Genomic DNA, 115,343 nt, shown 5'->3' with positions numbered 1-115,343 from the left:
TGACAATGGCCTCCTTAGCAGCAGGATTTGCCGGGCATTCCTCAGTCAGCAGGAAACGGCTGCCCATCTGCACACCTGCGGCACCCATCAGCAAAGCTGCAGCCAGCGCACGGCCGTCGCTGATACCGCCTGCAACAAGCACCGGAACAGATTTAATCTGCGGCAGTACGTTTTCCATCAGCGCCATAGTAGTCTGCTTGCCGATGTGACCACCGGCCTCCATACCTTCAATAACCATAGCGTCAGCGCCTGCAGCTTCAATGCGCTTTGCCAGCTTAACATTAGGTACTACCGGAATAACCTTGATGCCTGCAGCATGAAAAGCAGGAATGTGCGGTACAGGGTTGCCTGCACCCAAGGTAACAAAGGCTACCTTTTCCTCGCACAGCATAGCAATGATTTCCGCAATGTTAGGAGCCATCAGCATAACGTTAACGCCGAAGGGCTTGTCGGTCAGAGATTTTGCCTTGCGCACCTCGTCACGTGTCCATTCCACAGTGCGGCCGCCGCTGCCGATGATACCGGCACCACCGGCGTTGGAAACTGCTGCAGCCAGCACAGCGTCACTCGTCCACGCCATACCACCCTGGATAACAGGATATTTTATGCCTAAGAGCTCAGTTAATTTAGTTTTCATGATAATCACCTCGCAACAATTTTACACGCCTATTATATACTATTCTCCACGCAGTAATCGTGAATTATTTTTAAACTTTACCAAGTTTGTAAAGAATGTAACTAAGATGCAGTTTTAAGGTGCAAACTTACACTTAATTGTAGTTTTTTGTCCATAAAATTTGACATCAGGCTATAAAAATTGTAAAATTTTATGAGTATCCCGAAAGGCTTCGGGACTGTTGTTTTTTTATTTAAAACCACATAGGCTGCTCAGAAAGTACCGGAGACGAAGAAGGTTGACGATGGCGTATATTCTGTACGTCGAGGAAACATGATGTATACGGTGCTTTATCAGCAGCTTGCTAAGTTCATTTCACGCAGGCTGCTCAGAAAGTGCCGGAGACGACGAAGATCGCCGATAGCGTATATTCTGTACGTCGAGGAAACCTGATGAAGTATACAGTGCTTTATCAGCAGCTTGCTACGTTAATTCCACGCAGGCTGCTCAGAAAGTACCGGAGACGAAGAAGGTTGACGATGGCGTACATTCTGTACGTCGAGGAAACCTGATGAAGTATACGGTGCTTTATCAGCAGCCCGTACGGTAGTAGTTATTACTTAAGGGAAAGAGGTCAAAGAAATATGCGCAGTACACAAGTAAAAAAAGGTTCAACCCGCGCAGCCCATCGCTCTCTGTTCTATGCAATGGGTTATACTGAAGAAGAATTAAAGAAACCGTTAATCGGCATCTGCTGTGCCGCTAACGAAATCATTCCGGGGCATATGCATCTGGATACCATCGCCAAGGCAGCCAAGTATGGCGTGCTGGAAGCAGGCGGTACTCCGATTGAGTTCCCGGCTATCGGCATCTGCGATGGCATCGCCATGGGCCATGACGGCATGAAATACCCGCTGGCAAGCCGCGAGCTGGTTGCGGACAGCATTGAAGCTGTTGCCAACGGCCATGCATTTGACGGCTTAATCCTGATTCCGAACTGTGATAAAATCGTTCCTGGTATGCTGATGGCAGCAGCCCGTCTGAATATCCCGACCGTTGTTGTCAGCGGCGGTCCGATGCTGCCCGGTCGTTATCAGGGCAGAGATATCAGCGTATCTACTGTATTTGAAGCTGCCGGCCGTTTTGAGTCCGGTCAGATTGATAAAGCAGAGCTCAGAGAAATCGAGCATTGTGCTTGCCCCGGCTGCGGCAGCTGCTCCGGTCTGTTCACTGCAAATACCATGAACTGCCTGACTGAGGTTCTTGGCATGGGCCTGCCCGGCAACGGCACTATTCCCGCTGCTTATAACGGCAAGCGTATTGCTTTGGCTAAGCACGCAGGCATGGCTGTTATGCGTCTGCTGGAGGAAAACGTTCTGCCTCGCGACATCATGACGCTCAACGCTTTCAAGAACGCTATTACTGTTGACATGGCCATCGGCGGCAGCTCCAACACTGCGCTGCATCTGCCGGCCATCGCTCACGAAGCAGGCATCGACCTGCCGCTGGAGCTGTTCGATAAAATCTCCAAGAAAACTCCGTACCTCACTAAGATGAGCCCGGGCGGCAGCCACCACATCGTTGATTTGAACGAAGCCGGCGGCATTCCTGCTGTAATGCACGAGCTTGACCGTCTGAAACTGATTAAAAAATCCTGCCAGACTGTCAGCGGCAAAACTGTCGGCCAGATTATTAAAAATGCGGAAATCCTGCGTCCTGAGGTTATTCACAGCGTAGAAAATCCGTACAACAAAACCGGCGGTATCGCTGTTCTGAAGGGCAACATCGCTCCGGAATGCAGCGTTGTCAAGGAAAGTGCGGTTGATCCTTCCATGAAGGTCTTCAGCGGTCCGGCTAAGGTTTATAATTCCGAGGATGAAGCTATTGCTGCAATTTGCGCACAAAAGGTTGTTTCCGGTGACGTTGTCGTTATCCGTTACGAAGGCCCGAAAGGCGGCCCTGGTATGCGCGAGATGCTGAACCCGACCTCCGTACTGGCAGGCATGGGCCACGACAAGGACGTAGCACTGCTTACCGACGGACGTTTCAGCGGTGCTACCCGCGGTGCCTGCATCGGTCATATTTCTCCGGAAGCACGCGAGGGCGGTAACATCGCACTGATTGAAAACGGTGATATCATTGAAATTGATATTCCGAACCGTACCCTGAACGTTAAGCTGAGCGACGAAGAGCTGGCTGAACGCCGTAAGAACTGGGTTTGCCCGCCGCCGAAGGTTAAGAGCGGTTACCTGGCACGCTATGCTGCTTTGGTTACCTCCGCTGCTACCGGCGCTGTACTGAAGGTTCCCGGTCAGGACTAAAAGAATTATATAAGCTAAAAAGCAACTCCCCATCTTTCTTACCGCAAGGTAAGACGGATGGGGAGTTTTTGCATATACCAGCTAATGCAGATAATTTTTATAATATAAGATTAAGTTGTGAGACTAGCGCCAATCGCCAAAACTTATGTTATAGAGCAAACACAAAATTTAACCAAAGCCTTTATTATTTCTATTTTCCTCAAAGTACTCTGAATGTCAGCATCTTGTCCAATCCTACCTTTTCAATACAGCAAGACACACCACCTCGCAGAGTAGCTTCCAGATGATAAAACAGCATGCATCTGTTGATATGCTCTAATAATAATTTAGACCGTCGCTGATAACCGTATTCTTTCAAAAGCGTTCGAAGCTTTAAGCGGACATAATCCTTCTCCGTACTGTACAAAATACGTAGACGAATATTTTTGAAAAACAAATCCAAATTTGAAAAGTCGCTCACATAACTTTCTTCGTCAAAAGAACTTTTTGTATCTGCGGTATCCTTCTGTATTGCTGGAAATTCTTTGTCCAGAATTGGTTTTTCATAAAAGTAATTAAGCCAATACCTGACATCCAAAATAAATTTTTTCTGATTCCGACGATATTCCGGATAGAGAAAAACCTTTTCCCCATCCCAAATAGAATCAATCAAGTGACTTTCATCTCTGCAATTCAACTCCATAGCGCTGATGATTACAGCAACATCTAATGCGTTATAAAATAATTCTCGCATTATCTGTCTCCCTTTACTCCATTGCACTGTCTGCAAAGAATCTGTAAGTTTTCTGCAACACTCTTTCCGCCGGCATTCATAGGGATAATGTGGTCAACCTGGAAATATACCTTTGAACAATCTTTTTTACCACATTCTGCACAGCAGTAAAATCCATCTGCATCCTTTGCTTTCTCAAAGGCCTTTGCACGAAGAGTTTTTTCTAATTCAGGGTTATACTTTCTAATCTCGTTAAGCGGAAGATCTTCCAATGCTTTTGTTCCTAGCTTCACATTATTGCCTTCATCAAAAATATCTTTAGAGTGTGATATCTTCATCAATTCAATATCAAGCTGGCGTAAGAAATACAGCTTTCTTCCAAAGAAAAGACGTAGCATATTATCATCATTAGAATCCCAAATAGAATCAACATATTCTGTCTTTTTTCTCTGCCCCATATCCTCGTCCCAAATATATTGGGCAATTTTCCCTACATCCAGCTTACTGCGGTCTATATCAGCAAACGTATAAAATTGAGGAGCGGTTTCATACTGTGCATAATACTTGAGAATATTTCGCACATCTCTTTCTTCATATGGTGGAACCATTTCGCCACAGAAGAAAGTATCTCTGCATTGTGCTTCCATCTCCGCAAGCTGAGATTCAGTCAGATACTCTTCCGAAATGGCGAAGCTATCAAATAAGTCCGGGAGTGCTTCCATCAAATCTTGATAAGCAGCCTGTGTACTGTCATAGACCATAACCTGATAAGCATGGTCCATGCCGCTTTCTTCAAGATAGGTAAACGCATACATTCCTACCGGTATTCTCTGCTCAAACGGCACCTTCTCCAATGCTGACGTATCAACAGAATCATCCAGAATAGAGGCAAACTCTTCTATCTTAGAAATCGCAATCATGCGCAGTTCTCGTTTTATACGCTCCGGATCATTATCCTGGAAGTCATTATTTCCATCAAACAGACTTTCCGGATTTACCCAGGCAATATGCTCATTCCAGTGATCAACAAACGAAACAATATATGCGCTGGCTGTACCCCCTGCTTCCGGTCCTCGCAGAGCACGACCTACCATTTGAGTCATCAGAATAGAAGATACTGTAGGTCTTGCAAGAAAAACTGTTTTTGTCTGTGGTAAGTCAATTCCTTCTGTCAAAATATTTACGTTTATAAGCACCTGCAATTCACCATTGCGATACGCTTCGATATTTCTTTGATTATCTTCACGACTGATTGTTACACCGGTAATCGAGTCACGAACCGAAGAAACAATATAATCTGCTTTAATGCCAGCCTTTCTGAAAAGAGCAGTTAGCTGAATTGCATGTACTACATTTACTGCAAATAAAATTGTTTGTCCATACTCATGGCGCTTATTTTTATAAGTCTCCACAATCAACTGGTTACGAGCAGCACTGTCTGCCATCTGAGAAGCTATCTCATCCGGTAATGCATCAAAGTTTTGGATACTATTCCATGCATCTGCTCCCATAGATGCTCCGTATTCTTCATCTGTATAATAGCTTTCAAAAATCGGCTTCGATAATATTTGACGCTTAATCAGTTCCTTCAAGCCAATCTGATAGGTAATACCAACATCACCATGAACTGTCTGCCCATTTTTTATACCATCTGTAAAAATCTTTGCCAACAGACCTTGTTCGTTTTCAGATGTACGAAACGGCGTTGCAGTTAAGCCAATCATCTTCAAATTTGGTACTTGGGATTTCACATAATCAATAATTTTTCTATATGTCTTCGCAGTAGCGTGATGCGCTTCATCTACAATTAAAAAAAGTTCTTTTTCACCATGAATCCACTTCTCAAGCCTATCCATATTTCTTCCGAGACTGTCTTTGCTGACAATTAACAGATTGTCATCCGGACGAATATCAATGGTACGATCATGGGTGGAGGCACCAGAAACAATGCGGAAGCAGAACGATGACACATGAGGAATAACCTCTGTGTAAGCAAATTTCTGAAAAGACTCTGCTGCCTGATCCAAAAGCATCTGACGATGAGCAATCCATAAAATCTTCTTTTTCTTATCAATAGCATTTTTAAGTAACCACATAGATGCCGTATAGGTTTTGCCGCCACCTGTCGGAATCACTACCAGTGTACTAAACGCTGCCTCCTGATTCATTTTATCCAAGGCTTGCATGGCCATCTTTTGATGTTCATAGGGAGTTCTAGAATTTGTCCCCTTCTTTGGCAAAATATCACCATATGATTTCACTTCAATATAGTCTGCTGTATTTCCCATAATATTTACCCCTCTCTTCTGTATTCTCACTATAAATCATATTCCAATTATAGCAACGTTCTTGTAAAACTACAAATGAATATGAAATGCTTTTATCTATCACGCATTGTAACATCAGACCGTTTGCATAATGCCCAAATACAAGATGTAAGCCATTATCCTTCCGTGCGTATTTTCAATGATACGCGTTTAACTTATATATGCATTAATCAATTGCCTGTTTAAGTAGTCCAACAAATCGAACGCAGAGCCTTTAGGCAAAAAACCGCTGTGCCAACAGGCACAACGGTTCAACAATTGATTATTAATACTCAATTTTGCTCCAGCAGATAAATATCACTGATTTCCTTTACTGTGCGCACATTATTCGGCAACGGTCCTGCTTTCTGCACGCGACGGTATTCCAACCCGCGCACCAGCAGATATTTTTTGCTGCCGTCACGCAAAGCATCTGTCAAAGCACCTGTCTGCGGAATCATTTCGATACCGGGCTTGCCTGCATAATACATGAAGCCGGGGCGCAGGAACTTATCGACATAAACGGGAGTCTGCTGCTCACATTGCTCCTTATACACGCTGCTCATAGTTTTTACACTGAAGCGGTCGGCAATTACCGGCAGAACAAAAGCGAAGGCAACGCACATCGTCACCGCGCCGATCATCACATGCAGCCATGATGCCAGCTCGATATCGCGATAATACAGCAGAGCGAAAATCGCTGCTGCACCAAGAAGCAAGGTCAGCACGCCCAGCATCACCAGGCTGAAGTCAGCCTCCGGCAGATACTGCGCACCGATAATCCAGCCCACGCCAAGCAGGACAAACATAATACCGCTGCCTGCCGCCCAACCGTAAAAGGTTGTATTATGGCGCAGTCTGCTTTGCATTCTCGCTATATTCCAGCCGATTATTACCGCCATAGCAGGGAACAACGGCAGAATATAGGATACCAGCTTCGTTTTGCAGATAGTAAAGAACAGCAGCACGAAAATCCACCAAACGTGGAAGAACAGCAGCTTACGCATATCATCTATACGGCTTTCGCTTACAGATGCTTTAGCAGCCTGCCACAGCATACCGGTCCACGGGAACAAGCCTAAGATTATTACAGGAAAATAATACCAGAAGGTCACGCGGTTAGCATGTTCAGCCGTCGTAAAGCGCGTTATATTGTGAAAGCCCAGGAAGGTATTGATAAATTCCATGCCATGCACGGTATACATAGCGTAATACCAAGGTGATGCGATGAGAAAATAGAGCAGCAGACCACGAATAACATGCATGCGCAAAATCTCACGTAATTGGCCCATAGCCACCAGATACAGAAAAATTATCGCACCCGGGAAGACGATACCGATGGGACCTTTGGTAACGGTAGCCAACGCCATGCACACATACATCAGCCAATAACGCTTATGGATAAAGCTCAGCAGTGCTCCTGTCATAAAAAAGAGCAACGTTGTGTCTGTCACCGCCGCCTTGCCCATATAGAAAAATTCTACACAGCTTGTAAGAATCATCGCAGACCAGAAGCCTGCACGTTCATTGAACAGCCTTGTGATGCCTACATACATCATCACAGAGGTGCCGCAGGCCATCAATGCCGCAGGAAAGCGGGCCGCAAATTCGCTGTCACCGAAAATAAACTGAGCAACAGCAACCAGCCAATAATACATAGGCGGCTTATCATACCAGAAATTGCCAAAAATTCTCGGTGACAAAAAATCACCGGCAGTCAGCATTTCTCTTGCTGTTTCTGCATATACCGGTTCATCCGGATCCAGCAGCGGAATGCTGCCGATACCGAACATAATCATAAATAACGCAGTACCTGCTACAATCAGCAGGCTGTTTTTTTCAATCTGATTCATCAGTTTCCATCCCTCAAAATAACTTCAAATTTTATCTTATAGCTACTCATTTTTCTTACCCTCGGTAGTTTTGCTTTTGAGCGATGCCATATTCAGCACATCGCTGCCAAAAGCTCTGATTGTTACTACCGCTCCCAGCATAAAGGGCAGATATTCTGCCGTAAAGCGCCAGAGAACTGCCATAATGCCTTCCACACCATTAGGCAGAATATTGGAAAACAACACCAAGAAGCCTGCCTCCGCTACACCGCTGCCACCGGGAGTAGGCGAAAAATAAAGTATTAAATTCAGCAGCACCATGCGTCCCATAACCTGCTGCAAATCAAAATCAATATTCAGACCGGTGAAATACGCAGGCACGGTGGCATAGATAAAGAGCAGGCTCACACCGGATTCGATAAACGCACGGAAAACCATCTTCGGATGCTTGCCCATAACTACAACAGCGTTTTTAAATTCGTTGTACCAGATAAAGCAGTTGCGCTGCGTAGTAAACGAAAGCTTGCGGGTAAACCACATTATTGCCTTCTCAGGATAACGTGTTTGCAGCAAGGAAATTACGATTATCGGCAGTGATATAAACAGCACCGAAAGAAGCGTCAGTACCGATGCAGGCATCCATTTTACTATATCCTCATCGCTGTGTAGCACCACCGGCACCAGCAGAATAAGAAAGATAATGGACATAACGGTGCGCACCAAAACTACTACCGTAGATTTAGCGACAGGCACCCCGGCCTTACGCATAAACATAACCTGAGCAATAGCGCCACCGCTGGCACCCGGCGTTACCAGCGCCAAAAAGTAGTTGCTCAGAACTACATTCACAATCTGATGAAAGGTCAGCTTCTCGTCTGTTACCGAAGCCAGGGTTATCAGACGCAGGCCGTCAAAAATCAAGCCTATCGCAAGGCATGACAAAGCCAGCAGAATACAGCGAGGCTCAAACATCGTCAGGTATTCCAAGGTCCGTATATCAAATGTAAAATAAATAACCGCCGCCGAAATCAAAAGCACAAAGCCAAAAAGCAGACCTAGGCGGAACAATAATCTTTTATTCATCTAGCAGACTCCAAATGAGCTTATTTTTTTAGTACAAGAGCTTTAGCAGGCCGTAAAATTAACAGGCTGAATATGCTCCTGCTGCAGCAGCTTTTTATTGCCGCTGTCAAGGTACGCCTGCATTTCCTCCTGCCAATGATATTGCCAGGGAAATATTTTTCCCAAGGCAGCAGAATCAAGACCGGGATGCGTCATCAGCTCGCTGACACCGTCAGGAAGCTGATGCAGAATATTGCCTACCAGCTCCGCATTCAGATGACCGCCTGCCAGCATGCCGAAGAAATGCTGCGGATGCTGCAGTCCAAGGCTGTCGGCGCGCTGCGCCGCCAGCTGAGCACAAAAGCTGAGCCCGCTGCGTCCGATCATTCTGCCGATACCTGTATGAAAACCTCCGGTAAAGGTATAGGCCTCCTTAGGTATACGTACCCTTATAATATTATACTCATTACAGAGCTTTAATACAAGTGCATTAATTCCCGGCAGCACATGCGTATGCTGATGGCTGTCGATATGAGTAATATTTATTTTAGCCTCCAGCGCCCTTTCGATTTGCGCGCGCAGCTCCGCTTCCAGCTCGCTGCGCTTGACGCTGCCGCTGTAAAAGCGCTTGGCAAAGGCAACGTAATCCGGCAAAAACAGTCCCTGCTCATCCAAAAGGCTGCTGACCTTGCCTGCAGGCAGCACAGGCGCCACGCTGCCGACAAGCGTCAGATGCACGCCTATACCGAGCTGAGGATTTTCCTGCGCCAACTGCACCGCCTCCTGCCAGCAGGGAGCGCTGGGCATCAGTGAGGTGCTGGTAATAAAGCCCTCCTTATAGCCCTTGATAATACCTGCGTTAATCAAAGGATGCAGACCGAAATCATCTGCGTTAACAATAAGTTTTTTCATAATCTCTACACTCTTTTGTAATTGGCAAAGTGCAGCTTTACATATTCACGCAAAGCATCCTTGCCGTATTTTTCTGCTAAGCGGCGGGCGCACGCCGTTGCCTGCTCGCCGCCGCCCTTCGGCAGCTCGCCTACGTCGGCCTGCTGCGCCAGCTCTTCCATCGTCCGCAAGAAGCGGGCGCGGGCCAACACCGAGGCAGCGGCAACCGCCAGATTGCTTTCTGCCTTGGGCTGCTGACGCACACTGCAGCCGGGGAAACGCTGCTGCAAAGCCTTTAAATTTACCGTAGACTGCGTAAACTGGTCAATCAAAGCGCTGTGGCAATCCTTTTGCCGCTCCAGCACCTGACTCAAAGCCGCCACATGTCCGTAGCCCAAAAGCTGGTTGAGCTTGCCGCCGGCTGCCGCAACCTGCTCGTAGCGCAGGTTATAAATCTTGGGCTTCAGCTCCAGCACGCTGTAATCAACAACGGTTGCCTTGATAACGTCCTCCAGCTCAAGTATTTTTTTATCAGTCAGCAGCTTGCAGTCCTTAACGCCCGCAGCCTGCAGCTTAGCTGCCGTTGTGTTGTCCACTACTGTGGCCGCCACAACCAGACTGCCGAAGAAATCACCCTTGCCGGATTCATCACTGCCTGCCCACAAGCCGTTGCTTACCATTGCTCCTGCAGCTGCAGGCTGTAGCTCATCAGACGCAGTCTGCACTCCCTCCAAGAGCATAAGTAATCTTTGCTTTAAGGCACTGTCGCCGTTATAAACATGCGTCAGTCCCTTTTTGCCGTTATATATATTCACGGATGCCTTAGCCTCGCAAAACTGCACTGCAATCTGCTGGCCATAATTAATCGGCTTATCCTTAACAATGCTGAAACCATCCTGACGGATTTTTTCTGCAGCCTCTGCCAAGTAATCAGCAAAAGCCTTGGGTGTCAACTGTTTCAATCCTATTCTCCTCTTTGCACATAGTTTTTCGCCTTCCACTCCTCAAAGAGCAGATAAATCAACGGAACAACCACCAACGTCAGTAAGGTGGAGGTTGTTAAGCCGCCTATCAGCACCACGCCCATAGACTGGCGCAGCTCCGCGCCCTCGCCGATGCCGAGAGCAATCGGCAACATACCGAGTATCGTAGACAATGTTGTCATCAGAATAGGACGCAGACGCAGCGAGCAGGCCAAGAGCACTGCTTCGCGGATAGACATGCCCTTTTCCCGCTCCTGGTTGGCATAGTCAATCAGCAGAATTGCATTTTTAGTAACAAGGCCAAGAAGCATAGTAAAGCCAATCATGCTCATCATATTCGCCGTCTGTCCTGCAACAAGCAGGCCCAGGATAGCGCCGATAATCGCAAACGGCAGTGATACCATGATAATCAGCGGCTGCGAAAAGCTTTCAAACTGCGCCGCCAGCACCATGTACACCACAACTATTGCCAGAATAACTGCCTTATAAACCTCTTTAAAGGAGCGCTCCATATTATCGGCCTGACCAATCATCTTATAGTTATATCCCGGCGGCAAATTCAGCTCGGGAATATATTCATCGCGCACCTTGCTGATTAAATCACCGGGCGAGATACCTACTGTGTTGGCATAAACAACTATCTGGCGCTGCTTATCCTCACGCTCAATGCGTGTAGGACCGCTGCCGTAACGCACATCTGCGATATCACCCAGGCGGATAAACTGACCTGCGGAAGAAGAAATGCGCAGGTTCATAACATCATTTATATTAGTTCGCTGGCTTTGCTCCAACTGCAGAATAATATCATAGTCATTGTCACCAATGGTATAGCTGTTGCTGGTGCTTTTGCCCATGATAGCCATTTCGATAACCTTACCGACCTCCGTAGCATCAAGACCGAATTCGCTGGCCTTGGCGTGATCCAGCTTAACTACGATTTCCGGCTGCTCTTCCGAATCGGATATATCAACATCGGTCGCACCCTCAGTCCGGCGCATCATGTCTGCCAGCTGCTGGGCGTAATTTTTCAGCTCCTTGATATTGCTGCCGCGCAGACCGATCTGCACCGGACGGCTGTCACCGCGGCCGCCGCCCTGGTTGGATACTACTGTAACCTTCAGCCCTTCAACATTTTGAAAGCGTCCGCGCAAATCATCCATAATCTGCTGCATGCTGCGTTCACGCTCATTACTTGGCTTCAGGCGGATATCAAGCGAGCCCTGGTTAACAGGATTACGGCCGTTGCCTATATTTAGCGCCACGATTTTGACCTCCGGCAGCTGCGAAATCTCCTGCTGCAACGGCTTAGCCAGTTCTACAGTTTTCTGCAGACTGGTGCCGATGGGCGCCTTAACATTAACGCTAAATTCACCCGAATCATATGTAGGTTGGAATTCCGTACCCACAAAGGGAAGCAGCAGCAAATTCAACAGCAGCGAAATGATGCCTACGGCGACAACCTTCTTAGGTCTTTCTAACGCCCAGACCATTAAGCTGTCATACATTTCACGCACGGACTGGAAGCCTGCTTCGAATTTATCGAGAGCCCTCTGCACAAAATGCGTGCGCTCCTTGCTGCTCTGCTCCTCGGTTTCTGCCTTAATCCAATACGCCGAAACCATTGGCGTAAGCGAAAAGGCTACGATAGTAGAGAATGCTACCGCAAAAGCAACCGTCAGGCCGAACTGCTTGAAGAACTGACCGATGGTTTCACCCATATTGCCGATAGGCACAAATACAGCCATTAAGCTCAGGGACGTCGCCAAAATCGCCAGCGTCAGCTCCTCCGTCGCTTCCTTGGCTGCCACAAACGGTGTCTGTCCCATCTCGATATGACGGAAAATATTTTCAATTACTACAATCGCATCATCAATCAAAATGCCGACTGCCAGACTCAAAGCCATCAGCGACATATTATTCAGTGTAAAGCCCATAACCTTCATCATAAAGAAGGTGGCAATAATAGACGTAGGAATACACAGGCCACCGATAATAGTCGCACGGAAATTGCGCAGGAATAGATATGTTATCAAAAGCGCCAGAAAACCGCCGAAAAGAATCGCATTCCAGACATCCGCAATATTATCGCGAATATAATTAGATTGGTCGCGCACCTTATCAACGATAATATCCGGAGGCAGATTGCTGTGCTTCAGCTCCTCCATCTTGGCATTGACATTATCGGTAACATCAACAGTATTAGTTTTGGACTGCTTACGCACAAAGGTCATAACACAGGGAACGCCGTTAGCGCTGGCAAAGGTATCCTCATCCTCCCAGGAATCAAGCACATCGGCAATTTCACTGATATAAACAGGGCGTCCGTTATGATTAGCAACTACCACCTGCTTAATATCATTGATATTGTTATACTTGCCCAAGGTACGCACAGTGATTTCCATAGCGTCATTTTTTGCCTTGCCGCCGGGAGTATTGTAATTGTTGGCGTTCAGCTTACTGCGCACTGTCTGGTAGGCAATACCGTATTCCGCCAGCTTTTCCGGCTTCAGCACGATGCGGATAGCACGCTGGCTGGCACCGACAACGGTAACCTCGGAAACACCCTCCACCATCTGCAGCTCATCCTTGATATTATCCTCCACAATGCGGCGGATTTCACCACGGCTACGCGAGGGCGAAGCAAAGGTATAGGCTACAATAGCGCGGGAGTTGAGGTCTACCGTCTGTGTTACCGGCTCATCAATATCATCCGGCAGCGCCTTGCGCACGCTGGCAACCTTTTCACGCACCTCACTAGCCTTCACCTGCGGGTCTACACCGATATTAAATTCCAGAACCGTTTCACTGTAGCCTTCAAGCACAGTGGAAGACAACGTCTTGATACCGGAAACCTGACTGACGCGGTTCTCAATCGGCTTGGTAACCAGCGTTTCCATTTCCTGCGGCGAAGCACCGCTGTAGGTAACACGCACGCTGACAATAGGCAAATCAACATCAGGATTCAGATCAACGCCGATTTCCGGATAGCAGCGGATACCGAACACTACCAACAGCAAAATAAACATGGTAGTAAAGACCGGCCGCTTGATAAATGTTCCAATCATCGTTATTTACCAGCCTTTTTCAAATCTATCTTGCTGCCTTCACGCAGCTTGTTGTGTCCTTCGATAACAATAGTATCCTTTTCATCCAGTCCGCTCACTATTTCAGCCAGCTTATCATTCGTATAACCGACATTCAGCACACGACGCTGTACAACGCCTTTATCATCAACAACAAATACCGTCTGCTGGTCATCACGCATCACGATAGCCTGCACCGGAATGGTGAGAACGTTAGCTTTAGGTGAAGCTGTAAGCGTAACGTTGGCATAGACGCCGGCTAAAAGACCTTCGCTGTTATCCACGCTCACCTCTGCCGCAAAGGTATGCGCCGGCAAATCCGCAACCGGAGCGATGCGGGTAATTTTACCTATCAGCTTTTTACCGGGATAAGCAGGCAGAGTAATGCTTGCTTCATTGCCGACATGTACACCGGCAATCTGGCCTTCGGGAATATGAATCGTAGTTTTCAGCATAGAGATATCAGCAACGGCAAAAATAGGCGTACCTGCCTTTGCATAGTAGCCCTCCTGATAATAACGCTTGGCAATAATACCGTCAGCAGGCGCTGTCAGCACCGTGCCCTCGGATTTAGACTCCATCGCCCGCATGCTGCCTCTGGCAGCCTCCAGCTTAGCTGCAGCATTATCACGCGCAAAGCGGTAATCATCTACCACCTGCTGCGAAACCGCACCCGTAGCATATAGCTTTTCATAACGCTGCAAATCTGTTTCCGCCTTACGCAGACTGGTCTGTGCATCCAAAAAGCTGCCCTTGGCACTTAACAGATTGGCATCTGTATCAGCCTGCTCCAAAATTGCCAGCACCTGTCCTCGGCTCACACGGTCACCCTCACGGACATAAACCTTTTCCAAGCGTCCGTCCACCTTAGCGGCAACCTCTGCCTGCCATTCCGGGTCCAGACTGCCGGAAAAGCTCAGACTGGGAACAATCGTCTGCCTTACGGGGTGAGCAGTAACGACCGCCACATTGCGTACCTGCGACAGCTTAGCAGTACGCGCCTTATCAGCCTGGATATTGCTGTAAATACGGTAGCCGATAATTACGCATACCGCAAGCAGCAGGCCAAGCGCTATCTTAACCTTGCGATTCTGTAAATTCACTTTCTTTCCTCCCTGCACCATGCCCTTGGGTTAATTATAATGGGGTAAGTTTAAATTCAGCTGAGTTTATCGTGGACAAATTATAGTTATAGATAATAATATTATACCTCTTATCAAGAGAAGTTAGCAAGTGCAAAGCCGCCGGCAGGCATAGAAAAAGCACGCTGCGGACAGCGTGCTTTCGACAGTTTTAAATTAAGCTTACAGGCCTGCCTGCTCGCGCAGTGCAGCAGCCTTTTCAGTATGCTCCCACGGCAGATCTACATCGGTACGGCCGAAATGACCATAAGCAGCAGTTTGCTTGTAGATAGGACGCAGCAAATCCAGCTCACGGATAATACCGGTCGGGCTCAGGGAGAAGTTTTTGCGAACCAGCTCAGCAATCTTGTCTTCGCTGATTTTGCCGGTGCCGAAGGTTTCAACCAGAACGGAAACCGGATGTGCTACGCCGATAGCGTATGCCAATTGGATTTCGCATTTATCTGCCAAACCTGCGGCAACGATATTTTTAGCAACGTGACGTGCAGCATAAGCAGCACTGCGGTCAACCTTAGAGGGGTCCTTGCCGCTGAAAGCACCGCCGCCATGACGAGCCATACCGCCATAGGTGTCAACGATGATTTTACGGCCGGTCAGACCAGCGTCACCTTGAGGACCGCCGATAACGAAACGGCCAGTCGGGTTGATGTAGTATTTGGTTTCCGCATCCAGCATTTCTGCGGGAACAATCGGTGCAATAACCTTTTCGATAATATCTTTGCGAATCTGCTCGTTGGAAACTTCCGGTGCATGTTGGGAAGAAATAACGATAGTATCTACACGAACAGGTTTGCCGTCATCATATTCAACGGTAACCTGAGTTTTGCCGTCCGGACGCAGGTAAGGCAGCACGCCTTCCTTACGAACCTTGGTCAGCTGCAGAGCCAGCTTGTTAGCCAGATATGCAGGCATCGGCATATAGCTTTCGGTTTCGTTGGTTGCATAACCGAACATCATACCTTGGTCGCCGGCACCGGTTTCTTCCTCAGCAGCCTGACCTTCCTTAGCCTCCAGTGCTTTATCAACGCCCATAGCGATATCAGGGGACTGCTCGTCGATAGAAATCAGCACGCCGCAGGTGTTGCCGTCAAAGCCAAATTTAGCACGGTTGTAGCCGATGTTGTTGATGGTTTCGCGGGCAATGTGTGCGATATCAACATAGCATTGGGTAGAAATTTCACCGAAAATGTGAACCTGACCGGTAGTAACGATAGTTTCGCAAGCAACACGGCCTTTAGGATCTTGAGCCAGGATGGCATCAAGCACAGCATCGGAAATTTGGTCTGCTATTTTATCGGGATGACCTTCGGTAACGGATTCGGAAGTAAATAATTTTCTCATTGGTAGCTCCTTTCATAAATAAAAAACGTTGTTGAGAGTGTTTAGATGGTATAAGAAAAGGCGTTCTCGTAATGAGAACGCCTTAAATTATTACTCTTAGCATTCTCATCTTACAGATAAACTGCAGGACTTAGCACCGTTTTACAGCTGTCACACTGCAATGGTTGCTGCGACTTCACAGGGCCATTCCCTCCATCGCTCTTGATGAGTTGTGTTAAATTGTTTACAGATGCCATTATATAACAAAATCAAGATAATGACAAGTACTTTTTTTACGAAAAATATGTGAAAATACTTTGTTGCAACTGCTTATGCTAAATAGAATTCAATTCTATTATATATAGAGTCATAATGCATACGTAGCCTTGCAAGCCTATCTTCCAAGAGCGCGGAGAAGGCTACAGATGCTATATGATTGCGACGACGGCGTACTACTGCTGCATCGAGAAACAGTCATAACGCAGATGCGACCTTGCAATCCCTACTCCAAAGAGCGCGGAGAAGGCTACAGATGCTATATGATTGCGACGACGGCGTACTACTGCTGCATCGAGAAACAGTCATAACGCAGATGCGACCTTGCAATCCCTACTCCAAAGAGCGCGGAGAAGGCTGCAGATGCTAGTATGATTGCGACGACGACGTACTTCTAGTACGTCGAGGAGCAGTCATGACGCAGATGCGACCTTGCAATCCCTACTCCAAAGAGCGCGGAGAAAGCTGCAGATGCTATATGATTGCGACGACGGCGTACTTCTAGTACGTCGAGGAGCAGTCATGACGCAGATGTAGCCTTATACGCGCTCTCTACGTAGAAGAGCGGTCATGACGCAGATGTTGCCTTACACGCGCTCTTCTAAGCGCGCTCGCGACGTATACGCAACGCCTCGTCCAAAATACGGTTCGCCACATCAACCTTCGGCATCTGCTCCAGCTCGCATACATCGCCGTTAGCATAAAGGAACTTAACGATATTGGTATCGGAGTTGAAACCGGCACCGGCAGCCGTAACATCGTTGGCTACAATCATATCAAGATTCTTTTTAACTACCTTTTCGCGAGCATTAGCCAACAGGTTTTGCGTTTCTGCAGCAAAGCCAACCAAAACCTGATGTGTTTTCTTAGCACCCAAAGTTTTGAGGATATCCGGATTTTTATCCATAACCACAGTCAGAGCATCATCTGTTTTCTTCTTAATCTTTTGGTCTGCCACATCACGCGGACGGTAATCGGCAACTGCCGCTGCCTTGATAACGATATCAACCGCATCATAAGCTGCCAGGCAAGCCTCCAGCATTTCATTGGTCGATTCAACCTGCACAGCCTTCACATTAGGCGGTACAGCAAGTGCAGAAGGACCGCTGATAAGCAGTACCTCAGCACCGCGCTCGGCAGCCATCTGAGCTACGGCATAGCCCATCTTGCCGCTGGAACGGTTGCCGACAAAGCGGACGGGGTCAATCGGTTCACGTGTACCTGCTGCGGTAACAAGTACCTTAAGGCCACGCAAATCGCCCTCACGGCCGGCAAAAAAGCTGCTCATGAACTCCACAATCTGCTGCGGTTCAGGCAGACGGCCTGGGCCGCTGGTGCCGCAGGCAAGATGACCGGAAGCAGGCGGCATTACAGTAATACCGCGGCTTTGCAGCTTAGCGATATTTTCCTGGGTTGCAGCATTAAGATACATACCGGTATTCATTGCTGGGCAGACAACTATCGGTGCCTGAGCTGCCAAAAGCGTAGTGCTCAGCAGATCATCCGCAATGCCATAGGTCATTTTAGCCAGAATATTAGCGGTAGCAGGCGCAACTAAGAAAGCGTCTGCCCAATTTGCCAAAGCAATATGCTCAACATTAAATTCCTGGTTGCTGTTCCACATGCTGGTAGCAACAGCATTACCGCTGATTTCCTTGAAGGTTAACGGAGTAACAAACTGCTGTGCATGCTCGGTCATGACCACACGCACCTCGCAGCCCTGCTTACGCAAACGGCTTACAAGATCTACAGCCTTATAAACGGCAATACCGCCGGTTACTCCCAAAACAATTTTTTTGCCCTTTAACAAGGTTTTACCCTCCCGCTGTTATACGTTTCTAGTACGCTCGTAGGTAATAGTATCGTTAGCAATTTCCTTCAGCGCAGCGCTGACCTCTTTTTCCGCGGAATTTACGCCGGGAACAGTGAGCTCGCGTGCTCTTTTTGCTGCCAAAATAACCAAAGTGTATTTGCTATCTACTTTTTCTGCCAAATAGTCAATAGACGGATCTACCATAGACATTATAGAATCACTCCTTTAAGTATTTCATGGTTCACACAGCAGACTGCTGCATAATGTGAATTTATTTTTTAGCTTTACAAATCTTATCAACAATAAAATATGTTCTGGCTACGCGGTAACGCTCAGCCTCCATAATTGTAAGTACCTTTTGCGCTGCCTTTTCCGCAATATCATTAACGATGATATAGTCATATTCCGCTGCGTAGGTCAGCTCGCTGGCTGCGGAAGCCATACGGCGCTTAATAACATCCTCGCTGTCGGTACCACGTTTATAAATACGTGCGGAAAGCTCATCTAAGGAAGGCGGTACGATGAAAACAAATACGCCCTCGGGGAAGCGCTTTTTAATCTGCAAAGCGCCCTGAATATCAATCTCCAGCAGTACGTCACGGCCGGATTCCAGCTGCTCTTCCACGTATTTGCGCGGTGTGCCGTAATAATTGCCGTATACTTCGGCATATTCCAGCAGCTCGCCTTTTTCAATCATCTGCTTAACCTCGGGAATTGTCTTGAAGAAATAGCTTTCTCCGTCAACCTCACCCGTGCGCGGTGCGCGTGTAGTAACAGAAATAGAATAACCTAAATCTGGCAGCTGGTCTCTCAGCATCTGGCAAATAGTTCCTTTGCCTGCTCCAGACGGACCGGATACTACAAGAAGTACTCCCTTGGGAGTAACATTATCAATATCGTTGCTCATGATCCAATTACTCCTCTTCTTCAGAATCAGCAGTTTGTGCTACCAGACGGTTGGCTACAGTTTCCGGCTGTACCGCAGACAGGATGATATGACCGCTGTCCACCACAACTACAGCACGAGTACGACGTCCGTAGGTTGCATCAACCAGCATGCCCTTGTCACGGGCTTCCTGGATAATACGTTTAATCGGTGCCGATTCCGGACTGATAATAGAAATAATGCGGTTTGCTGCGACAATGTTGCCAAAGCCGATATTAACTAGCTTTATATCCATAACTTCCTCCAGTTTTATTCGATGTTCTGAATCTGCTCACGAATTTTTTCTATTTCCGCCTTAATTTCTACAACAATCTGCGCCATAGTATAATCGTTGGCTTTGGAAGCAATCGTATTTGCTTCACGGTTGAATTCCTGAATAAGGAAGTCCAGCTTACGTCCTACCGGCTGGTCGGAAGCAATGATAGTCTTGAATTGCTTGATATGGCTCTTCAAGCGGACAATTTCTTCCGTAATGCTGGTGCGGTCAGCAAAAATTGCTACCTCCTGCAGCAAGCGCTCCGGCTCAACCTTGATATTGTTATCTGCCAGGAGATTGGTCAGACGTTCCTGCAGCTTAGCCTGATATTCTTCCACAACTAAGGGAGAACGCTCCTCAATCTGTGCCAGCTTTTCGGCAATCAAATCTGCACGATAAATGAAATCACCGTAGATATTGCCACCCTCTGTTTCACGCATAGCCACCAGATTGGCAACAGCCTGCTCAACAGCCTGCTCAACCTTGGGCCAAACGCTTTCTACATCAAAAAAGCCTTCCTTAACGTTAATCACGTCAGGGCATTTTGATAAATAGAGAATTTCTGCAGCAGCGTTAATGCCTGCAGCGTCAGCTCCGATAGCAACGCCTACCTCCTGCAATGCCTTATGATAGGCAGCAGCAAGGTTTTTATCAACCTTCAGAGTGCAGTTGCCGCTGACATTATAATCAGCAGTAATAAACACATCAATACGTCCACGGCTAACGGTTTTTAAAATAGTTTTGCGGATTTTATCCTCCAAAGGATTCAAAAATCGCGGTAAACGGATAGCAACCTCGTTATACCGGTGGTTCACGGTTTTCATTTCAATGTTAACAGAAAAATCTGCATCCTCGTAGGAACCACGGCCGAAACCGGTCATACTTTTTAACACAGGCTTCCTCCTTCATCTTCACCAACAAAGGTGATGTTATTTCAGCTTAAAAGATAAGTATTTTTTGCTTCAATCTTATCTTGAAAATCTATTATACCATATTTCTCTAATGATTTCAGCATTTTTCTTCGTTTTTCGTCGCTTAGATAAAGAAATGGCCCATTTTTGTTTTGCTATACTTGTTGCAGGTAATGGAGTATAATATGATAAATTAATAAATTGCATTGTATTCCCGCAGGTTCAAAAAACTTTGCCGAGCCTGCACCGAAAGGAGTCCCTATGAACATTGAAGGCTTAACTTTAAAGCTGCTTACAGATACATTAAATGAAGAACTGCTGGGCAGCAAAATATATAAGGTATATATGCCTAATCCGCAGTCACTTCTGCTGCTCGTCCGCAGAACACGTGATACCAGCAGTCTGTTGGCGGATATGCACAACGGCAGCTGTGTGCTTTATCTGCCGCAGCAGCTGCCGGAAAACCCAGAAACTCCTCCCACCTTCTGTATGCTTCTGCGCAAGCATCTGGAGGAAGGACGCATCACGAAAATCAGCCAAAGCGGCCTGGACCGCATTATTACGCTGGAGATTGATCTTTTAGGCGCTTCCAGTAAAATTATTACCAAAAAGCTGATTTTTGAGCTTACCGGTAAAAACAGCAACATTATTCTTACGCAAGATGATGTTATTATCGACTCTCTAAAGCATGTAAGTGCAGCACAGAGCAGCTATCGCACTATCCTGCCGGGAAAAGCCTATATTGCGCCCCCGCCGCAGGAAGGACTTAACCTTTTGACAGATGACCCGGCAAAAATTGTGCAAGCCGCCAACAGTCTGCCGGCAGCCAACTTCGCTAAGGCCTTTATCAGTGCTACCACCGGTGTCGGCAAAATGACAACGCTAGAGCTTTTAGCCGCTGCGGATATCCTGCCGCAGGAGGTACGTCTGGAAACCTCCGCCTGTCAGTCCCTGGCGCAGGTTATCGGCAAGCTGCAGGCAGATATGCAGATGCAAGCAGCCAAGCATCCTGTCTATGCGCTCATCAACCGTACTAATCAAGTAAAAACCTTGCTGGTATTGCCTCCGCAGAATGTGCAGGAAGGCATGCAGGTTAAAGAATTTGCCGATATCAACAGTGCGCTGAATTTTGCTGTCAGCCTGAAGCCTATCCAACTGCCACGCCATGAACAGCTGCAAAAGCTGGTGAACAGCGAAACCGCCAAACTCAAGAAAAAGCTGCAGGCTCTGCAAGAAGATTTGGCTAATGCCGCCAATGCAGAAGAACAGCGTATGCTGGCAGATACTATCATGGCCAATATCTATCAGATAAAAAAAGGCCAGACCAGCGCCGAGCTGATTAATATTTATGACGGCGAACCGGTTACGGTCAGCCTTTCTCCCATCCTTTCGCCTACGGAAAACGCACAGGCCTACTACAAGCGCTATAATAAATATAAGCGCGCTCAAACCGAGGTGCGTATCCAGCAGGAATCTACAAAAGAAATGCTTGCTTATCTGGAAAGCCTGGACGCTTCACTGCTCACCGCTACAACGAAGGAAGAAATTGAGGAAATCAATCAGGAAATGCTTGGCAGCGGTCTGCTTAAGGACACGAATAAAAAGAAGAAAAATGCCGGACTGCAAAAATCTCAGCCTCTGCATATCCGTTTAAATTCTGAAGCAGATTTGTATATCGGCAAAAACAACAAACAGAACGATTATGTTACCTTTACCTTGGGCAATCCTAAGGATTTATGGTTCCATACTAAAGATATCCCCGGCTCGCACGTTATTTTGAAAACGTCACTGCCGGAAGCACGTCAGGAGGATATTAATCTTGCTGTGCAGCTGGCAGCATATTTCAGCAAAGCGCGCGACGGCAGCAATGTTCCTGTCGACTGCGTACAAAGACGTTATGTAAAGAAGCCTGCAGGCAGCAAGCCCGGCTTTGTTATTTTTACAAACCAAAATACTTATTACACAACACCTGATATGGAGTTAATCCAAAAATATTTAAAGTAAGGATTTAGTCAGAACTTCATCCGTCAGGATATAAAAAGCGCCCTGATTCATAGAAATATGAATCGGGGCGCTTTGAAGTTTATGGGAAATTTTTTGAGTATAGATAGTTGTATCAATCTCTTATTTGTCAAAGCAAATCTGCAGAACAACGCTGATTGCCAAGATGGCAAGTAAATTGAGCGAGAGGTATATCGTGTAAGGAATAGCAATTTTAGCGAATGAGTGTCTGGAATCATCGAAGTGTTGCATTGTCTGAGCGCTAAGCTATCTACTATAGTAAAATCTCTTTGCATAGCGCGAGTTTTGCGACACTTCGTCTTGATTCCACACGAAATTTGCGTTAAGAAATTGCTGCTGACTGGAACGATATACCTCTCGCGAATATAAAAAGTTGGGTAGAAAGCCAATACATGCTTGTGCGTCGCTTCGCTCCTTCAAGCATGGCTATCTATCCCTCCAAAAATACTCCCTATTCGGTCGTATTTTCGGAGAAAGCTCCACCTTTTCGATTTCTCACGTCGCAAAGCTCGTGACAAATCGGGTGTCGCTTCTCCCAGGTTCCCTGGTCGGTAAATAGTTTATCCGTTACAGAAAAATAAAACTCCGTATCCTAAGATACGGAGTTTTATTTTTCTAACCGGCAGCTATCTATCCTCCCAGGCCGCTTCCAGCCAAGTACTTTCGACGTATAAGGGCTTAACTACTGTGTTCGGGATGGGAACAGGTGGATCCCCTTAGCCATCACCACCGGATTATTTAATTTGAGGTTTGTACCCTCAAAACTTCAACAGAAGAATTTCTTTAACTTCAGGCTTACTTCTTAAGTCAAGCCCTCGACATATTAGTATCGGTCCGCTGAATACATTACTGTACTTACACTCCCGACCTATCAACCTCGTCTTCTCCAAGGTGTCTTACTAGATTACTCTATGAGAGATCTCATCTTAAGGCTGGTTTCACGCTTAGATGCTTTCAGCGTTTATCCTTTCCGAACGTAGCTACCCAACTATACCTCTGGCGAGATAATTGGTACACCATTGGTTCGTCCACTCCGGTCCTCTCGTACTAGGAGCAGCCCCCTTCAAATCTCTTGCGCCCGCGATGGATAGGGACCGAACTGTCTCACGACGTTCTGAACCCAGCTCACGTACCACTTTAATGGGCGAACAGCCCAACCCTTGGGACCGACTTCAGCCCCAGGATGTGATGAGCCGACATCGAGGTGCCAAACCTCCCCGTCGATATGGACTCTTGGGAGAGATTAGCCTGTTATCCCCAGGGTAGCTTTTATCCGTTGAGCGATGGCCCTTCCACTTGGATGCCACCGGATCACTAAGCCCTACTTTCGTACCTGATCGCCGTGTTTGGCTCTCAGTCAAGCTCCCTTCTGCCTTTACACTCTTCGCGCGATTTCCGGCCGCGCTGAGGGAACCTTTGGGCGCCTCCGTTACTCTTTGGGAGGCGACCGCCCCAGTCAAACTGCCCGCCTGACACTGTCCCGAGTTTCGTTACTCCTACGGTTAGAATTCCGATACATCAAGGGTGGTATCCCAACGGCGGCTCCACGAAGACTAGCGTCCTCGCTTCCATGCCTCCCACCTATCCTGTACGTGATGTATCAGAACCCAATGTCAGGTTACAGTAAAGCTCCATGGGGTCTTTCTGTCCAGTCGCGGGTAACCTGCATCTTCACAGGTACTTCAATTTCACCGGGTCCCTCGTTGAGACAGTGCCCAAATCGTTACACCTTTCGTGCGGGTCGGAACTTACCCGACAAGGAATTTCGCTACCTTAGGACCGTTATAGTTACGGCCGCCGTTCACCGGGGCTTCGGTCGAATGCTTTGGATTGCTCCGGACATCCTTCCTTAACCTTCCGGCACTGGGCAGGTGTCAGCACCTATACGTCAGATTTCTCTTTAGCAGGCACCTGTGTTTGTGGTAAACAGTCGCTTGGGCCTCTTCTCTGCGACCGCCTCATGCTCCATCTGTTCAGACTTCACAACAGCGGCTACCCTTATCCCGAAGTTACGGGTACATTTTGCCGAGTTCCTTAACGAGGGTTCTCCCGCGCACCTTAGGATTCTCTCCCCGCATACCTGTGTCGGTTTACGGTACGGGCGGTAATTCTCTAACTAGAAGCTTTTCTCGACAGTGTGGGGTCAGCAGCTTCAGTTCCGTTTCCGGAACCTCCACATCACGCCTCAGACTCACAGGTTGCGGATTTGCCTGCAACCCATCCTACACGCTTGTACAGGAACAACCAATCTCCTGCCTGCCTGCCCTCCTGTGTCACTCCATCGCTCAAACAATCATTACCGGTACTGGAATATCTGCCAGTTGTCCATCTCCTACGCTCCATGCCTCGGATTAGGTCCCGACTTACCCTGGGACGACGATCGTTGCCCAGGAATCCTTATGCTTTCGGTGGAATGGATTCTCACCATTCTTTTCGCTACTCATACCAACATTCTCACTTCTGTGAAGTCCACCGTTCCTTACAGAACGACTTCAGCCCTCACAGAACGCTCCCCTACCCCACGACTTACGTCGTAGCCACAGCTTCGGTTTCGTACTTTAGCCCCGGTAATCTTCGGCGCAGGGTCTCTCGACCAGTGAGCTATTACGCACTCTTTAAATGGTGGCTGCTTCTAAGCCAACATCCTGGTTGTTTTAGAGACCCCACATCCTTTTCCACTTAGTACGACATTGGGGACCTTAGCTGGTGGTCTGGGCTGTTTCCCTTTTGACCACGGATCTTATCACTCGTAGTCTGACTCCCAAGCTCTACAGTATAACCATTCGGAGTTTGACAGGGTTCGGTAACCTTTATGGTCCCTAGCCCGATCAGTGCTCTACCGCCTATACTTACTACTTGAGGCTAGCCCTAAAGCTATTTCGGGGAGAACCAGCTATCTCCGCGTTCGATTGGAATTTCACCTCTACCCACATCTCATCCTAAAGCTTTTCAACGCTCACAGGTTCGGTCCTCCACGCAATTTTACCTGCGCTTCAACCTGGACATGGGTAGATCACTGCGGTTTCGGGTCTACGTACACTAACTATCCGCCCTCTTAAGACTCGCTTTCGCTTCGGCTCCGTGTCTTCCACTTAACCTCGCTAGTGCACGTAACTCGTTGGTTCATTCTTCAATAGGCACGCCGTCGCTTTCGCTCCGACTGCTTGTAGACATACGGTTTCAGGTTCTCTTTCACTCCCCTCCCGGGGTTCTTTTCACCTTTCCCTCACGGTACTATGCGCTATCGGTCGCCATTCAGTGTTTAGGGTTGGAGGGTGGTCCCCCCGGCTTCCCACAAGATTCCTCGTGCCTCGTGGTACTCTGGATACTGCTCATCTCTCTGGTCTTTAACCTACGTGGCTTTTACACTGTGTTGCCTACCTTTCCAGGTAGTTCGGATAAACCATTAAGACTAAATGCAGTCCTCAACCCCGGCGAGCCGTAGCTCACCGGTTTGCCCTCTGCCCTCTTCGCTCGCCGCTACTGTGGGCATCTCGTTTGATTTCTCTTCCTCCGGGTACTTAGATGTTTCAGTTCCCCGGGTTCCCTTCCTTTCGGATACCTGCCCATGACGGCAGGTGGGTTTCCCCATTCGGACATCTACGGATCAATACTTGCTTGCAGTTCCCCGTAGCTTTTCGCAGCTTACCGCGTCCTTCATCGGCTGATGGCGCCTAGGCATCCGCCGTATGCCCTTAGTAGCTTGACTTTTTCAGCTTACTAAGAACTTTGCGTTCCTAGATCTCGTTAACTCATTCTCTTTGCTTTCGCATTGATTAGAGGTGCCTTGTCATCTCATCAATAACAAGGTCTTTTTATTCTTCTGTTTGAAGTTTTCAAGGTACAATATTTGGTGGGCCTAAGTGGACTTGAACCACTGACCTCACGCTTATCAGGCGTGCGCTCTAACCAGCTGAGCTATAGGCCCGAAAGTTGGTGGAGACGAGGAGAATCGAACTCCTGACCCCCTGCTTGCAAGGCAGGTGCTCTCCCAGCTGAGCTACGCCCCCAACTTTTAGAAGGATTTGAACCTTCAAAACTAAACATTAACCTAAGCGAATGTGCGTCGACTTGTCGTACGAACAAGTTTCCTTGCTCATGTACTCCATAGAAAGGAGGTGATCCAGCCGCACCTTCCGATACGGCTACCTTGTTACGACTTCACCCCAATCATCGGCCCCACCTTAGACGGCTGGCTCCTTACGGTTACCCCACCGGCTTCGGGTGTTACCAACTTTCGTGGTGTGACGGGCGGTGTGTACAAGGCCCGGGAACGTATTCACCGCAGTATGCTGACCTGCGATTACTAGCGATTCCGACTTCATGCAGGCGAGTTGCAGCCTGCAATCCGAACTGAGATCGGGTTTCTGGGGTTTGCTCTGCCTCACGGCTTCGCTTCCCTCTGTTGCCGACCATTGTAGTACGTGTGTAGCCCAAGACATAAGGGGCATGATGACTTGACGTCATCCCCGCCTTCCTCCAAGTTGTCCTTGGCAGTCTCCTATGAGTCCCCGGCATTACCCGCTGGTAACATAGGATAGGGGTTGCGCTCGTTGCGGGACTTAACCCAACATCTCACGACACGAGCTGACGACAGCCATGCACCACCTGTTTTCATGTCCCCGAAGGGAAAGCTTCATCTCTGAAGCGGTCATTCAATGTCAAGCCTTGGTAAGGTTCTTCGCGTTGCGTCGAATTAAACCACATACTCCACCGCTTGTGCGGGCCCCCGTCAATTCCTTTGAGTTTCATCCTTGCGGACGTACTCCCCAGGCGGGGTACTTATTGCGTTAACTCCGGCACAGAAGGGGTCGATACCTCCTACACCTAGTACCCATCGTTTACGGCCAGGACTACCGGGGTATCTAATCCCGTTCGCTACCCTGGCTTTCGCATCTCAGCGTCAGACACAGTCCAGAAAGGCGCCTTCGCCACTGGTGTTCCTCCCAATATCTACGCATTTCACCGCTACACTGGGAATTCCCCTTTCCTCTCCTGCACTCAAGTCTTCCAGTATCCAGAGCCATACGGGGTTGAGCCCCGCATTTTCACTCCAGACTTAAAAAACCGCCTACATGCTCTTTACGCCCAATAATTCCGGACAACGCTCGCCACCTACGTATTACCGCGGCTGCTGGCACGTAGTTAGCCGTGGCTTATTCGTTTACTACCGTCATTACAAGTCATTATTCACAACCTGCACATTCGTCATAAACAAAAGAGCTTTACGGAACGAATTCCTTCATCACTCACGCGGCATTGCTCCGTCAGGCTTTCGCCCATTGCGGAAGATTCCCCACTGCTGCCTCCCGTAGGAGTCTGGGCCGTGTCTCAGTCCCAATGTGGCCGTTCATCCTCTCAGACCGGCTACTGATCATCGCCTTGGTAGGCCGTTACCCCACCAACTAGCTAATCAGACGCAGGCCCATCCTCTAGCGATAGCTTATAAATAGAGGCCATCTTTCACAGCATCCTCATGCGAGATTGCTGTCACATTCGGTATTAGCACCCCTTTCGGGATGTTGTCCCCATCTAGAGGGCAGGTTGCCCACGCGTTACTCACCCGTTCGCCACTAAGATTACCGAAGTAATCTCCGTTCGACTTGCATGTGTTAGGCATGCCGCCAGCGTTCGTCCTGAGCCAGGATCAAACTCTCCAATAAAGTTTATTGAAGAACTAATCTAGCTCTTATTATTTAAAAAAGAAGTTATTTGACTTGGTCTTGCGCTTTCGCGCTCGACCCGCACATTCGCTTTTTTCTAGGTTCAATGTTCAGTTTTCAAGGTTCAGTGCCTAGCGATTTTGGCTTTTGTTTTGTTGCCGTATCGCGTCGACTTGTATATAATACCACGCGACCTAGGTTATGTCAACACTTTTTTCGGCACTTTTTTAAGATTTTTTCGAGAAACACTAGGATTCGTGGAAAAACAACCATGCTTGATTATCGCTTTTATCGACATTAAAATTTCTTGAAAAAACTTCAAAAAAAGTGCTTTTTTTAGCTGTTTTTTCCATAAAAACCGCTGAAAATCAGCAAAATTTTTCTTTGTTCCGCAGATTTTTTTCTTAAATTTTTGCTTGTTTTTCTCTCCGGTTTCATTATCCGCAGCCTGCCGTTCCATCACATTTTCTTCCGGAGCATGCTTTTACATAGTTTCCTTTAAAATAAATATGCTGAGTTTTCAATAATTCTATGACAAAGTTGTCTGAAAATGCTATAATAAGATGACTTCTATTTGCAGCCTTTGGTATTGGCTGCGCAGTCAATATAATGAAGAAGAGGTAGAAAATGTTTAAAGTACTAAAATTCATTGTCATCAGTGTTGTTTGCCTCATTATAATGGGCGCATCAGTGCTTTATGGCTTCTCCAGTCTTTTTGCACCTCCTAATATGGATGAAACACTGATTCCGGACGCTGCTTCACAGTTCTATGATATCAATGGTAACGCAATCTATACTACGCTTTCGGAAGAACGCAGAATACCTGTTACTATTGATAAGCTTCCTAAGCATGTGCAGCGTGCCTTTATTGCTATTGAAGATAATCGCTTCTATGAACACGGTGGTATTGACTACCGCGGCACAGCACGTGCTCTGCTTTCTACATTAAGCGGTCACGAAGTACAGGGCGGCAGTACCATTACCCAACAGCTGGCAAAGAATGCTTTCCTTACCCAGGAACGTTCCATCATCCGTAAAATTAAGGAAGCTTTTATTGCCAAGGAACTTGAGCACAAATATACTAAGGATGAAATCCTCACTATGTATCTGAACCAGATTTATTTCGGTCAGGGTGCATACGGTATTGAAAGTGCTTCTATGTATTACTTCAATAAGCATGTTCAGAATCTGGATATCGCTGAAGCTGCTACTCTGGCAGCTATCCCCAAAAGCCCTAACTATTTTAATCCTTTCGAAAATCCGCAGGAAAGTAAAAAACGTCAGGAGCTTGTTATCGACCAGATGGTTAAATACGGTTTTATCTCTGCTGCCGACGGTAATGCTGCCAAAGCAGAAAAGCTTGTCTTCAGCACAACACATAAAACCAATTCCGATCCCCGCTCCTATTTCTTCGATATGATTACCCAAAAGGTTATCGAAGAGGTTGGTGCAGATGCTCTCTATAAGGGCGGTCTTAAGATTTACACCACTTTAGACCCGGATATGCAGAAAGCTGCAGAAAATGCTATGAAGCATCTGCCGGGCTATTACACAGACGGCAAGAAGCTGACTCAGCCGCAAATGGCTCTGGTTGCCGTTGACCCGCATAACGGTTATGTTAAAGCTATGATCGGCGGCCGTGGCCAAGATAAGTTCAACCGTGCTACTCTTGCAGTACGTCAGCCCGGTTCTGCCTTCAAGCCTTTTGTCTATCTGACTGCTATGCAGAACGGTTATTCTCCGGCCAGCGTTATTGAAGATAAGGAAGAAGAATTCTCTCCCGGCTGGAAACCGCAGAACTCCGACAGAGCATGGCATGGTAAGGTAAGCCTGCGTACTGCTCTGGTACGTTCTATGAACGTGCCTACCGTTAAGCTGGCCCAAGAGGTTGGCGTAAGCAAAATTATCAGCAATGCCGAAAAAATGGGTATTACTACTCTGGTTGATTCCGGTGCTTACAGCGATGCAAACCTTGCTATGGCACTCGGCGGTCTCAGCAAGGGCGTTAATCCGCTGGAAATGGCTGCAGCCTACGGCGTTCTGGCAAGCAACGGTATGTATTGCAAGCCTATTGCTCTGCTCAAGATTGTTGACCGCGAGGGCAAGGTTCTGTACGAAGCTAAGCCTGAACCGAAGCGTGTTATTGATGCCGAAGCCGCTTACCTGACTACTAATATGCTGCAGGATGTTCTTATCAGCGGCACTGCAGGCGGCATGGGAATCGGCCGTCCGGCAGCAGGTAAAACCGGTACTACCGATACCTACATCGATGCCTGGTTCGTTGGTTACACTCCCGACCTCAGTACTGCCGTATGGGTTGGCGATGACAACAATAAATCCATGAACCGTATGTACGGCAGCGGCGCTCCGCTTTCTATCTGGCATGATTTCATGGTCAACGCACTGGCCTCTACTCCGCGCACCGGCTTCAGCAATCCGGGCGTAGCAGTTCCGCCTGAACCTGAAATCAAGCAGGATGATAAGGACAAAGATAAAGACAAGGATAAAGATAAGGACAAAGACAAGCAGGCTCCCGCTACGGTAACAACCGAAGGCAATGCCAACCAGGCACCTGTAGTAAGCAGCCAGCCCACTAAAAAGAAACGCAGCATGAAGGACCGCGTTAACGAAATCATGGGCAAGCCTGTTGTCAGCAACCAGCCTACTCCTCGTAACTGATTAACTTTTATGGTGGTCACCAAGTGTGGCCACCATTTTTTATTTTCAGACTTTCCGTATACTGTATACATGAATACCGATTTATGCTATAATAATTACAGCTATAAATCAGCTTTAATTAACTAACTATACTAATAAAAGGAGTACTGCCATGGAGAAGAAACCCGTAAAAATAGTTGAAACCGTCCTGCGTGACGGCCACCAATCTCTTGCTGCCACCAGAATGCGCATCAGCGACATGCTGCCGGCACTGGAACAGCTGGATAATGCCGGCTACTATGCTTTAGAGGCTTGGGGCGGCGCCACCTTTGACTCCTGCCTGCGCTTCCTTAACGAGGATCCCTGGCAACGTCTGCGCACGCTCAAAAAGCATCTGCGCAAAACCCCGATTCAAATGCTGCTGCGCGGTCAGAACATTTTGGGTTATAACCATTATGCCGATGACGTTGTACGCGAATTTGTGAACCGCTCTGTTGATAACGGCGTATCCATCATCCGTATTTTCGATGCTCTTAACGATACCCGCAACCTGGAATGCGCAATGCGTGCCGCTAAGGAAGCAGGCGCACACGTTCAGGGCTGTATTGTATATACCATCAGCCCCTACCATCAGGACAAGGACTTTGTTCAATTAGGTAAGGAACTGGCGCAGATGGGCGCAGATTCCATCTGCATTAAGGATATGGCAGGCCTGCTGCGTCCCTACGCTGCCGAAAGCCTTATCCGCAGCCTGAAGGCAGAGCTTGACCTGCCTATCGACCTGCACACACACTTCACCAGCGGTATGGGCGATATGACCTACCTGAAGGCTGTTGAAGCAGGTGCGGACATGATTGATACCGCACTTTCTCCGTTCTCTGAATCTACCAGCCAACCCTGCACCGAATCTCTGGTAGCAACGCTGGAGGGCACTCCCTACGATACAGGTCTTAAGCTCGCCGAGCTCAACAGCTTGGCAGACTATTTCAAGGATGTACGCAAGAACCTTATCCATGATTTCAACCTGAATGCCAACATCCCCATCGATCCCAAGGTGCTCACCTTCCAGATTCCGGGCGGTATGCTTTCCAACCTGCTGAACCAGATGAAGGAAATGGGCGTTGCCGACAAATATCCGCAGCTGCTTGAAGAAATGCCGCGCGTGCGTGCCGAGCTCGGTTATCCGCCGCTGGTTACTCCTACAAGCCAGATTGTAGGTTCTATGTCCGTATTGAACGTTGCACTCGGACGCTACAAGATGATTCCCCGCGAGGTTAAGGACTTAATCCTTGGCAAATACGGCCGCACTCCGGGACCGATTGACCCTGAGGTTAAACGCCTGGCCATCGGTGACGCACCGCAAATCGACCACCGTCCCGCCGACGATATTCCGCCGCAGATGAAAAAGCTGCGCGAAAAGCTGGCTGAGGAAGGCTTCCCCAACGCACCGATTGAAGACGTTTTAAGCTACGCCTCCTTCCCTGAGGTAACTCTTAACTTCCTGCGTCACAGCAACATCGGTATGAAATTCCACGATTTATAAGCACAACGCTAAAGAGCACGCTGAGATTAATTTCTCAGCGTGCTCTCTTTTTTATGCAGATATTATTTTACATCCTCCAGGTGTTCTTCCTGAAGCTCCTCGTGAATCTTTTCCGGCTCATGCAAAAGCTGGATACCGACACGCACAATACGCATCTTGTCAATTTCTTCTACCGTAAAGGCAGCGGCAGGTGTCTGCACCTTCTGCCCTACCTTAGGCGGATAATCAAGCTGAGAGTAAACCCAGCCGCCTATAGTATCACAGTTTTCGGTATCCAAGGCCAGCTCGAAGGTATCGTTAACATCCTCCAACAGCATTTTACCGTCAACAGAATAGGTTTTGCTGCCTTTTTCTTCTACTTCCGGACGTTCCTCGTCAAACTCGTCCTGAATTTCGCCTACGATTTCCTCCAGGATATCCTCAACGGTAACCATACCTGCGGTACCGCCGTACTCGTCAACCAAGATTGCCAGCTGACTGCGATGCTTCTGCAGAATACGCAGCAGCTTGCTGATAGGCAGAGATTCCGGCACCAGCAGTACCTTACGCGCCAGACTGCGCAAATCGGGACGCTCGCCGGCATTTAAGCTGCGCAGCAAATCCTTGATATGCAAAAAGCCGATAATGTGGTCCTTGTCCTCATCACAGATAGGATAACGCGTCATGCGCTCTTCAAGCGCCGTCTTGATATTATCCTCCCAGGAATCCTCCAGATACAGGCAAATCATATCGGTACGCGGCACCATGATGTCGCTGGCACGACGGTCGGAAAAGTCAAAGACATTATCCAGATAAGTAAGCTCTGTTTTATCAATATAGCCATGCTTATGGCTTTCTTCCATCAGTATGCGGATTTCATCCTCGTTGTGCGCCTCTTCCGCCTCACTCGCAGCCTCAACGCCAAGTTTGTGCAGCACCCAGTTGGCAACGTGATTGAGGAACCACACCGCCGGATACATCAGCTTATCAAACAGAATCAGCGGTGTTGCCACAAACAGAACAATCTGCTCCGTCTTTTGGATGGAAAGAGATTTAGGCACAAGCTCGCCTAAAACGATATGCAAAGCGGTGATAACACCGAAGCCGACAACAAAAGCTATTGTATGCTCAACTTGCGGCGGCAGCTGCAGCAGATTAAATACGGGATGCATCAGCTTAGCCACCGTCGGTTCACCAATCCAGCCTAAGCCCAGCGAAGCAATGGTTATACCAAGCTGCGTAACCGAAAGATAGGCATCAAGATGCTCCGTTACCTGCTTAGCGCTTTCTGCCCGAGTATTGCCTTCTTTAATCAGCGCATCAAGACGCGAAGGTCGCACCTTGACAATAGAAAACTCCGAAGCAACGAAAAAGCCGTTCAGCGCCACCAAAAATAAAATCGCTATAACATTAAACAAACATATGAGATAGTCCAAAAATCTCTGTAATCCTGCAGATTGCAGAAAAACAGTTTCACCTCCGTAAAATATATAATATTAACAGTATTGTACCATACATAGGCGATAAAGCAAAATAATTTTTTGTAAAATTTGTAGCAAAAAAGCCGCCGTATCAGCAAAATTTACATGATACGACGGCTTTAAGCTTTTATTTGATGTCAGCTACAGCTTTATGCAAAGCTTGTGCCTTATACTCAATCTTTAACTGCTTCAGCGCAGCGTTTGCACAGAGTCGGATGCTCAGCGTCCTGACCAACCTCGTCGCTGTAAATCCAGCAACGCTCGCACTTGTGGCCTTCAGCAGCAGCAACGGTAACCTTCAGGTCCTCGCGGCCGGTTGCTTCGGCACCTTCTGCAGCGCCCTCAACAATAACAGCCTGAGAAACGATCAGCAGGGTTGCCAGGTCTTTTTCTACGGATTTCAGGATAGCCAGAGCTTCGCCTTCGGCGTGCAGCTCAACCTTAGCGTCCAGGGAGTGACCGATTTGTTTGTTACGACGAGCCAACTCCAGCACCTTGGTGATTTCGCTGCGGATTTCAATGAAGTTATCCCATTTGGTTTCCAGCTCTTCGTTGATGTATTCTTCCTTAACTTCCGGCCAGGGCAGCATTTGTACGGATTCCGGAGCATTAGCAGGTTTCTTCATGAACTGCCATACTTCTTCCATAGTGAAGCTCAGTACCGGGGACAGCATAACGATGAGGTCCATGAGGATTTCATGCATAGCGGTTTGTGCACTGCGACGCTCTTTGCTGTCAGCCTTGTAAGCATACAGGCGGTCTTTGAGGATATCCAGATAGAAGCTGGACATTTCAACGGTGCAGAAGTTGTGGATTGCATGATACAGTACATGGAAATCATAGCTTTCGTAAGCAGCGGTAACTTCCTTCTTCAGCAGCTGCAGATGCATCAGTGCCCATTGATCAAGCTCCAGCATTTCGTTGAACGGAACTGCATCGGTTTCATAGTTGAAATCGTTGGTGTTGCCCAGGATGTAACGGATGGTGTTACGGATTTTACGGTATACTTCAGCCAGCTGCTTCAGGATTTTCGGGGAGATACGGATATCTGCCTTGTAATCGGAGGAAGCAGTCCACAGACGGATGATATCAGCGCCGTATTGTTTGATTACGTCCTGCGGAACGATAACGTTGCCTACGGATTTGGACATCTTGCGGCCATCGCCGTCAACTACATAACCATGAGTCAGTACAGATTCGTATGGAGCACGGCCTGCAACAGCAACGGAGGTCAGCAGAGAGGACTGGAACCAGCCACGATGCTGGTCACTGCCTTCGAGGTACATAGCAACCGGCCAGGACAGTTCCGGACGTTTTGCGGCAACAGCCATGTGAGAAGAACCGCTGTCGAACCATACGTCCATGATATCGCTTTCTTTATGGAAGTGCTTGCCGCCGCATTTCGGGCAGACAGTGCCTTCCGGCAGCAGCTCTTCTGCAGTGTGAGCCCACCATGCATCGCTGCCTTCTTTTTCGAACCAGTTAGCAACGGAGTCAATGGTAGCTTCGTTAATCAGATGCTCGCCGCAGTTATCGCAGTAGAATACCGGGATAGGAACGCCCCATACACGCTGACGGCTGATGCACCAGTCGTGACGGTCGCTTACCATGTTATGGATACGTTGTTGGCCCCAGGAAGGAATCCACTGTACATCGTCGATAGATTTCAGTGCTTCGTCACGGAAGCCGTCGATAGAAGCGAACCATTGAGAGGTTGCGCGGAAGATAATCGGGTTTTTGCAGCGCCAGCAGTGTGCGTATTGGTGCTTAATGTTTTCTTTACCCAGCAGGCAGTTCAGCTCAGCCAGATATTTCAGTACCGGGATATTAGCGTCGAATACAAACATGCCCTTGAAGCGTTCGCCTGCTTCTTCGGTCAGCTTGCCCTGGGAATCAACCGGGCAGAGAATCGGCAGCTTGTATTTCAGGCCGGTTTCAAAGTCGACATCGCCATGACCGGGAGCGGTATGTACGCAACCGGTACCAGCTTCGGTAGTTACATAGTCAGCCATAACTACGAGAGAACGGCGGTTGTTGTATTCAGGGAACGGATGCACGCATTCAGCGTATTCCATATCTTTACCAAGAGTAGTGCCGAGGATATTGCTGAGGTCCTTGTGGCAGACAGCGCCAACCTGAGCCAGCAGGTCTTTAGCCATGAAGAGAACTTCGCCTTCGCATTCAACCCAGGCATATTCCAGAGCAGGGTTCAGAGCAACAGCAACGTTGGCAGGCATAGTCCACGGGGTAGTGGTCCAAATTACCATGTAAGCTTTTTTGCCTTTAGCAGCTTCCGGAGTTTGGCCGTTGTCTTTTACCAACGGCATTTTTACGAAGATAGTCGGAGTTTTTTGTTCGCCGTATTCGATTTCTGCTTCAGCCAGAGCGGTTTCGCAGTGCGGGCACCAGTAAACGGTCTTTTTGCCTTTGTAGATATAGCCTTTGTTAGCCATAGTACCGAATACACGGATCTGCTCAGCTTCAAAGCTGTGATGCAGAGTGATGTACGGGTTTTCCCAATCGCCCAGAACGCCCAGACGTTTGAAGTCTTCGCGTTGGATATCAACCCATTGCAGAGCGAAGTCATGGCATTTGCGGCGCAGAGTCAGCGGATCCAGCTCATTGCGGTTCAGGCCCAGCTCTTTAATAGCAGCGTGCTCAATCGGCATGCCGTGAGTATCCCAGCCGGGAACATACGGGGTGTCAAAGCCTTGAGCGTATTTGTATTTCATGATGATATCTTTTAAGATTTTGTTCAGGGCATGACCCATGTGGATTTTGCCGTTTGCATACGGAGGGCCGTCATGCAGAACAAATTTCTTGTGGCCTGCATGCAGAGCCTGCTTTTTGCCATAAATATCGTTTTCTTCCCAGAATTTCAGGAAATCAGGTTCGCGTTGCGGCAGACCGGCACGCATAGGGAACTCTGTTTCGGGCAGATTCAGTGTTTTACCATAGTCCATTACTAATAACCTCCAATTTTATTAAACAAAAAAATTAACAATATAAAAAAGCTTCGTCCCTCAGATAAGGGACGAAGCTGTAGACTAACAACGATTAATACGCTTGCGTATCATGCATCATTATCAAACGTGTACTCCGTGGTACCACCCTCATGACGACAGCCTTGGCCGCACGCCACTCGTGTGCGCAATATCGGGCGCTCCCGTATGCAGCTACTCAGGTTCGCCGCATCCGCTCCAAAGTGATTTTCACCTGCTTTACTTCGTCCGGGCTTGCACCATACCCCGGCTCGCTTAACCTGCGCCACAAGCTACTGTCTTTTTCATCGCGTTAGCAAATATCAATAAACGCTAATATTATACATTAGACAATGTGATAAGTCAAGGAGTGAAGAGCTCTGCACTGCCAAAATTTTATAATACACATCTTCAGACTTCTTACTGCTAAAGTTATATGTTAACAATCCAAATGAACGTCAGCAACACTACGATAAAAATTCCAAAGGACATTAAGTCCTGAAAACTGAAATATACCATAGACATCACCTCCATTCTTTAAGAATGAAGGCAACGCCACCCTGTACCACGGTCGTCTTGCATAGTATTTTATCATACCAAATCTAAACATACAACGAACAAGCTGTGAAGTTTGTGTTGTATGTTTTTTGTTTTTACAAAAATCTCCCCAGCCTTACGCAAGCATAAAGCTGGGGAATTAGAAAATTTTACTTATTTATTCTTTTCACTACAGTTCCATACATCTGCAAATAAAAATATTGAAATCCATTAGTATCAAGGTCTATGTCCTGACGCATACAAACGACAGCATCTCCACCAAGCATTAGTGCTCTTTTCTTCAGTTCTTGCGTAGCAACAAAAAATGCTTTTTCAAAATCATTCTGCCCAACAGAATATTCTCCCCATAAGAACCCCCAGTCTGTCCTTCGCTCAGACATCAAAGCATTATTCTTCATTTCTTCAATTTCAGCACTATACTTATTTACAAGTTCACTCAAGGTACTACTAAATAACCCTTTGTTAGAAACCTGAAAATATACGGGACCAATAATTTCATAATCCTCTTTTAAATCACCAGTCGTAACAATTACGGCATTAACCTTTTGCCGATATTCGGCTGCTCTTTGTTTAGCCTCAGCTGCTTTTTGTTCGGCAGCTTCCTTTGCAGCCTTAGTTTTCATCGCTTCTTTTTTGTAATCAGTATCCCAAAACGGCATATATATTCCCCCTTGTAAAATTATTCATTAGGAGCATTCATAACATCAATCTGATAATCTCCAGGTCTGTTTGAATACTCATATACACTCACATAAACTCTCTTGCCATTTTTACCACGGCCAACCAAATGGAGAACATATTGTATATGCTTTCCATATGTATTAACTGAAGTTGAAGAGCTATCACTATACCATACATCTAGTCTTCCCTTGTCAAATCCAGCACTAAGCATAGGACCAAAATGTTCTTTATATTCTTCTAAAGTACACCCTAAATCCTTAGCATTTTCTCTTGCGGTTGCTTCTCTTTTAACTGCTTTTGCTTTAGCTTCTTGTTCAGCCTGCGCATCTGCTAATTTATGCTTAGCTAACATATCGCTATAAGAGCCAAGAACATTTCCATTTTCCACTAAATTAAACTACCCATTGCAATTTTCAGCTTTATGGGATACGTTTACTTTATCAATAGCTCCTTTATTATCAACAAATACAGTAGTATCCCCTTGTTCACTATCTTGATATAAAATTTTATAGCAATGTAATTTACCATTTTCATCAGTAAAGCTAATTTGATTATCAGCAGGAACTTTTAAGCCAATTTTAGCTAAAAACTCCCTATGCTCTTTTGGTATAGCAGTTGTGACTTTACTCGTAGGAGAAAATATCATTCCAACAATTGCTAAAGACGCAACTACTCCGGCAATAGTTTTCTTTTTGGAAGTTTTTGTTTCTTCAATCTCTACTTTTTTATTTACTGGTTCAGCGGTCTTTTTTATATCAGCCTTAGGGATAGTTTCCGCCTCTTTTACTACTTTTGCTCCGCAATTCCCGCAAAATTTAGCGTTTGGTTTAAGCTCTTCTCCACAAACTTTGCAATACATACAAGCACCCTTCCGTATCAAAAATATATTAAGGTTTCCTATGTAGTTATTATATCATCTTGTCCCCCCCCCGCAACCATTTGTCTGTTTAGCTGCGAATTAAAAAATAATAGTGCTCTGTCAAAAGCACTCAACCTAAATTATCAGTTTAACTTATGTTCTAACAAGCCACCTCTCCCTCAATCCTCCCCCTTCGTACTCCACTTCCTCTGCGTCACCCGCGTCAGCTCCTGCAGCAAATACTCCGGTCGCATCTCCAGCACAGCAGCAATTCTCAAAAAAGCAACAAAACTCAAAGACTGCCTGCCATTTTCAATCTTAGTCATCGTCCGTCGCGACACCCCAATCATCCTGGCAAACTCTTCCTGATTTATCCCTGATGCCGTTCTATGCGATCCTATAAGCACTCCCAGTTCAACCAGTTCTGGCAAATAATCCGAATCCACCAGCTCTTCAGAATACAAATTTCTAAGTCTTTTTCTCATACTGTCACCTCAAAATATTACTATTTTGCTAACAGATTATTACAAAAAGACTAGTCAAAACGTTTTTGCGCATTATTATGCTCAAATAAGAAACTTGCTAATTTTCCGTGATATAATAACCCCATCAAGCGCTTGATGCAGTACAACACAGAATTCTGCTATACGCGGTCAACGAACCGCCACAGAAAGGAACTGGACAATATAACAACAAAAAACTGCCCTGAGCAGGAAAACTCCGAAGAAATAATCTGCTGCGTGCCGGAAGGCACCGAACCGCAGGACTGCACGGAGGAAAAGACAACCTTCACTCTCACAGAATTCAAGGAGCTGGTTCACAGCGCCCAAAAGGGTGACTGCGAGGCCATCAACACATTATGCAACGCCTTTAAGCCCTTAATCTACAAAGAGGCCTATCGCTACGAAGTGCGTGAAGCCTTGGGCGAGGACGCAATCAATACTGCCTGGTTAATCTTTTTAGAGCAAATCAAGAAGTATAAGGATCGCGACTTCGGGCATCTGCCGGGACTATTGCAGTACCATATCCATTACGGACTGCTGCATAAGTTTACGCGTGGAAAATCTGTCAAGGATTGTTATTATCTGGACGCAGAGGAAGAAGGCGAAGAAACGCAGATTGCTGACAAGAAGGATGCTATCGACGAGCTGGTGCATAATCAGCTCTTGTCTGATACGATGCGCAAGCTCACTAAAGAGCAATTTACTGCTGTCAACGAGCTTGTTCTGCAGGATGTTGATTACAAAATATTTTGCGATAAGCATAAGTGCAGCGTGAAAACTGCTTATAAGCATCGTGCTAACGGTCTAAAAAAATTAAAAGCAATAATTGCTTAATCCTCTAAGCGTTCTGCCCTACTATGGGCGGGACGCTTTTTTACTGTGCGGATATAAAAACAAGAGTGTCCAGTTTTTGGGGTTTCACCAAAAGAGAACTGTCCAAAAACTGGGTTTCACCAGAACCAAATGTCCAAAGTAAAGTTTAAATCTCTCTTCTGAAGTGTCCAAAAACACTCTAAAATCTTTCTTTTCAAGTGTCCAAATTTACTGCTGTTTTATTCTCTCAAAGTGTCCATACTTATGGGTACAGTATAATGGGTACAGTATACTTTTTTATGCTCTACTTCTACCGTAATTTACGTCTATGCTCTAGGTAGTACACTAAAGAACAAGGTTACTACTAGCTTACGCTAGTAGTTTTTATCACAGCCAAAAGAAATAAAGACAGAAAGAAAAAATTATAAAAAAGAAAGAGAGAAAAAAGAAAACTCATTATACTAATGGCTAAAAATGCTAAAATTTTCACCCCCCTGTGCAAATTTTTTTAAAAAAATATTTTTTTAAAATTTTTTTACTAAGGGGGTGAAAAAATCGCAAAAAAAAGCCATTAGTATAGTGAGAGGCAAAAACAACACGCTCCCGCCTCTTGCCGAAAACAGAATCCGGATATGCAAGTAAGCGCATGGGAGAAAAAATACAAAGGAGCTTTTTGATATATGCTTGTAACAAATCCCCGCAGAATTAATCATGAACAGCTGCGAATCTTGGCTAGAAATGCCAAAGGCGGTATCACTCACATCTATCTGCATTGGACGGCAGGAACCTACGAGCAGGTTTTTGATGATTACCACATCAACATCGGCGAGCAGGGCGAGCTTTACCTCACCTGCAACATGCTGCGCGAATATAAATCGCACACCTGGCGTCGCAACAGTCGCTCCATCGGCGTCACTCTCTGTTGCGCAAAGGATGCTATCCTTGCCTACAAATGCAATCCTGTGTTTGGCGCATATCCACCCACGATGCTGCAGGTGGAACAGATGGCGATGGTTGTCGCTATCCTGTGCCATGAGCTGGAACTGGAAATCAATAATGATACAGTTCTGACGCATGCCGAAGCAGCCAGTCGCGACCAATATGGTCCCGGTCAAGGTGATCCCGATATGCGCTGGGATTTGTACATGCTCAAAGGCATGCCGGAAACGAGGGCCTTGCGCCCGGGAGGCGTGCTGCTGCGAAAAAAAGCTCTGGCGTATTTGCACAGTATGCTCAGGGACAAGCTGCTGCAGCCGCATGAAGCGGAAGTAGAGCAGCCTGAGCTGTTGGCGGCGTGAGGGCACAACGCCTAGCGCCGACAAAAAAGCCTCTCCTTGGGGAGAGGTGGCATCGCGAAGCGATGACGGAGAGGGGTTTAATTGCTAAGCATAATGACAGCAGTCCCCTCTCAGTCGCCTACGGCGACAGCCGCCCCAGGGCGCACTCTCTTGCCCTGCGGGCAATTCACCTTGTCCCCCCTAGGGGAGCCTCTCATCTACCCATCATTTTTTTCATCATCGAAAGGAGTTTTAATCTATGGCAGAAATCAATCAGGAAATTTTGAAACGTACTCTGGTAATCAACGTTGAGGATGGCACCGGTGCCGACGGCACTACCAAGTATAAGGCGAAAAACTTCAACGGCATCAAGACTGACGCTGCACTGGACAAGGTGTACGAGGCAGGTACTGCCCTCGGCGGTCTGATGGAGAAGCCTTATAAGGATATTGAGCTGACCGAAAAGAGTGAGCTGGCGGAGGCGTAAAAAAGGCTCCCCTCGGGGGGAGCTGTCACCCGTCAGGGTGACTGAGAGGGGATTGAAAGCAACGTTGCTTTAGGCAGAACCCCTCTCCGCCTCGACAAGCTCGGCACCTCTCCCCAAGGAGAGGCTATCTTCTACCGAATTTTTATCTTTCACAACCCTTCCGTCTACTCGCTACGCTCGTAGCCACCTCCCCTTTCAGGGGAGATATAACCTACTTGCGAAACGTAATTCTTAAAATCACCACTAACCCATATATGCTCTCTGCGTCGCAAAGCGACATTAGCACGACCAACAGTTTCTCGCGGCGCATAGCTTGCGATAAACTGGGTCTTAGCGTCAAGGGAGCTGGCAAAATCACGCCAGTGATTTTGACTGAGGGTTGTATCATTATGACACAAAGGAGCAATCACCCATGGAAAAATCTTTACAACTCGTCTTTAAAAACGCTGCAGGCAGCACCAAAATCATCACCATCTCCAACCCCAAAGAAAACCTCTCCAAATCCGAAACCGACGCAGCGATGCAAAAAATCGTCGCAGCCAACATTTTCAGCACCGTCGGCGGTGACTTGGTACAAGCTGTTGAAGCTCGTGTGGTCAATCGTAACGTCCAAGTTCTGGCGTAAAAAACACTAAGGAGTGATCCTCATGGAATTTGACAGACTTCTCTCCGCTGCAGCGGATTATGGTTTTCCAATGCTCGTCAGCTCGTATCTTCTGGTCCGTATGGAAGGCAGAATTGAAAAGCTGAGTGCTAATATCGACACCTTAACCCGTGTATTGCAGGAAAGACTTGTGATGCAATTTCCATATGCACAGCAGTAAATAGTATATACAAGCAAAAATATACTAAGAACTAATCATATGGCACAGGGGCTGTCGTACACAAAGTATGGCAGCCCATCTTTATAGAAAAGGAAAATAATATGCGCTATAAAATAATTACCTATACTCTCTTTCTTCTCTTTGCCCTCGGTCTTATCGGCATAGCCTCCATAGTCAGCGCACAAGCGAGGCCTGCCAGCACCTATACAGCATATGTGGTACGCATTATAGATGGTGATACCATCCATGTGCGCGATATAACAGGAGAAACCCACCGCATCCGCCTTGCTATGATAGATGCACCGGAAAGAGAGCAACCCTTTGGCACAGAAGCAACAAAAAAATTAAGCGAACTGTTACGCCAAGGCACAGTCCGCTTGAAAGTTAAGTGTATTGATAAGTATAACCGTGAAGTTGCTTTTGTATATTGCGAAGGAAAGGACGTGAGCGCCGAAATGCTGAAGGAAGGCATGGCACTGCATTACCACATGAACTTCGACAACTGCGAAATATATGATAAATTTGAGGCAGCAGCAAAGCGCTGCCGCCAAGGCTTATGGTCACAGGAAAAAATTGAAAAGCCTTGGGATTATCGCCAAAATCTTGCTAAAAGGAGACAAAGCAATGTTCATAAAGACCTTTTCCAAGCCTGATTACCCATCCGATCTGGAGCTGACGGACAACACGCTCGATGAAATTGCTTACGAAGATAACCATTGGGATTACATGAACCGCTTCCCTGATTACATCAACAGCGATACCATTACCAGCCTTGTTTACGAAACCGGTGACTGGTACTTTTATACTAATGATAAATACGTAGACCATTACTTTGTCCTGGCCTTTGTCAACTGGTCCAAAATGCCGGTCATCCTTTCCATGTGCGAAACGGAAGCAGAAGCGCAGGAGCATATAAGGCTACTGGCTATAGAACTGAACAATAAATAATAAAATGCTCCGCCTACCCTAAAAAAAGAGTAAGCGGAGCATTTTTATTGTTGAAAAAAGGATATTTTAAGAAATAAAATATATCAAGCAGTCTGCAAAAGTTGCTGCATCTGTGCTAGGAGTTTAGACATGAATCTCTCATACTTGGTTGATTGTTTGTTTCACTTCTATTGCACCAAGTTTTGATGCTTTACGCATTTTTTATCTTCTGAAATATGCAGAGCAAGTGGACAGATCATGATCTGGTGGAGTACTGTATTCGCGAGAATTATCTCAGCAATCTGGCATTATTGTTGACAAAATTAAGTTAAGTAACTACCCAACCAATTATTTATCTGCCGTATTACTCAGATAAATTATATGATAAACGCAAGCAGGATAAACTATCTTCAAATTTCTCCTGCTTATTTTTTTGCGTTAGGGGGTGAATAAAACGACAAAAAAAGCCATTAGTATATTAAGAACACAAAAACAACCGCTTAAGCGCTTTCCCCCAAGCACCCAAGCGGTCATTCACAGCCTTATTCACTTCTCGTACTTAAACTCAAACACGCCAAAGCCCTTTCCCTGTGTCAGATGACTGACGTCATTCAAGCGGAAAACAGCATGCTCATGCCATTTGTTAATCCCCAGAACAGTTACGCTGGCAGGCTGCACATCAACCGAAAAGTTAAAAGCCGCCACCTGCTGCATATCCATTCCCAGCCAACGGAAAATAATATTCTGAATCGTGCCCTTATGCGCAACAATCAGCAGATTTTCCTTATCGACATCCGCACAATGCCACAAGCCGTGTACATTACGGCGATAGAACTCATTGCGCGTTTCACCGCCGGGATAGTTGCGGTGATCCAGCTCCTGCTCGGAAGCAGGCTTGCAAAAATGCTTCTTGGCCTCCTCCTCGGTCATGCCGGCAGCAATGCCGTTATTCTTTTCCCTCAGGAAACGACAATGCTCTATTTCGCCCTTAAAGCCCAGCTCATCGGCAATAATCTGCGCCGATGCGGAAGCACGCTGCAAATCACTTGCCAGAATCCGCAGCTTGCAATTACGTCCGGCAAAATCCTTTGCCAGCTTTACCGCAGCTGCCTTTATCTGCGCCCTTCCCTTTTCTGTCAGCTGCGAATCCGTCCAGCCGCCGGTCAATCTTTGCGTATGATGCGTTGCTTCACCATGCCTCACTAAGATAATCATCATTCAGCCTCCGACTATTCTTCGTTATGACTGGCATAGTTTTTGAGCAGCTCAACCTGCGTTTCCAACAGATGCAGCATATTTTTACGATGCAGCGCCGCCTTTTTCACCTGCTCGTTATAAGCCTGTTCGGCCATAGCAGCCTTGGCATCAGCCTCAAAAATAATTTTACGGCTGCGTTCCTCTGCATCCCCCACCAGTTTACGATATTTAGTATTTGCATCCAGCATCATTCTGCCGGCTTCGCTGCGAGCATCCTCCAGCAGCTTGTTAGCCTCGCTGGCAGCACTGTTAGCGCGTTTTTTGCAGACATCCTCGGTAGTAATGCGCAGTTTATCGGCATCTACCTCGGCACTGCTGCGCAGCTTTTCGGCATATGACTTAGCTTCTTCACGCAGCTTATTGCATTCAGCCATCGCTGCCTGCAGCATGTTATCGGTTTTGTTTTTCGTCTGATTATACAAATCCTCGGCATGCGCCATGGTATCATCATGCAGCTTCTGCGCCGCAGCCTTCGCTTCGCTCAGCTGCTGCTCGCACTTCACTGCCGTTTCCTTCTCCAGCAGCGCCGCCTTCTTCTCGCTGGCGTTCTTCACCTCATCAGCGGTTTCCTGCGCCACAGCCAGAGTGCTCTGCATGGTAGCCTCCATCTGCTGATAATATTCCAGCTTGGAGCTGACGCGCTCGATAGTTTCCTTCTGCTCCAGGTTATCCAGATAAAGGTATTCGTATTCCTTAATCAGCTTGGCAAGAAACTTGTCTACCTCTTCTACCTCATAGCCACGAAAACCCTTGGTAAAAGTTTTTTTCTTTAAATCCTCCGGATTAAGCATGGTTTATCCTCCTAGATATAACGCTTCAGCGTTACGCTGATGCGTCCTTTTTTAGTAGTGCCGCGGATTTCCTCAATCTCTACTCGTCCACGGCCGCGGAAGGAAATTACATCGCCCTCGTTCACCGGCTGCGCTGCCTTCTTGGCCTCTTTCCAGTTTACCTTGACATTCAGGCTTTTGATTTCATCCGCCATACGGCTGCGGCTTACGCCATAGCCTGCCGCTGCCACGGCATCAAGGCGCAAATCAGCGACTGTCGCGTTAATCAGCTTAACCTTTTCTTCCTTCTGCAGCAATTCCTCGCGGGGAATTTCCGTAAGCGTTACCGGCGCAGAACCGATCTGCGTCAGATTACCGGTAAGATAATTTACCAGTGATTTTTCTACCACGAACTGCGCTCCCTCGGGCACAAAAACGATATCGCCCAAGGCCTCGCGCTTGCAGCCCGTACCCATAAACGCCCCCAGAATATCGCGATGCGACAAATCATAATAGCGCTTATCCCAGGCCGCCAGAAAATAGGCCATGCCAAAATCCGGCTGACCGTAGAAATCATCGGCAACAAAGGCAGCCTTCACCCTTTCGGCATTACTGAAGCCACCGTCGCTTTCCAGACGCACATTTTCGTAGTTCGCCGCAATGATTTCCGCAACGTTATAGGCATGAGGGTCAAGAAACTCGCTCACACGGAACTTGCGTGATTTATTGGCGCCCTCGGCCAAATCCAGCAGCTTGGCCGCCAGCTGTTCGTCACCGCCGGCTTTAAAGTAACGCAGAATTTTTTCTCTGTCTGCCATAAATTATTTCCCCTGTAATTCTTTATCTCTTTGCAGCACTGCCTGTACCGCATCATAAAAAGCACCGCGCACGCCATGGTTTTCCAAAGCATGGATACCGGCAATAGTCGTGCCGCCGGGGCTTGTTACCTGGTCGCGCAGCTGTGCCGGATGCAGGCCGCTTTCTACGCACAGCTTGCCGCTGCCTGCCATTGTCTGTGCAGCCAGCTTAATAGCCAGCGCACGCGGCAGACCGGCACGCACACCTGCGTCAGCCAGTGCATCGATAATCACAAAGCAATATCCCGGTCCGCAGCCGGAAATAGCGGTAATCGCCTGCAATGCTTTTTCATCAACAAATTCTATTTCACCGCAGCTGCTGAAAATTGCTGCCGCAGTCTGCTTCATCGGCTCGGTTACTGCCTCATCGCAGCAGATAGCAGTCATGCCGGCACCTGCTGCCAGCGGCGTGTTCGGCATCGTGCGGACTACCGGGAAACCCGGAGCATAGGCATGCAGCTGCTCCAGTGTAACACTGCCCATGATAGAAAGCACCCAGGCATCCTTTTTCATGGCAGCAATCAGCTCGGGCACCAGCGCCACCGGTGCTACCTGAGGCTTAACGGCAAAGATTACCAGATCAGCATCCTTTACCGCCTCTTTATTATCCGTAGTAACATTTACGCCAAAGGCTTCATGCAGAGTGCGCGCATGTGCCTCAGTCGGCTCGCCTACGTTGATCATCTCCGGCGCAATCAGGCCGCCGCCGATAATTCCCTTGATAATAGCTTTGGCCATAGCGCCGCCGCCGATAAATGCAATTTTCTTTACTGCTATTTGTCCCATGGATTATTTCCCCTCTCGTCAATATCGTGCTCTTCGCCCGCATCTATATCTACGTTTTTCGGGGCGCAGATAACAATATTGCGGCCCAGCTTTTTCATGCTGCCGCCGATAGCATAAACAGTACCGCTGATAAAGTCGGTCATACGCTTGGCAACAACATTATCTGTCTTATCATAATTAACAACTACAGCCTGATTATCACGCAGATAATCGGCAATCTTAGGAGAATCGTTGAAATCGACAGGCTCCAGCAGCACAACCGTCATCAGCTTGTCGGCAATAGGCAGGTTAATGGTTTTGCTGCCCATTTTTTCATTTTTAACCGGCTCAGGCTTTGCTGCCGAACTCTTAAAGTTCAAAATGGATTTGCGTTCACGCTTAGGCTCCTCTGCCGGTGCTGCAGCGGCAGGCTCCTTGCTGCCGAAGAAGCGCTTCTTGGGTTTCGCCGGCTCCTGCTCGGTCTTAGCAGGCTTCTGCTCAACTTCTTCTTCGATGATTTCTTCCTCGTCATAAAGACTTAATGCATTCATGATTTTATCAATAATATTCATCACGTCACCAACCTTATCTATGTCTTAAAATTTCAGGCTATAATCACGCTGGCCGAACAAGGCTGTGCCTACACGCACAATATTAGCGCCTTCTTCTATCGCAACTGTGTAATCATTGCTCATACCCATGGACAATATATCAACCTGCGGATACTGCTGCTTTAAACGGGCGAACGCACGGTAGCCTGCCGCAAATACAGGTCTTGTCTGCTCGATATCCTCGCATTTCTGGGCAATAACCATCAGCCCGCGCAGACGCACATGCTTGTATTCGGGCAGCTTCGGCAACAGCGCCAGATAATCCTCTTTATCCAAGCCGGACTTCTGCTCCTCATGGGCAATATTCAGCTGCAAAAGAATATCCTGCACCTTACCGATGCGTTCTGCCTCCTTATCAATCGCAGCCAGCAAATGCTCACTGTCAACCGATTCGATAAGGTCAAACAAGGCAACAGCCTGGCGCGCCTTATTCGTCTGCAGATGGCCGATAAGATGCCAGTAGCCGTGTTTGCCCAAAGCCTCCTGCTTATGCTTGGCCTCCTGCACGCGGTTTTCGCCTACGTTGGCAATGCCCAAGGCTTCAATATCCGTAATAATTTCTGGCGGATGGTTTTTCGTCACCGCCACCAGCGTTACCTTATCTCCTGTGAGCAGGTCTTTATTTTTACGCTTGTCCAAAGCAGACGCTATCTGCTCCTGAACCTGCTTTAAATTATCAGCTAACAATGTATTTGCCCCCCAATTCTCAGCAAAATGATTTGTAGCAAAGATTCTGCTTTTTATTATGCTTTAAAAGCTCTTTATCTTTATATTTTAGCATACGTGTAAACCATTGTCACGAATAAAAACAACAAAGAGCTGCCACACAAAAGTGCAGCAGCTCTCAATAAAATTATCTTCGTTATGATAGCTATTAGTATAACAGCTTGTTGGCAATAACCAGACGTTGAATTTGGTTGGTGCCTTCGTAGATTTGCATGATTTTAGCGTCACGCATCATCTTCTCTACGGGGTACTCTTTGGTGTAGCCGTAGCCGCCCATTACCTGAACAGCGTCGGTGGTTACCTGCATAGCGGTATCGGCAGCATAGCATTTAGCCATAGCAGCCTCTTTGGAGAATTCCATGCCCTGGTCACGCATCCAGCAAGCCTTTTGAACCATGAGGCGAGCGGTTTCAACCTTCATAGCCATGTCAGCCAGCATGCCTTGAACCATTTGGAAGGAAGCAATCGGCTGGCCGAACTGACGGCGCTCTTTAGCATATTTAACAGCGCAATCCAGAGCAGCCTGAGCGATACCTACGGAAACAGCGCCAACGAACGGACGAGCGCTGTCCAAGGTGTTCATAGCAATACGGAAGCCTTCGCCTTCGCGGCCTACGCGATAGGACTCAGGAATAACAACGTCTTGCAGAACCAGCTCGGTAGTATTGGAAGGACGGATGCCCATTTTGTTTTCTTTTTTGCCAACGGAGAAGCCCGGAGTGTCTTTCGGAACGATGAAAGCAGTCAAACCACGGATACCGCCGGTTTTACGGGTGTTAGCGAATACCAGGAAAATTTCTGCCAGACCACCGTTGGTAATGAACATTTTGGTACCGTTCAAAGTGTAGGTACCCTCTTCCTTGTTGTGTACAGCACGGGTAGAAACACCGCCTGCATCACTGCCTGCACCGGGCTCGGTCAGTGCGAAAGCAGCCAGACCGCCATTGTTCAGGACATCGCAATACATTTTCTTTTGTTCATCGGTGCCTGCCAGCAGAACAGGTACAGTTGCCAGGCTGTTGGCAGCCAGAGAGGTTGCAACACCTGCGCAGCCTTTGCCCAGCTCTTCATAAATGGTAGCAACAGAAATGCTGTCCAGGCCGGGGCCATCTAATTCTTCCGGAACAATAACGTTCAGTAAGCCCATTTCGTTAGCCTTGTCAATCAGGCCGTCACGCATATGGTTTTCTGCATCCATTTCAGCAGCATAAGGAGTAATTTCTTTTTCAACAAACTCCCTTACCATTTCCTGTAATTCTAATTGTTCCTCGTTTAATGCAAAATCCATCATATCCTCCTTGATATCAAGCGGTCTTCCGCGTCATTTCCCTTCCAAATAAACTCAGGCAAGCTCACCATTTGGCGGGTATCTCTTTAAATCTGTCGACGACAAACATCGTTGTTAAAATCGTCCCAATTAAATGCTCTTTGCTGTCAGTCATTTCAGCTTCAATAACCATCGTAGAATGTCCGGAATGCTTAATATGGCTTCGTACCGTTAAGGTAGTCGGCTCATGGACACCTCTGATAAAATTCATGCTGAAATTAAGAGTTGCCACTACAGCGCCCACGCTTGCACCGGTAACACCCAGAACGGAGTCTGCCAAGGCCAACATCACTCCGCCGTGACAAATGTCACGATGATTAAAATGCTTTGCCGGATCAACGTCAATGCTTACTTCAGCACTGCCACACTTTATTTCACCAATATGCACACCGAATTTAGTCATAAAATTATTATCCGTGTACATCTGGCGAATATAGGCAGGAACATCCTTGACCTGCTCCACAGCTATCATCGCCTTTCTTCGGACAGCAGAAAATATTACTGTCAATATATCTTTGATATTTTACCACAAAACAGCGCTTAACTCAACAGTTTCATGCAAAAAAATAAGCTGAAAGGAAAGTTTTAGGGATAATTTTTTCAATAGTCGCACTTTGGTCTAAGCACGAAACAAAATGGCTGCCGCACTTTGAGTACAGCAGCCATGCAAGAAGCATTTAAATTAATCGATAATATTTTGCTTGTAATCGTGATACAGAGTCTTGAGCTCTTCCATAGTTGCTCCCATCTCAACCTTGAGCTTGGAAACAGTATCGTAGTCGCCTTCGGCAACAGCTCTGCGGATAGCAGTGAAGATGCTCTTCTCTTCGAAGGAATCCTTGGCCAGCTTAGCACGCAGGTTCTGAATTTTACGCCACATTGCCAAGTCGCAGTCGGTGCAGGTTTCCTGATTGTGCAAGCGCTTCATATCAATAACAGCCTGATAGTTTTCCGGAATCAGACGAGTCAAAAGCTCGGTTTTCCAGCGAATCAGCGCACCCTGCATGAAGGAGTCGATATATTCCTTCTTCAGGATATTGCCTTGGGTGAGCACGGCAACCTTTTCCGGATATTTTTCGAAGGCGCAGAGATTTTCCCAAACGGTAGCAGGCGGTTCACCGAACAGCTTGCTGCGTTCTTCCGCAGTGAAATCTTCAAAAACGTCTTCCTCAGTACGGTATTGACGGTCGGTATCCAGATAGAAGCCCTCTTCGCCGGCCTTCTTGGAAATTTCTTTTTCCAGAGCCTTCAGGTCCTTGCCGGATTCTACGCAAGCCTTAATGCCATCGAGGCAGGACAGATAGAAGGCAGCAATAGCGATGTAGGTGTTGGTGTACGGGTTTGGAGAACGCATTTCAATACGGGTAGCCTTATCGTTGTCCAGATCACGGATCAGGCCTGCAAGAATGGTTCTGTTACGGGACGGATTATCCGGGCTCAGACCGAGGCTGGTAACGATGCAGACAGGAGCTTCAAAGCCGGGTTTCAGACGGTTCAGAGAGTCAATGGTGCAGGAGATAAACGGATTGGTTACCTCGTAGTTTTTCAAAAGGCCCATGAGAGCGCCGTAACCGACAGCGGACAGGAAGTCCTTGTGCATATCCTTCGGCGAGAACAGGTTGACAATCTTGCCGTTTTTCATTTTTGCGGCAATGCCTACATGTGTATGCTCACCGCTGCCTGCAACACCGGGAATCGGTTTAGCCTGGAAGGAAACCTCCAAGCCGTTCATGCGGAAAACCTCTTTAACGATGATGCGTGCCAAAAGCTCGTTATCTGCAGTCTGAACGCCGCTGCTGAACTTCCAGTCAACCTCCAGCTGCTCCATAACGTGAGTCATATGACCTGCACCGTCAATCTGGCCTTTAACGCCGCCGCATTCCTTGTGGCCCATTTCCGGCTCCAGACCGTACAGCTCCAGAGTCTGGATAGTCTGCTCCAATGCAGTACGCACGTTGCCGCGGGTACGCTGCCAGTATTGCTCCTGCATTACCTGAGAGGAGCTCAGAGCCTCCAGCGGTGCGTCCTCACGCGGAGTTTTTACCCAAAATTCCAGCTCTGTAGCACTGGTGAAGAGCAGCTTTTCAATCTCAGCAGGATTTACATGCTCCAGACCGGCAATTACCGGATGCTTAGCAAACAAATCCATGATTTCTTTTTCTACATAAGCCAGAGTATCATTCAAAATAGAACGGGAATCAACATGATTGCCGTTGTGAATCAGATAGCAGGGAATGCGCAGAGTACCGATCATGCGACCGCTTTCTGCGTCAAAATGCTCATAGTTATAATCAACAAACCAGTTAACGGTTTTATCAACCTTCATATCAACGCGGGCATCGTTCAGAGTAGCGATACCGGTCAGCACAACGGAGGAGCCGTCAGTCTGTGCTGCGCTGCCTGCCAAAAAGCCATCGATATCCTCAAGGAAAATCTTCATCGGGATTTTTTCGTCGGTATCATTACCGGCAAAATCCACACCCATCAGAGATACGAACTGAATCTCCGGATGCAGAGTCAGAAGCTCACGCAGAGTGCTTTCGTTTTGTTCTTCAGGTTTAATTACGTACAGTAAATCTTTGTTGTTCATGATCAGTGCAGCCATAAGGCTGCCTCCTTTCTCAATACTCCCTAATTATCATGCTGCAGAAAAATGCTCCCTACATATTTTCTGCAAGATAAACGAAAAAGGACCTTTTTAAGCATGGACACACTACTTCCTTACTCAAAAAAGTCCTCGTTGACTGTCTTATTATTATAGCAGATATTAAGTGCTTTTGTCCAGCTTTAATTTCTGAGGATAAGATATCATGCAAGCAGGCGGACAAGTATTTCCTCCAGCTTTTCGTAGCCGCGTCCGCCCTGACGCAGCTTGATATTCATATCTGATAGTCCCAGCAATGCTTCCGTCAGACGCTTTTCATCAAAGCGCCTGCTGTCGCGCTCCAAAAATCTGTAGGCATATGGGCTGCGCATCCCCAGCTCCTCCATAATGCCCTTCTGGTCGTAGCCTCTGCGCTTCAGCTCCAGATAGCGCAGCACCTGACGCAGCTTAAATGCGACAGTTGCGCTCAAAGGCAGGATATAGGTTCCGTGCTTGCGTTCGCTCGCCAGCAGCTCCAGACATTGCTTCAGCTTGCCTGCCATAATATAATTGGTCAGTGCAAAAGATGAGGCGTTGGGCAGCAGTGCAAAAACATTCAGCACATCATCTTCCGTCCATTCTCTGCGTCCTGCGGCATAAATTGCCAGCTTGCCGATTTCCTGCTGCAGCAAATCCAGGGGAATTTCTTCCTTCACCGGCTCAATATATTCGCTGATGGCAGCCAGCGCATCTCTGGTAAAATGTGCACCGTAAGCTGCTGCCTGCGCGTACAGCCAGTCATCAAGCTCTCTTTCCTTAATGCGCTCACACGGACAAATCAGCGCGCTTGCTTTGAGCTGCTTATACAGCTTGGTCCGCTTATCCATTTTTTTGCTGCTGATAACCAGCAGGCAATAATCCGGTACATCGCTGACTATCGCCGCCAGCTGCTCCATTTTCTTGGAATCTGTATCATCCTGCGCATTCGCAGCGCTGTTTGCTTTGGCAGGCTTTGCTGCCCACAGCTTTTCATCCTTTAAAAAAATCAGCGATTTGCCGCAGAAGAAGGGATAGCTGTTGACAGCCGCCTGCAGCCCGGATAAATTGGTATCCTTGTCAAAGACCGTTATTTCGCGGTCAGCCTCCGGCGTATCGCCAAAAACATATTCCGGCAGCGCGGCAATAATGCTGTTGCGGTAGTAATCCTCCTCGCCGCACAAAAGCAGTACCTGCGCCTGCGGCAGCGGCTTATGCTGTTGTAATAGTGAAATCAGGTTTTCCGGTTTAATATCCATCTGTATTCCCTCTTATTATTTTTCTAACGGTACAATGGCTAAAGTCTTTCCCAAAGGTGCAAGTATTTTTAAGATTGTACTGATTTTAGGAATAGAGGTACCGTTTTCCATTCTAGCAATTACAGGCTGCTTTACTCCGCTCAAAAGCTCTAATTGCTTTTGGGTTATTCCCTTATCCTGACGTGCCTTGATCAGTTCACCGATTAAAGCAACTCGCAAATCACTGGCAGAAATTTCTTCCGGTGTAAAAATATTCTTTCTTACATCCTGCCATTCATAACCCACTGCACTATTCTTCACTTTCCTCACTCCTTAATTACTCTCCTTTAATTATAACTTATGAGTTATATTTTGACAACAGCTTCACTGTAAATCCGCGTAGCCATAGCATTTTATTCCCTCTGCGTCAAAAACAACTTTAATGCACCCCAGCTCATCCGTTCGGACAACAGCACTGCCTATGGCCTGCAAACGCTCAAGCGTTTCCTGATGCGGATGGCCGTAGCGATTGCCGCGCCCGCAGGAAATCACCGTCAGCCGTGGGCGCACCTGCTCCAGAAATTCCATACTGCTGCTGTAATGCGAACCGTGATGTCCTGCCTTCAGCACAGTGTACTGTTGTAGCTGCAGCCCCTGCTCACGTTCTTCCCCCATGTCGCCTGTAAACAGCACGCTGCCCTGCGCGCTGTGCAGCGCCGCCAGCGTGCTAGCTTCGTTTCCCGGCACAGCCTGCTGCGGTACATCAACTAAAACAAGCTCCGCATTATCATCCAACGCATAGCGTTCACCGCTCTGCACTACATGCGCCTGCGTCCTGCCGGCCTGCGCCAAAATTTCCTGCTGCACCCTTTTGCTTTCCTCCGTCAGCGCTTCGTTAGGCAGGAGCAGCTTTTTCACCCGCAGCTGTCGCAATAGGTCCGCTGCAGCACCGACGTGGTCAAAATCATAATGGCTCAAAAGCAGGATATCCGCTTCACGCTTGCCAAGATAGCGCAAAAACGGCGTAATCACGCGCGTTGCAGTCGATATATTTTTCAAACCGCCGGTATCAATAATTGCCACCCGCTGCGAAGGTGTGACAATAACAGCGCAATCACCCTGCCCCACGTCCAGAAAATAGCAGGCCAGTGGCAGCGTGCGATACTGCTGATAAGCAAGCGTCCCGGCAAGCAGCAAAGCATGCAAAAGCAGGATGCAGCGCCGCTCCCTATTACTCCAAAATTGCAGCCATAGGAAATTCGCCCACACAAACAACGTTGCATAATAAAGCACAAAACAATAGGCAGGCAGCTTGCCGATAACCACCGTGCTGTACGGCAGGTCGGCAAAAAAGCGTGCCTGCGTCAGCACCTGCGCTGCCAACCAGGCAGCAAGCTGCAACAGATACTCTCCGTACACGGGCAACAGTGCCCCCACAAGTGCCAACTGCGCCGCGATTTCCAATGTCGGCACCAGCACGATATTGCTTACCAATGCAATCAGCGAAATTTGGTGAAAATAGTACACCTCCAGCGGCAGGACAGCCAGCTGCGCTGCCAGCGAAACAGCTGCCGCTTCCCCTATCGGCGCAGGCAAGGCCTGTGGCAGTAGCCTTTGGCATGCAGGCAGCAGCCACAAAAGACCGGCCGCCGCCCCGAACGATAGCTGAAAACCTATATCGGCCAGCCATAACGGCTGCAGACACAACAGCAGTGCCGCCACCAGACACAGTAAGCGCCCGCGCTCCGCGCCGCTGCCGCCAAGCAGCAGGACGCTGCTCATAGCCAGCGCCCGCAGCACCGGCGGACGCAAGCCGCAGAGCAATGCATAAGCAATCAGCAAAGTAATAACAATAACCTTACGCCAAGGCAGCGGTACCCACTGCAGCAAAGCAAGCAGCATGCCTGTCAGCAGCACAATATGCGTGCCCGAAACAGAAAGCAGATGTGCCAGACCATTATCTGTAAACAGCTCGCGCGTTTCTTCGTCCAGCCTGCCACTGCCGCCAAGCACCATGCCGCTCAGCAGTGCCCCATATTCAGCACCTGCTGTAGATTCTATGCGTTCGCTCAGCTTTTTGTTCCACAAAGCAAAATGCTGCCACCACAAAACCTGCGGCTCTGTCTTTAGCAGCTGCGCCTTGCTCAAACGCCCGCCAAGCTCCTGCACTCTGTTATAGCTCGCAGCATCAAAGCCGCCGGGGTTGCGCAGGCTGTCCAAACGCTCCAACGTTCCCTTAAGCACCACGCAGCCTGCCTGCGGCAGCTCGCCCTTCACACTTACGCGCAAGCGTCCGCTGTAAGCAAGCTCTGTATCACTATACACATTTTCGCAGCGCAGAACTGCACTGCTAAAGCCATCCTGCCTGCGCACACTCAAAGGCTCCACCGCTCCATACACAATCATCTGCTGTCCGACGCAGGCAGCAAGCTGCTGCTCGGCGGACGGCGGCACGCTAAGCAAACGAAAGAGCAGTACGCAAAGCAGCATGAAGGGCAAAAATAAGCGTAAATAACGTGTTTTCTGCAGCACTAATCTACCTCCACATAATCACGCAGCTTCGCCAGCTTGGCTTTGCCGATTCCCGGCACACGCAGCAAATCATCCGCGCTGGTAAAACGCCCACTGTTTCTTGTTTCCACAATGCGCTGCGCCAACGCCGGACCGATGCCCGGCAGCTGCTGCAGCTCTCCGGTGCTCGCGCTGTTGATGCGCACGCTCTGCATCACGCTGCTGTTTCTGCCTGAGCCTGCTTTATTACTGCCGGACTTTCCTGACGCACTCTCACCTAAACCGGACTTTGCCTGAGCGTTTTTCCTCTGCGTGCTGTTTGTCCTTGCAGCCTTCTGCACCGGTACTCGTATCTGCATACCGTCGCGCACCTTACGCACCAAGTTGACACGTTCGCTGTCGGCCTTTTCCGTCAAGCCGCCGGCAGCAGCAATGGCCTCTTCCACTCTGCAGTTGGCAGGCAGGTCATAAATCCCAGGCTCCAGCACGGCGCCGCTCACCTGCACGCGCACTGTTTTTGCCTGCGTTGCTTTGGACGCGAACGCACCTTGCGCGGACTGCGGCAGGCTGCCGCCGGGCAATGCTTTTTCTTTGTCATTGGTGCTTATAAGGCTGGTTATTATGCAGCCTGTGAGGAGAACGGCGATGAAGATTAGTTTTTTAGCTTTTGCTTGCATGGGGATACCTCCTTAGGGTGTTGGGAAAATATTTTAGAACAAAAAATAGAGCCTATCATAATGACGTACATCAGTAGACTGAGCCTCTCCTTGGGGAGAGGTGCCGAGCTTGTCGAGGCGGAGAGGGGTTTTTCTGTGCAGCTGTTTTCTGAACTCTATCCTCTCTCAGTCACCCTTACGGGTGACAGCTCCCCCCTAAGGGAGCCTCTTTTAAAGTTTTATTTCTTACGTTTTCATAATCAATTCCAACGCAGACACAACCTTCTCTATCTCATCACAAACGTTATTAAAATTTTTATCAATAGCATTATTAGGAAATCTTATTACTGTTATTCCCAAATCATTAAAATAAGCTGTTCTTCTTTCATCATATTTCGCATGCTTATCTTCGTAATGTTGACTCCCATCCACTTCAACTATCAACTTAACCCGTCCACAATAAAAATCTGCAATATATCTGCCTATTGGCTTTTGTTTATACCATTTGCATCTGTAATTTCGCAAAAAATCATACCATAGATGTTTTTCCTGTCTGGTCATTGCCTTACGTAATTTTTTTGCAAAATTTTTTGTTGGTCTGTCTGATAAATTATTAAACATAATTATTCTCCTTTAGTTATTCTCCCCTCTCAGTCACCCTTGCGGGTGACAGCTCCCCCCAAGGGGAGCCTCTCATATGACGTAAATCGGCAGACTGAGCCTCTCCTCGGGGAGAGGTGCCGAGCTTGTCGAGGCGGAGAGGGGTTCTATTGTTTGAACTCTTTCTGAACGCTGAAGTGGTAAACTTATTTTAGACACAGAGGGGGTATTTCTTGTACAGATGATATATAATGGAATACACCAATATATATATCAATAGACAAGCAATACTTCGGTCTAAACAGGAGGTTTACCATGAAATACACTAAACAAGAAAAATTAGACATTGGTCGCCGAATATATGATAGCGAGATTACTCGCTATCAAGCAGCAGAGTTATACAATATTTGCGAAGGTACAGCACGTACCTATATGCGTATGTACAGAGATGCGAATAACCTGCCTGCAAAAAATTGTAAACAACAAAAATGTAATATAATACGTCCCAATGCACCTGCACTTTCTGCGAACACGGATGATTATCAATCTATGACCAAGGAAGAATTAATTCGTGAGTTGCTTAAAGCAAGAATTGCAGAAGCTAGATTAAAAAAAGGCTATGCGGTGAAAGGGGATGGTACAGTAATTCTATACGGCAACAAGAATACCAAGTAATATTAGAACTCTCTGGCGAATTTCCGGTAAAACTTATATGCGAAACAATGAATGTACAGCGTAGCAGCTTCTATGCATGGAAGAAGAAGCTCTCACATCCTTCTACAAAAATGCGGAATCTGCTTAGTAATATTTTGCTTTTTAATGAATACCATGCTAAATATCCTTCTCACGGATATCGCTGGCTTAACGCTAAGATTCGTCTGGATACCGGTCTTATCCTTTCGGATGCATATGCACATAAGTGTTGCAAAATTACTGGTATTAAAAGTCAGGCTAAGCATTACAAATACAAGAAACCAGGGGATTCATACCGGATTTTTCCGAATCTGCTCATGAAAGAAATGCAGATTGATGGACCGCTACAATGTATTGTAAGCGATATGACTGCTTTTCATGTTAAAGGGATTTATTATGAGCTGACATTGTATATGGACCTTTGGAATAATGAAATTGTAAGTCATTCTCTTTCTTCTAAACGAGGTGACCGCATGACATATATTAGCGGTTTGGAGGATTTAATTGCTTTAAAGAAACAATATCCAGAATATGAAATGATCCTACATTCAGACCAAGGTTCCGTTTACGCGTCTAAGGCATTTAATGACTTGTTGCCAATGTATAGCATTACCCATTCTATGTCTCGTGCAGGAACACCTACCGATAATGCAGCAATGGAAGCGATTAATGGTTGGATAAAAACAGAAATGTTTACTGATTTTCATGTAACAGGAGAAAAGTCTGTTGTAGATGAAGTAACAGAATACATTCATTTCTTTAATGAACAGCGTCCTGCTTATTCTTTAAACTATCTGACGCCTATTCAATATCGCGAGTTGCATTATAGAAGTGTAGCTGAATAACAGAGAGATTTTTGTTGTATATTTTTTTGTGATTTGTGTCTAAAATTTGTTGACTAGTGCAACGCTATCCCCACTCAGTCACCCTTGCGGGTGACAACCCCCCCGAGGGGATCCTCTTTTAAATTAATCGCTGAATAAACATCACAAAAAACAAAAAGAGCCCCCAAGAATAACAATTACGTTATTCTCAGAGACTCTGAAAATGTAAGCGTTATTTAGTACTACTAAATAATGTCATTGCTGACATGCACTGCTTATTTTTTTGTCCGCGCTACAGTCTGCGGAAACTGCCTGCTGCAGGACAGCTGTAACTGCGGTGGTCGCGGTTAGTAATTAGTGGTTAGTGGCCAGTAATACTAAAGCTCGCAACAAATTTTATTTTCCCCCTCTTTTTGCTCCCTGTTCGGTCGCAACGGGGATTCGTTCCACCATTTCACTTTCTCGCTTCGGTATTGCTCGCGACAAAGTGGATGTCACTTTCCCCCTCTTTTTGCTCGCTATCCGCTCGCAACGGGGATTCGTTCGACCTTTTCGATTTCTAACTTCGCTCGCGCTCGTTACAAATCGGGTCTCACTTCGCTACGATGTTTACCAGACGGCCGGGTACGCAGATAACCTTACGTACGGTTGCATCGCCGATATGAGCCTGAACGTTAGCGTCAGCCATAGCAATCTTCTCCAGCTCTTCCTTGGTAGCTTCAGCCGGAACAGTCAGACGACCGCGAACCTTGCCGTTAACCTGCAGAACGATTTCTACATTGTCAACCTTCAGTGCTTCTTCATCGCACTCAGGCCAGCTTTGTTCATGTACGCTGCTGTTGGCATCGATAGCACCGCGCCACAGCTCTTCGGTGATATGCGGAACAAACGGGCTCATCATCTTGATAAGGTCGGAAATTGCTTCGTAAACCAGACCTGCATTCGGCTCTTTAACAGCTTCCTTATAAGCATAGAGAGCGTTAACCAGTTCCATCATAGTGGAAATAGCAGTGTTGAAGTTGAAGCGGGTTTCGATATCGTTAGTAACCTTCTTAATGCTGCCATGCAGTACACGACGCAGGTCCTTGTCTGCTTCGCTCAGGTTGCTGTGATCATATTCGGTAACCTTTTGTGCCAGAACAGCTTCAAAAGCTTGTACAATACGCCAGATACGGTTCAGGAAGCGGAAGGAGCCTTCAACGCCCTGGTCGCTCCACTCCAGCTCTCTTTCAGGCGGAGCAGCAAAGAGGATGAACAGACGCGCGGTATCGGCACCGTATTTGGAAAGAATTTCTTCCGGAGAAACAACGTTGCCCAGAGATTTACTCATCTTAGCACCGTCTTTGATTACCATGCCCTGAGTCAGCAGGTTGCTGAACGGTTCATCGTAATCAACCAGGCCTGCGTCACGCAGAACCTTTACAAAGAAGCGGGAATACAGCAGATGCAGAATAGCATGCTCAATACCGCCGATATATTGGTCTACAGGACCCCAATAGTTATTGAGTTCCTTGTCAAACGGCATCTTGTCGTTGTGTGCGTCGGTATAACGCAGATAGTACCAGGAGGAGCACAGGAAGGTGTCCATGGTATCGGTTTCACGGGTTGCGTCAGCACCGCATTTCGGGCATTTGCAGTGAACGAATTTCTCGGAGGTTGCCAGCGGAGATTTAGCACCAGCAGTAAAGCTTACGTCCTCAGGCAGGCGAACCGGCAGCTGCTCTTCCGGAACCAGAACCTCGCCGCAGTGCGGGCAATAAATGATAGGAATCGGAGCGCCCCAATAACGCTGACGGCTGATCAGCCAATCGCGCAGACGATAGTTTACACGGCGTTTACCGAAGCCTTCAGCTTCAGCCTTGTCCATAATAGCGCTCATAGCCTTGTGCATTTCCATGCCGGTGAATTCGCCGGAGTTAACCAGCATGCCTTCTTTTTCTTCGTAAGCGCAGGTCATTTCTTCCAGCTTCAGCTCTTTGCCAATCGGGCAGATGGTAACGATTTTTTCAATGCCGTATTTGTCAGCAAACATCCAGTCACGTTGGTCACCGGTAGGAACGCCCATTACAGCGCCGGTACCGTAATCATACAGTACATAGTTGGTTACCCAGATTTCTACCTTGCGGCCGGTGAACGGGTTGATGCAGTATACGCCGGTGAATACGCCCTCTTTTTCGGATTCGCTGGAGGTACGTTCAATTTCGGACTGATTGCGTACACGCTCGCAGAAAGCATTGATTTCGTCAGCCTTCGGATTGTTTTCGCAAATCTTTTTAATCAGCGGATGCTCGGCAGCCAGAGCCATGAAGGTTACGCCGTAAGCAGTATCCGGACGGGTGGTGTAAACAGCAACAGTATCGTTCAGTGCAGGAATTTCGAAGGAGAATTCCAAGCCTTCGCTGCGGCCGATCCAGTTGTGCTGCATGGTTTTTACGCGCTCAGGCCAGCCCGGCAGCAGGTCAAGATCCTTCAGCAGCTCATCAGCATAATCGGTGATTTTGAAGAACCATTGGCTCAAATCCTTTTTAACAACCTCATGGTCGCAGCGCCAGCATTTGCCGTCGATAACCTGCTCGTTAGCCAATACGGTGTTACAGGTGTCGCACCAGTTTACGGCAGATTCCTTTTTAACTGCCAGACCGCGTTTGTAGAACAGCTCAAAAAACCATTGAGTCCATTTGTAATAATCTTCCTTGCAGGTTGTAACCTCGCGGTCCCAATCATAGGACAGACCGAGAGCCTTCAGCTGACGGGTCATGTTAGCGATGTTTTCCAAAGTCCATTTTTTAGGCGGAATATTGTGTTTGATAGCTGCGTTTTCAGCAGGCATACCAAAGGAGTCCCAGCCCATCGGATGCAGAACGTTGAAGCCCTTCATGGTGCGGAAACGTGCGATTACGTCGCCGATGGAGTAGTTACGAACGTGGCCCATATGCAGGTTGCCGGACGGATAGGGGAACATTTCCAGAACGTAGGATTTAGGTTTATCCTTATCCATCTCTACTTTAAAGGTTTTGTTTTCTTCCCAGTATTTTTGCCATTTAGCTTCAATAGCATGGGGAGCATACTTTTCTTGAATCATTTCATTACCTCCCAGGTATTATTGTTGGTCGAAAATAAAAAATCCCCGACCTTAAAAAAGGTCAGGGACGAAAAATTCGCGGTACCACCCTGATTGCGGCTACAGCCGCCACTCAATTAGCCTTAACGCAGCATCACGTCCGCACATTTCCTTGCGGCTTCTTCACGGTGAGTTCATCTGCCCTAACTGCCGGCTTGCATCAACCGCCGACTTTCTGAAAGATACTGCAGATTACTGCTCCGCTTCACAGAATTTGAATAAAAATATCTTGTATATTATATAACGCAAAGCAGGAAAAGTCAAACTCCCGCATCGGCATTTATTTTTTCTTTTTCTTCGGCACCAGCTTCTGCCCCAGCTGTCCCTTGACGATAATCAGCTGGTCACGCAGCTCGGCCGCCGCCTCGAAGTCCAGCGCCTTCGCCGCCTCCTGCATCCGTCTTTCCAGCTCGCGGGCCAGCGTGTTCAGCTCCTTAGTTGATTTCTGCTTCAGCTTCTTGCTGCTGCCATAGGCTTCGGCTTCTTCCGTATCTGCCACCTTCGTCAGCTTAATCAGTTGGCGCTGCTCCTTATAAATCGTTTTCGGCGTAATGTGGTGCTCCTCGTTGTACGCCTGCTGCTTTTCGCGACGGCGATTGGTTTCGTCTATCGCCCGCTGCATGCTGTCGGTAATACGGTCGGCATACATAATAACACGACCGTGAGCATTACGCGCAGCGCGTCCTATGGTCTGAATCATCGCCGTATCACTGCGCAAAAAGCCTTCCTTGTCCGCATCCAGAATCGCAATCAGAGATACCTCCGGCAAATCAAGGCCTTCACGCAGCAGGTTAATGCCTACCAGCACATCAAACTTACCGGCACGCAGGCTGTCGATAATCTCCGCTCTTTCAATCGTGGCGATTTCCGAATGCAGATAGCGCACACGCACGCCTGCCTGCTTCAGATATTCCGTCAGGTCCTCTGCCATGCGCTTCGTCAGCGTAGTGACCAGCACACGCTCGCCTGCGGTGGCAACCTTGTTTATTTCGCCCAGTAAATCGTCAATCTGTCCCTTAATCGGGCGGATTTCAATCTGCGGGTCCAGCAGTCCGGTCGGACGGATAATCTGCTCGACAACATTGTCTGCCTGCTCCAGCTCATACTTCGCCGGCGTAGCAGAAACATAAATCGCCTGCTTAATCTGCGCCTGAAACTCGTCAAAGGTCAGCGGTCTGTTATCATAGGCCGACGGCAGACGGAAGCCATGCTCCACCAACATCTCCTTACGCGAACGGTCACCGGCGTACATAGCACGAATCTGCGGCAGCGTTACATGCGACTCATCCACCACCAGCAAAAAGTCCTTAGGGAAATAATTTACCAGCGTAAACGGAGGCTCACCGGCCTTGCGCCCTGCCAGATGGCGGGAATAGTTTTCGATGCCGGAGCAGTAGCCCATCTCCTGCATCATCTCCAAATCGTAATTCGTGCGCTGCTCCAGACGCTGTGCCTCCAGCAATCTGCCATGCTTATTCAGCTCATCCAGGCGCTCGTCCAGCTCCTCGCGGATATCATTCATAGCGCGTTCAAGATTCTCACGGCTCGTTACATAGTGGCTCGCCGGGAAAATTGCCACATGATTGCGCTGCGCCAGAATCTCGCCTGTCAGCACATCAAATTCCACAATGCGGTCAACCTCGTCATCGAACATTTCAATGCGCACAGCCTTTTCACCGTACGCCGCCGGAATAACCTCAATCACATCACCGCGCACACGGAAGGTGCCACGCTTGAAATCAATATCATTACGATTGTATTGAATCTCCACCAGCTTATGCAAAATCTTCTGGCGGTCGATAATCTGCCCCAGGCGCAACGACAGCACCATATCATAATACTCCTGCGGCGCGCCCAAGCCGTAAATACAGGAAACACTGGCTACAATAATAACATCCTTGCGTTCAAACAAAGCGCTGGTCGCACTATGGCGCAGCTTATCAATCTCGTCGTTAATCGAAGCATCCTTCTCAATATACGTATCCGACTGGGGAATATAGGCCTCCGGCTGATAATAATCGTAATACGAAACAAAATATTCCACCGCATTCTCCGGGAAGAACGCCTTCAGCTCACTCGCCAGCTGTGCCGCCAACGTCTTATTATGCGCAATCACCAGCGTCGGCTTGCGCACCTTATTGATTACCTGCGCAATCGTATACGTCTTGCCTGTACCCGTTGCGCCCAACAGCACCTGCGTGCGCAGGCCCTGCTCCACGCCCTCCGCCAGCTTGGCAATCGCCTGCGGCTGGTCGCCGGCAGGCTCAAACGGAGCCTGAATTTTAAAATCCATGTTCATCACCAACTAAAAAATAAAAACCAAAACCGTAAAAATGAAAGTACAAAATATGCAATTGCAACGCCAGAATCAACCCTTACACATCCAGCTCAACACTTACCTTGCAATGTTCTCTGTCAACGAGCAATTGCTATATCGTGTAATGAATAGCAATTTTAGCAAATAAGTGTCTGGAACCACAGAAGGGGCGCAATGTCTGAGCGCTATGCCTAATTTTTATAGTAGCATTTGTCAGCATAGCGCGAGTTTTGCGCCGCTTCGTCTTGGTTCCACACGAAATTTGCGTTAAGAAATTGCTCTGATTGGAACGATATACAATTGCGACACCAGAAATTCACACATCCAGCTCAACACTTACCGGACAATGATCGCTGCCGAAAACCTCATTGTGAATCTCCGCACTCCGCAGCTTATCCGCAATTCTGTCCGACACCACAAAATAATCAATACGCCAACCCGCATTCTTCTCGCGCGCCTTAAAGCGATAGCTCCACCAGCTGTACTTAACCTCCTCTGGATGCAGATAACGGAAGCTGTCCGTAAATCCCGCAGCCTTCAGCTCGCGGAACTTAGCGCGCTCCTCGTCCGTAAAGCCTGCATTCTTGCGGTTAGTCTTAGGATTCTTCAAATCAATCTCCTCAGCCGCCACATTAAGATCACCACAGACAACAACCGGCTTCTTCGCATCCAGCTCCTGCAGATAAGCACGGAACACATCCTCCCACACCATGCGGTAATCAAGACGCGCCAGACCATCCTTGGAATTAGGCGTATACACCGTCACCAGATAAAAGCTCTCAAACTCCAGCGTAATCACACGGCCTTCCTTATCGTGCTCCTCCTGTCCCAGGCCATAGGTAACAGCCAGCGGCCTAACCTTCGTAAAAACAGCAGTACCGCTGTAGCCCTTGCGCTCCGCACTGTTCCAATACTCCTCATAGCCGGGGAACACAAAATCAGCCTGCTCACGCTGCATCTTCGTTTCCTGCAGACAAATAATATCCGGTGCCGCCTCCTGCAAAAATTCAGCAAAGCCCTTCGTCATGCAGGCACGCAAACCGTTAACATTCCAGGAATATAATTTCATAAATTCAACCTCTTTTCCGTAAATTTATCTGACCCTGCAGCGGCAAAATCACCGTGCGTTTTTTCTACTCTATTTGATTATTGTAACATTCAACGCGAAAAAATAAAAGAGCTGCCCTCAGCGCAGCCTCGTCATCAGCGATGACAAAATGCGCACGGCAGCCCTTAAATTTTAGAATTTGATTTGCGACGGCTCGTAATCAACCGTTGTCTTGATGAAAGCAATTTCATTACAGTACGGATACTGCGGACAATACACGCATTCCTTCCATACCTTCTGCGGCAGCTTATCCTTCGCCGTTTCAATATAATCGCACTTGGCAAAAAATCCCGGCTGATAAGTCAGAGTGAAAAACATCGTCACTCCGCGCTCAATGCCCTCCTTTTCCAAATGCTCCACCAGTTGACGGCCTATACCTGTTTTCTGCAGGCTCGGTTCCACCGCCAGCGAGCGTATTTCCGCAAAGCGGTCCCAGACAAAATGCAGCGCACCGCAGCCCAACAGACGGTTATTTTCCACCGCTAAAATATAATCACGCAGATTCTCATAAATCGAATTGCGCGCACGTGGCAGCATCAAGCCTTCCTTTGCATAATAATTCAGCAATTTATGTATATGTTCTACATCGCTGAAAGTTGCCGGTCTAAAAACAATCATTTTTCAAACCCCCTCATTTGTATTCCCCATATCAGTTTATCGAACGTAACTGATTTTCTATATATTATCACGTATTACAGCAGAGTACAAGTATAAAAATGCAAAAAAGAATTAATCAGTGTAATAAAATACTGATTAATTCTTTTTTAAAACAAGGTTACATTCTTTCCTTCAACATGTCTGCCGCAGCACACAAAGCCACAATAATTGCAGCCGGTCGCGGCGGGCATCCGGGCACAGCAATATCAACCGGCACCACGTCAGCCGCACGTCCTACAACAGCATAAGTGCTGCCATAGGTTTCGCCGCCGCAGGCACAGGCACCGCAGGCCATAACCATTTTCGGTTCAGGCATAGCGTCATAGGTCATACGCAGCGCCTGCTCCAGGTTGCGCGTAACCACGCCGGTAACCATCAGCATATCCGCATGACGCGGAGAAGCAACGAAGGCGATACCGTAACGATGCAAATCATAAACAGGATTACTCATCGCACCCAGCTCAAAGTCGCAGGCATTGCAGCTGCCTGCGTCAAGATGACGCACATGCAGCGAACGTCCCAATTTCGCTGTAACTGCCTCACTGACCTCAACGGCACTGTCAGCCAGAATCTGCGCCAAAGCATCATGGTTCGTATGCACCAACGCCTTACGCGCGCAGGCCTCTACACAGCGGCCGCAGAAAACGCACTTACTGTAATCTATTTTTGCTTTACCGTCAGCCACGCTCACAGCGCCGACCGGGCAGGCAGCGGCACAAGCACCGCAGCCGTCGCAGCAGCCGTCGCACTGCAGCTGGCCGCGCAGACGCTTGTGGCCCGTAGTATCAATATTTTCGGTAGCAATCTTTCCGTGAAGAATTGCCTCCAGCATTTTTAACATCTTGCCACCTCCTTAGCGGTCTATGCAGGCATAGCATAACTCAAAGCTTTTATTAATCAACGGGAAGTCCGGGATGATGTCGCCCTGTACCGCCACAGTCAGCGCCGGCCAGTTAGGATAGGAGGCACTGCGCACAAACAGGCGGTCTATGCGGCCTTCCTTGTCCAGCAGCAGGCAGTGCAGATTATCACCGCGGGCAGATTCACTGATGCCCCAGGTAAAATGACCTTCCTCCTGCTGCAGCTCGCCCAGCTCAACCGCCAGCTGCGTTTCTGCGTTGCGGCGCAGCTTACTGATAAGCTGACGCACCAGCTTCAGGCTTTGGGCTACCTCACCGATACGCACCTTGATACGTGCTTCGACATCGCCCGCTGTTTCCGTAATCACTTCAAAATCAAGCTCATCATAAATACCGTAGCCGATATCCTTACGGCTATCACGGTTACTGCCGCTGGCACGCGCGCCCACGCCAACCATCGCCAGATCAAAGGCTGTTTCCGGACGCACTCTGCCTGTTGTACGGATACGGTTGACGAAGTTCGCCTGCTCCCACATGATATGCACCATATCGGCATAAACAGCTTCGACCTCGCGCAGAACCTCCTCGATTTCCTCCAGCATAGCATCGGTAACATCATACTGCACACCGCCGGGGATAATCAGACCGCGCAGGAAGCGGTTGCCTGCCAGCATTTCGTTGAGCTGCATCAAGTATTCCTTCAGACGCGTGCCCATGCTGATTACAGGCGAGAAGCCGACACCGGCGCAAATGTTGCCTGTATCACCCACATGGTTATACAAGCGCTCCATCTCCGCAGCCAGTGTACGAATTAACCACGCACGGTAAGGAACCTCCGCCTCTGAGCATTTTTCTACAGCCTGACAGAAGCTCAGCGTATTTGCAACGCTGCAGGCACCGCAAATGCGTTCTACAATCGGCAGCGCTTCCATCGGCGTCAGGCCTTCGACAGCCTTTTCAATACCACGGTGGGTAAAGAACAGCTTGGCATCCAGCTGCAGCATAGCCTCACCGGCCTGGCTGAAACGGAAATGACCGGGCTCGATGATGCCTGCGTGGATAGGACCTACAGGAACCTCAAAAAGGCCTTCGCCCTGAGAGGTAAGCATTTCGTATTCACGATGTCCGCGTGCATCATAATCCTTGGGATATTTTTTCAGCAACGGATGGAAGCCTTCGGGAAAGCTTTCATGCAGCACCAGCGGACGCATATCGGGATGTCCCTGCGGCTCGAAGCCGAACATATCATGCAGCTCGCGCTCATACCAGGCAGCCGCCGGCAGCAGCGTAGTCAGCGACTGATATTCCAACGGACCGTCCGCGGGGAACGGAGCCTTCAAAACATCGATATCGCGTTTAGCAGCATTATAGAACAGGCAGTAGATGGCCAGACCGCCGCCCTGCAGCGTTTCGTCTGCGCCAAACATAGCAGCCAGCGAACGCTTGCCGCTGTCGCTGCAGATATTGGCAGCACCACGCAAATTTTCCGGTTTAACTAGCATTATCTCAGCCTCCTATAATCCGCACAGCCTGGTTCAGCAGATTGTTGAGCCAGGGAATATTTTCAAAGCCGGCGCCCACCACGCAGGTCAAAAGCAGCAGCGCTGCCAGCACCGGTACGTCGGTTAGGCCCAGCAAATCGCCCAAGGGTTGACGCTTTGATTTATCGCACAGCATACGCATGCCGTGGTACAAAATACCGATTAAAACGCCGGCCAGCAGGATAATCAGCAGACTGCCTGCTACCCAATGTCCCTCACGGAACATGGACGCCATAATGTAAAACTTACTGAAGAAAAGGCCCATCGGCGGCAAGCCCAAAATGCCCAGCATACCCAAAAGCCAGAAGGTCGCAGTATGCGGTACATCCTTAATCATACCGTGAATACGCATCATATTACGAGTCTGATATTCCTGGATAATAGTGCCGGCAATATAGAACAAAACAAACTTAATCATCGCATGACTGTACATATGCAGCATTACAGCCTTCAGGGAAAAAGCGGAAAATACTCCGATACCGGCAACCATAATGCCGATGTTTTCCATAGAGGAATAAGCCAGAATACGCTTAACGTCACGCTGTACAACAACGAACGGCACGGCAATCGCCACAGTCAGCACGGCAAAGAACAGCAGCATACTGCTCATCATTGCAGCGCCTGCTGTCGGCAGCAGGATAACCAGATTACGCAGCAGGACATAAATCGCACAGCTGCAGAGTGCACCGCTCAGCATACCGCTGGTCAGTGACGGAGCTTCGGCATAAGCATCAGGCAGCCAGGTATGCATCGGCGCCATGCCTGCTTTCGTACCGTAGCCGATAACGATAAACAGCAGTGCCAGCTTGGTCATAGCCGGGTTCAGGCTGTTGGCATGCTCATGCAGGTACAGCCAGCTGAGCGCCTTTTCGCCGCCCAACGCATCAAGCTGTGCATAATACAGCACCAGTGTACCCAAAAGCGCCAAGCAGATGCCGACGGTACAAACCATGATATATTTCCACGTTGCTTCCAGAGCAGCGCGGGTAAATTTAAAGGAAATAAGCAGCGCACTGATTAAGGTAGTCGCTTCGATGGCTACCCACATCAGGCCCAGGTTTTTTACCAGCAGTACGATAAACATCGTCCAGCAGAAAAGCTGCATCAGCGCAAAGTAACGGCCGGTCTGCAGCTGTTCGCCCTTAAGTACGCCGCAGCGCTCCTCACGCGTAAGATAATTACGCGCAGTCCAGGTTGCTGCCAGATAAAGTGTGGTGATAATAATGATTACCCACATATTCAGCGCATCAATGTAAAAATAATCATCAACATAGGGCACAGCGGGATTAAAGGACTTTGCCATCAGCGCCACGCACACACCTACCGCAGTTGCCGTCAGGCGGTGCAGCCAATGCAGGATATTATTGCCGAAGCCCGCAGCCAGCGCCAGCACCGCGCACAAGGGTGGCAGGCATAACAGTATCAAAATATATGTTAACATTACATCCCCTACCCTTTCAGCTTGTCCAGCACATTTGTATCCGTCGTTTTAAACGACAGACGCAGACGCGAGGTTAAAATAACAAGAATAACAACAGCAATCAGCACATCCAGGAAAATACCCAGCTCGATAATCAGCGGCAAGCCTTCGGTCATAATCAGGCCGAGCAGGTAAATGCCGTTTTCCAGAGTAATCAGGCCGATCATCTGCATAATGGCACGGCTGCGCATAACAATCAGCGCCAGACCGGTCATAATCATAAACATAGAGGTCGCTAAAATATCGCGTCCCGCTGCCTGCGGCAGCAGACCGTCAATTACCATGTAGCCGAGTGCCAGACTGCAGGCTGCAAAAGCAGTGGAATAGTTAACATTGATATCGCTGACAATTTCACGCTCATCGCGCAGCTGATTTACCACGCGCAAAATAGCGTAAGGAATAAAGAGCACCTTAACGGCAATCGTCAGCACACCAGGCAGCCAGGCATGCAGGCCGCTGCCATGGCTCATGCCTACGACGAGGCAGGCTGCCGCAATCAGCGCAGACTGCAGCGCCAGGCACAGAGTTGCACGGCGCAGCTCCACAAAGCGCGTCTGCAGGAAAACGATAAACATTAAACTTACAACCAAATATTCCATCGTTACCTCCTTACTGTGCCACTACTGCCAACAGCAGCATCAGGCCTGCTGCGGCCAGATATACACGCACCTTGAAAAGGCGCATCTTATTGTTCAAGGTTTCTACTACGCCTACTGCTACCGCACCGATAAGCACCTTCAGCACTATCGGCAAATCCAGCGGCAGATACAGCATAGCGAAAAGCACTAAGAATACCAGCAGCTTGAGCTGGCTTGCCCAATGAATGAGCGCCAGCAGACGGCCGGAATATTCCAGTGTCATACATTCATGGATCATCGTCAGCTCCAGATGTGTATCGGGGTTATCAACCGGAATACGGCTGTTTTCTGCGAGCAGCACCAGGAAGAAGGCAATGCAGGTCAGCACGCCTGCTACCGTCAGGTTGACCTCATCCATACGCAGGCTCATGCCTGCCAGCGAAGTGCTGTTGGTGTGCAACACGTTGGAAAGCACGGCCAGCATTACCACAGGCTCAACGAAGGCTGCCACATAAACCTCACGGCTGCCGCCCATACCGCCGAAGGCGGTGGCTGCATCCATCGAGGAAACTGCCATAAAGAAGCGTCCCAAGGCCAACAGATATACAAATACAAAAACGTCGCCGAAGCCGGCCTGACCGCCTAAGAAGCCCGGCAGCATGCAGGCTGCCGCAAAGGTCGTCAGAAAATATACGCAGGGTGCCAGACGGAAGGTGATGCTGGTATAAGGAGTAAGCATCGTAGGCTTGCCCCACCATTTGCGGATATCGTAATATTCCTGCCAGATGCTGCTGCCGATACGGTTCTGCATCCAGGCCTTTACCTTTTTAACAATGCCGGTAACCAGCGGAGCACACAAAAGCAGCAAAACTGCCTGTGCCATACCGAGGGCCAGCTGTAATAATTCATTCTCTAAAATCATTTATAAAGCGCCCCCCATACCAGTACCAACATCATTGCCACCATAACATAGGCAACATATAAACGCACACTGCCCTGCTGCAAACGGCGCAGGAAATTGGAAACACTTACAAAATGCTTCTGCAGCGGCTGATAAAGCTTTTCTGTAATCATATCGGGAATTTCCAGCTTATAGGAAAGCTGACGTCCGAAGTAAGCATGCTCCTTGCGCATGTAGGTTACCTGACGCTTAGGCTTCAGCAGATAATCGAACGCACGGCGTACCGGCTTACTGAAGCCGGTTGCGGAATACTGCTGGCGCTGCGTCGGATAGGTACCACAGTTCCAGGTAACATCCTCCACAACAAAGCAGTCCTTAACAGCCAGCCACAGTACTGCGCCCAGCACAAGCAGCAAAGCCAGCAGCAGCAGCGGCTTGTAGCAGACAGCAGTGCCGACACCGGCCCACGCCAGATTCATACCGAAGACATCAAGTGCGACAGGCATGCCCAGCGCCAGCATTGCTGCACGTACAACAGGCAGCGGATAAAGACCGCAAGCAACAACTAAAACAGATGCCACGCCCATAGCAGCGAGCATAAATTTATCGGATTCGTGCGCATGCTCCACAATTTCACTGCGAGCACGGCCCAGGAAGGTGATGCCGAAGAAGCGTACAAAGCAGCCGAGAGCCAGTGCTCCGGTAAAGCCCAGCAGAACAAAGGACACCGCAGTCCACAGGCGGATATCCTGACCGGCACAGCTTGTACCCAGACTGATAAAGCTCTGCAGTACCAGCCATTCACCGGTAAAGCCGTTCGTCAGCGGAATAGCGGCGAGTGCCAGCGAGCCGACGAAAGCAAAGACAGCGGTATACGGCATTTTGCGCGCCAGGCCGCCGAACAGCTCCAGGTTTTTGTTGCCGGTGCCGTGCATAATGCTGCCGGCACACATAAACATCAGCACCTTCATAATGCTGTGGTTAAAGGCATGCACCAACGCTGCCACAAAGCCAAGCATATAAAAGCTGCTGCCGGAAGCCTTCATCAGCATACCGCAGCCGAAGGCAGCAAAAATTACGCCCATATTTTCCACGGAGGAGTAAGCAAGCACGCGCTTGATATCCGTTTCCATCTGAGCATAGAGCACGCCCAAAAATGCAGATACTACGCCCGCCAGCAGTACAGCAACGCACCACCAGTAATTCCAGGCAGGCAAAAAGCTGAACATAAAACGACCGAAGCCGTAAAGCGCAATCTTCAGCATAACACCGCTCATCAGTGCGGAAACGTGACTGGGTGCTGCCGGATGCGCCTTAGGCAGCCACACATGCAGCGGCACCAGACCGGCCTTCAAAGCAAAACCAGCAAAGGCACAGACAAAAACAAGATGCTGCCAGCTGCCTTCCAATGTATTCTTGGCCATAGCAGCAAAGCTGAAGCCCTCGCTGGCAGAGCCTGTCAGCAAAAAGGCAATCATAATCGCCGCCGTACCTACGCTGGTCATAACCAGATACTGATAGGCAGCATTCCAGGTAGCACGCTTTTCGGATTCATGGTTAACCAGCATAAAGGAGGCTACGGCCATAATTTCCCAGAAAAGCAGGAAGCTGAAGGCATCTCCGGCCAGCAGCACCAATACCATAGACATGATAAACAGGCACCACATACCGCCCAAAAGTCGCAGACGGCTGCCCTCATAGCCACGCGCATAACCAAGCGCGTACAGACTGGTAACAACACCGGCTATACCGGTCAAAAGCAGAAAGACTGCGCTCCAGCCATCGCAGCCTAAAGAATATGAGCCCCATGTCAGGGGTGCGGGGCTCACGCCGCCGAAAAGCAGCAGGCCTGCCGCATAAGCGCAGACAGCGCTGCCAAAAAGGGCAGCGCTGTTAGCAAGCCAGTGTGCAGCACGCTGCATGCCGTGGGGAAGCAGCATGGTTAATACGCCGATGCCATAGAAGCCCACAGCCACTAAAAACATTTCCATTTCATCACCTACACATAAAAATTTCAACTTCTTCACAAAAATGACATGTATCGTTAATTATAACACATTTGTTGACTGCGTAAAAGAAAATTACTGTTAAGAATACAAAAAAACCACCGAACCTGCAGAAATTCCACAGGTCCGGTGGTTTATAATAAGGCTTCGGCATCAAAGCGGTATATTATCAAAATAAAATTCTATAGTTAGCTGTTGGCGCAGTCATGTATAATAGCGTGTTCATGAGTAATGTGGTAAACGTGTGCCGTGTGACGGCCGAAACCGAAGTAAGCAGGTACGATCTTTATCCTGCCGCCGTCTTAAAATAGCGTTTACCTTCAGGACAGCTTTAAAACTGTCAACTCTGCCTAAGCATTTCTTATAGTTAGAAAATCTATTTATCCAATATATCTGCCATGAGCTTCTGCCATATTATCTTTTATAATTATTTACTTTGCAGCTCCTCAAAGTGCTCATAAATATAATCCAGGTTGGCCGTAATCGGGAAAGCAGGCTCCACAGCAGGATTCAGTCTGCTCATCAGGGCCGCCGCCTCAATCATATCGCTCAAATCAGCGGTATAGGCACGTATTCTGTTATATTCGGCTTTTGCTGCCTCCACAACTCCCGGCAAAGGCTTGGTAACCGTAGTAACAGTATATTCCGCAGACAGCTTTTCGTTATTGCTGCTGAAAGTAATCTCATTTACGGAATTACGTTCCTCCTCCTTCAGGGAAACCAACACCTCATATATCAGCAAAGTGGCACGCAAATCGTTGGCATAAATCACAGCTGCATCATAGCTGAATTTTTCCTCACCGATTTGCATTTCGTTTTTGCAGTCGGCAATAGCCTGCGCCAGCTTTCTGCGGCAAACGGCCAGGTAGCTGTAAATTTTCAGCAGCTTCGGCAGCTCGTAGCCCTGAACATTCAGGCTCTTTTTAATTTTAACCTCGTCCTGATAATTACGTTCTTCGGTAGGAAACAAATAATTCAATTCCGAGCGCTTATGAATATCCTTAACCTCGCAAAACTTTGCGGGAAGCAAAGCGGCACTGCTGCCCAAATTACAGGAAATAAGCTCATCCATGATATTTTTGATTGCTTTTTGATATTGAAAGGCTTTTTTTAAGTTCATATGCTGCACCTCTTTCTTGCATCATCAGCTCTGTATTTCGTTTACGTTCATCTTACAAGCTAATAATACAATAGCCAAGCCATTTTATCATGGAAAAAAAGTTGCGCACCTGCCGAAATGCCGAATAAAAATTACTCTTACTCTTTAGCCCGCAGCGCCAGCTGCTTACGCAGCCTGTGACGCAGCAGCTCAATAAAGCCTGCCGGCTCCTGCACCCGCAGCAACGGTCCGAAGGATAAAATACGGATAACCATTTCCGTTTCATCACTTTTGTTATACATCAGCTGCAGCCTGTAATGCTTTTCATCCAAGCGCTCCGTTATCTTTTCCAGATGCGAAAAATGCAGCATCGCCCGCTCCAGAGCATTGCGCTCGTCCGTCAGCAGGACGGTAACCGCACAGCGCTCCGGCTCCAGCAGCATGCAGGCTTCTTCTCCCGTCTGCTCCAGCAGTTTGCAGCTTTTGATGCGCCCCACATTAACGTAATGCAGATGTCGCTCGCACACTGCCTTCAGACGGAACTTGTCATCCTTCGCCGAATATTCCAGCTGCAGCGGCAGATATTCCTTCCGCACGCTCTCGTTTTTGCCGCTGATAAAGCTGATTTCTACCCTGCGCTTTTCCGTTATCGCCTGCAGCAGCAAGCGAAAATACTGTTTGTACTCAGGAGCATCATAATTATCACCGTCGCTGTAACGGTCGAAATAGACAAACTGCTCCTCGCTGAACAGAGGCTCCACATCCTCCAGTCCGCTGCAGTCCACATCAAAAAGCTGTAGCCGCTTATCCGTCAGCAGGCTTTTCAGCCAACGACGCTGCAACGTTGTCAACGGCATCGCCGGTGCATGCCGCAGCGGCGTAGTCATATCCTTCTGCAATAATGGCCAGCTTCCGTCCTGCAGTGCCTTGGGAATGGTCAGGCAGCTGTCGGCAAAGGCCTGTTCCCGCACCAACAGCTCCAAGCTGTCTTTCGTCAGCTGCTTTTCCTGTGCCTGCCGCAAAATGGAGCTCACAACATTAAAATAGGTGCCGTATATTTCGTTAAAAAAGCTGTCACTGTTCGCCATCCGCCTGCACCTCCTGCAGATAATAGGCCGCCGCCTGCTCCAGATCATCATAAAAAATGCGCTCTATTTCCTCGTTACTGCAGCTAAAAGCGGTAATACGCCCGATAAAAGTGCGTATCCACGGCAGCAGCTCACGCGCATCATACACAGCAGCTGTGAAGCGATAATGTTCAGCATCCAGCTGCTGCACCGTGCCGCAGCGCTTTTCGCGCTCCAACCGCTGCACAATAAACTGCTCGTCAGCTGCCGCCTCCACCGTAAAGCTGATTTCCTCTACCCGGTCTGTCCTGAGCATGCCTGCGCCCCAAATATGCGACGCCGCCTCCTTAGCCAGCTGCAGAAACTCCTCATAGCGTTCTTCCGGACGTTTAACCTCAATACTATCGATATGGTCCAGACGGTTGAACAGCAGCTTTTGCGCAGCATAGCTGTAACTCAAAAGATACTGCCGTCCTGTCCTCGTGCTGCAGTAAATTTTCAAAGGACAAACATATTGCGGTATGCTGCTGCCGTCCTTGTCACAGCGGTAAAGCGTTACGGACTGCCTGCTGTTCATCGCCTCCAGCAATTCGTACAACAGCTTGCTGTCCATCGTATATAAAATAAAATGATGCTTAAAGGCAAAGGCTTCGCAATCCTCGGCAAATTTATCCAGCAGATAGGAGCCTGCCTCTCCCAAGGGGGCCGCCTCGGAAAAGAAGGCGCAGGCAAGCTGCCAGCTGCGCCAGTTCACCTCATCCTGCGCCAGGCAGTAAAGATTGCGCCGTCCCTGCTTCACCAGCCGCAGCATTCCCAGCGCAGTATATTCATTCAGCTTGTTGCGCACCGTCGATTCATCAGGCTGACGCAGCTGATTATCGAAGCAGTTGAAATAACGGCTGCTCAGCAGCTCCAACAGCTCTGCCGCCGAATAGGCCTTGCCGTCGGCAAGAATATCCAGCAGATAAAAATGCAGCGTAATATCCATGGACGTAAAGCTTTTAGCCTTCCAGCTTTTATACAAAGGATTATGACTGATACTGCTGCTGTCGAAGGAAATACGGTAGGCTCTGCCGTCCGCTTCGCTCTTAAAGCTCATGTAATCCTCCAGCCAGCTGTCCAGACGCCGGCGATTATCATCGTAGCTTCTGGAGCTTTTGGCGGTAAAATCTTGCCGCTTTTCAAAGCCGTATACATAAAAGCGCCGCATAAAATTGCGGATATCACTGTAATTTTTAAAAAGCTCGCTATAAGCCATCTGCTTTTTTCCCCTTCCGCGCTAAATTAATATTAGTATAACATAAGCAGCGTATCTCTGTAATTACAAAAACGGCGCAACAGATTTTTGCATCCGTTACGCCGTTAATTTATTTTTTATTCAACTGTTACGCTTTTGGCAAGATTACGCGGTTTATCAACATCACAGCCGCGAGTCAGCGCCGCATAGTAGGCCAGCAGCTGCAAGGGCAGCACTGCCATCAGCGGTGCCAGATATTTGTCCGTATGCGGGATGTAGATAACATGGTCCGCATATTTTTCCAGAGAGGTATCACCCTTAAAGCCGATGGCAATAACCACAGCCTCACGCGCCTTAACCTCCTGCAGGTTGCTGACGGTTTTATCATATACATCCATCTGCGTTGCCAGTACGATTACCGGCACACCGGAAACAATCAGCGCCAAGGTACCGTGCTTCAGCTCGCCTGCTGCATAAGCCTCCGCATGAATATAGGAAATCTCCTTCAGCTTCAGCGCACCCTCCAGCGCTACGGCATAATCAAGGCTGCGTCCCAGGAAGAAAGCATCCTCACTGCTGCCGTACTCACGCGCAAACACCTTAATCTGGTCCACGTTTTCCAGCATTTTATGAATCTGCTCGGGTACAAAGGTCAGGCCCTGCACCAGCTCCTGCTCACGCTCGGCACTCATGCTGCCGCGCAAACGGCCGACATAAATTGCCAGCATCAGCATTGCCAAAAGCTGTGTGGTGTAAGCCTTGGTAGATGCTACAGCAATTTCCGGGCCGGCATAGGTATAAACAACCTGGTCTGCCTCGCGCGCAATAGAGCTGCCGACAACGTTGGTAACCGCCAGAGTGCGGGAGCCAAGACGCTTAGCCTCGCGCAGTGCTGCCAGCGTATCGCTGGTTTCACCGCTCTGGCTGATAACAATTGTCAGGCTGTTGCCGTCAACAAGCGGATCACGGTAACGGAACTCGCTGGCAATATCCACCTCAACCGGCACACGCGCCAGCTGCTCCAGATAATATTTGCCGACAATACCTGCATGATAAGCGGTACCGCAGGCCACAATAAAGATTTTATTGATTTCACGCAGCTCCTCGGCTGTCCAGTTCAGCTCAGGGAAGCAGATGGTTTTTGCTGCCGCATCCAGACGGCTGGTCATGGTATCGCGCAGAGCCTTGGGCTGTTCATAAATTTCCTTCAGCATGAAATGCTCAAAGCCGCCCTTTTCCGCTGCTTCCGCGTTCCAGTTGACCTCAAACACCTTCTTGCTGATGGGAGTGCCGTTGATATCCTGCACCCATACACCGTCTGCCGTTACCGTGGCGATTTCGCCGTCGCTCATGATAAAGGTACGGCGCGTATGATTGATAATAGCCGGAATATCGGAGGCAATAAAGTTTTCACCCTCGCCAATGCCGATAATCAGCGGATTATCCTTTTTGGTGCAGATAATTTTATCAGGCTCGTATTCGCACATAAATACCAGACTGTAGGAGCCCTTGATGAGCTTCAGCACCTTTTTGACGGTTTCTTCGAAATCTCCGTCATATTGGTCCGCCATCAGATGAGCTACAACCTCGCTGTCTGTTTCGGACAGGAATTCATGTCCCTTGGCAATCAGCTCTTCCTTCAGGCCAAGATAATTTTCAATAATACCATTATGAACAACGACAAACTTACCGCTGCTGTCCGTATGGGGATGCGCGTTGCGATCCGACGGACGGCCATGTGTTGCCCAGCGTGTGTGACCGATACCTACATTGCCCACAGGCATATTGCCTGCCAATTTCTGGCGCAGTGCATCCAGACGGCCTACACATTTTTCTACACGAATGCCGTTGTTTTCATAAACAGCAATGCCGGCAGAATCATAACCGCGATACTCCAACTTGCTCATACCGTCAAGCAAAAAGGGGGCTGCTTCGTGATTACCGATATAACCTACAATTCCGCACATAAGTAGTAATCCTCCTCTACGCTGCAAGGTATAAGGCATCATCTGCTTAGTCAAGTTTTCTCGTATCTGATACCTTCTCCCTTGCGAGCCTGTATTATATTCTTTGCCCTTTCTGCCACCGTGCTTTTCTCTCCCCCGTTACCGGAGGGCTTTGTACATGGTTTGCGGCCTGCAGCCGGCCGTGAGGCATCCGCTGACTGATCGATAACCTCATTCCTCGTCCACCGCCTGAGCGGTACATGCGCTTACATCCTTCACTGTCTGCATTTGGCAGCAAAGACAAGGCTCTGCTGATTTATGAGCAAACAGACAATGAGCCGCGCAGGCAGGCAGTCCCACGCGGCACATCCTCAGACTAATTTAATTTTACAATATGATGACTGGCAGGTCAAGAAAACATTCCTTGAACTTTTCTTGCCTGAAGGTGCTTCATATAGTATAATCCCATCTTAGACAATTGAATTTTGTTTTTTATATTCGTAAGTTCTAGATGTGATAAGGGTTTGAGCAGCTAAAAACAGCTTTTTTATGTGGAAAGTTTAAGTAATAGTATAAGACATGATGGATTTGTGAATTTAATAAGAACGGTTGTCAAACGCTTTACTTTGTGCTATCATAGAAATAGAAAAGGTGCCGCCGATAGACGGTTGTCCTTGAACATTTAGGTATAAAAAATAACCGCTTGTTTTGCAGACTGGGCGGTTATTTTTTTGCGTGAATTTGACCTAGCGCATAACCTAGAGCGAATCCTAGAGCTACTGAAGTCAGACATAAGCCGAGAACAGAGATAAGATTATCTAAAGTCATCATTGGTCTCACCCCCTCTTGCCATTAGATTTGCAGTAATACAAAATCTTGCTGCCAGAGGGACAACCGCCTACCGTTATGGAAGCACCACAAAAATATTTTAGCATAAAAAGCGAACATATACAACGAACAACCTGTGAAAGTTTCTCTGCTCAAAAATAGAGCACATAGCGTACAAACGCCCAACTATTACCGTTTGGTAGTAGTTGGGCGTTCTCTTTTTTTGATAGCTGTTGTTGTATACTTGTTTTATCAGTAGTACAAATATGCTCCACCTGTTTTTTCCAGAATAAGATTTTCGATGTCATAAACGTCGTAATATCGCTTACTTATGCAGTAGCTGACAATTTTGTCGGCGATGATGTCGCCAGATAAAGAGTAGCCTGCGATGTTGAGCATTTCTTCTGTCTCTTTGTTATTTAGTTCCAAAGCCAGGCATAAGCAGAGAATCGTACTTTTGCTGGGTTTATAGCCAGTGTCCTTCATGCTGCGGATTTTGGAAAAAACTGTCTTGGAGACGTGCGCTTTTTTATAGAGTTCGTTTTCTGCGATGTCTTTTTCCTCGCAGTATTTGATGATGGAAGGATAAAGGTCGCAGGGAGTGTTGGAAAAGCTTTTGACGATGTTTTTAATGGCGTTTAGTGATAACAATGGCGGCTCATACATGCCGACGCAGACTGAACCATGACAAGAAGTAGCATAGGCTGTAATGACATAGCTGGATATTATTTCCTGATAGTGTGCTCTTAAATTCTCTATTACGCGTTTGTCGTTCGTCATGGTGCGGACCTCCAAAAAGTTTCTTGCAAAGAAACCGAAAAGTGCTGCTTATAGTGTAACATATAAGCAAGGAAAGATAAAGTGAGAAAAAATAACAGTGTTAAAAAGTAACTGTACATTTCGTGAAGATAAAAAAGACATTTGCTTGACGGGGGGGTACAGAAGTATATAATAAAGAAAAACTTTGTCTTTTTGATAGATTTATAAGCGGAATGGAGGATTTCAAATGAGTAATATTGTTCCTTTTGATTTTGATTTTGACGAAGTATTGGCAGTGGCAGTAGAGTTGCCTGGCGTAAAGATTGAGAGAGAAGAATTTCTTCAAAAAAATTTTTCTAGCAGATTTAATCGTGAAATAGTAGCACGGATTGTGCAGACTAGCCCTATTAGAGCTGGAGTAAATGAAAGTGTTTTGTATGAAATTGCAAGAGAGTGCATTAATTACGAGCAGAAGAAAGTTTCTGCTTTGTCTTTTGTTATGGGTGGTGGCGGTCTTCCAGGAATCCCGGCTGATTTGGCACAGTATTTTGCTCATGTCCTGAGAATATCTCAGAAATTAGCCTATATTTATGGCTATCCGGAAATTCGTTCTATTGAAGGAAGTATGGACGAAAAAACTCAAGAAATAATTTTGTTGTTCATTGGTGTAATGTATGGAGTCAGTGGTGCAAATAAAGTTATTGCTGAAATATCTAAGTCGCTTGCCGGCAAGGCAGGGAAAGATATTTTGAGAGCAGCTTTGACAAAAACTGCTTGGTATCCCTTGCTAAAACAAGTTTGCGAACAAGTTGGAATTAAAGTAACAAAAGATGTTTTGAGTAAAATTCCTGCTAAATCAGCTCCAGTGATTGGAGGAGTGGTTAGTGCAGGATTTAGCTATTATTGCTTCGGTAAAGGGGCAGAATGCTTGCATAAAACTTTGAGAGAAAATCCCGTAAGATAACGAGTTGAAGAACTGTGAGGTGGCTTCTTATGCCAGACAACAAAATTTTAATAATGATTGGTGGTATGGCCTTCTTGCTCCCTGCGGCACCTTTCCTCGCATTAGCAGGTATCGGACTGATTGTTGTTGGTTGTATAATTTATTCCGTAATCAAGAGTTTTGATGAGTAATAGTATAAGACGTGAGGGATTTGTGAATTTAATCAGAACGGTTGTCAAACGCTTTACTTTGTGCTATCATAGAAATAGAAAGAGTGCTACCGATAGACGGTTGCCCTTCAAATTAACTGTTAAAAATAACCGCTAGTGTAGGAGCTGGGCGGTTATTTTTTTGCGTTTTTACCGAGTTCATAACCAAATTTAATGCACCCAAGCCCAAAACCAAGCAATGCAAGAACTTCCAGTATATTCATCAGTACCACCCTCTTCCTTGTAGATTTCTATAAAAATATAGATGTCGGCAAATCGAGGGCCGCAAACCCTCCGTAGAGGGCAACCGCCTACCGTATTCTGGTAGCACAAATATATTTTTAACATATGTTCGTCAAAAAGAAAATATGCAAAGTACAAAAGCAGACCATTTCATCCGAAAATGATGTAATGGTCTGCTTTTAATCTTCATTCAGTCAGGAAGCCTGCTTATGCCAGCTCCTTAGTTACAACGTCGGCAATAGCGTTGGCAATCTGTTCCAGTCGCTCCTGCTTCGGTCCTTCGGCCATAATACGGATTAAAGGCTCGGTGCCGGAAGCACGTACCAGAATCTGGCCGTTTTCGCCCAGCTCCTCCTGATATTTTTTAATTACTTCCTGAATAGCAGCCTTTTCTTCCCAGCCGTTTTTATTCTTCACGCGTACATTCAGCAGAATCTGCGGGAATTTAGTCATTACACCGCTCATCTCGGACAGAGATTTATTATTGCGAACCATTGCGCACAACAGCTGTACAGCAGTCAGAATGCCGTCGCCGGTTTTAGCGAACTCGGAGAAAATGATATGACCGGATTGCTCGCCGCCGATAGAATAATTGTGCTTGAGCATCTCTTCCAGTACATAGCGGTCACCAACAGCAGTTTTGACGGTCTTGCCGCCATGAGCCTTCATAGCCTGATGCAGGCCAACGTTACTCATAACAGTGGTTACCAGCATATTGTCATGCAGCTTGTTGCGCTTCATCAGCTCCAGCGCGCAAATCAGCATAATCTGGTCGCCGTCCATAGCCTCGCCGTTTTCGTCAACTGCCAGGCAACGGTCAGCATCACCGTCATTAGCAATACCTACATTAGCGCCAACCTCACGAACCTTTTTCTGCAATGCTTCTAGGTGAGTAGAACCACAGCCATTGTTGATATTGGTACCGTTAGGCTCGTTGAAAATTGCCACAACCTCAGCACCGAGGCTGCGCAGGATAACCGGTGCGATTTCGCTGTTGGCACCGTTGGAGCAGTCCATAACAATCTTCAGACCATTCAGCTTAGCATAAGCAGTGCTCAGAATGTGCTTAATATACAGCGCAGACAAATCCTTTTCGTAAACAATCTGGCCTACGCTGCTGCCGCTTACTGCCTGAGTATAATCAATCGGTGCAGCAACAATAGCTGCAATTTCGTCCTCTACTGCGTCAGGCAGCTTGTGGCCTGTCTGAGAGAAAAATTTGATGCCGTTGTCTTCAAACGGATTGTGAGAAGCAGAAATTACTACACCGGCGTTAGCCTTAACCTCACTGGTCAGGAAAGAAACTGCCGGAGTAGGCATAACGCCCAGAAGATGTGCATTGCCGCCGGCGCTGCAGATACCTGCTGCCAAAGCGCTTTCCAGCATTTGTCCGCTGCGGCGTGTATCTCTGCCGATAATAATTTTCGGGCAGGAAACCTCGCGGCCAAAGTATTTTGCGGCAGCATAGCCCAGCTTAAAGGCCAGCTCCGGAGTAAGTTCTACGTTCGCCACACCGCGAACACCATCAGTACCAAATAATCTTGCCATTTTTTGTAATAACCTCCCTAATGTTAATGCGTTTATATGTGAGTTGGGAATTGTTGAGCTAAAAAAGCAAAACGAAAGCCTCTCCTTGGGGAGAGGTGTCATCGCATAGCGATGACAGAGAGGGATGATACATAACATATGCTATGCATACTGCAAAATCCCCTCTCAGTCGCCCTACGGGCGCCAGCTCCCCCCAAGGGGAGCCTAATGCTCTGTATTACTCTCCAACCTGAATCTACTTCACCGGCGCAAATCGTTCCATAATCGCCCTCGCCACATGATAGCCGTCAAGCGCGGCGCTCATAATACCGCCGGCATAGCCTGCGCCTTCGCCGCAGGGATAAAGCAAATCATGCGTCAGCGATACATAGCTCTGTCTGTCGCGCTCAATACGGACCGGCGCCGAGGTGCGTGTTTCCACACCCGTCAGCAGCGCGCCTCCGTCGGCGTAACCCGCCAGCTTGCGTCCGAAGCTCGTAATGCCATCGCGCAGAGTATCCGTAACGTAAGCAGGCAGCACCTTGTCTAAGCTGCAGGCCACAAATCCCGGACGATAGCTTGGCTGTACCATGCATTCCAAGGACGGAGTACTGCGCTTCAAAAAGCTGTCCAGATTCTGCGCAGGCGCATAATAGCTGCTGCCTGCCGCCGCATAAGCAAGCTGCTCGTAGCGGCGCTGGAATTCTACACCTGCCAGCGCACCCTCACCGAAATCCCGGCTGTCCACATTCACCACCAGCGCACTGTTGGCAATGCCGCTGTCACGCTTAAACATGCTCATGCCGTTGACAACCACGCCACCGGTCTCCGAAGCGGCGGCAACTACCTGACCGCCTGGGCACATGCAGAACGAATAGGCTGTGCGTGTTTTATCCTGCGTATGGTAAACAAGCGCGTAATCCGCTGCGCCCAGCAAATGATGTCCCGCAAAGCTGCCGTACTGCGCCCTGTCAATCAGCTCCTGCGGATGCTCGATGCGCACACCGATGGCAAAGGGCTTCGCCACAATGCCAACGCCCCTGCGTGCCAGCATAGCGTAGGTATCGCGCGCGCTGTGACCGCAGGCCAGAACCACAGCTCCCGCCGCCAGTCTTTCGCCGCCGTCAAGGATTACGCCCTGCACAGCATTATTTTTGATATCCAGATCAACCACATGCGCATCGTAACGCACGCTGCCGCCCAGCTCCGCAATGCGGCGGCTGAGTCCCTGTACCATCGCACGCAGCTTATCCGTGCCTACGTGCGGCTTGTGCTCGTACAAAATATTTTCCGGTGCGCCTGCATCCACAAAGAGCTGCAGGATTTCGGCCATCATAGGATCGTTTACACGCGTAGTCAGCTTGCCGTCCGAGAATGTGCCGGCACCGCCCTCGCCAAACTGTACGTTGGACGCGGGGTTAAATTCTCCCGTCTGCCAAAAGCGCTGTACATCCTGCACACGCTGCGCTACCGGCTTGCCGCGCTCCAAAAGCAGCGGCTTATAGCCATGCTCCGCCAGCTGCAGTGCCGCCAAAAGGCCTGCAGGACCGGCACCGATAACCACCGGCGGTGCGCTCAGCGGCAGTGTACCAAACTCAAGCGTCGGCTGCTGCTGCTCCTGATATTGCGTAATATCACGGTCCGCCAGCAAACGCTTCGCCTGTCTGCCGCCTGTTTCTACCTCTGCCAGTACATGGTAGTTGAGGCAGATATCATTTTTCTTGCGCGCATCCACTGCCTTGCGTACTATCCGCACACTTCCCAAAGCATCACGCGGAATGCCGCATTTACGGCACACCGCCTGCTCAAGCGTCTGCTCCTGTCGCAGGCTGATACGCACATTATTTATTTTCAGCTTCATCTATAAATCAATTCTGCCTTTCTACCGATATTTTAATCTGCACCGTACGTCTTTCGGGAATAACCTTTTCCGGCAAATCCAGCTCAGCCGCAACAACGGTGCTGCCGGTCAGCTTGCTTACATCCACCGGCTTGGTCTTGACATCCTTCAGCTCCTTCAGCACGGAAGGCGGTGCGGTAACGCGAACGCTTGTCGGCACAATCTCTGTTTTGGTAACAACAATACCGGCAGGCAAATCACCGCTCATAACCAGCTTAACCGGAATATCAAGCGAATGCATCTGGCTTACCATATTGGCCTGCACCATAACGCGCTCAGGGATAATTCTCATATTAGGAATATCGTAACCGTCATCACTCACGGCAACCAGCTCGCTTTCCGTCTGGAAGCTGCCGCTATGGTTGCTGATATCTATCGGAGCAACCACACGGTTTACCTTGTCAATACGATGTGTTGCACCGCGCAAAGTAACCTCCGCCGGAGTAATTATACTGCTGCCGATGGTCATATCACCGTTCACAGCTCCCACGATACGCGTAGTAACGGGAACCTTTTTCTCGCTTACCGTATCCACATATACGGAAACCTCCTTAGGCGTTACGGATACAATCTCACCGCCGGAGTAGGTTACCGTAATCGGCAGGCTCTGCTGACCTTCGGTTATATTTTTTAAATTGATAGAAGCATTGATTTCGGCACTCAGATTATCGGAACTCAGCTTGGCACGCGAACCGCGCACCTTAACCAGAATTTTATCGGGAGCATTAAAGACCATCATATTCTGCGGCAGATTTCTCTGCTGCAGGCGCACCTCGATATTACGCTCGATAATAGGATTCTGGTCAGTCATTACGTATACCCACAGGCCACAGGCCATGAGCAGGCAGATAATTCGTGCCAACAGATTTTCCTTACGCGCCAGCCTTTGCAAAAATCTCATTTTTTCTCACCGCCCCACAAGCTCTTGATTTTATCAACCAAAGAATTCTTAACTGCTGTATGCGGACGGAAAATTGCCGTGCGCAAAATTTCCTTCACATCATCCACCGTCAGGTAACGCATCAGCTCGCCGTTGCGGGCGATGGAAATCGTACCGGTTTCCTCGCTGACAACAAGTATCATCGCATCGGACTGTTCGGACATACCGATTGCGGCACGATGGCGGGTACCAAGCTCCTGGCTCAGATTACGGTTTTCCGTGAGCGGCAGCAGGCAGCAGGCAGCAACAACACGGTTGCCGCGGATAACGACAGCGCCGTCATGCAGCGGTGTATCCTTAACAAAAATGTTCTGCAGCAAGCCAGAGCTCACCAGACCGTCAATCGGCACACCGGTTTCGATACGCTCTGCCAAACCGGTAGCACGTTCGAAAACCATCAGCGCACCTACTTTATTTTTGCTCATCACCTTAGTGGCATGAGCAACGGAATCCAGCATTTCCTCCAGCTCCTGCTCGTCCAGCTCGCTGCCCTTATGAAACAGCTTGCCGCGGCCGATTTGCTCCAAAGCACGGCGCAGCTCCGGCTGAAAGACAACAGGCAGGGCGACCATAATCACCGTCATGCTCTTTTCCAGCAGCCAGCTGATAACATGCAGGTTCAGCCAACGGCAGATAAGCGTGAAGCCTATCAGCACCATGAGGCCCTTGCCCAATGTTGCGGCACGGGTATTTTTCAGCATCAGGAACAAACGGTAAAGAAAATAGGCAACGACGACAATATCTATAACATCCAAAAATGTGATTGTCGAAAGCAAGCCTTGCAGTTGTATCATCATAATTGCATTGCTCCTATCTATCAGACACTATCGACTAAGCGCTAAGCCTTAGTCCATTTTCAGAATCGCCATGAATGCCTCCTGCGGCAGCTCTACACTGCCAACCTGCTTCATGCGCTTTTTACCTTCCTTCTGTTTTTCCAGCAGCTTACGCTTACGGCTGATATCGCCGCCGTAACACTTCGCCAGTACGTCCTTACGCATAGCGCGGACGTTTTCGCGGGCAATAACCTTGTTGCCGATTGCTGCCTGTACCGGAATTTCAAACATCTGACGCGGAATCAGGCTGCGCAGCTTTTCAACCAGCTGACGTCCGCGAACAGTAGCAAATTCCTTATGCACAATCGCAGAAAGGGCATCGACAGGCTCGCCGTTCAGCAGGATATCTACCTTCACCAAATCGGAATAGCGATAGCCGGACAGCTCGTAGTCCAAGGAAGCATAACCGCGGGTAGCGGATTTCAGACGGTCAAAATAGTCAAAGATAATCTCACTCAGCGGTAATGCGTAGTGAATCATTACGCGGGTATCATCAAGATAGGTCATGTTATCGTATTCACCGCGTTTTTCCTGGCTCAGCTCCATAACAGCGCCTACATAATCCTTCGGCACAATGATGGTTGCATTAACGAAAGGCTCCTCAACATGGTCGATAACAGTCGGGTCCGGGAAGAGGGACGGGTTATCTACCATTTCAACGTCGCCGTTTGTACGGAACACCTCATAAATAACGTTCGGTGCGGTAGTAATCAGGCTCAGATTATATTCGCGCTCCAAGCGCTCCTTGATAACGTCCATATGCAGCAGGCCCAAAAAGCCGCAGCGGAAGCCAAAGCCCAGCGCGGTAGATGTCTCCGGCTCAAATACCAGAGAAGCATCGTTCAGCTGCAGCTTTTCCAAAGCATCACGCAGGTTATCGTAATCGGAATTCTCTACCGGATACAAACCGCAGTATACCATCGGTGTAGCCTTGCGGTAACCGGGCAACGCTGCTTCCGCAGGATTATCGGCATCGGTTACGGTATCGCCTACGCGTGCATCCTTAACGTTTTTGATGCTGGCAGCAAAGAAGCCTACCTGGCCCTCCTCCAGCTCATCAACATTGACGATGCCCGGCTTGAAGTAACCAACCTCGGTAACATCAAATTCCGCACCGGTTGCCATCATGCGAATCTTCATGCCCTTGCGCAGACGGCCCTGCATAATGCGTATATATAAAACTACGCCCTTGTAAGCGTCAAATTTGGAGTCAAATACCAACGCCTTCAGCGGTGCTTCCGCATCGCCCTGCGGCGCCGGCACGCGCGCTACGATTGCTTCCAGTACGTCCTCGATGCCAATGCCGGTTTTGGCACTGCACAGAACTGCGTCGGACGCATCAATACCGATAACGTCCTCGATTTCCCTTTTAACATGCTCAGGGTCGGCACTCGGCAAATCAATTTTGTTGATAACCGGGATAATCTCCAGATCGTTATCCAGCGCCAGATACACGTTAGCCAAAGTCTGCGCTTCAATGCCCTGAGTAGCGTCGATAACCAGCAGTGCACCCTCACATGCTGCCAATGCACGCGAAACCTCGTAGGTAAAGTCTACGTGGCCCGGAGTGTCGATAAAGTTCAGCATATACTCCTCGCCGTTGCGCGCCTTGTAAATGCTGCGCACAGCCTGCGCCTTGATGGTGATGCCGCGTTCACGCTCCAAATCCATGGAATCGAGAATCTGCTCCTCCATCTCACGCTTGCTCAGCGTTCCTGTATATTCAATCAATCTGTCTGCCAGGGTAGACTTGCCATGATCTATATGGGCGATAATAGAAAAGTTGCGAATGTGATTTTGTTCAATCATAAAATACTCTTCCTGCTCCTTCATTAAAATGTATTATTTCAGGCCAATATTGGCTTGAGCCTGTTTTATTAGTACTAATTATTATACCATTATCCGGCAAAGCCTGTAAACTAAAAAGAGAGACAGCTCGGCGCCATCTCTCTTTATGCTGCGTTTTATTTCAGTTTGGTGTCCTCAAATTCAACGCACTTGTAATAATTGTCGATTTTATAATTCAGCTTATCAAGCGTTTCCTGCATCTGCGCCATGCGCTCGACCAGCTTGGCACGCTCCTCGATTAAAATTTCCTTGCGTGCGGCCCGCGTTTTATCGCCCTGCTGAAACAGCGCCACATATTCAATCAGGCTTTCTACCGAAATGCCTGCCGCGCGCATGCATTTGGCAAAGTTTACCCAGTTGCAGTCCGTTTCGGTGTAGTCGCGAATACCGCTTTCATTGCGGTTCACAGTCGGAATCAGGCCGATACGCTCATAATAACGCAACGTATCCGCTGTAATGTCATACATTTTGCTTACTTCGTTTATTTTCATCTCGCTTACCTCCTGCCAGGATTGTTTTCTTGCTTTCTGCTTATATTTTAGCATTTGGAGTCAGCTCCAGGTCAAGCGTCCGCAAAATATTTTTTACAGGAACAGGCAGGCATATTTGTGATTTTCTCTTGCATAATGCTCGCATTCGTGGTAGAATAATGCAGTACAAGAAAATTCAGGAGGTGAAATTCGTTGCCGAACATTAAATCTTCCATCCGCAGTGTAAAGACCGACGCAGAACGTCGTGCTAAAAACGCTCCGATTAAAGCAGCTCTCCGTAATGCTTCCCGCAAAGTAGAGGCTCTGACTAAAACCGGCGCTAAAGAAGACGCTCAAGCTACTATGGCTACTGCTTCCGGTTTGCTCGATAAAGCAGCTCGCAAAGGCATTATCCATAAGAATGCTGCAGCTCGCAAAAAATCCAGACTTGCAAAGAGAATCAACGCTATGGCTTAATTCTTACAAGCTGACCTGCTCTGAAAAGAGCAGGTTTTTTGCATTTCAGGGATAAATTTTTGCAGGCAGGCTAATCAAGATCATAATTGATGTATGTAAAGCTCTCAATCACGTCATTATCATTCAGCGTAATAATCAAATGCTTGGCAGGTCTGTCAAAGCCATCCGCATCAAGCACAGATTTTTCCCACACGATACTGTTTGTCGGCTCCTCAATATCAACAGCAGGCTCGTGCCAGCCGATTCTCCGCATCATATCGTAAAAATTATTCTGCTCTTTCTGATCAAAATGCTGTCCGACTGCGTAGCCTGCCATCTCGCCGGGAGCCTTGTTAATCACTACTTGATAGGTTTTTCCGTCAAAGGCTCTCGTGTAGAACACACGCGGACCTACCTGCACCTTATTAAGGTCGTAAGCAATATTCATATCGTCGGCATGCTCTACTCTGCCCATACTGTAGCCGGAGCCAGCTGCATAGCCGGCGGGATTGTTAATCCAGTTTGCCTCTACCGCAGCCTGAAAGCGTCCTTCATCTGAATGAGCATATTGGCCATCAGGCAACGCACCTATATATTGGTTATACATATAGCCTCTGTAGCCTTTTTCGGTAGTTCCGTACACCCACACATATTTACTGTTAGGTATAAACACTACCTTTCTTGCATAAAATTTATCGCCGTTTTGCAGCATGGTTACTACATCACAGTTTGTGTTAGGCTCTGTTCTTAAGTTAACATCCGTAGCAATACATTGAGTTGCCAACGGCCAGCGCGGATGTTCATCAATAATATCCGAAAGATAACCGCCGCTGAGATGAGCAAAAGCGGTGTTGGCCAAGAGCGCCAACACCAAGGTCATGCCCAAAAACAAATTCTTTTTCATATGTATATCCCTCCCTTGATTGCGGTACGAAATCCCTCAATCAACAAATTTCAGACACAGGCTGCTTATTTTTTACAACAAGCATCTGTCTTTCGGTTACCAACAGAACATATACAAAGAATTATCAACCTTAAAGTTTTGTAATTCCTTTATATCTCCCCTATAATGGGAGGTGGCTGCGAGCACCGGCGAGCTGTTACCGCTTCCGAAGCAGCAAAAGCTGTGTTCCTCAGCATCATTATAGCGTAAAAAAGCAAAAGCATCCCCACACTTTTCCTGCAAAAAGTGTAGGGATGCTTAATTTTTTTACTAATTAGGCCTTTAAGCCAAGTTTTTTAGCAGCAGTATTTATTTCACTGCCTAAGCCGCACGCCCGCCTTACTCCCGACAGACACCGCAACGCCGGCAGCCGTCAAAGCACATCGGCGTAAACTTGCCGCTTTCGCTGCGCTGCAGCTCGGCCGCAAGATATTCCTGCGTTACGCCCATATCAAGATGCTGCCAGGGCAGCGGCTGGCCTACCTGCAGCTCGCGCTCCGCCAGCTCCTCGGCATCCAGGCCTTCTTCCTTCAGCACCTGCTTCAGGCTGCGGCCTTCCACATGCGCCTTCAGCAGCGCTTCGCCGATACGTCTGCTGCCGCGCGCCAGCACGGACTGAACCACGGTTTCCTTCAGCGATTCGGTAATCAGCTTAATGCGCTTTTCCTTCTTCAGGCCGTCGCCCAAAATCTTGAAGCGCTTCTTCAGCGTGCGCACATTGCACAGCGGCGCCCACTGGTACGGCGTAAAGGGCTTGGGCACGAAGCCGTTGACCGAAATAACCAGCTCGCCCTTGTTGCCCACCGCATCCATCTTGGCACGCACACGTTTAATCATCTCCACCGTTTCGACGATATCCTCGTCTTCTTCTCCCGGCAGCCCGATCATATAATACAGCTTGATGTTGCGCATTCCGGCAGCAGCAGCCAGCTCGATAGAATTATAAACGTGCTCCTCCGTAATGCCCTTGTTAATCGCAGCACGCATCCGCTCGCTGCCTGCCTCCGGCGCTACGGTCATCGTCCGCTGGCCGCTCTGCGCCAACGCATGCGCAATCTGCTCCGTGAGCATATCGGCGCGCATGCTGGCCACGGAAAACGGTATCTTGTGCTCTACTAAGTATTCCGTCAGCTCCGCCATCTGCGGATGGTCGGAAACGGCAGCGCCCATCAGGCCTACCTTTTTCGTGCGCTCGGGACGCTTGGCGATATCCGCCAAAATATTTTCCAGCTTACGCGGACGCGGCTTGCGGAAGCAGTAGCCTGCCATGCAGAAGCGGCAATGACGCCCGCAGCCACGCGCCACCTCGACGATAAACATATCCTCAAATTCCGTTCCGCTCGTCACGATAGCGGAGGTGTGCGGATATGCGTCGATATCACGCGCCCACTGGCGCGCAACCTTCGCCGGCGCACCTTCCTGCGGCAGCAGGGCGGTAAACTCGCCCTCCTCATCGTACTGCGCCGTATACAGGCTGGGCACATAAACACCCGGCACCTGCGCCAGCGCCGCCAGACGCTCCTGCTTGCTTTCCTCGCGATAGATGGTATCCAGCACGTGCTGCACTGTTTCCTCGCCCTCACCGATAACAAAGGCGTCAGCCACGGCAGCCAACGGCTCGGGATTAAAGGTAGCACAGGGCCCGCCGATAATCACCAGCGGCTCACGCTGATTGCGCTCCGCCGCCCTCAGGCGGATATTGCCCAAATCAAGCACCGTCAGCAGATTATCATAATCCATTTCAAAGGACAGCATGACGAAGATAACGTCAAAGTCTGCCAGCGGACGCTGGTTTTCCAGGCTCAGCAGCGGTGTTTTGCTTTTGATATGCTCCTGCTGCAAGCGTTTATCCGGCAAAAAGAAGCGTTCGCAGGCACTGTCACCGCGCTCGTTAATCATCTGATACAGAATGTGCATTCCCAGGTTCGACATGCCCAGATGGTAGACGTTGGGGTAAATAAACGCTACCGGATGGCGTAAGCCCGGCGGATAAACCTGCGCGCCGGTTTCATTTTCTCTTGTTTCTTTAATATAGTTTTTGATTATCCAGGACAAAGCATTTCCTCTCCGAGTATCTATAATGTATTAAGAAAATATCAGCGCAAAATTACGCTGATATCCTCTTGTATTTTACTGATGTTTTTCTGCCAATTTGCGTTCAAACAAATCGATAACTGTTTTCAAAACCTTTAAGCGGGCATAATATTTGTTGTTGCCCTCAACCACGGTCCACGGTGCATACGAGGTGTCGGTGCGCACCAGCATTTCGTTGACTGCCGCTTCATAGGCATCCCATTTATCACGGTTACGCCAATCTTCATCCGTAATTTTCCACTGCTTATTGGGGTCATTCTGGCGATCATTGAAGCGTCGCAGCTGCTCATCCTTGTCAATCTGCAGCCAGAATTTGGCAATGGCGATACCGTGCTCGCTCCACTGCGCCTCCATATCCTTGATTTCATCGTAGGCACGCTGCCATTCCTGCGGTTTGGCAAAGCCTTCGATGCGCTCCACCATAACACGTCCGTACCAGGTGCGGTCAAAAATCGCTATGGTGCCGGGCTGTGGCAGTCTGGTCCAGAAGCGCCACTGATAATGGAACTGCTTTTCTACAACGTTCGGCGCCGCAATCGGATGCACATGGAAGCCCAACGGGTCCAGTGCCGCCGTCAGTCTGCGGATAGCGCCGCCCTTGCCGGCAGCATCCCAGCCCTCAAAGCCGATGACTACCGGAATCTGCGCCTTGAACATTTCAATTTGCAGCTGTGTCAGCTTTTTCTGGTACTTGTCGAGCTTTTCCTTATATTCTTCCTTGGTAAGCTCCTTGTTGGCATCAATCGTGCTCAGCACATCGTAGGTTGCCGCGGTGCGCTTGTCGGCAGCAGGCTCGGCAGGCATCTGCACAGCCTTTTCGATAGCATCGGCAATCTTGGTGAAAACCTCCAGACGCGCGCTGCGCGGATCATCGTCGGCAATCAGGTGCCAGGGAGCGTTTACCGTATCGGTAGCCTCCAGCATTTTTTCGTAATGCGGCAAAAATTTATCGTAATCTTCGCTTTCATCAATCGCAGGATTCAGATCACGCCACGCCTTGCCCAGTGTTTTGGCATTCTTGGCGATATTTTTCTTTTGCTGCTCCGGTGACAGATGCAGGAAAAATTTGAGCACAAGATAATTATCGTCCGTGAGCATTTTTTCAAAGTTGTTGATATGCTCGAAGGAAACTACAGGATATTTGGAATCGTCCTCTGCCTTATCCGCCAGCTCGTTGGCGTTTTTCAGATAATACCAGCTGCGGTGATAAACCGCAATATGTCCCAACGCCGGCAAACGCTTCCAGAAGGCGCCAAAAAACGGCTGCTCCTGCAGAACGCCGCGCAGGCGCACACTGGAATAAACATTAAAGCCGCGGGCATCCATCTGCTGCATCATTTCGTTAATCAGCGCACTGCGGCGCGCACCGCGCCAGCCCTCAAACACGATGATAATCGGTCTTTTGGCGTCGCGGGCCATGCGCTGCGCCTTTCCCAGGCGCTCACCCAGCACATCCATTTGCTTGTTGTAATCTTCCTTGGACACTTTTTTACTCAAATCCAGCTTTTCCAGCATTCCCAAACATCTCCTTACTGTTTGCGAGAATCTTAAAATCAGCGCTCCTCATAGGGGTTAAGAGCGCGCGGTTTTCCTAATACCTCTGCCATGATAATGCCGTTGACCAGCGCCGCATGCTTCAGCTTCACGCGCTTTTTCGCTGAAGGCTGCGCCTGCTGTGCGTAGTGCGCATTAAACGCCGCTGCGGCAGCGTTCATCTTTGCTTCGTCGTAGCTGTAATCACCGCGGGGATCGTAATAAACCTTGCCCTTGTCATGCACGAGGGCTTCGTTTTCACGGTGAATTCTGCCGGTATGGTCATGCATTGCTTCGCCGTCCCGGTGAACTCTGCTGTCGTCATCACGGCGCACGCGCGTTCCGTCATGCACCACGCCTTGGCTGCTTTGACGCTGGCGTGCCTGCGCTTCCTCCGTCGTTTTTTTCAGACGGCGTTCAAATTCGGCGGCAAGGTCCTTAGGCTTGGCTTGTGTTTGCTGCTCCGCCGTTGCCTCCGGTTGCTCCTGCTGTCTGCGTCTGCGACGTTTGCGCTTGTCCAAAAATACGTTGGCCAGCATTACGAGGACGAAAAGCAGGGGAATTAAATCACTGTCAAACAAATCACCCATAAGCTGCACCTCGCTTATTTGCTGCCCTCAGGCTTTTCCTCGCCCTCCGGGCTTACCTCGGCAATCGTGCGGCGCATCTGCGTATCTGCCTGAATGTTGTTCAGGCGGTAGTAATCCATTACGCCCAAGCGGCCGTTAGCCAGCGCCTCCGCCATAGCTGTAGGAACCTTAGCCTGTGCTTCCACAACCTTCGCCTGCATTTCCTGCGTATAGGCCTTCATTTCCTGCTCCTTGGCCACAGCCATCGCACGGCGTTCCTCAGCGCGTGCTTGAGCAATGCGCTTATCTGCCTCCGCCTGGTCGGTCATCAGCGCAGCGCCGATGTTACGTCCTACATCTACGTCCGCAATATCAATAGAAAGAATTTCAAAGGCAGTGCCTGCATCCAAGCCTTTATCCAAAACCGTTTTGGAAATATAATCGGGGTTTTCCAGTACCTTGCTGTGGTCGGCGCTGGAGCCTACGTTGGTTACAATGCCTTCGCCGACACGCGCAATAATCGTTGCTTCGCCGGCACCGCCTACCAGGCGGTCAATATTGGCGCGCACGGTTACGCGCGCTTTAACTTTCAGCTCGATGCCGTCCTTGGCAACAGCGCTTACTACCGGAGTTTCGATAACCTCGGGGTTAACGCTCATCTGCACAGCCTCCAGCACGTTACGGCCTGCCAGGTCGATGGCACAGCCACGCTCAAAGCTCAGCTCAATCTGTGCTCTGTGCGCCGCAATCAAAGCATCGATAACGCGGTCAACGTTACCGCCTGCCAGATAATGCGCCTCCAGCTGGTTAACATTAACGTCAAGGCCTGCCTTGTTCGCCTTAATCAGCGGCAGCACAATCTGCGACGCGGGCACACGGCGCAAGCGCATACCGATGAGGTTGAAAATGCCTACATTAACACCGGCGGCGATGGCCGAAATCCACAGGCCCAACGGCACAAAGTTAAGAAAAATAGCAATACCGGCAATAGCAATGACTACCGCAAAGCCACTGCCGAAAATCATACTGAATAATAAATCCATAACGTCACTCCTTCGTCTGTTCTACAAAAATTTTGCTGCCCTCCACCCGCACGATAATCACGGGCGCAGACTTTTCGATATAATCTCCCTGACTGCTCACATCAAGACGCTTGCCATCTACCAGAATCGTACCTGCGGGACGCAGCGTAGTCAAAGCCGTGCCTCTTTTGCCCACCAGCATGCTCCAGTTTTTGCCGCCGGTGTAGCCTTCGCTGTTCTTTTGGCGCGTCCACAGCACAAAGGGATTATACTTGCTTTCCTTGGGCAGATACACGCACAGCAGCGTAATTACCAGCACCAAAAACAGATACACTGCCAACAGCACCAGCGCCGCCCAGGCATTGCCGCCCAAAACGTAAAAGCCGCCGACTGTCAGGCACACCATGCCGCTGACACCGAAAATTCCGAAGCCCGGCACAACAAATTCTATCAGCAGCAGGACAAGGCCCGCCAGCATAAAATAATATTCCAATGGCATGATGCACCTCCTCAACGCCTGTACAATTATAGTATAGCAGAGTAAAAGCTTGAAGTAAATTTAAAGTTTATGCTGCTAAAGGCTGCGGACCATCTTCAAACAAAATCACCGGCGTGATTTGACGCTTACGTAACCTCAACTTCTTTCATAACTGAAAGAAGTTGCAAGAAAGGTTCGCGCTTTCTGGAAAGCGCGGCAAAGCAAAAAGTTTTTCGGGAAAAAGTTTTACCAAAAAGCTTTAAATAAGCTAAATCGCTTTGCTGGAAATAGCTATTTTTTCGTAGTTCTGCCGAACGGTATACGCGGTAGTGTTTACAAATCTGTGGTTAGCTTATGCCCAGACTGGCGTGACTAAGGTTGGGGTTAACTGTAAGCTGAAATGCCTAAGGTTTGCATGAGCAGCTATGGGATATCCAAGTGTTTCGCTGTAAGACGCTAAAAAAGACCTTAGCATCAGCTTTTGCCGCTGCCAAGGTCTTGATTTTTATTCAGCTTCAGTTTTCCGCCAGCACCTGCCGCAAAAGCTCTAGCGCACTCGCTTCGCTCGCTTTGTTCGTGCCCAGCTCACCGCGGAAGGCACGCGCCAGGATGGATTTCTTCATCAGGTCGATGCTTGCCAAGGCCTGCTCCGTCGCCTGCTGGGCTGCGCGCTCGCGCGCCAGCAGGTCGTCGATAAGGCGCACGATTTCGTGCTGTTCGGGGATGGATGGGAGCAATAATTGATATTCCTGTAAAAAAGTTTTAGGAACTCTCTGTTGACCAACGGCTCCTGTCATAACAGCTTTAGCTTCTGCTCTAAATGTCGTATTTCTAACCATATGGTACAAATATTTATTGTAGAGTTCTTCCTTGCATCTCAACACATAAAATTCAGTGCTACCATATCCTATATCATTTACTAAGGGCCCAACAATAGCAGATTTGCCATTTTCCATGCAAGGTGTAATCTTAGCAAAGATTACGTCACCCTCAGAAAAATTCGTAAAGCCAGTGCGAACATCCTGTAAGTTTTTTACTTCATGGTTGACTATTTCACCAAATACATCAGAAACGGCAGCCATAGGAACGAACGACACTTCTAAGTTATCATCTAAATTTTTTGCATCAATCTTCTTAGGATTAACTGTGCAAACATCACCAATAGTTTTTTCTTCCCAACTTTCATCGCTCACGCCGTTTTCCCAACGCCACTGCTTAGTCAGCTCACCCGTAAATGCCTTGTGCAAAATTGCTGCCTTGCGCACGGCAAAGCTGTCGGCAACCTCCTGCAGTCTTTCCTTTGCTTCGTCGAGCTTGGCGAAAAGCTCCTCGATGCGCTCAACAATGTGTTGCTGTTCGGAGAGTGGAGGGAGAGGGAAAGTAAGGGATTCTATTCTAAACAATGCCAACTTTGCTTGTGTTGTAGCAATCGTTGCACTTTGCATTTGATATTGAGCAAATTCAGATTTCAAAAACAAGCAAAGATATTTTTGATTTATCCCCTTGATGTTAGTAATTTTTGCTGCATTTTCCGTTAAATTAGCACCATCAATACATGACGGAATAATACCAACTTTACCAATGCTACCTGCTATCGAAACATATATATCGTCTGAAGAAATGGTATATCTAGAAATTTTTTCATATACATCTTCGTCAATATATTTCAACCCTTCCAAAGAAACTCCAATAGCATTAAAATCTGTTACTCTTATATAAGGGTGTTTAGTAATATTTTCCGAAAAAGTTGTTCCCTTAGGCAAACGTTTTCCACCTTTTACATCAGCAAGACTTCCAAGCCTAACCCATACCCAATTCTCCGGCACCTCATAAGGCTGTTCCTCCGCAGGCACCAGCGCCTGCTGCAAGCGTTCTTCTATTGTCAATGCTGTCTTTTTCTTTGGCATTGCCAGCTCTCCTTTATAAGCAAACATTCTATTGCTTTAATTTATAATTTATGATAAAATGTTTTTGACAACCGGTTCACGGGGTGGGATTGCCTTCATTCTCTACGAATGGAGGTGATGTCTATGGTATATTTCAGCTTTCAGGATTTAATGTCCTTTGGAATTTTTATCGTAGCATTACTTACGTTCATTTTTCAGAACAAAAAGTAAAAAAGTTACGGACATAGAAAAAACCGCCCCCTGACTTTCCCGAGTTCGGAGCGGATTTTTCTTAACTTACTCGGCAACCCACCTCTGTGGGCGGTTGTCTTTTTCTATGTCTAATATACCACACAATCCATAGCTTTGCAAGTTTTGAATTTGTGCAGGATGTAGTGAAAGGCTCCCCTCGGGGGGAGCTGGCGCCCGCAGGGCGACTGAGAGGGGTATGCTGTCTTTATGCTTTCTTATAGTGAACCCCTCTCCGTCATCGCTACGCGATGCCACCTCTCCCCAAGGAGAGGCTCTTCCCTTTCTTCCTTCATCCTTCAATCTCTACCTTTATCTTTGCAAGCTCCTCAGCTCCTGCGCCACACTCTGCAGCAAATCCACGGCCTCTGCCAGCTTTTCCGCAGCCTCTGCCGCGCTTTCCGCCGGGTCCGGCAAATCCTCGTAATCGAGCACGCTGTCATCCTTAATCAGGCCCAAATCCAGACTGTTGCCCTTTTGCGCAATTTTCTCACGCGTAAAACACTGCCAGCGCTCGTCCGCCACCTTGCTTCTGTCCTCCGCGCCGTAGGCTGCCTCAAAGCCGGCAAAGTCACTCGCCTTCAGCTGGTTCGTCTTGCCGAAGGATGGCATGTTGGTGCGCAAATCATAAAACCACACGGCCTTGGTGCTGTCCTTATCTGTTTTTTCGCGCGTAAAGAAGAGTACATTGGTCTTGACACCCTGCGCGTAAAAAATACCCGTCGGCAGGCGCAGAATAGTGTGCAGATTGCACTTATCCATCAAGTCGACACGAATCCTTTCGCCGTCACCGTCGGCAAAAAGCACATTGTCCGGCAGCACTACGGCAGCACGCGCCTTGCCGTCAGCCTTCAGGCTGCGGTAAATGTGCTGCAAAAAGTTCAGCTGCTTGTTGCTCGTGGGATAGGTAAAGTCGTCGCGCGTTGCACGCTCGCCGCCTTTTTTCGTACCGAAGGGCGGGTTGGTCAGCACCACGTCATAGCCCTGCATCTCCTTGCCCACGTTGGAAAGCGTATCACCCAAAATAATTTTGCTCTGGATGTCATGCAGCATGGCGTTCATCAGCGCCAAGCGGTGCGTATCATGCACCAGCTCGCAGCCGGTAAAGGCCTGCGTATATTCAAACTCTGCCGTTTCCTCATCCAAATCAAAGAAATCGTCCGTCTGCTCACGCACAAAATTGCTTGCCGCAATCATAAAGCCGAAGGTACCGCAGGCAGGATCGTTACAGCGCTCGCCGGCCTTGGGAGCCGCCAGACGCGTCATCACGTCAATCAGCACGCGTGGAGTAAAGTACTGTCCGGCGCCGCTCTTCTTTTCGTTAGCGTTCTTTTCCAGCAGTCCCTCGTAAAGATTACCCAGGCCCTCCTCCTTCGCGCTGAACCAGTCCAGCTCGTCAATCGTCCTGATAATCTTTTCCAGGTTCTTCGGCTCGTCGATGTTCGTCGCCGCGCCCTTGTAAATCTCCTGAATACGTCCCGTGCACCGCTCGCCCAGGTAATCAAGCAGCTCCTTGTAAAAGCTCTTCAGCTCCAATCCCTTGCGCGCCAGCAAATCATCCCAGCGATAGCCCTCCGGGATATTTTCCTCGCTGCCGGTTTCCTTGGCCATTTTCAAAAATAAAATATATGTCAGCTCCGTAACGTACTGATGATAGGTAATACCGTCATCACGCAGCACGTTACACAAATTCCAGAGCTTTGCTACAATCTCCTGTGTATTCACGCAGTTTTGCCTCCATCTTCATATAAATAACCGTTGAATTCGCTCACGATATTATCCAAATCGTCGGCGAATATTTTTTGTGCCCGCGCATAACCGCCCAAGCGCTGCAATCGCTTGTCCTCCTTAAAGGCCTCCACGCTCAAAATGTCCTGCTGCTGCATATAGCTGCGGATGATATCCAGCCACTTCTGCTGCGCAGGCGTAAATTTGTGGTTTTTGTTCAGCTTGTCAAAGGCACGGCTCAGCTGCGAGTTTTTGCTCACCAGCTCCGTTCCCAGCATATAGCGCCTGATAAGGCTGATAATGCCTGCCACCATCGTGCTGTTCGTATATTCCGAATAGGCATCGTTCAGCTGCAGCGCCGTAAAGCCGTTGGCATCGAGCGTCAGCAGCAGCTCCTTCAGCTGCGCCTTCGTCAGATCCTTCGGACGGGTGCAAATGATATGCAGGGCAGCAATTTCATTGGCGTGGCTCTTTAAATACGCTGCGAAATCGTTCAGATAATCACCTGGCTTGGTCTTGTGCGCACCGTAACCGCGCGTATGGCCGGTAAGCTCATCCTTGCCGTCATAAATCATGCCGCCCATATTGCCGCCGGCATGATATTTTTCCAGCTGCACCAGCGCCTCTTTGTGCTGCAGCAAAAGCTCCTTGGCCTTGGCAGCGTCCGCCTTCTGCAGCTCGCCGGCAAAGGCTGCCACATCCTTGCCCACAGCCAGCACAAACTCCTTCTTCGTCTGCTCGTCCAGCCTGTTCACCTTGCGGCGCAGCTTTAAGGCCACCTGCTTGGCAATATCGGTAATCGCCTCCGCTGCCTCCGCTTCATCAAGCTGCTTAAGCAAATCCTGCACGGAAATCTGCGGATTGGCAACAGCAGGCATCGTCACCACCGGCTGCAGGCTGTTATATACGCCCACCGGGTCATAAATCTCAAAATGATCCTTGCCGATTTTATCGCAGCGGCGTGTCGCACGTCCCAGCATCTGCTCAAACAGAATACGCGATTTTACGCAGCGCATAAACACCAGCGTCGTAATCTCCGGCACGTCGATACCGGTAGTCAGCAAATCCACCGTCACCACAATGCTGGGGAAGCGTTCATTCTTAAAGCGCTTGATTTTTTCCTGAATCTTTTTCTGGTCACCGTTAGCCACGCTGCCGGTAATCTTCATAATCGCATCGCTGTCCAGATTATCCTTGGCATAAAGCTCCTGCAGTATGCTCACAATCATATCGGCATGCGTATCGGTAGCAGCGTAAATCAGCGTTTTGCCGTAGGTTTCCGGCGCGTCGGGATAAAGATTTTTGGCAATCTCCGCCAGCACTGCCCTGTTGAATTCCGGCACGATAACACAGCGGTTGAACTGGTCGACATCAAAATCGACATCATCATCCAAATAAGCCGTATCAAGCTCGCCGGTCTGCTTGTTGATATATTTAACAGTATCGCCCTTTTTGAGCTGAATTCCCTGCTCGCTGAGCTTCGTTGTCAGCTGATGCGGTGCGTCATGGTCAATCAGATAACCATCCAGCACAGCCTCGCGATAGGTGTAGGTATAAACAGGCTCGCCGAAAATTTCTGTCGTCTGCAGGGCAGGCGTTGCGGTGAGCGCAATTTTTACCGCGTTAAAATAATCCAGCACATAGCGGTACTTGCTCTGGTAATCGCGCTGGTCGCGATAAAGCTGCTCCGCCTCTGCCATTTCCTTATCCAAAATATAACCGCGGTGCGCCTCGTCGATAATAATCAAATCGTAATCGCTGACTGCGGGAATACGCTCCTCGCTTTCGGCGTACATAATGCGCTTCATCATGCCCTGTACGGTAGCAACGTGCACGGCAGTTTCCGCATCAATCAGCTTATCGTTAAGCTCCTTGATATTGTAAATCTGGTCCAGCGTCTGCAGCCTTTCCAGCTTAACCTCTTTAAAGACATCCTGCGCCTGCACGCCCAAGGCATTGCGGTCAACAAGGAATAAAATACGCTTAAAGCGCTTTGCCTTCAAAAAGCGGTAAATCATGCCCAAAACCGTGCGTGTTTTGCCGGTGCCCGTGGCCATCGCCAGCAGCGCCGTCCGCTTGCCGCAGCGCACTGCCTCATCCACCGCCTGCACAGCCTTCAGCTGATAATCGCGCAGATGCAGGCCGTTTTCATCCTGCAGAAAATCATACGGCAAAGCATCGAGAGCAGCGTTGCCCTCCGCGGTATTTTCCTGCAGCATTTCTTTTAAACCTAAGGGAGAAGGCCAGCCTGCCATAGCCCGCGGCATATTGCCGCTTTGACGCAAATCCGCAAACCAGATGCCGGATTTTATCTGCAGCTGCTGCACATACGGCCTGCCGTTGGCAGCAAAAACAAAGGGCACCTTAAAATCCTGCCACTGTCCCAGCAAATATTCCGCGTCGCATTTTCTGATAGTGCGCGCATAATCCTTGCATTGGTAGCTGATGACGCTGGAAATATCCGTGTCCCACTTTTTCGCTTCGATAAAGCCCACAAGCTTCTCGCCGATAAAGAGCGCGTAATCGGCGTAGCCCTTTTCCTCATTGCCCGGCACCTTGTCCGTAGGCCATTCGGCAATCGCCAGATTGCGTCCCTTCGCAGGACGGCAGCCCTTGCTGTAACGCAAAACAGTGGTGTCGGCCTCCCAGCCAACCTGACGCAGCTGCTCGTCAATCAGGCAGCGTGCTTCCGCTTCCGTCTTAGGGCGCTTGTTGGCAGCCTGCAGATTCGCCTGACTGCGTTCCTTGTGCGGAACAGGTACAGCCTGCTGCGCCTTCTCGTTATCCTGCTTACGCAGGCGCGCTTCCTCCGCCTTATCCTTGGCAGTTTCAACAAAGGCTGCCTCCGGCTGCTCCGCAGGCAAATGATATTCCTGATGCTGATAGGTATAATCACCGTACACCTGCATGAACCATTCGCAAAGACTGTACGCCTGCGGCAGCAGCAGCTTGGCCTTCTGCAGCGAATCCTTTCCCTCATGGCGCGCTTCGTTGCCGCCCAAGCGCAGGCGGTGCATAATACGCGCCAAATCCTCTGTGATATACTCTTCGTTTTCCAGCAGGCGGATTTTGTTTACCAGTGTATCCTTCATCTGATAAGGCATTGCTATATTGTCAAAATCAAACATTTTATTAACGATATCTTCGCACAGCAGTCCCAGCTTAAAAAGGCAGGAATTGGAATCGCTGTACAAATAGCGCTCCGCAAACTCGCCTGTTTTTTCCAGACCGGGAAATTGTGTGCGTAAAAAGCTGAAGCCAGATGCCATAAAAAACGGCCTCCTTTGAGCTGTAAAAATGATAATAATATATTTATATTCGCCTTAAAATAAAATTTACCTGCTGAATATGTTTTCGCAAAACAGCGGATATTGCCTGCACAGATGCCGCAATAAAAAAGCTGTATACTTTTCCGCGCAGGAAAAGCATACAGTTCTCTCACCCATAATCCCTATAAAGTAAAATAACCGCGCCAAGATTTCTCTTAGCACGGTTATCAGTTGTTATTTGAGCAATTCACGAACCATAACGTTAATACGTTTGCCATCTGCACGGCCTTTGGTTTTTGCCATAACTGCCGGCATTACCTTGCCCATATCCTTGGGACTTGTAGCACCAACAGCAGCAATAACTTCTGCCACGATAGCCTTCAGCTCGTCATCGCTGAGAGCTTCCGGAAGATATTTTTTCAGTATAGCAATTTCTTCCTTAGCTTGGGCAACCAATTCGTCACGACCTGCTTTTTGGAATTCCTCAACAGAATCCTGACGCATTTTGACCTCTTTCATCAAGACAGCCAGAACCTCATCATCTGTAAGTTCCTTTTTGTCATTGATTTCAACATTTTTAATATTAGCACGCACCATGCGGATAACAGACAAACGCAGCTTACCTGCTTCTCTGTCCTTCATGGCCTGCTTCATATCAGCAGTCAATTGGTCTTTTATAGACATACAGCCCGCCTCCAATTATCTGGTTTTACGTTTTCTGGCTGCTTCGGATTTTTTCTTACGTGCAACGCTCGGCTTTTCATAGTGCTCGCGTTTTCTTACCTCAGAAAGAATGCCTGCCTTTTGGGTTGCTCTTTTAAATCTGCGCAGTGCGCTGTCTAAAGTTTCATTCTTGCCAACTTTAATTTCTGCCATCTGTTCTCCCTCCCTCCACACACTTAGGGAAGTGTATATGCAAATTAAGTTTTCAGCTGTTGCCAGCTAAAAACACTTACTGATTAATTATACAAGAAAAGACAAGCATTGTCAAGGTTTAGCACGGGGGCCAACCCAAAGCTTTGCCGCCAATTACGTGAATGTGTAAATGTTTTACTGTCTGACCGCCTTCATCGCCGGTGTTGATAACAACGCGGAAGCCTTTTTCGGCAATTCCGGTCTTTTCAGCGATCATTTTAACCTTGCCCAGCATGTATGCAACCAGCTCGGGGTCCGCAGTAGTGATGTTAGCTGTGTGGTCCTTAGGCATCAGCAGCACATGAACCGGAGCAGCCGGAGCAACGTCATTGATAGCAATCATTTTATCATCTTCGTACACTTTGGTAGAAGGGATATCGCCCTTAATGATTTTGCAAAAAATACAATCCTCAGCCATTTCATGTCCCTCCTCTCATTTATCGTATCTAGTTATATTCTGTATTTATTTCTTTTATCCTGCTAAAGAAATAATTTTTTCACAAATTAATTCAATTCGCCCAGCAAAAAATCCTCTTTGATGCCGGTAATTTTTACCTTGGCAATGGTGTTCGCCAGCTCCTTGGTTCCCGGAACGACAACACGCAGATACGGTCCGCACAGGCCCTCCATATGCTCATCGTCCACAGACTGCTCAAACAGCACCTCTTCCACCTTGCCGACAGTGCTCTGCAGCATTCGCTGATGCAGCTCCTCGTCCACCTTCGCCAGACGCGCCGCACGCTCGCTCTTTACTGCCTCATCCACCTGCTCCTTCATTTCGGCAGCAGGCGTACCCTTGCGCTTGGAATAAGGGAAGATGTGCATTTTGGCAAAGCCGCATTGCTTGGCAAATTCCAGCGTAGTCGCAAAGTCCTCCTCGGTTTCGCCGGGGAAGCCCACGATAACGTCCGTAGTAATGGCCACATCAGGCACCTGCGCACGAATTTCGTTCACCAGCTCTGTAAAGCGTTTTGTATCGTAGGGACGGTGCATAGCGCGCAAAATCTTGTCGCAGCCGCTTTGCAACGGCAGATGCAGGTGACGCTGCAGGCGTGGTTCCTCTGCCATCAGCTGCAGCAGGCGCGGCTCCACCTCCACGGATTCCAGCGATCCGAGGCGCACACGCTGCACGCCCTCAACGCTCAGCGCTGCCTTTACCGCATCATACAACGTAACGTGCTTGCCTTCCTTCGCCAGCTCCTTGCCGTAGCAGCCAAGGTGAATGCCGATGAGCACAACCTCCTTGTAGCCTGCGGCAACCAGCTTGCCAACCTCCTCACGGATGCTTTCCAGGCTACGGCTGCGCAGCGGACCGCGCGCAAACGGGATAATGCAGTAGGTGCAATACTGGTTGCAGCCCTCCTGAATTTTGAGGAAGGCGCGGGTTTTATCGGTTTCCGTGCCAACGCCCAGCTCTTCGAACTTAGTATCTACAGTCATCTGCTGCACATTGTCCAAAATCTCCGTGCGCTTGTGCTCCAGCGCCTCCTCAACCAGCTCCACAATGCGGCCGCGCTCCTGATTGCCGATGATTACATCAACACCCTCGATAGCACGCACCTCCTCCGGCGCAGTCTGCGGATAACAGCCTGTAACAACCACCAAGGACAGCGGATTGTGACGCACAGCGCGGTTGATAATCTGGCGCGATTTGCGCTGACCGGTATTGGTAACAACGCAGGTATTAACTAAATAAACGTCTGCCGGTTCACCGAAAGGCACAACCTCATAGCCAGACGCACGGAAAATCCCCTCCATGCTGGCAGTATCGGCTTGGTTAACCTTACAGCCCAGCGTATAAAATGCAATTTTTCTCATCTATGTTTAATCTCCTAAATCTCCGGTTTCATAAAAAATCGCTGAAATAGCAACAAGTCCCGCCGTTTCCGCACGCAGAATGCGTCTGCCCAGCGACACAGGCACAGCACCTGCGGCACGTGCCGTTTCCAGCTCCGCTTCGCTGATGCCGCCCTCGGGACCGATAATCAGCAGCAAATCAGTCAGCGCGCCCTTGGCCTGCGCCTCCTTCAGCGCCGCCTTCAGGCTCTTTTTATCCTCGCACTCGTAAGCGATAATCTTCGTTGCGCAGTCATTCGACGCCAGCATCTGTGCCATCGTCTGCACAGGCTGCACCTCGGGAATAATATCACGCTTGCTCTGCTTCGCCGCGGATTCGGCAATCTTCTGCCAGCGCTCCACCTTCTTGGCAGCCTTCGCACCGTCAAGGCGCACCACGGAATGCTCCATAGCCACAGGCACCACGCTGTAAGCTCCCATCTCCACAGCCTTCTGGATGATGAACTCCATCTTCTCGCCCTTCGCCAGGCCCTGCGCCAAAATCAGGCGCACCGCCGGCTCATGGCTTTCCGCCAGCTTCTCTAGGCAATGCACAGTCACGCACTCGCTGTCAATCGCTGTAATCTCCGCCAGCGCGCTCACGCCGTCGTCACTCACAATCTGCAGCTGCGCACCAGGCTGCATGCGCAGCACCTTACTGATATGACGCGCATCCACGCCCTCAATAGTCATTGTTTCGTTATATAATTGCGGTACAAAAAAACGATGCATATAGGTTTCCTTTCTATAAAAATTGATACCCCTCTCCGCCTCGACAAGCTCAGCACCTCTCCAAGGGGCAGGCAAGAAGGATGGCTTAAAGCAAATGACATGTTAATTGCAAAATGAAACAACCCTCAGTCATCGCCTACGGCGATGCCAGCTCCCTTTCAGGGAGCATATAAAGCTCGCAAGAAACGAATGTTAAAATTGCACTATACCATTATATCTTCCCTGAAAGGGAAGGTGGCTGCGAGCTTTGCGAGCAGACGGAAGGGTTGTGACACTGTCAATTGCGACGCAAAACTTCTTACTTCTTCTTCATTTGCATAACAACCCAGCCGCCGCGATGGTCAACCGCGTCAACATAAAGGCCCTGCTCCTGCGCAGCAGCCTCCACATCCGGCATACGCTCCTCAATAATACCGCTCGCCAAAAGCACACCGTTGTCATTCAGCTTCTGCGGAATATCCTGCAGCAGCATAATAACAATATCAGCAATAATATTAGCGATAATAACATCAGCCTTGCCCTCGGTACCATGCAGCAAATCGCCCTCGCGCACCTCAATCTGCTCGCTCAGACCGTTATCCGCAACATTCTCCTTCGCCACGCGCACTGCCACAGCGTCAATATCAACAGCCTTAACAGACTTAGCGCCCAACATCGCTGCAGCAATCGCCAGAATACCGCTGCCGGTGCCAACGTCAAACACGGTAGAATCAGGCGTAATAACCTTCTCCAGACGCTCCATCATCATATTGGTAGTGTGATGCGTGCCTGTACCGAAGGCCATACCAGGATCGATTTCAATAACATGCTCGCCTTCCTTAGGAGCATACTCCTCCCAGCTCGGCTTAATAACAAGGCTCTTGCCCACATGAGTAACATGGAAATACTGCTTCCATTCGTTAGCCCAATCCTGCTCGCTCACCTTGCGGAAGCGAGTATTGCCGAAACGGTATTTGCCGATGCGCTCCTCAATCAGCGCCAGCTGCTCGTCAATCTCCGCCAGGCGTTTTTCCAGCTTCTCATCATCAGCATAATAAGCGCTGACAGTAACAACCTCGGTATTCTCCTGCTCCGGAATATCGCACAACTCCCAGGTACCGCTGTTGCGCAAATCATTAATCAGCTGCGGATCCTCAATCGCAACTCCCTTAGAACCGATGCTCGTCAGCATATCCGCTACGGCCTCAACTGCTTCATGCGTTACCGCTACATTAACTTCTATCCACTGCATTGTATGCACTCCTTTGAAAATTATTCATTATATTATTATACACTATCACGGCAGGAAATGTACATAATCACTTGACGCAATGCGTCAATCAATTTATACTTGATGTAGTATTTTATACTATAATAATTAAGGGAAAGAAAAGAAGGTAACCAAATGCTCTCATTAGACAAAATTTATCATGCAGCCTTCATCCTTAAAAGCGTAGCACGTAAAACAGATTTAATAGCTGCTCCGCATTTAAGCGAAGGCAACAACTTGTATCTGAAAACAGAAAACCTGCAGGTAACAGGCAGCTTCAAAGTACGCGGTGCCTACTACAAAATCAGCCAGCTCACACCTGAAGAAGCAAGCAAAGGCGTTATCGCCTGCAGCGCCGGCAACCACGCACAGGGCGTAGCACTTGCTGCAACTAGCATGGGCATCAAAAGCGTCATCTGCATGCCGGACGGCGCACCGATTATGAAAGTAGAGAACACCAAGCGCCTTGGCGCACAAGTAGAGCTTGTTCCCGGTGCCTATGACGAAGCGCATGACCGCGCCGTACAGTTGCAGGAGGAAACAGGCATGACCTTTATCCATCCGTATGACGACGAGCTTGTTATTGCCGGCCAGGGCAGCATCGGTCTGGAAATTTTGGACCAGCTGCCGGATGTTGAAGCAGTAATCGTACCGATCGGCGGCGGCGGCCTTATCAGCGGCGTAGCCTTCGCTATCAAAAGCCTGCGTCCGGAGGTTAAGGTTTACGGCGTGCAGGCAGCAGGCGCAGCCAGCATGTTCAAAGCCTTCCATGACCATAAATACGAAACACTGGAGCACGTCAGCACCTTTGCCGACGGCATTGCCGTAAAAACTCCGGGCGAAAACACCTACGAGCTCATCAGCAAATATGTTGACGATATCGTTACCGTCAGCGAAGATGAGATCGCAACTGCAATTTTAACCCTGATTGAAAAACAGAAGCTGATTGCCGAAGGTGCAGGCGCAACTCCGGTAGCAGCAGCGCTGTTCGACAAGCTGCCGATTAAGGGCAAGAAAACCGTTTGCGTTGTATCCGGCGGTAACATCGACGTTAATATTCTTTCGCGCGTAATCACCCGCGGTCAGGTTACCAGCGGCAGAAGGGCAGACCTCGTTATCGCTTTGCAGGATCGTCCCGGCCAGCTGCGTGAAGTGAGCGAAATCGTAAGCAGCTGTGGCGCTAACGTTGTAGGCGTACAGCACAACCGCAGTGATGCCGATATGGATATCACAGGTTGCTTCCTGCGCTTAGAACTGGAAACCCGTGATGCAGAACAAATCAACGAAATCCGTGCAAAGCTTACCAAGGCAGGCTTTACACTGATTGATAAAAACGCCGCTCATTATTAACAACAAAAAAAATTACCACAGCCTACATAAAATGTAAGCTGTGGTTTTTTTATAGTGCGTTATACCCGCTCTTACTCTACGGTAACGCTCTTAGCCAGATTTCTCGGCTTATCAACGTCAAGGCCCTTAGAAACACTCACATAATAACCCATAAGCTGCAGCGGAATAACTGCCAGGCTGGTCATGAAATGCTCGTCGGTCTTAGGAATATACACTGTGAAATCAGCAGTATCCTCAATGTTATAGTTACCATAGGTAGTCAGGCCCATCAGATAAGCGCCACGGCTGCGGCACTCTACCATGTTGCTGACAGTCTTTTCGTAAAGCTCGCTTTGAGTAAGCACACCGATAACAAGAGTACCGTCCTCAATCAGGCTGATAGTACCATGCTTCAATTCGCCGGCAGCATAAGCCTCACTGTGAATGTAGGAAATTTCCTTCATCTTCAGGCTACCCTCCAGGCTGACAGCGTAATCCAGACCACGGCCGATAAAGAAGATATCCTTAGCGTTGACCTGCTTAGCGGCAAACCATTGGATGCGTTCCTTATCCTCAATAATTTTTTGAATTTTATCCGGCAGCTGTGCCATTTCCTGAATCAGCTCCAGATATTTTGCTTCGTCAATAGTACCGCGGACAATAGCAAACTGAATTGCCAGGCAGTAAGCAGCAATCAGCTGAGTGCTGTAAGCCTTAGTAGTTGCAACAGCAATTTCCGGGCCTGCCAGAGTATAGAAAACATTATCTGCTTCGCGGGCAATAGAGCTGCCTACTACGTTGACAATGCCAAGAGTTTTGATGCCCTTTTCTTTAGCCAGACGCAAAGCTGCCAGACTGTCGGCAGTCTCACCGGACTGACTGACAATGATAACCAGCTCGTTCTTGCTCAGCAGAGGCTTGCGGTATCTGAACTCGGAAGCCAGCTCGGTACGAACCGGAATCTGTGCCAAGTCCTCAATTACGTACTGCGCTGCTACGCCTACATGATAAGCACTGCCGCAGGCAACGATGCAGATCTGGTCAATCTTTTTGATATCCTCGTCGCTGAGGCCGACAGCGCTCATATCCAGCTTGCCGTCAACCAGTACGGAATTCAAAGTATCGCGTACTGCCTTAGGCTGCTCGTGGATTTCCTTCATCATGAAATGCTCAAAGCCTGCTTTTTCAGCAGCTTCAGCATCCCATTTAATTTCGGTCAACGGTTTTTCGATTACTTCCTCGTCAACATTGTAGAAGGTAACTTCGCCGTTAGCCAAACGTGCCATCTCCAAATTGCCGATATAATAAACCTGGCGGGTATATTTCAAAATAGCAGGAACATCGCTGGCAACATAGCATTCGCCGTCCTGCACGCCGATAATCATCGGGCTGTCCTTGCGGGCAACATAAATCTCACCAGGATATTCCTTGAACATTACTGCCAGAGCATAGGAACCGCGCATACGGATCATAGCATGGCTCAAAGCATCAGTCGGAGTATGCTCGTATTTTTTATAGTAGTAGTCAATCAGCTTAACGGCAACCTCGGTATCAGTCTGAGAATAGAAGGTGTAACCGTTATGCAGCAGCTTTTCCTTCAGCTCCTGATAGTTTTCGATAATACCATTGTGAACAGCAACTACATTGCCATCTGCACTGGCATGCGGATGCGCATTAGTTTCAGAAGGCTCACCATGGGTTGCCCATCTGGTATGACCGATACCACAGGTACCGATAAGGCTTTGACCGCCATTAGTTTTGGCGTAAAGCTCCTTCAGGCGGCCTTTAGCCTTAACAATCTGCACCTGTGCACTGCCATCGCGCACTGCCAGACCGGCAGAATCGTAACCACGATATTCCAGCTTAGACAGACCATCTAACAGAATAGGCGCTGCCTGCTTATTTCCACAAAATCCAACAATACCACACATAAATACTTTTCCTCTTTTTCTACTATTTTTTCTTTTAACCTTATGCTTCAAAGCCATTAGGGTTGTTCTTCTGCCAGTTCCAGGAATCACGGCACATGTCCTCAATGCCCAGCTCTGCCTTCCAGCCCAGCTTTTCCCACGCCTTTGACGGATCAGAATAGCAGGTAGCAATATCACCTGCACGACGTTGGTCAATTACATAAGGTATCTTAATTCCGGTAGCCTTTTCAAATGCTTTGACTAAATCCAGCACTGAATAGCCAATACCTGTACCAAGATTATACACCTCTACGCCGCATTTGTCATCTATTGCCTGCAAAGCTTTCACATGACCTTTGGCCAAATCCACTACATGAATAAAGTCACGCACGCCGGTACCGTCCGGAGTGGGATAATCATTGCCAAAAACATGCAGTTTCTCCAGCTTGCCCACAGCAACCTGCGTAATATACGGCATCAGGTTATTGGGAATGCCATTAGGATTTTCACCAATCAGACCGGAGCTGTGCGCACCGATAGGGTTAAAGTAACGCAACAGTACCACATTCCATTCATGATCAGCCACATACAGGTCACAAAGAATTTGCTCCAGCATCGACTTGGTCTGGCCATAGGGATTAGTGCACTGCCCTTTAGGACAGGTTTCCGGAATAGGCACTACAGCAGGATTGCCGTAAACAGTAGCCGAAGAGCTGAAAATAATATTCTTGCAGCCTGCCTTACGCATTACGTCCAGCAGTACCAAGGTACCGGAAATATTATTCTCATAATACTCCAAGGGCTTCTGTACCGATTCGCCTACTGCTTTCAAACCGGCGAAATGAATACAGCAGTCAAAGCTATGCTCAGCAAAAACCTGTTGCAGGCCGGCACGATCCCTGATATCCGTTTCATAAAAAGGGATTTGCTGACCGGTGATTTTTTCTACACGCTGCAGTGCCAGCCTGCTGGAATTAACAAGATTATCTACTACTACAACACTATGGCCAGCTTTAAGCAGTTCAATGACAGTATGCGAGCCGATGTAACCAGCTCCGCCTGTGACTAAAATATGCATTTTTTCACCTCAATTTTTTTCATCAGGCAGCTATGAAATCCTGCCTATAGTATTATTTTACAACCTGTCGCCTTAAACTAAGGTGAACAAGCCAACAACTTAACTCATGATGTCAGCTACCAATAATAGGCTTATTTTCCATCGTGTTTACCAGCTTAGAAAGCTGCCATTTTATTGTTTCCGCCGGCTTGTCATAATTGGCCATTTCGCGCAGACCACTTTCACGCACGCGTTTCTTCAGCAGCTTATTGCCATCCTTTTTATATACAAAAAGGTCGGCATCCGCTACAACACGCACATAGGTATCGTGATCAAAGCGGAATCCCCAGCCGCTGACAAGACTCTCATCCATTTCATAGATGCGTGCGACAACCAGCACATCCGTTTTGCTCTTTTCCGCCAAAGCGGACAGAGAAGCAGCATCCAGCTTCACACCATCACGCACAGCCTGGCTCACCAGCTTCTGCGCCTCGCCGCCATCTATAATCTGATAATATGGGAAATGATAGGCCAGCTTGACCATCTGGCGCCATTCTTTATAAACAGCACCATCCACACCGCCGTCCTGGTCGATTACCACAAAGCCCACAGGACGCTCCGCAAAATCGGCCCGCGCCGTCTGCGGCACCAAGGCTGTAAACAAGAACGCAAATACTGCCAAAAAGCAGACCTGCAGCAGCCATTTAAATTTTTTCATAAGTATCACCTGCCAATTAATCGGCATCCGCTGCCAGCAGCAGCTCAACAGCTCCGCGTGTCACCTGCACCATATAGCCGAAGGCACGCTGATAAACGTCGGGCGGCGCCACGCTTTCGCTTTGCGTGCGCTTAACTACCACGCCGCAGACAGCACCAGCCTCTAAGCCTAACGCCTGCGAGGTCACGAACAAAGCGGATGTTTCCATTTCATAGTTCAGCACGCCCAGCGCCTGCCATTCCTGCATCGTCCCGCGGAAGCGGCGCAGTACATAGCCGGTGAAGCTGTCGTAACGCTCCTGTCCCGGCCAAAAGGTGTCGCTGGATGCTGCAATGCCCAAATGATAGGGAGCACCGGCGTTCTTGGCTGCCAGTACCAGTGCTGTTGTCACCTCAAAGCTGGCAACAGCCGGGAACTCCAACGGCGCATAATGCTGCGAGGTGCCGTCAAGGCGAACGGCAGCCTTATCAATAATAATATCACCGAGATTAACCTTTTCCTGAATTGTTCCCGTCGTACCGAAGCGTATGAGCTTTTTGATGCCCATACGCGCCAGCTCTTCCAGACAAATTGCTACGGAAGGACCGCCCATACCCGTAGAGCAGACAAGTACCGGAGTATCGCTGATTTTAGTCAGCCAGCTGGTGTATTCGCGATGGCTGGCAATAAAGCTTGCATCACTGCCCAAGGCCTTCGCTAAAGGCTCTACACGTCCGGGGTCACCGGGAAGCACGGCAACAGTTGCGCCCTGCAGCTGCTGTGCCGAAAAACCTACATGGTATAAAATCTCCTCAGGTGCTGCGTAATGTTTGCTCATATTGTCCACCTCTTTCAAAACAAGTCCGCTTTAGTTCCGGTAAGGGTTGGTTCTATTTTCATATAATCGGCAATCGTCTGTCCTATATCGGCAAAGGTCTGCATAGGCTTAAGCTGCTTGCATTCAATGCCTGCTCCCGAAAAGAGTACGGGAATTTTTTCGCGCGTATGGTCCGTGCCGCTCCAGCTTGGGTCATTGCCGTGATCTGCCGTCATCAGCAGCAAATCGTCCGGATGCAGCAGAGCGGTAATTTCCGGCAGTCTGCTGTCGAAATATTCCAGTGCCTCACCATAGCCCTGAATGTCACGGCGATGTCCGTAGGAGGAATCAAAGTCAACAAAATTAGTAAAGACAATGGTATTATCCGGAGCATCGCTCACAGCCTGCTTCGTTGCATCTATCAGCTTATCCAGGCCGCCTGCCGCATAATGTTTTGTAATACCGCGATGCGCAAAAATATCAGCAATCTTGCCTACGGCGTAAACGCTGCCGCCGGCTGCAACCATTTTATCAAGCAATGTCGGCTGCGGTGCCGGTACTGCGTAATCGTGACGGTTGGTTGTGCGGGTAAAATCCGCAGCACAGATGCCGACGAACGGACGCGCTATTACCCGGGCAATATTATACGGCTGCACCAGCTTAAAAGCCAGCTTGCACAAATCATACAAGCGCTCCAGGCCAAAGGCTTCCTCGTGCGCTGCTATCTGCAGCACGCTGTCGGCGGAGGTATAAATAATCGGCTTGCCGCTTCTTACATGCTCCTCGCCCATCTCCTTGATGATTTCGGTACCGCTGGCATGACATTCGCCCAGCACGCCAGGCAAATTGCCTTGGCTGATAATTGCATCCACCAGCTTCTGCGGAAAGCATTTCGGCACATCCGGGAAATAGCCCCAGTCAAATTTAACCGGCACACCGCTGATTTCCCAATGTCCGCTCAGTGTATCCTTA

The 115,343-nt window shown here is 48.6% G+C and carries 95 protein-coding genes, 2 tRNA genes, 3 rRNA genes, 1 riboswitch and 1 other annotated feature (2 of these 102 running past the window's edge); of the genes, 18 read left to right on the top strand and 82 right to left on the bottom strand.

Features of this window, described 5'->3' with window-relative positions; genetic code table 11:
- A protein-coding gene (locus KAH19_RS07880; RefSeq protein WP_210684126.1) for a nitronate monooxygenase crosses the window boundary here: on the bottom strand, window positions 1-637 show its 5' portion. Its footprint begins 308 nt before the window's first position; 637 of the gene's 945 nt are visible here — the first part of the coding sequence; it begins with the start codon at window positions 635-637; its stop codon lies off the left edge, out of view.
- Window positions 638-1,260: 623 nt separating this feature from the next.
- On the opposite strand from KAH19_RS07880, the gene ilvD reads away from it, so the two are divergent.
- A complete protein-coding gene (gene ilvD / locus KAH19_RS07875; RefSeq protein ID WP_210684125.1) occupies window positions 1,261-2,937 on the top strand; it encodes a dihydroxy-acid dehydratase in 1,677 nt (558 codons plus the stop codon).
- A 199-nt stretch (window positions 2,938-3,136) separates the two neighbouring features.
- Here the strand turns inward: ilvD and KAH19_RS07870 are convergent, their stop codons facing one another.
- From KAH19_RS07870 to KAH19_RS07805, 14 genes are all read right to left on the bottom strand, one after another.
- A complete protein-coding gene (locus KAH19_RS07870; protein WP_210684124.1) occupies window positions 3,137-3,670 on the bottom strand; it encodes a hypothetical protein in 534 nt (177 codons plus the stop codon).
- The gene (locus KAH19_RS07865; protein WP_210684123.1) at window positions 3,670-5,937 is read right to left on the bottom strand and encodes a DEAD/DEAH box helicase family protein; all 2,268 of its coding nucleotides are present in this window, start codon (window positions 5,935-5,937) and stop codon (window positions 3,670-3,672) included. The genes KAH19_RS07870 and KAH19_RS07865 overlap by 1 nt, the downstream gene beginning before the upstream one ends.
- Window positions 5,938-6,248: 311 nt before the next feature.
- Window positions 6,249-7,808, bottom strand: coding sequence for a glycosyltransferase family 39 protein (locus KAH19_RS07860; RefSeq protein WP_210684122.1), 1,560 nt, complete (start codon window positions 7,806-7,808; stop codon window positions 6,249-6,251).
- A 42-nt stretch (window positions 7,809-7,850) separates the two neighbouring features.
- The gene (locus KAH19_RS07855; protein ID WP_210684121.1) at window positions 7,851-8,870 is read right to left on the bottom strand and encodes a lysylphosphatidylglycerol synthase transmembrane domain-containing protein; all 1,020 of its coding nucleotides are present in this window, start codon (window positions 8,868-8,870) and stop codon (window positions 7,851-7,853) included.
- A 42-nt stretch (window positions 8,871-8,912) separates the two neighbouring features.
- Window positions 8,913-9,761 carry a ChbG/HpnK family deacetylase gene (locus KAH19_RS07850; protein ID WP_210684120.1) on the bottom strand — a complete coding sequence of 283 codons (849 nt, stop codon included), beginning with the start codon at window positions 9,759-9,761 and terminating at the stop codon, window positions 8,913-8,915.
- A gap of 5 nt (window positions 9,762-9,766) precedes the next feature.
- Window positions 9,767-10,702: a ribonuclease HIII gene (locus KAH19_RS07845; protein WP_210684119.1), complete on the bottom strand. Its 936-nt coding sequence runs from the start codon at window positions 10,700-10,702 to the stop codon at window positions 9,767-9,769.
- A gap of 2 nt (window positions 10,703-10,704) precedes the next feature.
- The gene (locus KAH19_RS07840; protein WP_210684118.1) at window positions 10,705-13,788 is read right to left on the bottom strand and encodes an efflux RND transporter permease subunit; all 3,084 of its coding nucleotides are present in this window, start codon (window positions 13,786-13,788) and stop codon (window positions 10,705-10,707) included.
- 2 nt (window positions 13,789-13,790) lie between these two features.
- Window positions 13,791-14,909: an efflux RND transporter periplasmic adaptor subunit gene (locus KAH19_RS07835; RefSeq protein WP_210684117.1), complete on the bottom strand. Its 1,119-nt coding sequence runs from the start codon at window positions 14,907-14,909 to the stop codon at window positions 13,791-13,793.
- A gap of 201 nt (window positions 14,910-15,110) precedes the next feature.
- Window positions 15,111-16,289 (bottom strand): methionine adenosyltransferase, encoded by a 1,179-nt coding sequence (metK, locus tag KAH19_RS07830; protein ID WP_210684116.1) that lies wholly within the window; start codon window positions 16,287-16,289, stop codon window positions 15,111-15,113.
- Between the two features lie 102 nt (window positions 16,290-16,391).
- A riboswitch (SAM riboswitch) is annotated at window positions 16,392-16,500 on the bottom strand.
- A 645-nt stretch (window positions 16,501-17,145) separates the two neighbouring features.
- On the bottom strand, window positions 17,146-18,354 hold the full coding sequence (gene coaBC / locus KAH19_RS07825) for a bifunctional phosphopantothenoylcysteine decarboxylase/phosphopantothenate--cysteine ligase CoaBC (RefSeq protein ID WP_210684115.1): 1,209 nt from the start codon (window positions 18,352-18,354) through the stop codon (window positions 17,146-17,148).
- A gap of 18 nt (window positions 18,355-18,372) precedes the next feature.
- Complete coding sequence (gene rpoZ / locus KAH19_RS07820; RefSeq protein WP_246869462.1) at window positions 18,373-18,561, bottom strand: DNA-directed RNA polymerase subunit omega; 189 nt, start codon at window positions 18,559-18,561, stop codon at window positions 18,373-18,375.
- A gap of 67 nt (window positions 18,562-18,628) precedes the next feature.
- Window positions 18,629-19,264, bottom strand: coding sequence for a guanylate kinase (gmk, locus tag KAH19_RS07815; protein WP_210684113.1), 636 nt, complete (start codon window positions 19,262-19,264; stop codon window positions 18,629-18,631).
- Between the two features lie 7 nt (window positions 19,265-19,271).
- Window positions 19,272-19,538, bottom strand: a complete 267-nt coding sequence (gene remA, locus KAH19_RS07810; protein ID WP_009146168.1) for an extracellular matrix/biofilm regulator RemA — start codon at window positions 19,536-19,538, stop codon at window positions 19,272-19,274.
- A gap of 14 nt (window positions 19,539-19,552) precedes the next feature.
- Window positions 19,553-20,452: a YicC/YloC family endoribonuclease gene (locus KAH19_RS07805; protein ID WP_021719981.1), complete on the bottom strand. Its 900-nt coding sequence runs from the start codon at window positions 20,450-20,452 to the stop codon at window positions 19,553-19,555.
- Between the two features lie 279 nt (window positions 20,453-20,731).
- Between KAH19_RS07805 and KAH19_RS07800 the strand changes: the two genes are divergently transcribed.
- Window positions 20,732-22,474 (top strand): NFACT family protein, encoded by a 1,743-nt coding sequence (locus KAH19_RS07800; RefSeq protein ID WP_210684112.1) that lies wholly within the window; start codon window positions 20,732-20,734, stop codon window positions 22,472-22,474.
- A 635-nt stretch (window positions 22,475-23,109) separates the two neighbouring features.
- Here KAH19_RS07800 and rrf read toward each other — a convergent pair.
- The 6 genes from rrf to KAH19_RS07770 form a co-directional block, all read right to left on the bottom strand.
- Window positions 23,110-23,226, bottom strand: a 5S ribosomal RNA gene (gene rrf, locus KAH19_RS07795).
- A gap of 69 nt (window positions 23,227-23,295) precedes the next feature.
- Window positions 23,296-26,201 (bottom strand): 23S ribosomal RNA (locus tag KAH19_RS07790).
- Window positions 26,202-26,343: 142 nt separating this feature from the next.
- Window positions 26,344-26,420, bottom strand: a tRNA-Ile gene (locus KAH19_RS07785).
- Between the two features lie 6 nt (window positions 26,421-26,426).
- A tRNA-Ala gene (locus KAH19_RS07780) sits at window positions 26,427-26,502 on the bottom strand.
- Between the two features lie 101 nt (window positions 26,503-26,603).
- Window positions 26,604-28,155 (bottom strand): 16S ribosomal RNA (locus tag KAH19_RS07775).
- The 16S, 23S and 5S rRNA genes sit together here with 2 tRNA genes alongside, the layout of an rRNA operon.
- A gap of 199 nt (window positions 28,156-28,354) precedes the next feature.
- Complete coding sequence (locus KAH19_RS07770; protein ID WP_210684111.1) at window positions 28,355-28,615, bottom strand: hypothetical protein; 261 nt, start codon at window positions 28,613-28,615, stop codon at window positions 28,355-28,357.
- A gap of 167 nt (window positions 28,616-28,782) precedes the next feature.
- On the opposite strand from KAH19_RS07770, the gene KAH19_RS07765 reads away from it, so the two are divergent.
- Together KAH19_RS07765 and KAH19_RS07760 are read left to right on the top strand one after the other, a co-directional pair.
- Complete coding sequence (locus KAH19_RS07765) at window positions 28,783-30,834, top strand: transglycosylase domain-containing protein (protein WP_210684110.1); 2,052 nt, start codon at window positions 28,783-28,785, stop codon at window positions 30,832-30,834.
- Between the two features lie 151 nt (window positions 30,835-30,985).
- Complete coding sequence (locus KAH19_RS07760) at window positions 30,986-32,356, top strand: pyruvate carboxylase subunit B (protein ID WP_009145998.1); 1,371 nt, start codon at window positions 30,986-30,988, stop codon at window positions 32,354-32,356.
- A gap of 62 nt (window positions 32,357-32,418) precedes the next feature.
- Here KAH19_RS07760 and KAH19_RS07755 read toward each other — a convergent pair whose 3' ends face one another.
- The 6 genes from KAH19_RS07755 to KAH19_RS07730 all read right to left on the bottom strand — a co-directional run bounded on the left by KAH19_RS07755 (window position 32,419) and on the right by KAH19_RS07730 (window position 39,380).
- Entirely contained in the window at window positions 32,419-33,771 is a 1,353-nt protein-coding gene (locus tag KAH19_RS07755; protein WP_246869336.1) for a hemolysin family protein, read from the bottom strand.
- Window positions 33,772-33,989: 218 nt separating this feature from the next.
- Window positions 33,990-36,779: an isoleucine--tRNA ligase gene (ileS, locus tag KAH19_RS07750; protein WP_210684109.1), complete on the bottom strand. Its 2,790-nt coding sequence runs from the start codon at window positions 36,777-36,779 to the stop codon at window positions 33,990-33,992.
- Between the two features lie 725 nt (window positions 36,780-37,504).
- Window positions 37,505-38,014 carry a hypothetical protein gene (locus KAH19_RS07745; RefSeq protein ID WP_210684108.1) on the bottom strand — a complete coding sequence of 170 codons (510 nt, stop codon included), beginning with the start codon at window positions 38,012-38,014 and terminating at the stop codon, window positions 37,505-37,507.
- A gap of 20 nt (window positions 38,015-38,034) precedes the next feature.
- A complete protein-coding gene (locus KAH19_RS07740) occupies window positions 38,035-38,424 on the bottom strand; it encodes a hypothetical protein (protein ID WP_210684107.1) in 390 nt (129 codons plus the stop codon).
- A 9-nt stretch (window positions 38,425-38,433) separates the two neighbouring features.
- Window positions 38,434-38,895, bottom strand: a complete 462-nt coding sequence (locus KAH19_RS07735) for a zinc-ribbon domain-containing protein (protein ID WP_210684106.1) — start codon at window positions 38,893-38,895, stop codon at window positions 38,434-38,436.
- Window positions 38,896-39,074: 179 nt separating this feature from the next.
- On the bottom strand, window positions 39,075-39,380 hold the full coding sequence (locus KAH19_RS07730) for a helix-turn-helix transcriptional regulator (RefSeq protein WP_210684105.1): 306 nt from the start codon (window positions 39,378-39,380) through the stop codon (window positions 39,075-39,077).
- Window positions 39,381-39,515: 135 nt separating this feature from the next.
- Between KAH19_RS07730 and KAH19_RS07725 the strand changes: the two genes are divergently transcribed.
- The 7 genes from KAH19_RS07725 (at window position 39,516) to KAH19_RS07695 (ending at window position 43,747) form a co-directional block, all read left to right on the top strand.
- Window positions 39,516-40,232, top strand: a complete 717-nt coding sequence (locus KAH19_RS07725) for an RNA polymerase sigma factor (RefSeq protein ID WP_210684104.1) — start codon at window positions 39,516-39,518, stop codon at window positions 40,230-40,232.
- A gap of 659 nt (window positions 40,233-40,891) precedes the next feature.
- Window positions 40,892-41,509 carry an N-acetylmuramoyl-L-alanine amidase gene (locus KAH19_RS07720; RefSeq protein WP_210684103.1) on the top strand — a complete coding sequence of 206 codons (618 nt, stop codon included), beginning with the start codon at window positions 40,892-40,894 and terminating at the stop codon, window positions 41,507-41,509.
- A gap of 238 nt (window positions 41,510-41,747) precedes the next feature.
- Window positions 41,748-41,975, top strand: coding sequence for a DUF1659 domain-containing protein (locus KAH19_RS07715; protein ID WP_210684102.1), 228 nt, complete (start codon window positions 41,748-41,750; stop codon window positions 41,973-41,975).
- Window positions 41,976-42,387: 412 nt separating this feature from the next.
- Window positions 42,388-42,600, top strand: a complete 213-nt coding sequence (locus tag KAH19_RS07710) for a DUF2922 domain-containing protein (RefSeq protein WP_210684101.1) — start codon at window positions 42,388-42,390, stop codon at window positions 42,598-42,600.
- A 22-nt stretch (window positions 42,601-42,622) separates the two neighbouring features.
- Window positions 42,623-42,799 (top strand): YvrJ family protein, encoded by a 177-nt coding sequence (locus tag KAH19_RS07705; RefSeq protein ID WP_210684100.1) that lies wholly within the window; start codon window positions 42,623-42,625, stop codon window positions 42,797-42,799.
- A 101-nt stretch (window positions 42,800-42,900) separates the two neighbouring features.
- Window positions 42,901-43,452: a thermonuclease family protein gene (locus KAH19_RS07700; protein ID WP_210684099.1), complete on the top strand. Its 552-nt coding sequence runs from the start codon at window positions 42,901-42,903 to the stop codon at window positions 43,450-43,452.
- The gene (locus KAH19_RS07695) at window positions 43,424-43,747 is read left to right on the top strand and encodes a hypothetical protein (RefSeq protein WP_210684098.1); all 324 of its coding nucleotides are present in this window, start codon (window positions 43,424-43,426) and stop codon (window positions 43,745-43,747) included. Before KAH19_RS07700 ends, KAH19_RS07695 begins: the two co-directional genes overlap by 29 nt.
- A gap of 525 nt (window positions 43,748-44,272) precedes the next feature.
- Here the strand turns inward: KAH19_RS07695 and KAH19_RS07690 are convergent.
- From KAH19_RS07690 to KAH19_RS07625, 14 genes are all read right to left on the bottom strand, one after another.
- Entirely contained in the window at window positions 44,273-44,944 is a 672-nt protein-coding gene (locus tag KAH19_RS07690) for a histidine phosphatase family protein (RefSeq protein WP_246869335.1), read from the bottom strand.
- 11 nt (window positions 44,945-44,955) lie between these two features.
- On the bottom strand, window positions 44,956-45,774 hold the full coding sequence (locus KAH19_RS07685) for a DivIVA domain-containing protein (RefSeq protein WP_210684097.1): 819 nt from the start codon (window positions 45,772-45,774) through the stop codon (window positions 44,956-44,958).
- An 11-nt stretch (window positions 45,775-45,785) separates the two neighbouring features.
- On the bottom strand, window positions 45,786-46,571 hold the full coding sequence (locus KAH19_RS07680; RefSeq protein WP_021720901.1) for an RNA-binding protein: 786 nt from the start codon (window positions 46,569-46,571) through the stop codon (window positions 45,786-45,788).
- Between the two features lie 3 nt (window positions 46,572-46,574).
- Window positions 46,575-47,396 (bottom strand): pyrroline-5-carboxylate reductase, encoded by an 822-nt coding sequence (gene proC / locus KAH19_RS07675; RefSeq protein ID WP_210684096.1) that lies wholly within the window; start codon window positions 47,394-47,396, stop codon window positions 46,575-46,577.
- Window positions 47,384-47,947 (bottom strand): cell division protein SepF, encoded by a 564-nt coding sequence (locus KAH19_RS07670; RefSeq protein ID WP_210684095.1) that lies wholly within the window; start codon window positions 47,945-47,947, stop codon window positions 47,384-47,386. The genes proC and KAH19_RS07670 overlap by 13 nt, the downstream gene beginning before the upstream one ends.
- A gap of 24 nt (window positions 47,948-47,971) precedes the next feature.
- Window positions 47,972-48,673, bottom strand: coding sequence for a YggS family pyridoxal phosphate-dependent enzyme (locus KAH19_RS07665; protein ID WP_210684094.1), 702 nt, complete (start codon window positions 48,671-48,673; stop codon window positions 47,972-47,974).
- Between the two features lie 187 nt (window positions 48,674-48,860).
- Entirely contained in the window at window positions 48,861-50,000 is a 1,140-nt protein-coding gene (locus tag KAH19_RS07660) for an acyl-CoA dehydrogenase family protein (RefSeq protein WP_210685518.1), read from the bottom strand.
- Between the two features lie 64 nt (window positions 50,001-50,064).
- Window positions 50,065-50,511, bottom strand: coding sequence for a PaaI family thioesterase (locus tag KAH19_RS07655; RefSeq protein ID WP_210684093.1), 447 nt, complete (start codon window positions 50,509-50,511; stop codon window positions 50,065-50,067).
- Between the two features lie 210 nt (window positions 50,512-50,721).
- Window positions 50,722-52,644 carry a glutamine synthetase gene (locus KAH19_RS07650; protein WP_246869334.1) on the bottom strand — a complete coding sequence of 641 codons (1,923 nt, stop codon included), beginning with the start codon at window positions 52,642-52,644 and terminating at the stop codon, window positions 50,722-50,724.
- 203 nt (window positions 52,645-52,847) lie between these two features.
- Window positions 52,848-53,918 (bottom strand): DNA polymerase III subunit delta, encoded by a 1,071-nt coding sequence (gene holA, locus KAH19_RS07645; RefSeq protein WP_210684092.1) that lies wholly within the window; start codon window positions 53,916-53,918, stop codon window positions 52,848-52,850.
- Between the two features lie 15 nt (window positions 53,919-53,933).
- On the bottom strand, window positions 53,934-54,218 hold the full coding sequence (locus tag KAH19_RS07640; protein WP_040564469.1) for a helix-turn-helix domain-containing protein: 285 nt from the start codon (window positions 54,216-54,218) through the stop codon (window positions 53,934-53,936).
- A gap of 63 nt (window positions 54,219-54,281) precedes the next feature.
- A complete protein-coding gene (locus KAH19_RS07635) occupies window positions 54,282-56,429 on the bottom strand; it encodes a DNA internalization-related competence protein ComEC/Rec2 (protein ID WP_210684091.1) in 2,148 nt (715 codons plus the stop codon).
- Complete coding sequence (locus KAH19_RS07630; protein ID WP_210684090.1) at window positions 56,429-57,085, bottom strand: helix-hairpin-helix domain-containing protein; 657 nt, start codon at window positions 57,083-57,085, stop codon at window positions 56,429-56,431. Before KAH19_RS07630 ends, KAH19_RS07635 begins: the two co-directional genes overlap by 1 nt.
- Before the next feature lie 225 nt (window positions 57,086-57,310).
- On the bottom strand, window positions 57,311-57,685 hold the full coding sequence (locus tag KAH19_RS07625; protein ID WP_210684089.1) for an endonuclease domain-containing protein: 375 nt from the start codon (window positions 57,683-57,685) through the stop codon (window positions 57,311-57,313).
- A gap of 294 nt (window positions 57,686-57,979) precedes the next feature.
- Here KAH19_RS07625 and KAH19_RS07620 point away from each other — a divergent pair, with 294 nt between their 5' ends.
- Together KAH19_RS07620 and KAH19_RS07615 are read left to right on the top strand one after the other, a co-directional pair.
- On the top strand, window positions 57,980-58,339 hold the full coding sequence (locus KAH19_RS07620; RefSeq protein WP_210683834.1) for a hypothetical protein: 360 nt from the start codon (window positions 57,980-57,982) through the stop codon (window positions 58,337-58,339).
- On the top strand, window positions 58,339-59,202 hold the full coding sequence (locus tag KAH19_RS07615) for an IS3 family transposase (protein WP_246869461.1): 864 nt from the start codon (window positions 58,339-58,341) through the stop codon (window positions 59,200-59,202). Before KAH19_RS07620 ends, KAH19_RS07615 begins: the two co-directional genes overlap by 1 nt.
- A gap of 571 nt (window positions 59,203-59,773) precedes the next feature.
- Here KAH19_RS07615 and leuS read toward each other — a convergent pair.
- The 15 genes from leuS to KAH19_RS07540 form a co-directional block, all read right to left on the bottom strand.
- Complete coding sequence (gene leuS, locus KAH19_RS07610) at window positions 59,774-62,263, bottom strand: leucine--tRNA ligase (protein ID WP_210684088.1); 2,490 nt, start codon at window positions 62,261-62,263, stop codon at window positions 59,774-59,776.
- 60 nt (window positions 62,264-62,323) lie between these two features.
- Window positions 62,324-62,520, bottom strand: a binding site (T-box leader).
- A gap of 62 nt (window positions 62,521-62,582) precedes the next feature.
- Window positions 62,583-64,595 (bottom strand): excinuclease ABC subunit UvrB, encoded by a 2,013-nt coding sequence (uvrB, locus tag KAH19_RS07605; RefSeq protein ID WP_305798470.1) that lies wholly within the window; start codon window positions 64,593-64,595, stop codon window positions 62,583-62,585.
- 340 nt (window positions 64,596-64,935) lie between these two features.
- Window positions 64,936-65,688 (bottom strand): exodeoxyribonuclease III, encoded by a 753-nt coding sequence (locus KAH19_RS07600; protein WP_210684086.1) that lies wholly within the window; start codon window positions 65,686-65,688, stop codon window positions 64,936-64,938.
- A gap of 171 nt (window positions 65,689-65,859) precedes the next feature.
- On the bottom strand, window positions 65,860-66,342 hold the full coding sequence (locus KAH19_RS07595) for an N-acetyltransferase (RefSeq protein WP_366517705.1): 483 nt from the start codon (window positions 66,340-66,342) through the stop codon (window positions 65,860-65,862).
- 160 nt (window positions 66,343-66,502) lie between these two features.
- Entirely contained in the window at window positions 66,503-67,225 is a 723-nt protein-coding gene (gene nuoB / locus KAH19_RS07590) for an NADH-quinone oxidoreductase subunit NuoB (protein WP_210684084.1), read from the bottom strand.
- 12 nt (window positions 67,226-67,237) lie between these two features.
- Complete coding sequence (locus tag KAH19_RS07585) at window positions 67,238-68,746, bottom strand: NADH-quinone oxidoreductase subunit C (protein WP_210684083.1); 1,509 nt, start codon at window positions 68,744-68,746, stop codon at window positions 67,238-67,240.
- A gap of 4 nt (window positions 68,747-68,750) precedes the next feature.
- Window positions 68,751-70,226 carry a proton-conducting transporter membrane subunit gene (locus tag KAH19_RS07580; RefSeq protein ID WP_210684082.1) on the bottom strand — a complete coding sequence of 492 codons (1,476 nt, stop codon included), beginning with the start codon at window positions 70,224-70,226 and terminating at the stop codon, window positions 68,751-68,753.
- A gap of 8 nt (window positions 70,227-70,234) precedes the next feature.
- A complete protein-coding gene (locus tag KAH19_RS07575) occupies window positions 70,235-70,864 on the bottom strand; it encodes a hydrogenase (protein ID WP_210684081.1) in 630 nt (209 codons plus the stop codon).
- Window positions 70,865-70,874: 10 nt separating this feature from the next.
- The gene (locus KAH19_RS07570; protein WP_210684080.1) at window positions 70,875-71,765 is read right to left on the bottom strand and encodes a respiratory chain complex I subunit 1 family protein; all 891 of its coding nucleotides are present in this window, start codon (window positions 71,763-71,765) and stop codon (window positions 70,875-70,877) included.
- Window positions 71,762-73,735 (bottom strand): proton-conducting transporter membrane subunit, encoded by a 1,974-nt coding sequence (locus KAH19_RS07565; protein ID WP_246869333.1) that lies wholly within the window; start codon window positions 73,733-73,735, stop codon window positions 71,762-71,764. The genes KAH19_RS07570 and KAH19_RS07565 overlap by 4 nt, the downstream gene beginning before the upstream one ends.
- A gap of 442 nt (window positions 73,736-74,177) precedes the next feature.
- The gene (locus KAH19_RS07560; protein ID WP_210684078.1) at window positions 74,178-74,870 is read right to left on the bottom strand and encodes a hypothetical protein; all 693 of its coding nucleotides are present in this window, start codon (window positions 74,868-74,870) and stop codon (window positions 74,178-74,180) included.
- Between the two features lie 137 nt (window positions 74,871-75,007).
- Entirely contained in the window at window positions 75,008-75,937 is a 930-nt protein-coding gene (locus KAH19_RS07555; RefSeq protein ID WP_210684077.1) for a WYL domain-containing protein, read from the bottom strand.
- Window positions 75,924-77,174: a WYL domain-containing protein gene (locus KAH19_RS07550; protein ID WP_210684076.1), complete on the bottom strand. Its 1,251-nt coding sequence runs from the start codon at window positions 77,172-77,174 to the stop codon at window positions 75,924-75,926. The genes KAH19_RS07555 and KAH19_RS07550 overlap by 14 nt, the downstream gene beginning before the upstream one ends.
- 116 nt (window positions 77,175-77,290) lie before the next feature.
- Complete coding sequence (gene glmS, locus KAH19_RS07545) at window positions 77,291-79,120, bottom strand: glutamine--fructose-6-phosphate transaminase (isomerizing) (protein WP_210684075.1); 1,830 nt, start codon at window positions 79,118-79,120, stop codon at window positions 77,291-77,293.
- 1,059 nt (window positions 79,121-80,179) lie between these two features.
- Entirely contained in the window at window positions 80,180-80,707 is a 528-nt protein-coding gene (locus KAH19_RS07540; protein ID WP_210684074.1) for a hypothetical protein, read from the bottom strand.
- Between the two features lie 226 nt (window positions 80,708-80,933).
- Here KAH19_RS07540 and KAH19_RS07535 point away from each other — a divergent pair, with 226 nt between their 5' ends.
- On the top strand, window positions 80,934-81,650 hold the full coding sequence (locus tag KAH19_RS07535; protein ID WP_210684073.1) for a hypothetical protein: 717 nt from the start codon (window positions 80,934-80,936) through the stop codon (window positions 81,648-81,650).
- A 29-nt stretch (window positions 81,651-81,679) separates the two neighbouring features.
- Window positions 81,680-81,820, top strand: coding sequence for a hypothetical protein (locus KAH19_RS07530; protein WP_021720876.1), 141 nt, complete (start codon window positions 81,680-81,682; stop codon window positions 81,818-81,820).
- A gap of 468 nt (window positions 81,821-82,288) precedes the next feature.
- Here the strand turns inward: KAH19_RS07530 and glmM are convergent, their stop codons facing one another.
- From glmM to KAH19_RS07500, 6 genes are all read right to left on the bottom strand, one after another.
- Window positions 82,289-83,629: a phosphoglucosamine mutase gene (gene glmM / locus KAH19_RS07525; RefSeq protein ID WP_210684072.1), complete on the bottom strand. Its 1,341-nt coding sequence runs from the start codon at window positions 83,627-83,629 to the stop codon at window positions 82,289-82,291.
- Window positions 83,630-83,864: 235 nt separating this feature from the next.
- On the bottom strand, window positions 83,865-85,469 hold the full coding sequence (locus KAH19_RS07520; protein WP_210684071.1) for an NAD(P)/FAD-dependent oxidoreductase: 1,605 nt from the start codon (window positions 85,467-85,469) through the stop codon (window positions 83,865-83,867).
- A gap of 7 nt (window positions 85,470-85,476) precedes the next feature.
- Entirely contained in the window at window positions 85,477-86,409 is a 933-nt protein-coding gene (locus KAH19_RS07515; protein ID WP_210684070.1) for a YbbR-like domain-containing protein, read from the bottom strand.
- The gene (gene cdaA / locus KAH19_RS07510) at window positions 86,406-87,245 is read right to left on the bottom strand and encodes a diadenylate cyclase CdaA (protein WP_210684069.1); all 840 of its coding nucleotides are present in this window, start codon (window positions 87,243-87,245) and stop codon (window positions 86,406-86,408) included. Before cdaA ends, KAH19_RS07515 begins: the two co-directional genes overlap by 4 nt.
- A gap of 48 nt (window positions 87,246-87,293) precedes the next feature.
- Window positions 87,294-89,093, bottom strand: coding sequence for a translation elongation factor 4 (gene lepA, locus KAH19_RS07505; protein WP_210684068.1), 1,800 nt, complete (start codon window positions 89,091-89,093; stop codon window positions 87,294-87,296).
- A 155-nt stretch (window positions 89,094-89,248) separates the two neighbouring features.
- Window positions 89,249-89,623 (bottom strand): MerR family transcriptional regulator, encoded by a 375-nt coding sequence (locus tag KAH19_RS07500; protein ID WP_210684067.1) that lies wholly within the window; start codon window positions 89,621-89,623, stop codon window positions 89,249-89,251.
- Window positions 89,624-89,815: 192 nt separating this feature from the next.
- On the opposite strand from KAH19_RS07500, the gene rpsT reads away from it, so the two are divergent.
- Entirely contained in the window at window positions 89,816-90,079 is a 264-nt protein-coding gene (gene rpsT, locus KAH19_RS07495) for a 30S ribosomal protein S20 (RefSeq protein WP_021720869.1), read from the top strand.
- A 70-nt stretch (window positions 90,080-90,149) separates the two neighbouring features.
- Here the strand turns inward: rpsT and KAH19_RS07490 are convergent, their stop codons facing one another.
- The 7 genes from KAH19_RS07490 to KAH19_RS07460 all read right to left on the bottom strand — a co-directional run bounded on the left by KAH19_RS07490 (window position 90,150) and on the right by KAH19_RS07460 (window position 98,604).
- Window positions 90,150-90,962 carry an SH3 domain-containing protein gene (locus KAH19_RS07490; RefSeq protein ID WP_210684066.1) on the bottom strand — a complete coding sequence of 271 codons (813 nt, stop codon included), beginning with the start codon at window positions 90,960-90,962 and terminating at the stop codon, window positions 90,150-90,152.
- Between the two features lie 378 nt (window positions 90,963-91,340).
- On the bottom strand, window positions 91,341-93,056 hold the full coding sequence (locus tag KAH19_RS07485) for a radical SAM protein (RefSeq protein ID WP_210684065.1): 1,716 nt from the start codon (window positions 93,054-93,056) through the stop codon (window positions 91,341-91,343).
- 75 nt (window positions 93,057-93,131) lie between these two features.
- On the bottom strand, window positions 93,132-94,610 hold the full coding sequence (gene pap, locus KAH19_RS07480) for a polyphosphate:AMP phosphotransferase (protein ID WP_210684064.1): 1,479 nt from the start codon (window positions 94,608-94,610) through the stop codon (window positions 93,132-93,134).
- Window positions 94,611-94,648: 38 nt separating this feature from the next.
- Complete coding sequence (locus KAH19_RS07475) at window positions 94,649-95,218, bottom strand: hypothetical protein (RefSeq protein WP_210684063.1); 570 nt, start codon at window positions 95,216-95,218, stop codon at window positions 94,649-94,651.
- A gap of 14 nt (window positions 95,219-95,232) precedes the next feature.
- Window positions 95,233-96,240 (bottom strand): flotillin-like protein FloA, encoded by a 1,008-nt coding sequence (gene floA / locus KAH19_RS07470; protein WP_293692992.1) that lies wholly within the window; start codon window positions 96,238-96,240, stop codon window positions 95,233-95,235.
- A 4-nt stretch (window positions 96,241-96,244) separates the two neighbouring features.
- On the bottom strand, window positions 96,245-96,718 hold the full coding sequence (locus tag KAH19_RS07465; RefSeq protein ID WP_210684062.1) for an NfeD family protein: 474 nt from the start codon (window positions 96,716-96,718) through the stop codon (window positions 96,245-96,247).
- A 494-nt stretch (window positions 96,719-97,212) separates the two neighbouring features.
- Window positions 97,213-98,604: a restriction endonuclease subunit S gene (locus KAH19_RS07460; protein WP_210684061.1), complete on the bottom strand. Its 1,392-nt coding sequence runs from the start codon at window positions 98,602-98,604 to the stop codon at window positions 97,213-97,215.
- A 108-nt stretch (window positions 98,605-98,712) separates the two neighbouring features.
- Here KAH19_RS07460 and KAH19_RS11100 point away from each other — a divergent pair, with 108 nt between their 5' ends.
- Window positions 98,713-98,814 (top strand): putative holin-like toxin, encoded by a 102-nt coding sequence (locus KAH19_RS11100; protein WP_366915518.1) that lies wholly within the window; start codon window positions 98,713-98,715, stop codon window positions 98,812-98,814.
- 330 nt (window positions 98,815-99,144) lie between these two features.
- Here the strand turns inward: KAH19_RS11100 and KAH19_RS07455 are convergent, their stop codons facing one another.
- The 8 genes from KAH19_RS07455 to prmA form a co-directional block, all read right to left on the bottom strand.
- Window positions 99,145-100,557, bottom strand: a complete 1,413-nt coding sequence (locus KAH19_RS07455) for an N-6 DNA methylase (protein ID WP_210684060.1) — start codon at window positions 100,555-100,557, stop codon at window positions 99,145-99,147.
- On the bottom strand, window positions 100,554-103,829 hold the full coding sequence (gene hsdR / locus KAH19_RS07450; RefSeq protein WP_210684059.1) for a type I restriction-modification system endonuclease: 3,276 nt from the start codon (window positions 103,827-103,829) through the stop codon (window positions 100,554-100,556). The genes KAH19_RS07455 and hsdR overlap by 4 nt, the downstream gene beginning before the upstream one ends.
- 234 nt (window positions 103,830-104,063) lie before the next feature.
- Window positions 104,064-104,513 carry a GatB/YqeY domain-containing protein gene (locus KAH19_RS07445; protein ID WP_009145888.1) on the bottom strand — a complete coding sequence of 150 codons (450 nt, stop codon included), beginning with the start codon at window positions 104,511-104,513 and terminating at the stop codon, window positions 104,064-104,066.
- A gap of 15 nt (window positions 104,514-104,528) precedes the next feature.
- The gene (gene rpsU, locus KAH19_RS07440) at window positions 104,529-104,705 is read right to left on the bottom strand and encodes a 30S ribosomal protein S21 (RefSeq protein WP_021720854.1); all 177 of its coding nucleotides are present in this window, start codon (window positions 104,703-104,705) and stop codon (window positions 104,529-104,531) included.
- Window positions 104,706-104,823: 118 nt separating this feature from the next.
- Window positions 104,824-105,162 (bottom strand): histidine triad nucleotide-binding protein, encoded by a 339-nt coding sequence (locus tag KAH19_RS07435; RefSeq protein ID WP_009145890.1) that lies wholly within the window; start codon window positions 105,160-105,162, stop codon window positions 104,824-104,826.
- Between the two features lie 86 nt (window positions 105,163-105,248).
- Window positions 105,249-106,562 (bottom strand): tRNA (N(6)-L-threonylcarbamoyladenosine(37)-C(2))-methylthiotransferase MtaB, encoded by a 1,314-nt coding sequence (mtaB, locus tag KAH19_RS07430; RefSeq protein ID WP_210684058.1) that lies wholly within the window; start codon window positions 106,560-106,562, stop codon window positions 105,249-105,251.
- 6 nt (window positions 106,563-106,568) lie between these two features.
- Window positions 106,569-107,312, bottom strand: a complete 744-nt coding sequence (locus KAH19_RS07425; RefSeq protein WP_210684057.1) for a 16S rRNA (uracil(1498)-N(3))-methyltransferase — start codon at window positions 107,310-107,312, stop codon at window positions 106,569-106,571.
- Between the two features lie 298 nt (window positions 107,313-107,610).
- The gene (gene prmA, locus KAH19_RS07420; protein WP_210684056.1) at window positions 107,611-108,543 is read right to left on the bottom strand and encodes a 50S ribosomal protein L11 methyltransferase; all 933 of its coding nucleotides are present in this window, start codon (window positions 108,541-108,543) and stop codon (window positions 107,611-107,613) included.
- A gap of 153 nt (window positions 108,544-108,696) precedes the next feature.
- Between prmA and ilvA the strand changes: the two genes are divergently transcribed.
- Window positions 108,697-109,911, top strand: coding sequence for a threonine ammonia-lyase (ilvA, locus tag KAH19_RS07415; protein WP_210684055.1), 1,215 nt, complete (start codon window positions 108,697-108,699; stop codon window positions 109,909-109,911).
- 71 nt (window positions 109,912-109,982) lie between these two features.
- Here ilvA and glmS (KAH19_RS07410) read toward each other — a convergent pair whose 3' ends face one another.
- From glmS (KAH19_RS07410) to KAH19_RS07390, 5 genes are all read right to left on the bottom strand, one after another.
- Complete coding sequence (glmS, locus tag KAH19_RS07410) at window positions 109,983-111,821, bottom strand: glutamine--fructose-6-phosphate transaminase (isomerizing) (RefSeq protein WP_210684054.1); 1,839 nt, start codon at window positions 111,819-111,821, stop codon at window positions 109,983-109,985.
- A gap of 40 nt (window positions 111,822-111,861) precedes the next feature.
- A complete protein-coding gene (gene galE, locus KAH19_RS07405; protein WP_210684053.1) occupies window positions 111,862-112,878 on the bottom strand; it encodes a UDP-glucose 4-epimerase GalE in 1,017 nt (338 codons plus the stop codon).
- A gap of 112 nt (window positions 112,879-112,990) precedes the next feature.
- Complete coding sequence (locus KAH19_RS07400; RefSeq protein WP_210684052.1) at window positions 112,991-113,575, bottom strand: hypothetical protein; 585 nt, start codon at window positions 113,573-113,575, stop codon at window positions 112,991-112,993.
- Window positions 113,576-113,591: 16 nt separating this feature from the next.
- Window positions 113,592-114,392, bottom strand: coding sequence for a uridine phosphorylase (gene udp, locus KAH19_RS07395; RefSeq protein ID WP_246869332.1), 801 nt, complete (start codon window positions 114,390-114,392; stop codon window positions 113,592-113,594).
- 14 nt (window positions 114,393-114,406) lie between these two features.
- Window positions 114,407-115,343: the 3' portion of a phosphopentomutase gene (locus KAH19_RS07390; protein WP_210684050.1), read on the bottom strand. 287 nt of this gene lie beyond the right edge of the window; 937 of the gene's 1,224 nt are visible here — the last part of the coding sequence; its start codon lies beyond the right edge, outside the window — the gene reads right to left on this strand; its stop codon occupies window positions 114,407-114,409.

Origin of the sequence: Phascolarctobacterium sp. Marseille-Q4147, assembly GCF_017968825.1 — a bacterium.
In the GTDB taxonomy this organism is placed as follows: Bacteria; Bacillota; Negativicutes; order Acidaminococcales; family Acidaminococcaceae; genus Phascolarctobacterium_A.
This window is presented reverse-complemented; position numbering and strand designations above follow the sequence as displayed.

Bases quoted from the DNA above. Each gene is read 5' to 3' on its own strand.
- ilvD (WP_210684125.1), top strand. From the start codon at position 1,261: ATGCGCAGTACACAAGTAAAAAAAGGTTCAACCCGCGCAGCCCATCGC.
- KAH19_RS07870 (WP_210684124.1), bottom strand. From the start codon at position 3,670: ATGCGAGAATTATTTTATAACGCATTAGATGTTGCTGTAATCATCAGC.
- KAH19_RS07865 (WP_210684123.1), bottom strand. From the start codon at position 5,937: ATGGGAAATACAGCAGACTATATTGAAGTGAAATCATATGGTGATATT.
- KAH19_RS07860 (WP_210684122.1), bottom strand. From the start codon at position 7,808: ATGAATCAGATTGAAAAAAACAGCCTGCTGATTGTAGCAGGTACTGCG.
- KAH19_RS07855 (WP_210684121.1), bottom strand. From the start codon at position 8,870: ATGAATAAAAGATTATTGTTCCGCCTAGGTCTGCTTTTTGGCTTTGTG.
- KAH19_RS07850 (WP_210684120.1), bottom strand. From the start codon at position 9,761: ATGAAAAAACTTATTGTTAACGCAGATGATTTCGGTCTGCATCCTTTG.
- KAH19_RS07840 (WP_210684118.1), bottom strand. From the start codon at position 13,788: ATGATTGGAACATTTATCAAGCGGCCGGTCTTTACTACCATGTTTATT.
- metK (WP_210684116.1), bottom strand. From the start codon at position 16,289: ATGAGAAAATTATTTACTTCCGAATCCGTTACCGAAGGTCATCCCGAT.
- rpoZ (WP_246869462.1), bottom strand. From the start codon at position 18,561: ATGGTAGATCCGTCTATTGACTATTTGGCAGAAAAAGTAGATAGCAAA.
- gmk (WP_210684113.1), bottom strand. From the start codon at position 19,264: ATGAGCAACGATATTGATAATGTTACTCCCAAGGGAGTACTTCTTGTA.
- remA (WP_009146168.1), bottom strand. From the start codon at position 19,538: ATGGATATAAAGCTAGTTAATATCGGCTTTGGCAACATTGTCGCAGCA.
- KAH19_RS07800 (WP_210684112.1), top strand. From the start codon at position 20,732: ATGAACATTGAAGGCTTAACTTTAAAGCTGCTTACAGATACATTAAAT.
- KAH19_RS07770 (WP_210684111.1), bottom strand. From the start codon at position 28,615: ATGGAACGGCAGGCTGCGGATAATGAAACCGGAGAGAAAAACAAGCAA.
- KAH19_RS07765 (WP_210684110.1), top strand. From the start codon at position 28,783: ATGTTTAAAGTACTAAAATTCATTGTCATCAGTGTTGTTTGCCTCATT.
- KAH19_RS07760 (WP_009145998.1), top strand. From the start codon at position 30,986: ATGGAGAAGAAACCCGTAAAAATAGTTGAAACCGTCCTGCGTGACGGC.
- ileS (WP_210684109.1), bottom strand. From the start codon at position 36,779: ATGGACTATGGTAAAACACTGAATCTGCCCGAAACAGAGTTCCCTATG.
- KAH19_RS07745 (WP_210684108.1), bottom strand. From the start codon at position 38,014: ATGCCGTTTTGGGATACTGATTACAAAAAAGAAGCGATGAAAACTAAG.
- KAH19_RS07735 (WP_210684106.1), bottom strand. From the start codon at position 38,895: ATGTATTGCAAAGTTTGTGGAGAAGAGCTTAAACCAAACGCTAAATTT.
- KAH19_RS07730 (WP_210684105.1), bottom strand. From the start codon at position 39,380: ATGAGAAAAAGACTTAGAAATTTGTATTCTGAAGAGCTGGTGGATTCG.
- KAH19_RS07725 (WP_210684104.1), top strand. From the start codon at position 39,516: ATGCAGTACAACACAGAATTCTGCTATACGCGGTCAACGAACCGCCAC.
- KAH19_RS07720 (WP_210684103.1), top strand. From the start codon at position 40,892: ATGCTTGTAACAAATCCCCGCAGAATTAATCATGAACAGCTGCGAATC.
- KAH19_RS07715 (WP_210684102.1), top strand. From the start codon at position 41,748: ATGGCAGAAATCAATCAGGAAATTTTGAAACGTACTCTGGTAATCAAC.
- KAH19_RS07710 (WP_210684101.1), top strand. From the start codon at position 42,388: ATGGAAAAATCTTTACAACTCGTCTTTAAAAACGCTGCAGGCAGCACC.
- KAH19_RS07705 (WP_210684100.1), top strand. From the start codon at position 42,623: ATGGAATTTGACAGACTTCTCTCCGCTGCAGCGGATTATGGTTTTCCA.
- KAH19_RS07700 (WP_210684099.1), top strand. From the start codon at position 42,901: ATGCGCTATAAAATAATTACCTATACTCTCTTTCTTCTCTTTGCCCTC.
- KAH19_RS07695 (WP_210684098.1), top strand. From the start codon at position 43,424: ATGTTCATAAAGACCTTTTCCAAGCCTGATTACCCATCCGATCTGGAG.
- KAH19_RS07690 (WP_246869335.1), bottom strand. From the start codon at position 44,944: ATGATGATTATCTTAGTGAGGCATGGTGAAGCAACGCATCATACGCAA.
- KAH19_RS07685 (WP_210684097.1), bottom strand. From the start codon at position 45,774: ATGCTTAATCCGGAGGATTTAAAGAAAAAAACTTTTACCAAGGGTTTT.
- KAH19_RS07680 (WP_021720901.1), bottom strand. From the start codon at position 46,571: ATGGCAGACAGAGAAAAAATTCTGCGTTACTTTAAAGCCGGCGGTGAC.
- proC (WP_210684096.1), bottom strand. From the start codon at position 47,396: ATGGGACAAATAGCAGTAAAGAAAATTGCATTTATCGGCGGCGGCGCT.
- KAH19_RS07670 (WP_210684095.1), bottom strand. From the start codon at position 47,947: ATGAATATTATTGATAAAATCATGAATGCATTAAGTCTTTATGACGAG.
- KAH19_RS07660 (WP_210685518.1), bottom strand. From the start codon at position 50,000: ATGGATTTTGCATTAAACGAGGAACAATTAGAATTACAGGAAATGGTA.
- KAH19_RS07655 (WP_210684093.1), bottom strand. From the start codon at position 50,511: ATGATAGCTGTGGAGCAGGTCAAGGATGTTCCTGCCTATATTCGCCAG.
- KAH19_RS07650 (WP_246869334.1), bottom strand. From the start codon at position 52,644: ATGGCTGCACTGATCATGAACAACAAAGATTTACTGTACGTAATTAAA.
- holA (WP_210684092.1), bottom strand. From the start codon at position 53,918: ATGGATATTAAACCGGAAAACCTGATTTCACTATTACAACAGCATAAG.
- KAH19_RS07630 (WP_210684090.1), bottom strand. From the start codon at position 57,085: ATGCAAGCAAAAGCTAAAAAACTAATCTTCATCGCCGTTCTCCTCACA.
- KAH19_RS07625 (WP_210684089.1), bottom strand. From the start codon at position 57,685: ATGTTTAATAATTTATCAGACAGACCAACAAAAAATTTTGCAAAAAAA.
- KAH19_RS07620 (WP_210683834.1), top strand. From the start codon at position 57,980: ATGAAATACACTAAACAAGAAAAATTAGACATTGGTCGCCGAATATAT.
- leuS (WP_210684088.1), bottom strand. From the start codon at position 62,263: ATGATTCAAGAAAAGTATGCTCCCCATGCTATTGAAGCTAAATGGCAA.
- uvrB (WP_305798470.1), bottom strand. From the start codon at position 64,595: ATGGATTTTAAAATTCAGGCTCCGTTTGAGCCTGCCGGCGACCAGCCG.
- KAH19_RS07600 (WP_210684086.1), bottom strand. From the start codon at position 65,688: ATGAAATTATATTCCTGGAATGTTAACGGTTTGCGTGCCTGCATGACG.
- nuoB (WP_210684084.1), bottom strand. From the start codon at position 67,225: ATGTTAAAAATGCTGGAGGCAATTCTTCACGGAAAGATTGCTACCGAA.
- KAH19_RS07585 (WP_210684083.1), bottom strand. From the start codon at position 68,746: ATGCTAGTTAAACCGGAAAATTTGCGTGGTGCTGCCAATATCTGCAGC.
- KAH19_RS07580 (WP_210684082.1), bottom strand. From the start codon at position 70,226: ATGTTAACATATATTTTGATACTGTTATGCCTGCCACCCTTGTGCGCG.
- KAH19_RS07575 (WP_210684081.1), bottom strand. From the start codon at position 70,864: ATGGAATATTTGGTTGTAAGTTTAATGTTTATCGTTTTCCTGCAGACG.
- KAH19_RS07570 (WP_210684080.1), bottom strand. From the start codon at position 71,765: ATGATTTTAGAGAATGAATTATTACAGCTGGCCCTCGGTATGGCACAG.
- KAH19_RS07565 (WP_246869333.1), bottom strand. From the start codon at position 73,735: ATGGAAATGTTTTTAGTGGCTGTGGGCTTCTATGGCATCGGCGTATTA.
- KAH19_RS07560 (WP_210684078.1), bottom strand. From the start codon at position 74,870: ATGAACTTAAAAAAAGCCTTTCAATATCAAAAAGCAATCAAAAATATC.
- KAH19_RS07555 (WP_210684077.1), bottom strand. From the start codon at position 75,937: ATGGCGAACAGTGACAGCTTTTTTAACGAAATATACGGCACCTATTTT.
- KAH19_RS07550 (WP_210684076.1), bottom strand. From the start codon at position 77,174: ATGGCTTATAGCGAGCTTTTTAAAAATTACAGTGATATCCGCAATTTT.
- glmS (WP_210684075.1), bottom strand. From the start codon at position 79,120: ATGTGCGGAATTGTAGGTTATATCGGTAATCACGAAGCAGCCCCCTTT.
- KAH19_RS07540 (WP_210684074.1), bottom strand. From the start codon at position 80,707: ATGACGAACGACAAACGCGTAATAGAGAATTTAAGAGCACACTATCAG.
- KAH19_RS07535 (WP_210684073.1), top strand. From the start codon at position 80,934: ATGAGTAATATTGTTCCTTTTGATTTTGATTTTGACGAAGTATTGGCA.
- KAH19_RS07530 (WP_021720876.1), top strand. From the start codon at position 81,680: ATGCCAGACAACAAAATTTTAATAATGATTGGTGGTATGGCCTTCTTG.
- glmM (WP_210684072.1), bottom strand. From the start codon at position 83,629: ATGGCAAGATTATTTGGTACTGATGGTGTTCGCGGTGTGGCGAACGTA.
- KAH19_RS07520 (WP_210684071.1), bottom strand. From the start codon at position 85,469: ATGAAGCTGAAAATAAATAATGTGCGTATCAGCCTGCGACAGGAGCAG.
- KAH19_RS07515 (WP_210684070.1), bottom strand. From the start codon at position 86,409: ATGAGATTTTTGCAAAGGCTGGCGCGTAAGGAAAATCTGTTGGCACGA.
- cdaA (WP_210684069.1), bottom strand. From the start codon at position 87,245: ATGATGATACAACTGCAAGGCTTGCTTTCGACAATCACATTTTTGGAT.
- lepA (WP_210684068.1), bottom strand. From the start codon at position 89,093: ATGATTGAACAAAATCACATTCGCAACTTTTCTATTATCGCCCATATA.
- KAH19_RS07500 (WP_210684067.1), bottom strand. From the start codon at position 89,623: ATGAAAATAAACGAAGTAAGCAAAATGTATGACATTACAGCGGATACG.
- KAH19_RS07490 (WP_210684066.1), bottom strand. From the start codon at position 90,962: ATGAAAAAGAATTTGTTTTTGGGCATGACCTTGGTGTTGGCGCTCTTG.
- pap (WP_210684064.1), bottom strand. From the start codon at position 94,610: ATGCTGGAAAAGCTGGATTTGAGTAAAAAAGTGTCCAAGGAAGATTAC.
- KAH19_RS07475 (WP_210684063.1), bottom strand. From the start codon at position 95,218: ATGGGTGATTTGTTTGACAGTGATTTAATTCCCCTGCTTTTCGTCCTC.
- floA (WP_293692992.1), bottom strand. From the start codon at position 96,240: ATGGATTTATTATTCAGTATGATTTTCGGCAGTGGCTTTGCGGTAGTC.
- KAH19_RS07465 (WP_210684062.1), bottom strand. From the start codon at position 96,718: ATGCCATTGGAATATTATTTTATGCTGGCGGGCCTTGTCCTGCTGCTG.
- KAH19_RS07460 (WP_210684061.1), bottom strand. From the start codon at position 98,604: ATGCCAAAGAAAAAGACAGCATTGACAATAGAAGAACGCTTGCAGCAG.
- KAH19_RS11100 (WP_366915518.1), top strand. From the start codon at position 98,713: ATGGAGGTGATGTCTATGGTATATTTCAGCTTTCAGGATTTAATGTCC.
- hsdR (WP_210684059.1), bottom strand. From the start codon at position 103,829: ATGGCATCTGGCTTCAGCTTTTTACGCACACAATTTCCCGGTCTGGAA.
- KAH19_RS07445 (WP_009145888.1), bottom strand. From the start codon at position 104,513: ATGTCTATAAAAGACCAATTGACTGCTGATATGAAGCAGGCCATGAAG.
- rpsU (WP_021720854.1), bottom strand. From the start codon at position 104,705: ATGGCAGAAATTAAAGTTGGCAAGAATGAAACTTTAGACAGCGCACTG.
- KAH19_RS07435 (WP_009145890.1), bottom strand. From the start codon at position 105,162: ATGGCTGAGGATTGTATTTTTTGCAAAATCATTAAGGGCGATATCCCT.
- mtaB (WP_210684058.1), bottom strand. From the start codon at position 106,562: ATGAGAAAAATTGCATTTTATACGCTGGGCTGTAAGGTTAACCAAGCC.
- KAH19_RS07425 (WP_210684057.1), bottom strand. From the start codon at position 107,312: ATGCATCGTTTTTTTGTACCGCAATTATATAACGAAACAATGACTATT.
- prmA (WP_210684056.1), bottom strand. From the start codon at position 108,543: ATGCAGTGGATAGAAGTTAATGTAGCGGTAACGCATGAAGCAGTTGAG.
- ilvA (WP_210684055.1), top strand. From the start codon at position 108,697: ATGCTCTCATTAGACAAAATTTATCATGCAGCCTTCATCCTTAAAAGC.
- glmS (WP_210684054.1), bottom strand. From the start codon at position 111,821: ATGTGTGGTATTGTTGGATTTTGTGGAAATAAGCAGGCAGCGCCTATT.
- galE (WP_210684053.1), bottom strand. From the start codon at position 112,878: ATGCATATTTTAGTCACAGGCGGAGCTGGTTACATCGGCTCGCATACT.
- KAH19_RS07400 (WP_210684052.1), bottom strand. From the start codon at position 113,575: ATGAAAAAATTTAAATGGCTGCTGCAGGTCTGCTTTTTGGCAGTATTT.
- udp (WP_246869332.1), bottom strand. From the start codon at position 114,392: ATGAGCAAACATTACGCAGCACCTGAGGAGATTTTATACCATGTAGGT.